Annotated in this window: 113 protein-coding genes and 1 tRNA gene (1 of these 114 cut by a window edge); 88 read left to right on the top strand and 26 right to left on the bottom strand. The window is 69.0% G+C overall.

The window, feature by feature from the left end; all coding sequences use genetic code 11:
• A partial coding sequence (locus E2493_RS11950) for a transposase (protein ID WP_225421428.1) occupies positions 1-613 on the top strand: 613 nt, incomplete at its 5' end.
• A 59-nt stretch (positions 614-672) separates the two neighbouring features.
• On the top strand, positions 673-1,077 hold the full coding sequence (locus tag E2493_RS11955; RefSeq protein ID WP_135087058.1) for a hypothetical protein: 405 nt from the start codon (positions 673-675) through the stop codon (positions 1,075-1,077).
• Positions 1,078-1,084: 7 nt separating this feature from the next.
• On the opposite strand, the gene E2493_RS11960 is transcribed toward E2493_RS11955, so the two are convergent.
• Positions 1,085-1,489, bottom strand: coding sequence for an MAPEG family protein (locus E2493_RS11960; protein ID WP_135087060.1), 405 nt, complete (start codon positions 1,487-1,489; stop codon positions 1,085-1,087).
• 97 nt (positions 1,490-1,586) lie between these two features.
• Between E2493_RS11960 and E2493_RS11965 the strand changes: the two genes are divergently transcribed.
• Positions 1,587-2,738, top strand: a complete 1,152-nt coding sequence (locus tag E2493_RS11965; protein ID WP_135087062.1) for an aromatic ring-hydroxylating oxygenase subunit alpha — start codon at positions 1,587-1,589, stop codon at positions 2,736-2,738.
• A gap of 39 nt (positions 2,739-2,777) precedes the next feature.
• Here the strand turns inward: E2493_RS11965 and E2493_RS11970 are convergent, their stop codons facing one another.
• Positions 2,778-3,023 carry a KTSC domain-containing protein gene (locus tag E2493_RS11970; RefSeq protein ID WP_225421429.1) on the bottom strand — a complete coding sequence of 82 codons (246 nt, stop codon included), beginning with the start codon at positions 3,021-3,023 and terminating at the stop codon, positions 2,778-2,780.
• Between the two features lie 135 nt (positions 3,024-3,158).
• Between E2493_RS11970 and E2493_RS11975 the strand changes: the two genes are divergently transcribed.
• From E2493_RS11975 to guaA, 11 genes are all read left to right on the top strand, one after another.
• A complete protein-coding gene (locus E2493_RS11975; protein WP_135087064.1) occupies positions 3,159-3,755 on the top strand; it encodes a YdeI/OmpD-associated family protein in 597 nt (198 codons plus the stop codon).
• A 94-nt stretch (positions 3,756-3,849) separates the two neighbouring features.
• Positions 3,850-6,192: a putative bifunctional diguanylate cyclase/phosphodiesterase gene (locus E2493_RS11980; RefSeq protein WP_135087066.1), complete on the top strand. Its 2,343-nt coding sequence runs from the start codon at positions 3,850-3,852 to the stop codon at positions 6,190-6,192.
• Between the two features lie 23 nt (positions 6,193-6,215).
• Positions 6,216-6,713 (top strand): hypothetical protein, encoded by a 498-nt coding sequence (locus E2493_RS11985; RefSeq protein WP_135087068.1) that lies wholly within the window; start codon positions 6,216-6,218, stop codon positions 6,711-6,713.
• A gap of 71 nt (positions 6,714-6,784) precedes the next feature.
• Positions 6,785-7,228 (top strand): ExbD/TolR family protein, encoded by a 444-nt coding sequence (locus E2493_RS11990; RefSeq protein WP_135087070.1) that lies wholly within the window; start codon positions 6,785-6,787, stop codon positions 7,226-7,228.
• Between the two features lie 66 nt (positions 7,229-7,294).
• The gene (locus tag E2493_RS11995) at positions 7,295-7,678 is read left to right on the top strand and encodes a hypothetical protein (protein ID WP_135087072.1); all 384 of its coding nucleotides are present in this window, start codon (positions 7,295-7,297) and stop codon (positions 7,676-7,678) included.
• 239 nt (positions 7,679-7,917) lie between these two features.
• Positions 7,918-8,274, top strand: coding sequence for a hypothetical protein (locus E2493_RS12000; RefSeq protein WP_135087074.1), 357 nt, complete (start codon positions 7,918-7,920; stop codon positions 8,272-8,274).
• Positions 8,275-8,314: 40 nt separating this feature from the next.
• Positions 8,315-8,464: a hypothetical protein gene (locus E2493_RS21815; RefSeq protein WP_225421430.1), complete on the top strand. Its 150-nt coding sequence runs from the start codon at positions 8,315-8,317 to the stop codon at positions 8,462-8,464.
• A 171-nt stretch (positions 8,465-8,635) separates the two neighbouring features.
• The gene (locus E2493_RS12005; protein ID WP_225421431.1) at positions 8,636-10,759 is read left to right on the top strand and encodes a prolyl oligopeptidase family serine peptidase; all 2,124 of its coding nucleotides are present in this window, start codon (positions 8,636-8,638) and stop codon (positions 10,757-10,759) included.
• 73 nt (positions 10,760-10,832) lie between these two features.
• Positions 10,833-11,225 (top strand): hypothetical protein, encoded by a 393-nt coding sequence (locus E2493_RS12010; RefSeq protein ID WP_135087078.1) that lies wholly within the window; start codon positions 10,833-10,835, stop codon positions 11,223-11,225.
• A gap of 141 nt (positions 11,226-11,366) precedes the next feature.
• Entirely contained in the window at positions 11,367-11,861 is a 495-nt protein-coding gene (locus E2493_RS12015; protein ID WP_135087080.1) for a hypothetical protein, read from the top strand.
• 100 nt (positions 11,862-11,961) lie between these two features.
• Positions 11,962-13,521 carry a glutamine-hydrolyzing GMP synthase gene (guaA, locus tag E2493_RS12020; protein WP_135087081.1) on the top strand — a complete coding sequence of 520 codons (1,560 nt, stop codon included), beginning with the start codon at positions 11,962-11,964 and terminating at the stop codon, positions 13,519-13,521.
• A 771-nt stretch (positions 13,522-14,292) separates the two neighbouring features.
• Here the strand turns inward: guaA and E2493_RS12025 are convergent.
• Both E2493_RS12025 and E2493_RS12030 read right to left on the bottom strand, forming a co-directional pair.
• Complete coding sequence (locus tag E2493_RS12025) at positions 14,293-15,270, bottom strand: right-handed parallel beta-helix repeat-containing protein (protein WP_135087083.1); 978 nt, start codon at positions 15,268-15,270, stop codon at positions 14,293-14,295.
• Positions 15,271-15,618: 348 nt separating this feature from the next.
• Complete coding sequence (locus tag E2493_RS12030; RefSeq protein ID WP_167737502.1) at positions 15,619-16,563, bottom strand: right-handed parallel beta-helix repeat-containing protein; 945 nt, start codon at positions 16,561-16,563, stop codon at positions 15,619-15,621.
• 179 nt (positions 16,564-16,742) lie between these two features.
• Between E2493_RS12030 and panB the strand changes: the two genes are divergently transcribed.
• The 5 genes from panB (at position 16,743) to E2493_RS12055 (ending at position 22,007) form a co-directional block, all read left to right on the top strand.
• Positions 16,743-17,603: a 3-methyl-2-oxobutanoate hydroxymethyltransferase gene (gene panB / locus E2493_RS12035; RefSeq protein WP_135087087.1), complete on the top strand. Its 861-nt coding sequence runs from the start codon at positions 16,743-16,745 to the stop codon at positions 17,601-17,603.
• A 127-nt stretch (positions 17,604-17,730) separates the two neighbouring features.
• The gene (locus tag E2493_RS12040) at positions 17,731-18,438 is read left to right on the top strand and encodes a tetratricopeptide repeat protein (RefSeq protein WP_135087089.1); all 708 of its coding nucleotides are present in this window, start codon (positions 17,731-17,733) and stop codon (positions 18,436-18,438) included.
• Entirely contained in the window at positions 18,435-19,757 is a 1,323-nt protein-coding gene (locus tag E2493_RS12045) for an outer membrane protein assembly factor BamB family protein (protein WP_135087091.1), read from the top strand. The genes E2493_RS12040 and E2493_RS12045 overlap by 4 nt, the downstream gene beginning before the upstream one ends.
• An 85-nt stretch (positions 19,758-19,842) precedes the next feature.
• The gene (der, locus tag E2493_RS12050) at positions 19,843-21,210 is read left to right on the top strand and encodes a ribosome biogenesis GTPase Der (RefSeq protein WP_135087093.1); all 1,368 of its coding nucleotides are present in this window, start codon (positions 19,843-19,845) and stop codon (positions 21,208-21,210) included.
• Between the two features lie 65 nt (positions 21,211-21,275).
• Positions 21,276-22,007 (top strand): hypothetical protein, encoded by a 732-nt coding sequence (locus tag E2493_RS12055; RefSeq protein ID WP_135087095.1) that lies wholly within the window; start codon positions 21,276-21,278, stop codon positions 22,005-22,007.
• Here the strand turns inward: E2493_RS12055 and E2493_RS12060 are convergent.
• From E2493_RS12060 to purL, 5 genes are all read right to left on the bottom strand, one after another.
• The gene (locus E2493_RS12060) at positions 22,004-23,263 is read right to left on the bottom strand and encodes a DUF418 domain-containing protein (RefSeq protein WP_135087097.1); all 1,260 of its coding nucleotides are present in this window, start codon (positions 23,261-23,263) and stop codon (positions 22,004-22,006) included. The two genes, E2493_RS12055 and E2493_RS12060, sit on opposite strands and share 4 nt — an antisense overlap.
• A 61-nt stretch (positions 23,264-23,324) precedes the next feature.
• The gene (gene bfr / locus E2493_RS12065; RefSeq protein WP_135087099.1) at positions 23,325-23,804 is read right to left on the bottom strand and encodes a bacterioferritin; all 480 of its coding nucleotides are present in this window, start codon (positions 23,802-23,804) and stop codon (positions 23,325-23,327) included.
• 105 nt (positions 23,805-23,909) lie between these two features.
• Positions 23,910-24,080, bottom strand: a complete 171-nt coding sequence (locus E2493_RS21820; protein ID WP_135087101.1) for a (2Fe-2S)-binding protein — start codon at positions 24,078-24,080, stop codon at positions 23,910-23,912.
• Positions 24,081-24,131: 51 nt separating this feature from the next.
• Positions 24,132-24,542 carry a DUF3052 family protein gene (locus tag E2493_RS12075; RefSeq protein ID WP_135087103.1) on the bottom strand — a complete coding sequence of 137 codons (411 nt, stop codon included), beginning with the start codon at positions 24,540-24,542 and terminating at the stop codon, positions 24,132-24,134.
• Between the two features lie 59 nt (positions 24,543-24,601).
• On the bottom strand, positions 24,602-26,812 hold the full coding sequence (purL, locus tag E2493_RS12080) for a phosphoribosylformylglycinamidine synthase subunit PurL (protein ID WP_135087105.1): 2,211 nt from the start codon (positions 26,810-26,812) through the stop codon (positions 24,602-24,604).
• 93 nt (positions 26,813-26,905) lie between these two features.
• On the opposite strand from purL, the gene E2493_RS12085 reads away from it, so the two are divergent.
• Positions 26,906-27,394, top strand: a complete 489-nt coding sequence (locus tag E2493_RS12085; RefSeq protein WP_135087107.1) for a VOC family protein — start codon at positions 26,906-26,908, stop codon at positions 27,392-27,394.
• Between the two features lie 60 nt (positions 27,395-27,454).
• Here the strand turns inward: E2493_RS12085 and E2493_RS12090 are convergent, their stop codons facing one another.
• On the bottom strand, positions 27,455-27,832 hold the full coding sequence (locus E2493_RS12090; protein WP_135087109.1) for a hypothetical protein: 378 nt from the start codon (positions 27,830-27,832) through the stop codon (positions 27,455-27,457).
• A 167-nt stretch (positions 27,833-27,999) separates the two neighbouring features.
• On the opposite strand from E2493_RS12090, the gene E2493_RS12095 reads away from it, so the two are divergent.
• The 25 genes from E2493_RS12095 to E2493_RS12215 all read left to right on the top strand — a co-directional run bounded on the left by E2493_RS12095 (position 28,000) and on the right by E2493_RS12215 (position 56,269).
• Complete coding sequence (locus E2493_RS12095; RefSeq protein ID WP_191992994.1) at positions 28,000-28,260, top strand: hypothetical protein; 261 nt, start codon at positions 28,000-28,002, stop codon at positions 28,258-28,260.
• Positions 28,238-29,521 (top strand): motility-associated ABC transporter substrate-binding family protein, encoded by a 1,284-nt coding sequence (locus tag E2493_RS12100; RefSeq protein WP_135087111.1) that lies wholly within the window; start codon positions 28,238-28,240, stop codon positions 29,519-29,521. The genes E2493_RS12095 and E2493_RS12100 overlap by 23 nt, the downstream gene beginning before the upstream one ends.
• A gap of 268 nt (positions 29,522-29,789) precedes the next feature.
• Positions 29,790-30,275, top strand: coding sequence for a division/cell wall cluster transcriptional repressor MraZ (locus tag E2493_RS12105; RefSeq protein ID WP_135087113.1), 486 nt, complete (start codon positions 29,790-29,792; stop codon positions 30,273-30,275).
• Positions 30,272-31,264 (top strand): 16S rRNA (cytosine(1402)-N(4))-methyltransferase RsmH, encoded by a 993-nt coding sequence (rsmH, locus tag E2493_RS12110; protein ID WP_135087115.1) that lies wholly within the window; start codon positions 30,272-30,274, stop codon positions 31,262-31,264. The genes E2493_RS12105 and rsmH overlap by 4 nt, the downstream gene beginning before the upstream one ends.
• A complete protein-coding gene (locus E2493_RS12115) occupies positions 31,261-32,058 on the top strand; it encodes a hypothetical protein (protein ID WP_135087117.1) in 798 nt (265 codons plus the stop codon). Before rsmH ends, E2493_RS12115 begins: the two co-directional genes overlap by 4 nt.
• Positions 32,058-33,743, top strand: a complete 1,686-nt coding sequence (locus E2493_RS12120; protein ID WP_135087119.1) for a peptidoglycan D,D-transpeptidase FtsI family protein — start codon at positions 32,058-32,060, stop codon at positions 33,741-33,743. Before E2493_RS12115 ends, E2493_RS12120 begins: the two co-directional genes overlap by 1 nt.
• The gene (locus E2493_RS12125; protein WP_135087120.1) at positions 33,743-35,158 is read left to right on the top strand and encodes a UDP-N-acetylmuramoyl-L-alanyl-D-glutamate--2,6-diaminopimelate ligase; all 1,416 of its coding nucleotides are present in this window, start codon (positions 33,743-33,745) and stop codon (positions 35,156-35,158) included. The genes E2493_RS12120 and E2493_RS12125 overlap by 1 nt, the downstream gene beginning before the upstream one ends.
• Positions 35,155-36,537 carry a UDP-N-acetylmuramoyl-tripeptide--D-alanyl-D-alanine ligase gene (locus E2493_RS12130; protein WP_135087122.1) on the top strand — a complete coding sequence of 461 codons (1,383 nt, stop codon included), beginning with the start codon at positions 35,155-35,157 and terminating at the stop codon, positions 36,535-36,537. The genes E2493_RS12125 and E2493_RS12130 overlap by 4 nt, the downstream gene beginning before the upstream one ends.
• Positions 36,537-37,607: a phospho-N-acetylmuramoyl-pentapeptide-transferase gene (gene mraY, locus E2493_RS12135; protein WP_135087124.1), complete on the top strand. Its 1,071-nt coding sequence runs from the start codon at positions 36,537-36,539 to the stop codon at positions 37,605-37,607. The genes E2493_RS12130 and mraY overlap by 1 nt, the downstream gene beginning before the upstream one ends.
• A complete protein-coding gene (murD, locus tag E2493_RS12140) occupies positions 37,604-38,902 on the top strand; it encodes a UDP-N-acetylmuramoyl-L-alanine--D-glutamate ligase (protein WP_135087126.1) in 1,299 nt (432 codons plus the stop codon). The genes mraY and murD overlap by 4 nt, the downstream gene beginning before the upstream one ends.
• Positions 38,899-40,098, top strand: coding sequence for an FtsW/RodA/SpoVE family cell cycle protein (locus tag E2493_RS12145; protein ID WP_135087128.1), 1,200 nt, complete (start codon positions 38,899-38,901; stop codon positions 40,096-40,098). The genes murD and E2493_RS12145 overlap by 4 nt, the downstream gene beginning before the upstream one ends.
• A complete protein-coding gene (gene murG / locus E2493_RS12150) occupies positions 40,095-41,258 on the top strand; it encodes an undecaprenyldiphospho-muramoylpentapeptide beta-N-acetylglucosaminyltransferase (RefSeq protein ID WP_135087130.1) in 1,164 nt (387 codons plus the stop codon). Before E2493_RS12145 ends, murG begins: the two co-directional genes overlap by 4 nt.
• The gene (murC, locus tag E2493_RS12155; protein WP_135087132.1) at positions 41,255-42,667 is read left to right on the top strand and encodes a UDP-N-acetylmuramate--L-alanine ligase; all 1,413 of its coding nucleotides are present in this window, start codon (positions 41,255-41,257) and stop codon (positions 42,665-42,667) included. The genes murG and murC overlap by 4 nt, the downstream gene beginning before the upstream one ends.
• The gene (gene murB / locus E2493_RS12160; protein WP_135087134.1) at positions 42,664-43,566 is read left to right on the top strand and encodes a UDP-N-acetylmuramate dehydrogenase; all 903 of its coding nucleotides are present in this window, start codon (positions 42,664-42,666) and stop codon (positions 43,564-43,566) included. The genes murC and murB overlap by 4 nt, the downstream gene beginning before the upstream one ends.
• On the top strand, positions 43,563-44,513 hold the full coding sequence (locus E2493_RS12165) for a D-alanine--D-alanine ligase (protein WP_225421432.1): 951 nt from the start codon (positions 43,563-43,565) through the stop codon (positions 44,511-44,513). The genes murB and E2493_RS12165 overlap by 4 nt, the downstream gene beginning before the upstream one ends.
• On the top strand, positions 44,510-45,457 hold the full coding sequence (locus tag E2493_RS12170; protein ID WP_135087138.1) for a cell division protein FtsQ/DivIB: 948 nt from the start codon (positions 44,510-44,512) through the stop codon (positions 45,455-45,457). Before E2493_RS12165 ends, E2493_RS12170 begins: the two co-directional genes overlap by 4 nt.
• Complete coding sequence (gene ftsA / locus E2493_RS12175; RefSeq protein ID WP_135087140.1) at positions 45,457-46,725, top strand: cell division protein FtsA; 1,269 nt, start codon at positions 45,457-45,459, stop codon at positions 46,723-46,725. Before E2493_RS12170 ends, ftsA begins: the two co-directional genes overlap by 1 nt.
• 130 nt (positions 46,726-46,855) lie before the next feature.
• On the top strand, positions 46,856-48,358 hold the full coding sequence (ftsZ, locus tag E2493_RS12180; protein WP_135087142.1) for a cell division protein FtsZ: 1,503 nt from the start codon (positions 46,856-46,858) through the stop codon (positions 48,356-48,358).
• A 172-nt stretch (positions 48,359-48,530) separates the two neighbouring features.
• A complete protein-coding gene (locus E2493_RS12185) occupies positions 48,531-50,459 on the top strand; it encodes an SPOR domain-containing protein (RefSeq protein WP_135087144.1) in 1,929 nt (642 codons plus the stop codon).
• Entirely contained in the window at positions 50,456-51,619 is a 1,164-nt protein-coding gene (locus E2493_RS12190; protein WP_135087146.1) for a deoxyguanosinetriphosphate triphosphohydrolase, read from the top strand. Before E2493_RS12185 ends, E2493_RS12190 begins: the two co-directional genes overlap by 4 nt.
• Before the next feature lies 1 nt (position 51,620).
• Complete coding sequence (locus E2493_RS12195; RefSeq protein ID WP_135087148.1) at positions 51,621-52,265, top strand: NAD-dependent epimerase/dehydratase family protein; 645 nt, start codon at positions 51,621-51,623, stop codon at positions 52,263-52,265.
• A 69-nt stretch (positions 52,266-52,334) separates the two neighbouring features.
• Complete coding sequence (gene argS, locus E2493_RS12200) at positions 52,335-54,065, top strand: arginine--tRNA ligase (RefSeq protein WP_135087150.1); 1,731 nt, start codon at positions 52,335-52,337, stop codon at positions 54,063-54,065.
• Positions 54,065-54,787, top strand: a complete 723-nt coding sequence (locus E2493_RS12205; RefSeq protein ID WP_135087152.1) for an SPOR domain-containing protein — start codon at positions 54,065-54,067, stop codon at positions 54,785-54,787. Before argS ends, E2493_RS12205 begins: the two co-directional genes overlap by 1 nt.
• 13 nt (positions 54,788-54,800) lie before the next feature.
• Positions 54,801-55,808, top strand: a complete 1,008-nt coding sequence (gene nagZ, locus E2493_RS12210; RefSeq protein ID WP_135087154.1) for a beta-N-acetylhexosaminidase — start codon at positions 54,801-54,803, stop codon at positions 55,806-55,808.
• A 41-nt stretch (positions 55,809-55,849) separates the two neighbouring features.
• Positions 55,850-56,269, top strand: a complete 420-nt coding sequence (locus E2493_RS12215; RefSeq protein WP_135087156.1) for a hypothetical protein — start codon at positions 55,850-55,852, stop codon at positions 56,267-56,269.
• A gap of 195 nt (positions 56,270-56,464) precedes the next feature.
• Here the strand turns inward: E2493_RS12215 and E2493_RS12220 are convergent, their stop codons facing one another.
• The gene (locus E2493_RS12220) at positions 56,465-57,808 is read right to left on the bottom strand and encodes an OmpP1/FadL family transporter (RefSeq protein ID WP_135087158.1); all 1,344 of its coding nucleotides are present in this window, start codon (positions 57,806-57,808) and stop codon (positions 56,465-56,467) included.
• A 247-nt stretch (positions 57,809-58,055) separates the two neighbouring features.
• Here E2493_RS12220 and E2493_RS12225 point away from each other — a divergent pair, with 247 nt between their 5' ends.
• Complete coding sequence (locus E2493_RS12225) at positions 58,056-58,994, top strand: crotonase/enoyl-CoA hydratase family protein (protein ID WP_135087160.1); 939 nt, start codon at positions 58,056-58,058, stop codon at positions 58,992-58,994.
• Positions 58,995-59,036: 42 nt separating this feature from the next.
• Here the strand turns inward: E2493_RS12225 and E2493_RS12230 are convergent, their stop codons facing one another.
• Positions 59,037-61,013, bottom strand: a complete 1,977-nt coding sequence (locus tag E2493_RS12230; protein WP_167737503.1) for a putative bifunctional diguanylate cyclase/phosphodiesterase — start codon at positions 61,011-61,013, stop codon at positions 59,037-59,039.
• Between the two features lie 112 nt (positions 61,014-61,125).
• Between E2493_RS12230 and E2493_RS12235 the strand changes: the two genes are divergently transcribed.
• On the top strand, positions 61,126-61,332 hold the full coding sequence (locus E2493_RS12235) for a hypothetical protein (RefSeq protein WP_225421433.1): 207 nt from the start codon (positions 61,126-61,128) through the stop codon (positions 61,330-61,332).
• A 21-nt stretch (positions 61,333-61,353) separates the two neighbouring features.
• Here the strand turns inward: E2493_RS12235 and E2493_RS12240 are convergent, their stop codons facing one another.
• Both E2493_RS12240 and E2493_RS12245 read right to left on the bottom strand, forming a co-directional pair.
• Entirely contained in the window at positions 61,354-62,298 is a 945-nt protein-coding gene (locus tag E2493_RS12240) for a fatty acid desaturase (RefSeq protein WP_135087166.1), read from the bottom strand.
• A complete protein-coding gene (locus tag E2493_RS12245) occupies positions 62,295-62,582 on the bottom strand; it encodes a hypothetical protein (protein ID WP_225421435.1) in 288 nt (95 codons plus the stop codon). The genes E2493_RS12240 and E2493_RS12245 overlap by 4 nt, the downstream gene beginning before the upstream one ends.
• 84 nt (positions 62,583-62,666) lie before the next feature.
• Between E2493_RS12245 and E2493_RS12250 the strand changes: the two genes are divergently transcribed.
• From E2493_RS12250 to E2493_RS12260, 3 genes are all read left to right on the top strand, one after another.
• Positions 62,667-63,371 carry an HAD family hydrolase gene (locus tag E2493_RS12250; RefSeq protein ID WP_135087170.1) on the top strand — a complete coding sequence of 235 codons (705 nt, stop codon included), beginning with the start codon at positions 62,667-62,669 and terminating at the stop codon, positions 63,369-63,371.
• Positions 63,358-63,996, top strand: a complete 639-nt coding sequence (locus E2493_RS12255) for a phosphatase PAP2 family protein (protein ID WP_167737505.1) — start codon at positions 63,358-63,360, stop codon at positions 63,994-63,996. Before E2493_RS12250 ends, E2493_RS12255 begins: the two co-directional genes overlap by 14 nt.
• Before the next feature lie 77 nt (positions 63,997-64,073).
• Positions 64,074-65,981 (top strand): M1 family metallopeptidase, encoded by a 1,908-nt coding sequence (locus tag E2493_RS12260; RefSeq protein WP_225421436.1) that lies wholly within the window; start codon positions 64,074-64,076, stop codon positions 65,979-65,981.
• A gap of 160 nt (positions 65,982-66,141) precedes the next feature.
• Here E2493_RS12260 and E2493_RS12265 read toward each other — a convergent pair whose 3' ends face one another.
• The gene (locus E2493_RS12265; protein WP_135087174.1) at positions 66,142-66,459 is read right to left on the bottom strand and encodes a GIY-YIG nuclease family protein; all 318 of its coding nucleotides are present in this window, start codon (positions 66,457-66,459) and stop codon (positions 66,142-66,144) included.
• A 122-nt stretch (positions 66,460-66,581) separates the two neighbouring features.
• On the opposite strand from E2493_RS12265, the gene E2493_RS12270 reads away from it, so the two are divergent.
• The 14 genes from E2493_RS12270 (at position 66,582) to E2493_RS12335 (ending at position 80,117) form a co-directional block, all read left to right on the top strand.
• Complete coding sequence (locus E2493_RS12270) at positions 66,582-66,821, top strand: helix-turn-helix transcriptional regulator (RefSeq protein WP_135087176.1); 240 nt, start codon at positions 66,582-66,584, stop codon at positions 66,819-66,821.
• Positions 66,818-67,318: a hypothetical protein gene (locus E2493_RS12275; RefSeq protein WP_135087178.1), complete on the top strand. Its 501-nt coding sequence runs from the start codon at positions 66,818-66,820 to the stop codon at positions 67,316-67,318. The genes E2493_RS12270 and E2493_RS12275 overlap by 4 nt, the downstream gene beginning before the upstream one ends.
• Entirely contained in the window at positions 67,318-67,830 is a 513-nt protein-coding gene (locus E2493_RS12280; RefSeq protein WP_135087180.1) for a hypothetical protein, read from the top strand. The genes E2493_RS12275 and E2493_RS12280 overlap by 1 nt, the downstream gene beginning before the upstream one ends.
• A gap of 437 nt (positions 67,831-68,267) precedes the next feature.
• A complete protein-coding gene (locus E2493_RS12285) occupies positions 68,268-70,145 on the top strand; it encodes a ribonucleoside-diphosphate reductase subunit alpha (RefSeq protein WP_135087182.1) in 1,878 nt (625 codons plus the stop codon).
• A gap of 428 nt (positions 70,146-70,573) precedes the next feature.
• Positions 70,574-73,771, top strand: coding sequence for a TonB-dependent receptor (locus E2493_RS12290; RefSeq protein WP_225421440.1), 3,198 nt, complete (start codon positions 70,574-70,576; stop codon positions 73,769-73,771).
• Positions 73,772-73,896: 125 nt separating this feature from the next.
• Positions 73,897-74,961 carry a LacI family DNA-binding transcriptional regulator gene (locus E2493_RS12295; RefSeq protein WP_135087184.1) on the top strand — a complete coding sequence of 355 codons (1,065 nt, stop codon included), beginning with the start codon at positions 73,897-73,899 and terminating at the stop codon, positions 74,959-74,961.
• 135 nt (positions 74,962-75,096) lie between these two features.
• A complete protein-coding gene (locus E2493_RS12300; protein WP_135087186.1) occupies positions 75,097-75,564 on the top strand; it encodes a DUF2231 domain-containing protein in 468 nt (155 codons plus the stop codon).
• Between the two features lie 426 nt (positions 75,565-75,990).
• Positions 75,991-76,236: a hypothetical protein gene (locus tag E2493_RS12305; protein ID WP_135087188.1), complete on the top strand. Its 246-nt coding sequence runs from the start codon at positions 75,991-75,993 to the stop codon at positions 76,234-76,236.
• Positions 76,233-76,454 carry a hypothetical protein gene (locus E2493_RS12310; protein ID WP_135087190.1) on the top strand — a complete coding sequence of 74 codons (222 nt, stop codon included), beginning with the start codon at positions 76,233-76,235 and terminating at the stop codon, positions 76,452-76,454. The genes E2493_RS12305 and E2493_RS12310 overlap by 4 nt, the downstream gene beginning before the upstream one ends.
• A 22-nt stretch (positions 76,455-76,476) precedes the next feature.
• A complete protein-coding gene (locus E2493_RS12315; RefSeq protein WP_135087192.1) occupies positions 76,477-77,556 on the top strand; it encodes a ribonucleotide-diphosphate reductase subunit beta in 1,080 nt (359 codons plus the stop codon).
• A gap of 187 nt (positions 77,557-77,743) precedes the next feature.
• The gene (locus E2493_RS12320; protein WP_135087194.1) at positions 77,744-78,115 is read left to right on the top strand and encodes a VOC family protein; all 372 of its coding nucleotides are present in this window, start codon (positions 77,744-77,746) and stop codon (positions 78,113-78,115) included.
• A 368-nt stretch (positions 78,116-78,483) separates the two neighbouring features.
• Complete coding sequence (locus E2493_RS12325; protein ID WP_135087196.1) at positions 78,484-79,125, top strand: hypothetical protein; 642 nt, start codon at positions 78,484-78,486, stop codon at positions 79,123-79,125.
• 123 nt (positions 79,126-79,248) lie between these two features.
• Entirely contained in the window at positions 79,249-79,671 is a 423-nt protein-coding gene (locus tag E2493_RS12330) for a hypothetical protein (RefSeq protein ID WP_135087198.1), read from the top strand.
• Entirely contained in the window at positions 79,671-80,117 is a 447-nt protein-coding gene (locus E2493_RS12335; RefSeq protein ID WP_135087200.1) for a hypothetical protein, read from the top strand. The genes E2493_RS12330 and E2493_RS12335 overlap by 1 nt, the downstream gene beginning before the upstream one ends.
• A gap of 61 nt (positions 80,118-80,178) precedes the next feature.
• Here the strand turns inward: E2493_RS12335 and E2493_RS12340 are convergent, their stop codons facing one another.
• Positions 80,179-80,415, bottom strand: a complete 237-nt coding sequence (locus tag E2493_RS12340; protein ID WP_135087202.1) for an MbtH family protein — start codon at positions 80,413-80,415, stop codon at positions 80,179-80,181.
• Between the two features lie 103 nt (positions 80,416-80,518).
• Between E2493_RS12340 and E2493_RS12345 the strand changes: the two genes are divergently transcribed.
• Positions 80,519-80,986, top strand: a complete 468-nt coding sequence (locus tag E2493_RS12345) for a GNAT family N-acetyltransferase (RefSeq protein ID WP_135087204.1) — start codon at positions 80,519-80,521, stop codon at positions 80,984-80,986.
• A 12-nt stretch (positions 80,987-80,998) separates the two neighbouring features.
• Here E2493_RS12345 and E2493_RS12350 read toward each other — a convergent pair whose 3' ends face one another.
• The 3 genes from E2493_RS12350 to E2493_RS12360 form a co-directional block, all read right to left on the bottom strand.
• On the bottom strand, positions 80,999-81,628 hold the full coding sequence (locus tag E2493_RS12350) for a hypothetical protein (RefSeq protein ID WP_135087206.1): 630 nt from the start codon (positions 81,626-81,628) through the stop codon (positions 80,999-81,001).
• Between the two features lie 51 nt (positions 81,629-81,679).
• Positions 81,680-82,162, bottom strand: coding sequence for a thermonuclease family protein (locus E2493_RS12355; RefSeq protein ID WP_135087208.1), 483 nt, complete (start codon positions 82,160-82,162; stop codon positions 81,680-81,682).
• Positions 82,163-82,284: 122 nt separating this feature from the next.
• Positions 82,285-83,481, bottom strand: coding sequence for a TonB family protein (locus E2493_RS12360; RefSeq protein ID WP_135087210.1), 1,197 nt, complete (start codon positions 83,479-83,481; stop codon positions 82,285-82,287).
• Positions 83,482-83,567: 86 nt separating this feature from the next.
• Between E2493_RS12360 and E2493_RS12365 the strand changes: the two genes are divergently transcribed.
• The 3 genes from E2493_RS12365 to E2493_RS12375 all read left to right on the top strand — a co-directional run bounded on the left by E2493_RS12365 (position 83,568) and on the right by E2493_RS12375 (position 84,773).
• Entirely contained in the window at positions 83,568-83,783 is a 216-nt protein-coding gene (locus E2493_RS12365; RefSeq protein ID WP_135087212.1) for a KTSC domain-containing protein, read from the top strand.
• Positions 83,784-83,873: 90 nt separating this feature from the next.
• On the top strand, positions 83,874-84,275 hold the full coding sequence (locus tag E2493_RS12370; protein WP_135087214.1) for a nuclear transport factor 2 family protein: 402 nt from the start codon (positions 83,874-83,876) through the stop codon (positions 84,273-84,275).
• 162 nt (positions 84,276-84,437) lie between these two features.
• Complete coding sequence (locus tag E2493_RS12375; protein WP_135087216.1) at positions 84,438-84,773, top strand: hypothetical protein; 336 nt, start codon at positions 84,438-84,440, stop codon at positions 84,771-84,773.
• Between the two features lie 27 nt (positions 84,774-84,800).
• On the opposite strand, the gene E2493_RS12380 is transcribed toward E2493_RS12375, so the two are convergent.
• Positions 84,801-85,136, bottom strand: a complete 336-nt coding sequence (locus tag E2493_RS12380; RefSeq protein WP_135087218.1) for a PilZ domain-containing protein — start codon at positions 85,134-85,136, stop codon at positions 84,801-84,803.
• A gap of 186 nt (positions 85,137-85,322) precedes the next feature.
• Between E2493_RS12380 and E2493_RS12385 the strand changes: the two genes are divergently transcribed.
• The 7 genes from E2493_RS12385 (at position 85,323) to E2493_RS12415 (ending at position 91,811) form a co-directional block, all read left to right on the top strand.
• Entirely contained in the window at positions 85,323-85,784 is a 462-nt protein-coding gene (locus E2493_RS12385; protein ID WP_135087220.1) for a hypothetical protein, read from the top strand.
• A 439-nt stretch (positions 85,785-86,223) separates the two neighbouring features.
• Positions 86,224-86,853 (top strand): pyridoxamine 5'-phosphate oxidase family protein, encoded by a 630-nt coding sequence (locus E2493_RS12390; protein ID WP_135087222.1) that lies wholly within the window; start codon positions 86,224-86,226, stop codon positions 86,851-86,853.
• A gap of 10 nt (positions 86,854-86,863) precedes the next feature.
• Positions 86,864-88,270, top strand: coding sequence for an SDR family oxidoreductase (locus E2493_RS12395; RefSeq protein ID WP_135087224.1), 1,407 nt, complete (start codon positions 86,864-86,866; stop codon positions 88,268-88,270).
• A 314-nt stretch (positions 88,271-88,584) separates the two neighbouring features.
• On the top strand, positions 88,585-89,685 hold the full coding sequence (locus E2493_RS12400; protein ID WP_135087226.1) for a DUF475 domain-containing protein: 1,101 nt from the start codon (positions 88,585-88,587) through the stop codon (positions 89,683-89,685).
• Between the two features lie 10 nt (positions 89,686-89,695).
• Positions 89,696-90,394 (top strand): phosphate regulon transcriptional regulator PhoB, encoded by a 699-nt coding sequence (gene phoB, locus E2493_RS12405; RefSeq protein ID WP_135087228.1) that lies wholly within the window; start codon positions 89,696-89,698, stop codon positions 90,392-90,394.
• Between the two features lie 38 nt (positions 90,395-90,432).
• Positions 90,433-91,275: a class I SAM-dependent methyltransferase gene (locus E2493_RS12410; RefSeq protein ID WP_135087230.1), complete on the top strand. Its 843-nt coding sequence runs from the start codon at positions 90,433-90,435 to the stop codon at positions 91,273-91,275.
• Positions 91,248-91,811, top strand: a complete 564-nt coding sequence (locus tag E2493_RS12415) for a flagellar basal body-associated FliL family protein (RefSeq protein WP_135087232.1) — start codon at positions 91,248-91,250, stop codon at positions 91,809-91,811. Before E2493_RS12410 ends, E2493_RS12415 begins: the two co-directional genes overlap by 28 nt.
• 6 nt (positions 91,812-91,817) lie before the next feature.
• On the opposite strand, the gene E2493_RS21240 is transcribed toward E2493_RS12415, so the two are convergent.
• From E2493_RS21240 to E2493_RS12425, 3 genes are read right to left on the bottom strand one after another with little or no spacing between them, the layout of a single operon-like run.
• A complete protein-coding gene (locus E2493_RS21240; RefSeq protein ID WP_167737508.1) occupies positions 91,818-93,281 on the bottom strand; it encodes an oligosaccharide flippase family protein in 1,464 nt (487 codons plus the stop codon).
• Positions 93,278-94,264, bottom strand: a complete 987-nt coding sequence (locus E2493_RS21245) for a polysaccharide deacetylase family protein (RefSeq protein WP_167737509.1) — start codon at positions 94,262-94,264, stop codon at positions 93,278-93,280. Before E2493_RS21245 ends, E2493_RS21240 begins: the two co-directional genes overlap by 4 nt.
• Positions 94,261-95,970: an arsenate reductase/protein-tyrosine-phosphatase family protein gene (locus E2493_RS12425; RefSeq protein ID WP_167737510.1), complete on the bottom strand. Its 1,710-nt coding sequence runs from the start codon at positions 95,968-95,970 to the stop codon at positions 94,261-94,263. The genes E2493_RS21245 and E2493_RS12425 overlap by 4 nt, the downstream gene beginning before the upstream one ends.
• A 126-nt stretch (positions 95,971-96,096) precedes the next feature.
• On the opposite strand from E2493_RS12425, the gene E2493_RS12430 reads away from it, so the two are divergent.
• Positions 96,097-97,080 carry a glycosyltransferase family 2 protein gene (locus tag E2493_RS12430; RefSeq protein ID WP_135087238.1) on the top strand — a complete coding sequence of 328 codons (984 nt, stop codon included), beginning with the start codon at positions 96,097-96,099 and terminating at the stop codon, positions 97,078-97,080.
• 28 nt (positions 97,081-97,108) lie between these two features.
• Here the strand turns inward: E2493_RS12430 and E2493_RS12435 are convergent, their stop codons facing one another.
• A complete protein-coding gene (locus tag E2493_RS12435) occupies positions 97,109-97,873 on the bottom strand; it encodes a hypothetical protein (protein WP_167737511.1) in 765 nt (254 codons plus the stop codon).
• Positions 97,874-97,956: 83 nt separating this feature from the next.
• On the opposite strand from E2493_RS12435, the gene E2493_RS12440 reads away from it, so the two are divergent.
• The 7 genes from E2493_RS12440 to E2493_RS12470 all read left to right on the top strand — a co-directional run bounded on the left by E2493_RS12440 (position 97,957) and on the right by E2493_RS12470 (position 105,351).
• Entirely contained in the window at positions 97,957-98,559 is a 603-nt protein-coding gene (locus E2493_RS12440) for a hypothetical protein (RefSeq protein ID WP_135087242.1), read from the top strand.
• A gap of 82 nt (positions 98,560-98,641) precedes the next feature.
• A complete protein-coding gene (locus E2493_RS12445) occupies positions 98,642-99,730 on the top strand; it encodes an efflux RND transporter periplasmic adaptor subunit (RefSeq protein WP_135087244.1) in 1,089 nt (362 codons plus the stop codon).
• A gap of 4 nt (positions 99,731-99,734) precedes the next feature.
• Positions 99,735-102,848 (top strand): efflux RND transporter permease subunit, encoded by a 3,114-nt coding sequence (locus E2493_RS12450; protein WP_135087246.1) that lies wholly within the window; start codon positions 99,735-99,737, stop codon positions 102,846-102,848.
• A 10-nt stretch (positions 102,849-102,858) separates the two neighbouring features.
• Complete coding sequence (locus tag E2493_RS12455; RefSeq protein ID WP_135087248.1) at positions 102,859-103,413, top strand: TspO/MBR family protein; 555 nt, start codon at positions 102,859-102,861, stop codon at positions 103,411-103,413.
• A 33-nt stretch (positions 103,414-103,446) separates the two neighbouring features.
• On the top strand, positions 103,447-103,737 hold the full coding sequence (locus E2493_RS12460; protein ID WP_135087250.1) for an accessory factor UbiK family protein: 291 nt from the start codon (positions 103,447-103,449) through the stop codon (positions 103,735-103,737).
• Positions 103,738-103,830: 93 nt separating this feature from the next.
• Positions 103,831-104,340 carry a type III secretion system chaperone family protein gene (locus E2493_RS12465; RefSeq protein ID WP_135087323.1) on the top strand — a complete coding sequence of 170 codons (510 nt, stop codon included), beginning with the start codon at positions 103,831-103,833 and terminating at the stop codon, positions 104,338-104,340.
• A 195-nt stretch (positions 104,341-104,535) separates the two neighbouring features.
• Positions 104,536-105,351 carry a pyrroline-5-carboxylate reductase family protein gene (locus E2493_RS12470; protein WP_135087252.1) on the top strand — a complete coding sequence of 272 codons (816 nt, stop codon included), beginning with the start codon at positions 104,536-104,538 and terminating at the stop codon, positions 105,349-105,351.
• 3 nt (positions 105,352-105,354) lie between these two features.
• On the opposite strand, the gene E2493_RS12475 is transcribed toward E2493_RS12470, so the two are convergent.
• A complete protein-coding gene (locus E2493_RS12475) occupies positions 105,355-106,308 on the bottom strand; it encodes a helix-turn-helix transcriptional regulator (protein WP_135087254.1) in 954 nt (317 codons plus the stop codon).
• Positions 106,309-106,475: 167 nt separating this feature from the next.
• Here E2493_RS12475 and E2493_RS12480 point away from each other — a divergent pair, with 167 nt between their 5' ends.
• The 5 genes from E2493_RS12480 to E2493_RS12495 all read left to right on the top strand — a co-directional run bounded on the left by E2493_RS12480 (position 106,476) and on the right by E2493_RS12495 (position 109,248).
• Positions 106,476-107,093 (top strand): hypothetical protein, encoded by a 618-nt coding sequence (locus E2493_RS12480; RefSeq protein WP_135087256.1) that lies wholly within the window; start codon positions 106,476-106,478, stop codon positions 107,091-107,093.
• On the top strand, positions 107,090-107,221 hold the full coding sequence (locus E2493_RS22080) for a hypothetical protein (protein WP_263854085.1): 132 nt from the start codon (positions 107,090-107,092) through the stop codon (positions 107,219-107,221). Before E2493_RS12480 ends, E2493_RS22080 begins: the two co-directional genes overlap by 4 nt.
• A gap of 108 nt (positions 107,222-107,329) precedes the next feature.
• A complete protein-coding gene (locus E2493_RS12485) occupies positions 107,330-107,899 on the top strand; it encodes a hypothetical protein (protein WP_135087258.1) in 570 nt (189 codons plus the stop codon).
• 316 nt (positions 107,900-108,215) lie between these two features.
• Positions 108,216-109,106 carry a branched-chain amino acid aminotransferase gene (locus E2493_RS12490; protein ID WP_135087260.1) on the top strand — a complete coding sequence of 297 codons (891 nt, stop codon included), beginning with the start codon at positions 108,216-108,218 and terminating at the stop codon, positions 109,104-109,106.
• A 67-nt stretch (positions 109,107-109,173) separates the two neighbouring features.
• Positions 109,174-109,248, top strand: a tRNA-Gln gene (locus E2493_RS12495).
• Between the two features lie 64 nt (positions 109,249-109,312).
• On the opposite strand, the gene E2493_RS12500 is transcribed toward E2493_RS12495, so the two are convergent.
• Positions 109,313-110,149: the 3' portion of an FMN-binding glutamate synthase family protein gene (locus tag E2493_RS12500; protein ID WP_135087262.1), read on the bottom strand. Its footprint extends 762 nt past the window's final position; the window shows 837 of its 1,599 coding nt (coding positions 763-1,599); its start codon lies off the right edge, out of view — the gene reads right to left on this strand; the stop codon is at positions 109,313-109,315.

Below are 110,149 nucleotides of genomic sequence, written 5' to 3' on the forward strand. Positions count from 1 at the left end.
CAGGCCTGCCGCGCATGTACCCAAAGGCGCCATTCTCGACGAGCTGACGGAACTGGTCGCCGCCCGCAGAGGACTGATGCGCGACCGTACCGCCTCTCTCAATCGCGCCAAAAGCCAACAGATCGCGCTCCTCAAACACCAGGCCGCGCAGCGGCTCAACCAAATCGAGCGTCAGGTCGCAGCCATCGACCGGCAATGCAGGCAGCTGATCGCACGCGAGACCGGCCTCGCCCATCGGCTCGCAATCCTGAGCAGTATTCCCGGTATCGGCGAAACGACCGCCATAGCCATCCTCGCGGACATGCCAGAGCTCGGACAGCTCGAGCCGAAACAGGCCGCCAGCCTCGCCGGCCTCGCGCCCGTCACCCGCCAGTCCGGCGCCTGGCGCGGCAGAAGCTCAATCCGCGGAGGGCGCGCCCACCTCCGCCAGGCGCTCTACATGCCAGCCCTCGTCGCCTTGCGCTTCAACCCACCCCTGAAAGCCAAATACCAGGCGCTTACCAAGGCAGGAAAGCCCGCCAAAATTGCGATCACGGCCATCATGCGAAAGCTGATCATCCTCGCCAATGCTCTGTTGCGCGATGAACGAAAATGGACCCCGACTATCGCTTGACCAAAACGGATACTCTAGCGGCGCGCGCGCGGACTGGCTAAGACTGCGCCGTGCCTTCCGTGTCCCGCTCCCTCCTTCTCGTCTCGCTCTGCGCTGCCGCGGCGGGGTGCTTCCTGCCGGTGCGGGAGACGGTCTATTCGCGCTGCGAGGCCCTCGCCGCGACCGGCTGGACCGCCCGTCTCGAGCCTCGGGCGGGTGGAGGTGGCGCGGTTGCCGTGGCCGGCAGCATCACCCTGCCGAGCGCAGGCTATGAGGTGACCCTGGAACGCGGGCCGGTCGAGCGGATCGAACCGCGGGCGCTGCAGGTGTTGGTACGGACTCGCGCGCCCGACGCGCCGGCCGCGCAGGCGGTGACGCAATATGGCGTTTCCGGCGTGTTCCCCTATGACGGGGAGATCGGCGCCGTCGCGCTCCGCTGCGGGGACGGCATTCTCGCCGTGACGCAGATCGCGCCCAAGGGCTGAGCGAGCTTTAGCCGAGCGACGCGGTCAGAGCCGGGCGGAGCACCATCGCGATGCCGACGATGCTGATCATGAAGACGATCGTGCGGATCACCGGAATGCCCGCCGCGTAAAGCGGCAGATAGACGATCCGCGCGGCCAGCCAGAGCAGCGCGCCGGCGGCGGTCCAGCGGCTCCCCAGCCCGGCGATCGCGACGATCAGGATCGCCGCCGCCATGATCGGAAAGGTCTCGAAGAAGTTCGCTTGCGCCCGCGCCAGCCGCCCGACGATCGGGTCGGGCGGCGGCAGGTCCTGGTCGCGCGCGCCGACGTTCCACTTGGTGCCATATTGGCGGGTCTTGAAGCGCACCGCGATGAAGATGTGCGCGATACCCAGGATGCAGCCCCAGGCCAGGACGGAGAGCTCGACGGTCATGGCGCGACTGTCTGCGAACGGGTGGCCGGACGCAAGAGCGCAGGGACAGCAGGGGGCTGCTGGTGACAGGAGCGGCGTGGTTTGGCACAAGGGCAGGATGTCGAGCGCCCCGCACCTCGTGGAAGCCGCCGAGCTGAGCCTGCCCGGCTGGGTCTATCGCGATCCCGAGTTCTTCGCGGTCGAGATGGAGAGGGTGATCCGCCCGGCGTGGCAGATCGTCTGCCACGACAGCGACATCGCCGAGCCGGGAAGCTGGACGACGATCGACTATCTCGGCGAGAGCGTGATCGTGATCCGCGGCGACGACGGCGCGGCGCGCGCGTTCGCGAACGTCTGCCGTCACCGTGCCTCGCGGCTGGTCAGCGGGACCTCGGGCTGCGCGCGGCGCCTGACCTGCCCTTATCATGCCTGGACCTACGGGCTCGACGGGCGGCTGATCGGCGTCCCGCACAAGCAGGATTATCCCGGCCTCGATCCTGCAGCCCTCGGCCTCGTCCCGATCGAGCTCGACCGGTGGCGCGGCTTCCTGTTCGTCCGGCTGGCGAACGGCGGCCCGTCGGTGGCGGACATGATGGCGCCCTACGATCACGAGGTGGAGCCGCACCGGTTCGAGGATCTGCGCGCCCTCGGACGAGTCACGCTGCGGCCGCGCGAGGTGAACTGGAAGAATGTCTCGGACAATTATTCGGACGGCCTGCACATTCCCGTCGCCCATCCCGGCCTCACCCGGCTGTTCGGCCGCGGCTATCGGATCGACGCCGCGGCCCATGTCGATCGGATGTCCGGCGATCTGCTCGACCGCCCGTCCTCCAATCTCTCCGAGCGCGCCTACCAGGCGATGCTCCCGGTCGCGGAGCACCTGCCCGAAGCGCTTCGCCGCCGCTGGCTCTATTTCAAGCTCTGGCCGAACGTCGCCTTCGACATCTATCCGGATCAGGTCGATTTCATGCAGTTCCTGCCGGTGTCGCCGACCGAGACGCTGATCCGCGAGATCAGCTATGCCCTGCCGGACGGGCGCCGCGAGATGCGCGCCGCCCGCTACCTGAACTGGCGCATCAATCGGCGGGTCAACCAGGAGGACACCGCCCTGATCCTCCGCGTCCAGCAGGGAATGGCCTCGCGCAGCTGGACGCCCGGACCGCTCGGCGAGAGCGAGGTCTGCCTGAGGAGCTTCGCCCGCAAGCTGCGCCGCCTGATTCCCGAAGCCAATCTGCACCAGCCGCCGGGCCCGGGCTGGAGCCGGGGCTGATTCGCGGGGCGCATCCTCCCCGTCGGTTCAGGATCCGGATCAGTCGCTGAAGCGCGGGCGGAACTTGCGGCGTTCGGGATCGGGGCGGCAGGGAAAGCGACGCTTGATGCAATCGTTGAAATAGCGGCCGGCCGAGGGCGCGCGCCGGATCCCCTCGAAAATCGCGCTCGGTACGTCCGAATAGATGTAGCGGCCGGTCTCGCGGAACCAGATGCTCAGCGTGCGGTCCGTTTCGTCATAGGCGACGCGGGCGATCACGCTCGACGATAATCTGGCGGCACGCACGACCGGTCTCCACGCGGAATCGTGCCCGAGCGCTCCGCCGACTCCGCCGTTCCCGGCATCGCGCCGGACCGAATCGATTCAGCGCTGGAACGAGTCGGGCTTGCCTGCCGCAGCGCCAGGAGCGATGCTGACCCGATGAGCCGAGATCCCCGCGTCGATGCCTATATCGCCAAGCAGCAGGACTTCGCGCGTCCCATCCTCGAGCGGATTCGCGCCGATTTCCACGCTGCCCTGCCGGACGTCGAGGAGGCGATACGCTGGGGCATGCCGGCCTTTCTTCACAAGGGGCGCCTGCTTGCCAACATGGCAGGGTTCAAGGCGCACGCCACCCTCGGCCTGCGACGGGGCTCCGAAGTGGTGGAGACGCAGGCGAGCGAAAAGGCGATGGGCCAGTTCGGACGGCTGACGAGCGTCGCCGATCTGCCGGACGAACGGACGCTTCGCGATGCGATCGGCAAGGCGGCTGCGCTCGCCGAGCAAGGGCCGGCGCCGAAGCCGAAGAAGGCGCCCAGGCCCGATCTGCCCGTTCCTCCCGATTTCGCCGCAGCCCTTTCGGGCGTCGCGTCGGCGGAAGCCAATTTTGCCGGGTTCAGTCCCAGCTGCCGCCGGGAATATCTCGAATGGGTGACCGAGGCGAAGCGGCCGGAAACACGCTCGAAGCGGATCGCGCAGGCCGTGGAGTGGATCGCCGAGGGCAAGAGCCGCAACTGGAAGTATGAGAAAGGCCGCTAAGCCACCACCGGCCGTGGCATTTTCCCTTCCGTCCTTAATACAACTTAAAACCTCTCCGGGTACCCCGTGGGGCTTCGCAGCACGCAGGTTCCCGATGTATCACGCGCCCGTAAACCTGGACCTTGACCAGCCGGAACCGGAGCCGGCGGAGCTTGCCGACGACGGCGTCGCCGTCGACGCAAGCAGCCAGAGGCTCCGGGACGCGCATCTTCACAACAGCCAGGCGCAGACCCGGGCCCATTTCGCGCCGTTCTTCTCCGCCACCGCCATGGCCGGGGCGATGCTCGTCGCCTGGGCGATGTTCGGCGGAGTCTCGCTTCCGGTGATCGGCGGCTGGCTTGCCCTGGTCGGCGTCGCCTACGTTGCTTACTGGCGGCGCGCCGTACGCGACGGCTCTTCGGCCAACAGCCGCTCCGCGGAAGGGCAGCCGCTGATCCGCTCCATCGGCGACGCGGTGGTCCTCGCCGCCGTCTGGGTCTCGCTGCCCACCTATGCCTTTGCGACTCTTCCGCACGAGGCGCAGGTGGTGATCGGCGGCGTCATGGCCGCGATGATCATCGCGGCGATCGGCCTCGCCGCCGCGCCCGCCGCCGCCTTTGCCTGGATCGCCTCGATGACGGCCGCCCTGTGCTGCGCCTATTATCTCGGCAGCTCGCAGCTCGCCCCCACCGTCGGCCTGACCATCGTCGGCGTCGCCGCGGTGGGCATCGTCGGGGTCGCGCGCCTGACGCGCTGGAGCTTCGAGCAGCTGCAGACGATCGCCAACGTCCGCACCCAGGCCGAATCGGTCCGCCTGCTGCTCAAGGAATATGAGCATCGCGGCGTCGGCTGGCTCTGGCAGGTCGATGCGGAGAACCGCGTCGTCTACATCTCGTCGCGGATGACCTCGCTGCTCGGCCGCTCGGCCAACCAGCTGATCGGCCATTCGCTTCCGGCGACCCTCGGCGGCAACAGCGCCCTCGGCCGCACCCTGCTCGATCGCCAGCCGTTCGCCAGCCTGGAAATGGAGCTGAAGACCCGCCGCGGCACGCGCTGGATCAGCCTCGCCGGTGATCCGATCATCGACATGGGCGGCCAGTTCCAGGGCTTCCGCGGCGTCGGCTCGGACATCACCGAAGTCCGCAAGACGCAGGAACGGCTGACCAACCTCGCCAACATGGACGTGCTGTCCGGCCTGCCGAACCGCGGCCGCGTGCGTCAGCTGCTCGGTGAGGCGCTCTCCGCCGCCACCACGGGCAACGTGCCCTGCGCGATCATGTTTCTCGATCTCGACGGCTTCAAGCCGGTCAACGACACGTTCGGCCACCCCAAGGGCGACGCCGTGCTGAAGAGCGTGTCGCAGCGCCTCGTCAAGGAAGTCGGCGAGGTCGGCCATGTCGGCCGGATGGGCGGCGACGAGTTCGCCATTGTCATCCGCGACGCGCAGAGCCGCAGGAAGGTCGAGGATCTGGCCCGCCGGATCATCCACGCGGTGGCGGAGCCCTATCATATCGACAAGGCGGAGATCCGCATCGGCGTGTCGATCGGCTGCGCCTTCGGCCCGATCGACGGCCAGAGCGTCGACGATCTGATCCAGAAGGCCGATCTCGCGCTCTATCAGGCCAAGGCCCAGGGCCGCGGCACCTGCTGCTATTTCTCCGCGGACATGCAGAACGAGGCCGAGGACCGGCTCCGTCTCGAGCAGGATCTGCGCCAGGCGCTGACCCTGAAGCAGTTCCGCCTCGACTATCAGCCGCTGGTCAGCGCCGCCGATCAGAGCCTGGTCGGGTTCGAGGCGCTGATCCGCTGGCATCACCCGACCCGCGGCATGGTGTCGCCGGCCGAATTCATCCCGCTGGCCGAGGAAACCGGCCTGATCATGCAGCTCGGCGACTGGGTGATCGAGGAGGCGTGCCGGGCGGCCGCGGTGTGGCCGGACTTCATCAGCGTCGCGCTCAATCTGTCCGCGCGCCAGTTGATCCTCCCGGCGCTGCCGAACACGGTCAGCGAGGCGCTCGCGCGCTACAAGCTCAAGGCCAACCGGCTCGAGCTCGAAGTGACCGAGTCCGTCTTCCTCGGCGACTCGGAAGGATCGCTGGACGTGCTGAAGCGGCTCCGGGCGCTCGGCGTCGGCATCGCGCTCGACGATTTCGGCACCGGTTATTCCTCGCTCGGCTATCTGAACAAGGCGGTGTTCCACAAGCTCAAGATCGACGGCAGCTTCGTGCGCGAAGCCGCCAACAATCGCGAGACGGTGGCGATCATCCAGTCGATCGTCAGCCTCGCCAAGAGCTTCCGCATGACGGTCACCGCGGAAGGCGTCGAGACCGCCGACGATTTCACCCGGATGCGCGATCTCGGAGTCCACCAGATCCAGGGCTATCTGTTCGGCCGCCCGATGAGCTTCGAGCGCGCCACCGACCTGGTCCACGGCGTCCAGACGAAGATGACCGCCTGATCCGACTGGGCTAGGGTTCGGCGATGCGCCGGACCCTGCCTCTTCTAGCCGTTCTCGCCGCCGCCGGCTGCGGCCGCGACGATCCGCCGCCGCCCGCCGAGCAGGCGAAGTCGAACGCGATGGTGCCGGCTTCGCCGCCGGCCGCGGCGCAGCCCGTGCCGCCATCCCGCCGGGACGAGCAGGAGACCGACGACGCGGCCGCCGTCCTGCGGCGTTACTACGATCATATCGAGGCGGGCCGCTATCGCGAGGCGTGGGCGATGCGCAGCACGAGCGAGGAGGGACTGGAGCGCTTTCGGCGCAATTTCGCCGCTTATGATCGCTATCAGGTGACGCTCGGCCATCCGACCGAGCCCGTCCAGGCGGACGGCTGGACCTATGTCGAGATCCCGATCCAGATCCTCGGGACGCTCAAGGGCGGCAAGGGCTTCGGCAGCGTCGGCAGCATCACCATGCGAAAGGCCGGCGGCGCCCGCGGCGCGACCGATGCGCAGCGGGAGTGGCACATCTACACGGGGTAAGGGAGCCTTTACGCTCAAGTGATGTTATGTCATCACCTGATGCAGTGACACGCCGTGAGGAGGATGACCCCATGATCCGTCGCTACACTCGCCGCCGCACCCCGTTGCTCGCCGGCCCGGCCGAGACGCCGATCAGCGACCTCAACACGACGCCGCTGATCGACGTGATGCTGGTGCTGCTGATCATGTTCATCGTCACCATCCCGCTCGCCACCCACGGCATCAAGATGGATCTCCCGACGGGACCGGGGGGCGTGGAGCCGGAGACCCATCGCCTGGACCTCGACCGTACCGGCCGCCTCGCCTTTGACGGCGTGCCGGTCGCGCCCGCGGCCCTGGCGCCGCGCCTGCGCGCGATGCTCGCGGACAATCGCGACAATGTGCTTCACTTCCGCACCGACGGCGATGCGCGCTATGAGGATTTCGACCGCACCCTGGCGATCGTCAAGGGCGCCGGCGTCGAGCGGATCGGCTTCCTCGGCAACGAGGCATTCGTCGCGGCGCTGGAGCGTTAAAGCCGGGAAACACCGCGCGGCGCCGGGCATTGAAGCGGTAGCCCCGCGACAAGGAGAGGATGTGGAATGAAGCTAGGAATCCCGCTCGTCGCGCTTGGCCTTCTCTGCACCGGCTGCGGCGGCGGCGACGCCGAACAGAGCAGCCAGAACGTCACCAGGATCAAGGCCGCCAATCCGGTTTCGGACCAGCTCAAGGGCATGACCGAAATCTATCGCTACCTCGGCCTGCGCCGGGCGATCACCGACTCCGGGCAGCGCTGCAAAAAGGTCGATCGCGGCGCCTATCAAGAAGATTACAAGACGATGGCGCTGTGGACGGCGCATTGCACCGATACCGGCGACTGGGCGATCTTCATCGCGCCGAATGCCGACGTTCAGGTGCGCCGGTGCGGCCATATGGAGCAGCTCGGACTGCCCGCCTGCCGGGTCTCGCCGGCTCCGCAATCCTGAAGAAGGTACCCCGCCGCGGAAGGGGGATCCGCGGCGGGGGCCTTGGGACCGGGAACAAGGGGGGAACCCGGCCTGTGTGGCCGCCAGGGAGGATGCGGCCAGTCCTAATGTGGGACTAAGTTCCCGGAATTGAAGGGTCTTTTCGAAGATTTTGACGGTTTCGCCGGTGCTCCTGCACCGTCCGGAACCGTGCCGGTGCGGGCCCGTTCCCCGGTTGCCGCGAGAACGAGGAAACAGCGATGAGCAGCGAGAAGAGCGACGATCGTGCCGTGCCGGCGGCCGGATCGACCGAAAGGCCGGGCGCGATGCAGGGCGCCGCCGGCACCGAGACGATCAGGCCGGTCCCCTCCGGCAACGCTCTTGGAGGCGACGGCGGCAGCGGCGACTATGGCGCCGCGCGCGGCAGCGGCGGCAGCGATCTTGCGGAGACGGGCCGCGGCGGCGGCAGCGTCCGCCCGACGGAGCCGCCGTCGCAGGTCGATGACGCGCGTCGGCGGAGCAGCGGCCGAGGCGCGGCCACAGGAGCGGCGGACGGCGGGGTCGAAGGCGGTCCCGGCGGCCGCACGGCGGGATCCGGAAATCCCGGAGGCGCCTAGAACCGGGTGAACCGCAGGGGCTGTGGTTCGTTCAGCCCCCATGGTCAACGTCGCACCACCTCGCTTCGTTCGCAGCGCCGGCCCCGGCGTCCCGCTCGGCCAGGCGCTGCAGCAAGGCTTCGCGCTCGCTCGCGGGGGTCTGCCCCGCGTCCTTCAGCAGCTCATCGAGCGCTTGAACCGCATCACCTGAGGTCACCCTGCTCCGCGGGGGCGCGTCGACGGCAGGCCGAAAGCCGCTCCGGTCGGTGTCGCTTGGAATGTCGGAGGGCGCGGTGTAACCCCGCCGTCCCATGATCCCGAGGCCTCACCCTTCATGCGCGTTCTCGTTGCTTGCTTGCTTCTTTCCGTTTCCGCCTGCGCGATGAGCGACACGTCTTCCCCCGCAGCTTCGCAGGCGCCGCGCGCCACGCTCGCCTATCCGGTGAGCGAGCGGCAGGAGATCGTCGAGGACCATTTCGGAACTGCCGTCGCGGACCCCTATCGCTGGCTCGAGGAGGACGTGCGGGTGAGCCCCAAGGTGCGTCAGTGGGTCTCGGAGCAGAACGCCCTCACCGAATCCTACCTCGCCGCCCTCCCGGGCCGGGCCGCCTTCGCGCGGCGGATGACCGAGCTGTTTTCCTACGAGCGCTTCGGCGTGCCCGAGAAGAAGGGCGGCCGCTATTTCTACAGTCGCAATACCGGCCTTCAGAACCAGAACGTGCTCTACGTACGCGAAGGGCTGGACGGCGCGCCGAAGATGCTGATCGATCCCAATACCTGGTCGGCCGACGGCGCGACGGCTCTCGCCGAGTGGGCGCCGTCCGAGGACGGCAAGCGCCTGCTCTATTCGGTGCAGGAGGGCGGCACCGACTGGCGGATCGTCAAGGTGCTGGACGTCGACAGCGGCACGATCCTCCCGGACGAGGTCCATTGGGTGAAATTTTCCAACATCGCCTGGGCTAAGGACGGTTCGGGCTTCTTCTATTCGCGCGTCCCGGAGCCGAAGGCCGAGCAGCAGTTTCAGTCGCTCAACGAGAATCATGCCGTCTACTTCCACGCGCTCGGGACGGCGCAGACGCAGGACAGGCTGGTCTTCGCCCAGCCCGATCGTCCGAAGCTCTCGAATGTCGTACAGGTCTCCGACGACGGGCAGTGGCTGATCGTCACGTCCTCGGAAGGGACGGACGACCGCTACGAGATCACCCTGATCGGTCTCGGCGCCTCTCACGCGGCGCCCCTCCGCTTCGTCACCGGCCTCGAGAACAACTGGAGCTACGTCGGCAATCTCGGCGACACCTTCTACTGGATCACCAACAAGGACGCGCCGCGGCTGAGGATCGTCGCCACCGACATCCGCCGGCCGGTCTCCGAAGCGCGCGAGATCGTCGGTGAGGACAGGTCGACGCTGGAAGGGGCTTCGCTCGTCGGCGGCCGCCTGATCGCTTCCTATCTGACCGATGCCAGGACCGAGGTCCGCACCTTCACGCCGGACGGAAAGAGGCTCGGCGAGGTGGCGCTGCCCGGCATCGGCACAGCGGCCGGCTTCAGCGGCGAGGTGGACGATGCGGAGACGTTCTTCGCCTTCTCGACCTACAATGTCCCGACGACGATCTATCGCTACGATGCCGAAAGCGGCCGGATCGCTGCCTGGGCGGAGCCGAAGGTCGCGTTCGATCCGAATGATTTCGCGGTGGAGCAAAGATTCTACCGGTCGAAGGACGGGACGCGCATTCCGCTCTTCCTGGTCCGCCGCAAGGATCTCGACCCGGCCAAGCGCCACCCGACGTTGCTCTACGGCTATGGCGGCTTCAACGTCTCGCTGACGCCAAGCTTCTCCTCCACCAACCTCGCCTGGGTGGAGCAGGGGGGCGTCTACGCCGTCGCCATTCTTCGCGGCGGCGGCGAATACGGCAAGGCGTGGCACGATGCCGGCCGGCTCGCCAACAAGCAGAACGTCTTCGACGATTTCATCGCGGCGGCGGAGTATCTGGTCGAGGAGAAGGTCACCTCGCCGCAGCAGCTCGCCATCTACGGGCGGTCGAACGGCGGCCTGCTGGTCGGCGCCGTCGTCAATCAGCGGCCGGATCTCTTCGCCGCGGCGCTGCCCGCGGTCGGCGTGATGGACATGCTCCGCTTCGATCGCTGGACGGCCGGCCGCTATTGGGTCGACGATTACGGCCATCCCGACCGGGCAGCGGACTTCCGTATCCTCCGCGCCTATTCGCCCTACCACAACATCCGCTCCGGCACTCGCTATCCCGCGATCCTCGCGACGACGGCGGACACCGACGATCGCGTCGTCCCCGGTCACAGCTTCAAATATGCCGCGGCGTTGCAGGCGGCCGAGACCGGCGACGCCCCGAAGCTGATCCGGATCGAGACCCGCGCCGGACATGGCTCAGGCAAGCCGACCGAGAAGGTGATCGAGGAATATGCCGACATGTGGGCCTTCATCGCGGCGCATACCGGCCTCGAGGTCGAGGCAGCTCCTGCGGCTCGTCGCTGAGCAGCAACAGTTCATCCCGCGGTCAGGACCGGCTGCGTAACGAAGCTCCAGGGACTGACCAGGGAGATTGACGATGAAGACGATTGCGTGCGCGGCTGCCGCCGCGCTGCTCGCCGCCGGCGCGGCGCCGGCCGATGCCCGCGGCCGCTGGCACCACCGCCATCATGACGATGTCGATGCCGGCGACGTCGTGGCCGGCGTCGCGATCGTCGGCGGCATCGCCGCGCTGGCCTCGGAGATCAAGCAGGGCAACCGCGCCAAGCAGGACGCCGCCGTCGACAATTGTGCCGACGAGGCAGAGTATCGCGGCCGCGGTCCCGTTTCCGAGATCACCCACGTCAGCAAGCGCAAGGGCTATTACACGGTGGAAGGCCTGCTGGACGGCGAGGAGAGCGGCACCACCGCCTTCACCTGCACGGTTCGGAACGGCCGCATCTACAGTCTGCGTCTCGGCGGCGAGGCCTGAGCCGGGGCCCGCCGCGGCGCGGGTCCCGGGGAAGCTGAACGGCGCCCAACCGGGCGGTTCAGCACGCCGTCATCCGGACCTTGCTAGAAGGATCCTGCAAGCCCGTGTCTCAGGGGCGGATGTTTCAGGAGGGTTCTTGCCATGAAGGCAGTCACCAAGCTCATCACCGGCGCCGCCACTGCTGCGCTGCTCACCGTCTCTGCCAGCCCGGCCGAGGCCCAGTACCGCTACCGTCACCGTGACCGCGGGATCGATGCGGGCGACATCATCACCGGCGTCGCCATTCTCGGCGGGATCGCGGCCGTGGCCTCGGCCCTCGACCGCGACGGCGGCCGCTACGGCTCCAATTATCGCAGCCGCTATCGCGATGGCTATTCGGCGGCGGTGAACGCCTGCGGCTACGAGGCCGAGCGTATCGGCCGCGGCCGCGTCCGCATCACCGACGTCGATCGGACCGGCAACGACCGCTACCGCGTTCGCGGCGTCGTCGAGGGCCGGGACGATTATCGCTACGACCGCTACGATCGTTCCTATCGCTACGACGATCGCTACAGCCGCTACGATCGCGACTTCGGCCGCGAGGATTTCACCTGCTACGCCCGGGGCAACGGACGGGTCACCGACTTCAACCTCTAGGGCTGGAGCGGGGCCGGTCCTGCCGGTCGGTTGCTGGACAGATATGCGCGCGCGTCCTATCGCGCGCGCATATTTTTTGCCCTGACGCGCCGGAGACTCCATGACCGTTCAGCCTTCCGACTCGATCCTCATCGTCGACTTCGGGAGCCAGGTTACCCAGCTCATCGCCAGACGCGTTCGCGAGGCCGGCGTGTACAGCGAGGTCGCGCCGTTCAGCCGGGCCGTCGAGGCCTATGAGCGGCTGCAGCCCAAGGGCATCATCCTCTCCGGCGGGCCCGCCTCGGTCACCACCGAGCAGAGCCCGCGCGCGCCCCAATTCCTGTTCGAGGCCGGGGTGCCGATGCTCGGCATCTGCTATGGCCAGCAGCTGATGGCCGAGCAGCTGGGCGGCCGCGTCGTCACCGGCGATCACAGCGAGTTCGGCCGCGCCTTCGTCGAGATCCAGGACGGCTGCGCGTTGTTCGATGGCCTCTGGGCGCCGGGCGAGAAGCATCAGGTTTGGATGAGCCATGGCGACAAGGTCGATGCGCTTCCTCCCGGGTTCCGCATCGTCGCTCAGTCGGACGGCGCACCGTTCGCCGCGAGCGCAGACGACGAGCGCCGCTTCTACGGCGTCCAGTTCCACCCAGAGGTCGTCCACACGCCCGACGGCGCCAAGCTAATCGGTAACTTCGTGCGCAAGGTCTGCGGCCTGGCCGGCGACTGGACGATGGCCGAGTTTCGCGCGACCAAGATCGCGGAAATTCGCGAGCAGGTCGGGCGTGGAAAGGTGATCTGCGGCCTTTCCGGCGGCGTCGACAGTGCCGTCGCCGCCGTCCTGATCCACGAGGCGATCGGCCACCAGCTGACCTGCGTCTTCGTCGACCACGGCCTGATGCGCCATGGGGAGGCGGAGCAGGTCGTCTCGCTGTTCCGCAATCATTACAACATCCCGCTCGTCCATGTGGACGCCGAGGCGATGTTCCTGGACGGACTTTCCGGCGTGACCGATCCCGAGGCCAAGAGGAAGTTCATCGGCAAGACCTTCATCGATGTTTTCGAGGCCGAGGCGAAGAAGATCGGCGGCGCCGATTTCCTGGCGCAGGGCACCCTTTATCCGGATGTGATCGAGAGCGTCAGCTTCACCGGCGGGCCGTCGGTCACGATCAAGAGCCACCACAATGTCGGCGGCCTGCCCGAGCGCATGAACATGAAGCTGGTCGAGCCGCTCCGCGAGCTGTTCAAGGACGAGGTGCGCGAGCTCGGCCGCGAGCTCGGCCTTCCCGACGCCTTCGTCGGCCGGCATCCGTTTCCCGGGCCGGGGCTTGCGATCCGCATTCCTGGCGAGGTCAGCAAGGAGCGCTGCGACATCCTGCGCAAGGCAGATGCCATCTACCTGGAAGAGATCCGTAACGCCGGGCTCTACGACGCGATCTGGCAGGCCTTCGCCGTGCTGCTTCCGGTGAAGACGGTCGGCGTGATGGGCGATGGCCGCACTTACGACAGCGTCTGCGCGCTGCGCGCGGTCACCTCGACGGACGGCATGACCGCCGACATCTACCCGTTCGACGCCGCTTTTCTCAGCCGGGTCGCGACCCGCATCATCAATGAGGTGCGCGGCATCAACCGCGTCGTCTACGATTATACCTCGAAGCCGCCGGGCACCATCGAATGGGAGTGAGTGCGCCGAAGACCAGGCAGTCAGATGCCGGGTGCCGCCGCGGCCCCGCGCCCGAAACGAACCTCCCGGCGGCTCCGTACCCGCCAGATGTCGGCACGTGACGATGCGCAAGATGTTGCATCATATGCTGCTTGCGAGCCGGAGCCGAAAAGTCGATCCCGAAAGTTCTTGATTGCAACTTACTTTGCAGCAAGGTGCCGCGACTATTCGGGTTTACATCTTTTGCTGATGCACTGTAATGTCCGCCTCAAGCGACAACGCATTAGGGAGCGAGAGATGCGTGGCTTGAACAGGATTCCGACCAACCAGGAACATGCGATTCGGACGGCGTGGCAAAAGCCGCGGCTTCGGAAATTCAGTGCGGGCGACGCTGAATCTTCCGGTTCCGGAACGACGGACGGCGGCGTCCTTTCCTGAAGCTCCTCGCCGAGTTCCAAGCTAAGATACCGATGGTGTTCTTGGTCGCTGCCTAGTTGCACGCGGCTGCGGCTTTCCTTGCCGACAGCTGCGAGCGTCTGGTTGCGAGCGAGCCGGATCTCGGGTGCGCGCCTGTCGTGAGGCATTTCGCACGGGGCTCTGCATGCGGTTGGCGCGCTTTTGCGCGAATACGATCCGCAGCCGGGTCGTAGGACCCTGCCGCACACGGTCAAACCAAGATCGCCTCAGGCTGAATCAGCCTGAGGCGTGGATCTTGGTCTCAACCATCTGAATGGCGTGCGAGACAGGCTATCGGTGGAAGCGCGAAGCGCTTCCACCTCAGCCGATCGCGCTCTAGTTGAACGCGCCGTTGGTCGTGTTGCCGTCGAGGATGTTGCCCCCGAGATTGTTGATGAACGCGCCGGCGAGCGGATTTACGCCGGTGCCGTTGCCGGTGATCGCCGTGGTCGCGACGCGCACGCGCGAGTTGCCGATGTTGGCGATGATCCCGAAATTGGTGTTGTTGAAGATGGTGCTGTCGACCACCATCACCACCGCCTGAGGAACCGCCGCGGCCGTGGAGACCAAGGCGATGCCCTGGCCTGAACTCGAAAATTCGCTGCGCACGACGGAGACGGTCACGCCGGCAGCGCCGGTGGTCGCCGTGGTATCGACTCGCAGGCTGCTGCCCGCGTTGTTGGCGAAGCGAACGTTGTCGAGCGAGACTCGCGCCGTGCCGCTCCCCGTCGGCTTGACCTCCATGCCCCCGCCGGTGCCGCCGGACGGGCCGCTGGTGACCACCGAGCTGTTGATGACCGCGACAGTGGCGCTGTTCGCGGAGGGCGCGATCGAGATTCCGAAGCCGCCTTTCTGATTCTGGATGAAGACGTCCTCGACGACCAGGGACTTGCCCGAGATGAAGCGGATGCCGTTCAGGCCCGGAGTCGTGCCCGCGCCGTTGATCGAGAGGCCGCGCAGGCGAACCTCCGACTGGCCCGGCGTCGCCGACAGGGAATCGTTGATGACGAAGCCGTTGATGCCGCCCGAGTTCAGCGTGCTGCCCATCGTGCCCGTGCAATCGACGGTGATCGACTTGGTGATCGTCAGAGTGCCGTAGCCGCCCGGATCGAGGCAGTTGATCTCGCCGCCGGCGGCGGTCTTGGAGATTGCGCCGGCGAAGGTCTTGCACGGCGCGGTTCGGCTGCAAGGATTCACATCGTCCCCGACACCGGAGACCCAGGTGCGCGTCGCCTGCGCATGCGCGGGCGCGGCGAAGGCAAAGGCGGCAACGGCCGCGGTGGCAACGCTGGCGAGCTTCATTCCGGTTTTCATGGCTATACCCCTGTGACTGACGTCCCCAGCTGCCGAACATACTCGAATTCGGGCGGCACCGACAGTCGGGAGGCGGAGGAGATCAAATCGAGGCCAAGGAAAAAGATGCTTTTTCCTCGGTGATCGCCCGCCCGCGCGTCGTCCTTCCAGGTGTATGAAAGTCCGCGATATTTTATCAATGCGGACCGGCGGATTTGCCGCCAGGGCTGCAAGGAGGCTCCTGCAGGCGGCGGTGAAAGGACTTGGCTCCTACATCAATTTCGAAGAAAAAAAGCGAGTGGCGAAGCGAAACCAAACTATGAGTCGCCCGATCCGCCTCCAACTCCGACCCGATCCGGCCGAAAGGCTTTACATCTTCGGCACCGTCGGGATGCTGAAGGTCCCGGAATCGCCGTTGCCGCTCAGCCGGTTGTCCCCATAGCTGCCGATCCGAGCGCTCCCGACAGCCATCACTCCGAAGCCATTTCCCGTGATCGTCGAGTCGCCGACGAAGATGCTGGTTCCGCCGCCGTTGCCGATGATCCCGAAGCTCGCATTGTTGGCGATGACGCTGCGATTGACCGACACGATGGCGGGCGTGGCCGAAGCGCTCCCGGCCAGCACGGCCAGCCCCTGGCTGCCGCCGGCGAGATGGCTCTCCTCTATCGAGACGCGAACCCAAAGCCCGGTCGTGGCGCTGCTGTCGATGCGGATGCCGTTCGAGGCATTGTTGTCGATCCTGGCACCGCGGACCGTCAGATTGACCGAAGCGTTGCCGGTCGGTCGTACCTGGATGCCGCTGCCGGTGGTGCCGAGGCCGTTGTCATGGATGTAGGAATCGGAAACGAAGATCTCGGCGGTCCCCGTCGAGGGCGTGATCTGGATGCCGTTGCCACCCGGGCCGGCGAAGGCGAAGTTGAAGACTTCGACCTTGTGCAGGTGCAGCGCGGCGCCGCGAACGAAGTGGATGCCGTTGATCCCCGAAGCATCGGGCGTGCCGCCGTCGATCGCGATGTCCCTGAGCGTCACGACGATGCCGTCGCCGTCGATGATGATGCCCGTCACGTGCGAGGCGTTGATCGACCCGAACACCCCAGAGCAATCGATCGTCACCGACTTGGTGATCCGCGTCGCGCCGTAGCCGGCCGAATCCACGCAATTGATCTCGCCTCCGGGCAGGGTCTTCGACAGGGCGCCGGGAAAGGTCTTGCAGGGCGAGGTTCTGGAGCAGGGATTGACGTCGTCGCCGGTGCTGGACACCCAGGTGCGCGAGGCCATCTGGGCCTGGCTCGGCGCCGACCAGAGCATCGCCATCGCTGCGCAGGAAGCCAGGAGCGCACGTCTTCCGCAGGTCACTGGCATCCCCCTCGATGGCAGAGTCGCGTCGCCGCAAGGATAAGCGAACGGCGGCGCCGAGGCCAGTCGCGGCGTGTCTCCGCAGCGGCGGTGACCCGCCATGTGGCAAAATCGGCGGCAAGCCGATAAGGGGAGGCATGTCCGTCACCCACTCGCTCGACACCTCGACCAGCCGCGCCAATCCGCTGCCGACGCCGATGAAGCGACTCACCGTTCCGAAGCTCCAGGCGATGAAGGGTGGCGATCCGATCGTGATGCTTACCGCTTACACGGCCCGGATGGCGCAGCTGCTCGATCCGCATTGCGACATCCTCCTCGTCGGAGACAGTCTCGGCCAGGTCATCTACGGTCTTCCCTCCACCGTCCCGGTGACGATGGAGATGATGTGCGCGCATGGGGCGGCGGTGGTCCGCGGCTCCTACCATTCCGTCGTCGCCGTCGATCTGCCGTTCGGCAGCTACGAGGCGAGCCCCGAGCGCGCGTTCGACTGCGCCGCCCGCATCTTGAAGGAGACCGGCGCCGCGGCGGTGAAGATGGAGGGGGGAGAGGCGATGGCCGAGACCGTCGCCTTTCTCGTCAGTCGCGGCATCCCGGTGATCGGGCATGTCGGGCTGACGCCCCAGGCGGTGAACGCGCTCGGCGGCTATGGCGCGCGCGGCCGCAGCGAGGCCGAAGCGGCGAAGATCGTCGCCGACGCAAGAGCGATCGACGCCGCCGGCGCCTTCCTGCTGGTGATAGAGGGCGTGATGGAGTCGGTCGCTGCCGAGGTCACCCGCCTGGTCTCCTGCCCGACGATCGGCATCGGCGCCTCGTCCGCCTGCGACGGCCAGGTGCTGGTCACCGAGGACATGCTCGGCCTGTTCGAGCGGACGCCGCGCTTCGTCAAACGCTACGAGGATCTGGCGGCCCGGATCGAGGCCGCCGCCGCCGCTTATGCCGGCGAGGTCCGGGCGAGGGGCTTCCCCACCGAGGAACAGGTCTACCGTCCCAAAGTCTGAGGGGGCTTGCCGTTTCCTTGCCCGGCCCGGTAGAGGTGCGCCGGGGCAAAATACCGGCACGACCTTCCGTTCATCCTGAGTTTCGCTTCGCCGGACGATGAAGGGCCGGCCATTTCGGAGAATATTCTTGGCGATCAAGCCCGCAGACAATGAGTCCTTCTACCGCGAGGTCGACGAAGAGCTGCGCCGCGACCAGATGCGCACCCTTTGGGAGCGCTACGGCAAGCTGGCGATCCTCGCCGTCGTGCTCATCCTCGCCGCCATCGCCGGCGTGATCTGGTGGAAGAACCAGCAGCAGGTGAAAGCCGGCAAGCAGGGGCAGGAGCTGCTCGCCGCGTTCGACGACGTCGCCCAAGGCAAGAAGAGCGCGGCCGGGCCGCGCTTCGACGCGCTCGCCAAGTCCGACAGCCCCGGCTATCGCGCCGCGGGGCTGCTCACCAAGGCCGATCTGGCGATCGAGGCGAACAATCTCGATGCCGCCGCCGCCTTGTTCCAGCAGGTCTCAAGGGACGAGAGTCTCGACCAGAATTATCGCGATCTCGCGCTGATCCGCCTCACCCACGTGCAGTTCGACAAGCTTGCCCCCCAGGCAGTGGTCGATCGGCTGAAGGGCTTCGCCGTCGCCGGCCATCCCTGGTTCGGCAGCGCAGGGGAAATGGTCGCGATCTCCTACCTCAAGCTCAACAAGCCGAACGAGGCGGGGAAGATCTTCGCCGCACTCGCCAAGGACAAGAAGGTCCCGGATTCCCTGCGCTCCCGCGCCACGCAGATGGCCGGCTCGCTTGGCATCGACGCCGTCGAGGATTCGGCCGCAACACAGGAAGCTAAGCAATGAAGCGCGTCATTCTCGTACTCGCCGCGGCGAGCCTCGTCGGCGGCTGCGGCGTCTTCGGGGGCAAGGGGGACAAGAAGACCACGCCGACCGTCGGCGAACGGATCCCGGTCCTCTCGGCCGAAGCCGCGATCCAGGTCGATCCGGCGCTCGCCGGCGTTGCCGTCGTGCTGCCGCCGGCGCAGGTCAACACCGAATGGTCGCAGCCGGGCGGCAACGCGGCGAAATCGATGGGCCATCTGGCGCTGGCCGGTTCGCCCTCGCAGATCTGGCGCTCGAGCATCGGCTCGGGCAGCAGCACCAAGGGCCAGCTCGCCGCCGCACCGGTCGTCGCCGATGGCAAGGTCTTCACCATCGACACCCAGGCCGTCGTCCGCGCGATCAACGCCGATACCGGCGCGACCCTGTGGCAGAGCCAGGTGCGCGGCGAGAACGCGCCTGAGAACGCGCTGTTCGGCGGCGGCGTCAGCTACGAGGCGGGGCGCCTCTACGCGACCAACGGTGCGGGCTATGCGGCCGCGCTCGATGCGTCGAACGGCAGCATCCTCTGGATCAAGCGCCCCGGCGGGCCGCTGCGCGGCGCTCCGACGATCGCCAACGAGAATGTCTATGTCGTCAGCCAGGACAACCAGCTCTACGCGCTGAACCCCGCCGACGGGGCCACGCGCTGGACCGGCGCCGGGGCGGCCGAGATCGCCGGCGTCTTCGGCAACGCGGCTCCGGCCGCGGCGCAGGGGACCGTCGTCGCCGGCTTCTCCTCGGGCGAACTCAACGCCTATCGCTACGAGAACGGCCGCATCCTGTGGCAGGATGCGCTGGCGCGGACCAGCATCTCCACCGCCGTCACCACCCTCTCGGACATCGACGCCGAGCCGGTGATCGATCAGGGCCGCGTCTATGCGGTCGGCCAGGGCGGACGCATGGTCGCGCTTGAGCTGGTCACCGGTCAGCGTATCTGGGAGATCAACGTCGCCGGCATCTCCACCCCGTGGGTGGTGGGCGAGTGGGTGTTCGTTGTCACCGACGAGGGGCAGTTGCTCTGCGTCGCCCGCGCCACCGGCCGGGTCCGCTGGATGAGCCAGCTGCGCCGCTATCGCGATGTCAACGACAAGAAGGGCGTGGTCACCTGGTCCGGCCCGGTGCTCGCCGGCGATCGGCTGATCCTCGCCAATTCGCTTGGCGACATCGTCAACGTCTCGCCGTTCGACGGGACCGTTCAGTCGACCGTCTCGACCAACATGCCGGTGTCGCTCAGCCCGGTCGTCGCCAACAACACCCTCTACATCCTGCACAGCAACGGTCAGCTCAGCGCCTGGCGCTGAGCGCCGGCCCTCTTCCCCCGCGCCCAGAGGTCGGGCGGGAGAGGGCGGTTGACCGTGCACCTCAGAAGCGGCAGGGCAGCGCGCTATGGCCAAGCAGCCCACCGTCGCGATCATCGGCCGTCCCAACGTCGGCAAATCCACCCTGTTCAACCGCCTGGTCGGCAAGCGCCTGGCGCTCGTCGACGACAGGCCGGGCGTCACCCGCGACCGGCGGGAGGGCGAGGCGAGTCTGCTCGGGCTCGAGTTCCGGATCATCGACACCGCCGGTTACGAGGACGAGGATCCGCAGACGCTGCCGGGCCGCATGCGCGCCCAGACCTCGGCGGCGCTGCGCGAAGCCGATGCGGCCCTGTTCCTGATCGACGCGCGCGCCGGCGTCACGCCGCTCGATGAGGAAATCGCGCGCTGGCTGCGCTCCGAGACGACGCCGGTCATCCTCGCCGCCAACAAGGCCGAAGGGAAGGCCGGCGAGTCCGGGCTGCTCGAGGCCTATTCGCTGGGCCTTGGCGAACCGGTGCCGATCAGCGCCGAGCATGGTGAGGGTGTCGTCGATCTGTTCGAGCATCTGCGCCCTCACGTCGAGCGCGAGGAGGAGGACGAGCCGGAGCCTGAGGACGAGAACGATCGTCCGCTGAAGCTGGCGATCGTCGGCCGACCCAATGCCGGCAAGTCGACGCTGATCAACCGCATCCTGGAAGAGGAGCGGCTGATTACCGGACCGGAAGCCGGGATCACGCGCGATTCGATCTCGATCGACTGGGAGTGGCAGTCGCCCGACGGGCGCGCCCGGCCGGTCCGGCTGATCGACACCGCCGGCATGCGCAAGAAGGCGAAGGTCCAGGACAAGCTCGAGAAGCTCTCGGTCGCGGATGGCCGCCGCGCGGTCGAGTTTGCCGAGGTCGTCGTCCTGCTTCTCGACGCCACTCTCGGCCTCGAGGCGCAGGACCTGCGCATCGCCGATTACGTGCTGCAGGAAGGCCGCGCCCTGCTGATCGCGATCAACAAATGGGACGTTGCCGAGAACCACAGCCAGCTCTTCCAGGGCATTCGCGCGGCGCTTCAGGAGGGGCTCTCGCAGGCGCCCGGCGTCCCGCTGCTCGCCGTCTCGGCGATGACCGGCAAGGGGCTCGATCAGTTGCTCGCCGCCGCCTTCGAAATCCGCGAGGTATGGTCGCGGCGCGTCTCGACCGGCCAGCTCAACCGCTGGTTCGAGGATGCGATCGAGCGCAACCCGCCGCCGGCGCCCGGCGGCAAGCGGATCAAGCTGCGCTACATCACCCAGGTCAACACCCGGCCGCCCGCCTTCGTGATCTTCGGCAATCGCCTCGAGATGCTGCCGGACAGCTATCTGCGCTACCTGACCAACGGAATGCGCAAGGAGCTCGATTTCGGCGCGGTGCCGGTACGGATATCGACCCGCACGTCGCGCAACCCCTACGGCAAGGACAGCTGAGCGGCGCCCCTTGCCAACCTTGCCCGTCGAGCCGCACAGTCGCTCGGCAACGCGGGGAGAGCATGATGCCGCCCAGGCCGGTCCCGATCGCATTCGCCGCGCTTTTTCTCTCGCCGCCGGCCGCCTACGCACAGACGCCGCCGGCGGTCGCCGGAATCGAGCGGCGGGTGCAGGAAGTCCGGGCGGAGCTGCTGAAGCCGGGACCGGTGGTTCCGGGCTGGAACGTCGGGGGTGCCGACCCCGCCCTGGCGCTTGAGAGAGCAGGCGCGGACCAGCATTATCTCCTCATCGAGGACGGGGAGGAGCGGATCGTCCAGATCCGCAGCGATCGCAGGATCGCGCATTTCGCCCCGGGGACCTGGCGGCCGATCGACAGCTACGGCTCGGCCATCGCCTACGCCGAGCGGCCGTCGATCGGCTTCGCGCCGATCGGCACCCGTTTCGTGATCGGCACGCGCGTGCATGGCTGGCGGGAGAATGGCCTTACCTGCAGCAAGGGGATGAGCCACGCGATCCTCTACGAGATTCCGGGCGCGCCGGCGGACGGTCTGTCCCGGGACGCGGCGATCGGCATGTTCCGCATCTCGATGCTCGCCCTGGAGGACCAGACGATCTGCGAACGTGCCGAGGGCAGCGCCGCGACCGGCTGGAGGATCAGATCGCTGCTTCCCGACGGACGTGACCTGCCCGCGCTGAACCAGGGCGAGCCCCGTCTCACCGTCGTTCCGGCCGCCCCGATCGCCGAGCTGGTGCGCGGCAAGAGACTCGAACCGACGGACGGGACAGCCGAGCGCTAGGCGGCTGTCGTGCGGCGCGGCCGGCGGAGCGGCTGGAGCGCGCCGCGGGCGAGCGATCGCCACACCCATTCGAACGGGCCGTAGGCGAAGCGGTCCAGCCACGGCTTCGACCAGAGCAGCATGACGGCCCAGGCGGAAAGGACGATCAGCCACAATTGGGCACGGCCGAGGTGCCCGTAGAGGCCGAGCCCGTAGCCGTAGAACAGGCCGGTCATGACGATGCTGGTGCCGAGATAGTTGCTGAACGCCGCCCGGCCCGCGGCAGCGAGGCGCTCTCCGAGCGCGCCGCCGCCGCCGCGCGTCAGCAGGATGATCAGCGCGGCCCATCCGACGACCATCGGCGGCCGGACGATCTGCGACGCCGCCTCGACCAGGCCGAAGACGAGGGCGGGCGGAAAGTGCGTCTCGAGCAGCCAGGCCGCGAAGCCGGCCTGCACTGCGATCGTCAGGCCGAGGCTCCATGCCGCGACGCGGCGATACGCCCGGTCGGGCCACGTCCCGGCGAGGAAGCCGCTGCGCAGCGCCGCCATGCCGAGCAGCATGTAGCCGATCGCCTCCCAGCCGAAGAGCAGGATGCCATCGATCGGATCCGAACCCTGGACGTGCCAGCGATAGCCGACGATGTCGCCATAGCTGCCGCGATACAAAGCGAGCGTCTCGGCCAGGATGTTCGGATCGGGGCGGCCATAGCTGTTCTCGAGGATCCAGGCCTGCTTCACCATCTCGGTCGGGGCGCCTGGCGCGGTCGCGGCGGCCGCCGCCGCGAAATAGCCGGCGCTGCTCATCGCCTGGAGCAGGAGATCGACGAGCAGGAAGGCGAGCCCGAAGCGGATCAGCTGGCGGACTTCCATCTGGTGGAAGAACCATGCCGCGGCGCCGGCGACCGCATATTCGAACAGGATGTCGCCGCGCCAGATCAGGTAAAAATGGGCGAGGCCGATCACGCCCAGCCACAGCATGCGGCGATAGTGGATGGCCGCCGAAGGCTCGCCGCGCGCGTCGGCACGCTCGATCACGAGCAGCATGCTGCCCCCGAACAGGAAGGAGAAGAGGCCGCGCATCTTTCCGTCGAACAGGACGAAGGAGGCCGCCCAGGCCGCGTAATCGGCCGCGGAAGGGCTGCCATAGGCCGCCGGGTTGTCATAGGCCTGCGGCGGCAGCGCGAACTCGACGATGTTCATCGTCAGGATTCCGAGCACGGCGACCCCGCGAAGCACGTCGAGGGTGCGGATGCGCGCGAAGGCATCGCTGCTCATCTGGCGCGTCCCTGTGGGCGCCGGCGGACCGCGGGGAGCGGGATCCTTGCCGGAGCCCGGCTCAATCCTCGGCGGGCTTGGACTGGAGCTGGATGTAGTTGGCGAGGCCCATCTGCCGGATCATGTCGAACTGGCGCTCGAGGTGATCGACATGCTCTTCCTCGTTGCCGAGGATCTCGGCGAACAGGTCACGGCTGACATAGTCGCGAACCGCCTCGCAATGCTGGATGGCGCCGCGCAGCTGCTCGACGGCCTCGACCTCGAGGTCGAGATCGGAGCGCAGCACCTCCTCGACCGTCTCGCCGATGCGCAGTCGCCCGAGCAGCTGGAAGTTGGGCAGGCCCTCGAGGAACAGGATGCGCTCGGCAAGCCGATCGGCATGCTTCATCTCGTCGATCGACTCGTGCCGCTCGTAGGCGGCGAGGCGGGCGATGCCCCAATTGTCGAGCAGCCGATAGTGCAGCCAATATTGGTTGGTCGCCGTCAGCTCGTTCTTGAGCGCTTCGTTGAGAAGCTCGATGACGCGTGCGTCGCCCTTCATGTGCCGGCTCCCCTGGGCTGTCTCTCGAGCAGCCTTTCGGCCGAAGGGCGAACACCGTCAAGACCCGCGCGCCGGACCGCACGGATGAAGGGTCCTGTTGCCGCCTCAGGCGGCCGACTGCTCTGCGGCGATCACTTCGCGGGCGAAGGAGAAGCACTGGCCGCAGCGCGGTTTGCGGCCGAACGCCCGATAGGCGCTGGTGGGGCAGGACGCGCCATCGCGGGCGGCCTTGCGGACGTCGCACTCGCGAATCGCATTGCAGACACAGACGATCATGGAGATCGGAAATAGCGATAATGCGACTAAGTCGCAATAGCGGACATCTGCCTATTGCCGAAGCGCCTTGCGAATGACGAGCTTCAGGCCGGACCAGGTCTCGTCCACGGCGCAGACCTTCACGTCGACCAGCCCCGTGGGGAGCGCGACCGCCCGGACCAGATCCTCGCTGACCTCGCTCGGCACGCGCGACGCCTTCTTCGGCCACGACACCCAGAGCATGCCGTCCGGCGCGAGCAGCGGGCGCAGGCGCTCGACGGCCTCCTCCAGGGCAACGCGCGTGGTGACGAAGACATGCGCGGCGTCGATCGGCGCCTCGGCCGCTCCTCGACATTCCAGCGCAACGCCCGAGGCGGCGATCGCGCGCTGGACCTCGACGGGCATGTTCTCCCACCAGATCCGCTGACCGTCCTTCAGCGTCAGCTTCTTCGCCAGCGGCGTACCCGAATAGCCCGTCGCCATCACGCGCCTCCCGCCCGGGAGGATAGCACAGGTCGTGATGCTGTCGCCGCGAGGCTGGATCAGGCGACGGTGAGCTCGCCGCCCATCAGGCTGGGGAAGAAACCCTCATGGGCGTCGCGGAGCCGGGCGAGCGGGAGGTGCAGCCTGCCGTCCTCGTCAGCGAGCGCATCGCCTCCGATCGTGCCGACGAAGCTCAGCGGTACGCCGGCCGCGGCCGCGGCGTGCTGGAGGGCCTCGCTGTCGCGGGTGGTGACGAGATAGCGTCCCTGGTCCTCGCCGAAGAGGAAGGCGGCGGACCGTGGCAGGTCCGCGTCCAGCATCGCGCCCAGCCCGCCGGCCAGCGCCATCTCCGCCAGCGCCACGATGAGGCCGCCATCGGAGACGTCGTGCACCGCGCTGACGGCGCCCTCGCCGATCAGGCCGCGAACGAAGGCGCCGTTGCGTTTCTCCACGGCGAGATCGACCGGCGGGGGCGGGCCGGCCTCGCGGCCGGCGATCTCGCGCAGCCAGAGGGACTGGCCGAGATGGCCCTTGGTCTCGCCGATCAGGTAGATCGCCTCGCCTTCGCCCTTGAAGGCGATCGTTGCCGATTTCGACCAGTCCTGCAGCAGGCCGATGCCGCCGATCGCCGGCGTCGGGAGAATCGCGGAGCCGCTGCCGTCCTCGTTCTTGGTCTCGTTGTAGAGCGAGACGTTGCCGGAGACGATCGGGAAGTCGAGGGCGCTGCACGCCTCCGCCATGCCCTCGATGCAGCCGACGAACTGGCCCATGATCTCGGGACGCTGGGGGTTGCCGAAGTTCATGCAGTCGGTCGTGGCGAGCGGCGTCGCGCCGACGGCGCTGAGGTTGCGATAGCATTCGGCAATCGCCTGGCGGCCGCCCTCCACCGGATCGGCGAAGCAGTAGCGCGGGGTCACGTCGGTGGCGATCGCAAGACCCTTCGCGGTGCCGTGGACCCGGACGACGGCCGCGTCGCCGCCGGGCCGCTGGACCGTGTCGGCGCCGACCATGTGATCATATTGCTCCCAGATCCAGCGGCGGCTGGCGAGGTCCGGCGACGCCATCAGCGCGAGCAGGTCCGCGGCCGGGTCCGCGCTCTCCGCCACCGCGCCGAGCGGCGCCGGCTGGGGCGTCGGCACCCAGGGCCGATCGTAGCAGGGAGCGTCGTCGGCGAGCGGGGCGAGCGGTATGTCGGCGGCGATCTCGCCGTTCCAGCGCAGCACCAGATGGCCGGTGTCGGTGACCTTGCCGATCACCGCGAAATCGAGCTCCCACTTGCGGAAGATCGCTTCGGCCTCGGCCTCGCGTCCGGGCTTCAGCACCATCAGCATCCGCTCCTGACTCTCGGAGAGCATCATCTCGTAGGGCGTCATGCCTTCCTCGCGGCAGGGCACCGCGTTCATGTCGAGCTCGAGCCCGACGCCGCCCTTCGACGCCATCTCCACGGACGAGGAGGTGAGGCCGGCCGCCCCCATGTCCTGGATGGCGACGATCGCGTCAGACCCCATCAGCTCGAGGCACGCCTCGATCAGCAATTTCTCGGTGAACGGATCGCCGACCTGGACGGTGGGGCGCTTCTCCTCGCTGTCCTCGGAGAAATCGGCGGACGCCATGGTCGCGCCGTGAATGCCGTCGCGGCCGGTCTTGGAGCCGACGTACACCACCGGATTGCCGATGCCGGCGGCGGCCGAATAGAAGATCTTGTCGGTCTCGGCGATGCCGACGGTCATCGCATTGACCAGGATGTTGCCGTCATAGGCGCGGTGGAAATTGACCTCGCCGCCCACCGTGGGGACGCCGACGCAATTGCCGTAGCCGCCGATGCCCGAGACGACGCCGGAGATCAGGTGCCGCATCTTGGGATGGTCCGGCCGGCCGAAGCGCAGCGCGTTGAGGTTGGCGACCGGCCGCGCGCCCATAGTGAACACGTCGCGCAGGATGCCGCCGACCCCGGTCGCCGCGCCCTGATAGGGCTCGATGTACGACGGGTGGTTGTGACTCTCCATCTTGAAGATCGCCGCCTGGCCGTCGCCGATATCAACCACGCCGGCATTCTCGCCGGGACCCTGGATCACCCACGGCGCCTGGGTGGGCAGCTTCTTCAGGTGGATTCGGGACGATTTGTACGAGCAATGCTCGGACCACATCACCGAGAAGATGCCCAGCTCGGTGATGTTCGGCTCACGTCCCATCGCGTGCAGCACGCGGGCATATTCTTCCTGGGACAGGCCGTGCTCGGCGACGATCTCGGGGGTAATGGAATCGGTCATGGCGGCCTCCTATTCGATCGATGCCGGTTTGTCGAAACCCGCCGCACGTGATAGGATGATCACCCTTTGTTCCCAGGCGCGAAGGAGGTGGCGATGAGCGTGGATCCGATCCCCGAAGACTATCGTTCGATCACTCCCTATCTGGTCGTGCGCGGCGCCGCGGCCGCGCTGGATTTCTACCGGCGTGCGTTCGGCGCCGAGGAGATTCTCCGCCTGCCGATGGGCGATCGCATCGGCCATGCCGAGCTCCGCATCGGCAATTCGATCGTGATGCTGGCGGACGAATTCCCCGAGATGGACATATTGGGTCCGCAGTCGCGCGGCGGTGCGACGTCGAGCCTGCTTCTCTACACCGAGGATGTCGATGCGATGTTCGCGCGGGCGGTGGACGCCGGCGCGACGGCCGAGCGGCCTCCCGAGGACCAGTTCTACGGAGACCGGATGGGGACGCTGCGGGACCCGTTCGGCCAGCGCTGGTCGGTCGCCACCCACAAGGAGGATGTGCCGGAGGACGAGATGCGCCGCCGGATGGAGGCGATGTCGGCCGGAGCGGCGGCGCCGGCCGCGGCCGAAGCGGTCTGATCGGGCTCTCCCCACGCATTGGGCGTGGGGAGGCGCATCATGACCTGGAAGGGCTGCGGCTCAGGCCTTGCAGCTCTGGGTGCCCTTGCCCGGGGCGGTAAGGCTGACCTGGGCGGCGTTCTCGGAGAGCGACCAGCCTTCCGCAACGTAGGGCGGCTTGCCCGCTTCGGCGGTCAGCACCGTCGGCGTCCCGTTCTTCTCGGTGCGGATGCGGGCCGTGTCGTTGGTGTAGAAATCCACGTAGACTAGGCTGTTGTCCTTGCAGCGGAAGGTCCGGCTCGCCTGGATCATCGGCGGGGCCTCGGTGAGGGGCGGGGCGTTCTTCAGCGCTTCCGCCTGCGGGTCGTCGGCGTTGGCGGTGATCGTCTCGGGCTCGCTGTTGCACCCGGTGAGGGTGAGGGCTGCCAGCGAGGCGGCAGCAATAAGGGCTTTGCTCATAAGTTTTTTTTCGCCACTGGCGCTCCCTGCGTCAAGCGTTTTTGCAACTGCTTCGCAACAGCCTTTCGCGGCGCTAGCCGGTCGTGGACCGCCATGATGCCAAGACGGGTTGCGGTTGGCGAGCAATTCCGTACGCTTTAGGGTGTGAGGGTGAAAACGGAGCCGAAATGCAGCGCGTCCGGATCGGACTGACGGGCCTCGCCTTCGTGTTCGTGCTCGTCCTGCTGGGTGCGGTGTTCACGCGCCCGACCGCAGAGGAGCCGATAACGGCGAACAGCCTTGCCCATGGCGCGCAGCCGGGAAGCGCGGCCGGCAACGAGGCCGAGCCGACCGAGCCGCTCGCCGAGCTCGGCGTCGCGCCAGGCAATCCCGACGACAACAGCAGCGCGCGTGCGGGGCAGCCGGTTGCACCCTCGGGCAAGCGCTGAACCTGCCCGTCTCGCCGGCCTCGCGGCCGCCGTCGTCCTGCTCGCCGCCGCCGAGCTGCTGATCGGTGCTTCCGTCAGCCTCGCCGCCGGCTATCCGCGTGCCGAGGCGCAGATCTTCCTCGCTGCGAGACCCTGGCTGCTCCTGCTCCTCGCCTTGATCGTCAGGCGGTGCCACTTGGTCGGCCGCGTCGCGCTCTTCGGCCTCTTTCTGGTCGCGGCCTGTGCCGCCGAGGGCCTCTACCTGCTGAGGCTCGGCAACGCCGCGCCCTGGCCGGAGCTGCTCCGCGGCGCGGCCGCCGCGGCGATGGCGATCGCGCTGCTCGACGCGGCGTTCTCCTACGTCCATCGGGCGTTGGGGCGGCCGGGACTTGCCGCCGTCGTCCTGGCGAGCGCCGTGCTGCTCGCCGCGCCCGCGGTCCGGAATGGCTGGCGGACGGCCGCTACGGCCGTCGAGACGCCGCGGCCGGCGTCGCGAAAGCCCGACCTTCTGCTGATGACCGCGCTGCCGATCGGGTGGGGGGAGGGGGGAGCCTTCGATCCGGCGTCGCGGCCCGCGGCCGCCTATCGCCTGCTGCAGGAGGAGTTCTCCGTTCGACCGATCGACACGCTGGAGCCGGCGAGTCTCGACGGCAGGCTGCTGCTGCTCGCCCAGCCGCGCTGGCTCGCCCCGGCCGAGCTGGTCGCGCTCGACGAATGGGTTCGCGCCGGCGGCCGCGCGTTGATCCTCACCGACCCCCTTCTCGAATGGCCTTCGGAGCTTCCGCTCGGCGATGTCCGGCGCGCGCCCCCGGTCGGACTGCTCGGGCCGTTGCTCGATCATTGGGGTCTCGGCATTGCGGGCCGCCAAGCGGACGCCGGCGGTCTCGAGGATGGCCGCCGGCTGGTTCTTCGTCAGGCAGGGCACCTCGTCACGAGCGGTCCCGCCTGCCGCATCGTCCGCGACTATCGAGCCGAATGCAGGATCGGCAGGGGCGTGGCGACCGTCATCGCCGATGCGGATCTGCTTCGCGACGATCTCTGGATGGGCGGCGGCGCGGACGGGGGCGCCCGCGAGCATAGGCGGGCGGACAATCCGTTGATCCTCGCCGACTGGCTGGACGATCTTGCCGGCATCTCGCGCAACCGGGCTCGGGGACGGGTGATCTGGGCGGAGCCCGGCTCGCGGCCGCTCGACGCCGCTCGGATCGTCGCCGGAGGTCTGCTCCTGCTCGCCGCCGCATTCGCCGTCGCCGCCTTGCTTCTGCGCCGCCGCGCAGGGTAACCACAGACTTATCCACAGCCTCATCAACCAGGGGAAGAATACCTAGCGCACCCGGAACAAACCGCGAAAAACCGCGCCTTTCCCTTGGCGTGGCATGAAATCCCCAAAAAAGGCATCAAATCCCCTTCCATCCCAAGGGCGGGAATGTTATCCACGGGCTTCTAGTTCGGGGCACTTCTCTGTCGGCCGCTGTGGCGCGCCGAAGCGCACGTCGCGCTTCGGCGAACGGGGAAGGTCCGTGTTTTTTGTGGAGCGGGGCGCAAAAGGCGTGGAGATCGACGACTTCTTTCAGGGAAGCGCGCTCAACGCGGTGGATGCCAAGGGGCGTCTTTCCGTTCCCGCCTTCGTCCGCTCGGTGATCGAGCGCGGCTCCGAAGCGCGTGCGATCGTCATCGGCGCCCACGAGATCTCGCCCTGCCTCACCGCCTACGGCCGCAACTATGCGCGCAACCTCTATCGCGAGATGGAGCGTCGCCGGCTCGCCGAAGAGGAGCGCGGCGGCACGATCCAGGATCATTATGCGCGCGCCCGTCGCACCTTCGGCATGACCGAGGACGTGCCCTACGACACCAGCGGCCGCATCATCCTGCCCCCGATGATGCGCCGCAAGGGCGGCATCGAGGATCTCGCCCTGTTCGTCGGCGTCGGCGGCACCGTCGAGATCTGGAACCCGCGAGTCGCTCTGGAGCAGGGCGATGCGGATCTTCGCGACATCGCCGCCTGGCGCCTGGAAGAGAAGGGGATCGCCCTGTGAGCCCGGAGACTGCCGCCCCGCACGTCCCGGTTCTCCTCGACGAGGTGATCGCCGGTCTCGCCATCGCACCCGGCGAGACCCATGTCGACGGCACCTTCGGGGCCGGCGGCTATACCCGTGCCATCCTCGAGAAAGGGGCTGCCCGTGTGTTCGCCTTCGATCGCGATCCCGACGCGATCCGTGAAGGCGAAAAGGTGGCGGCCGCTTGCGGGGGGCGCCTGACGCTGGTGCCGGAGCGTTTTTCCCGGATGCGTCAGGCGCTTGCCGCCCGCGACGTGGAGCAGGTCGATGGCGTGACGCTCGACATCGGCGTCTCCTCGATGCAGCTCGATCGCGCCGAGCGCGGCTTTTCCTTCCAGGCCGACGGGCCGCTCGACATGCGCATGTCGCAGGAAGGGGAGAGCGCCGCCGACTTCCTCAACCGTGCGTCCGAGGAGGAGATCGCCGACGTCCTCTATCATTTCGGCGAGGAGCCGAAGTCGCGGCGCATCGCTCGCGCCATCGTCGCCGCCCGCCCGCTCGCCCGCACCGGGGAGCTTGCCGCCGTCGTCCGCAAGGCGCTCGGCTGGCACGCGGGAATGAAGAAAGATCCCGCGACTCGCACGTTCCAGGCGATTCGCATCTATCTTAACGAAGAGTTGAGAGAGCTCGAGGACGGGCTCGAGGCGGCCGAGCAGGTCCTGCGGCCGGGAGGGCGTCTGGCCGTCGTCACCTTCCACAGCCTCGAGGATCGCCTGGTGAAGCGCTTCCTCAAGGAGCGGAGCGGCGCCACCCCCGCAGGGTCGCGGCATCTGCCGCAGCAGGCCGCGTCAGGGCCGGCGCCGAGCTTCGAGGCCGTCGCCAAGCCGGCCCGCGCCGGCGAGGCGGAGACCGCCGCCAATCCGCGGGCGCGCTCGGCGACTCTCCGGGTCGCGCGCCGGACCGCCGCTCCGGCGTGGAGCAGCAAGAAGAATTCGCCGGCTACCGGCAATGAAGGTGTGTTCGAATGATCGTACAGGGTTTCAAGTCGGTGATCTGGGTGGCGACCGTCGGTGGCGCCGCCCTGTCCTGCTACATGGTCTCCCTGCAGGTCGCGACCGAGCGGGCCGAGCTGGTCAAGGTCGAGCGGCAGATCATCGCCGCCAAGCGTGAGATCCGCTCGCTTCAGACGGAGCTCGGCACGCGCGGCCGTCTGTCGCAGCTCGAGCAGTGGAACGCCGAAGTGCTGGCGCTCGCCGCGCCGTCGTCGGCCCAGTATCTCAGCGACGGCGTGAAGCTCGCCCGCTTCGAGCGGCGCGATCCGACTCTGGGCGAGCGCGCCGCCGACGTCCGCATGGCCGCGATGCACACCGGCGAGCCGGCGCCGACAGCGCCGCTGAAGCCCGCAATCGTGCGCGCCGTGGCCGCGGCGCCGGTCACGGCGGCCCCGACCGTTCAGCGCGCCAGCTTCACCCCCACGGTGGGCCTTCGGCAGATGGTGGCCGCCGCCAAGCCGGTCGAGCGCAAGCCTGCCGCGCCGCAGCCCGCGTCCGTCAAGGCCGTCGCCACGAGTGCCAAGCCGGTCGCGACCGCCAAGGGCGAGGCGGCCGGTCCTGCCAAGCTTGCTGCGGCCCGCGACGCCGTGAAGCCGGCTGCCGATACCAAGGCGGCTGCGCGTCCGGACGCCAAGCCGGCCGCGCGCAGCGAGCCGAAGATCGTCGCCAAGGCCCCGGCCGCGAAGCCGCGCACCTCGCGTCTGGACGGCAAGCTCGTTGCCGAGATCAACTCCGCCGCCCGCAAGGGCCAGGGGAGCGGCGGCAACTGATGGCCACGCTTGCAGCAGACGCCGCCAGGTTCGGAGGCGCTCCCAACCGGCCGCAGGCCCTGGCGCTGACCTATCAGCGCCTGATGCTCGTCATGCTCGTCTTCGCCGGCGTGACGCTGATGATCGTCGGCCGCCTGCTCTTCCTGCAGGTGTTCACCGACCGCTCCGGCGCCGCCGAGCTGTCCAACCCGCTGATCCCGCCGCGGGCCGACATCGTCGACCGTAACGGCGTTCCGCTTGCCCGGACGATCGATGCCTGGTCGATCGGCGTCCACCCCGACCGGATGATCAGCAATCCGTCGGAGCTCGCCGCCAAGCTCGCCGAGCTGATGCCGGAGAAGAGCGCCGACCAGTACAAGGCGATGCTGACCTCGGGCCGGACTTTCCTTTATCTCAGCCGTCGTGCCGTGCCCGAGCTCGTCTCGGCGGTGAACGCGCTGGGGGAGCCGGCGATCGTCTTCGACCGCGAGCCCGAGCGCCTCTATCCCCAGACGGCGCTGGCCGGCCACGTCCTCGGCTGGACCGACTTCGACGGCCACGGCGTCACCGGCATGGAAAAGGTGCTGGAGAGCCGGCTGTCCGATCCGGCCCTGCGCGGGCAGCCCGTCGGGCTGGCGATCGACAGCCGGGTGCAGGCCGCGATGGAGGCGGAGCTCGGCGCCGCGGTGGCCAAGCACAGCGCCGAAGGCGGCACCGGCATCGTCCTCGACGTGCGCACCGGCGAGCTGGTCGCCATGGCCTCGATGCCGACGTTCAACCCGAACGCGGCCGGCAAGTCCGATCCCAACGCCTTGTTCAACCGCGCGACGATGGGCGTGTACGAGCTCGGCTCGACCTTCAAGCCGATCACCGTCGCCGCCGCGCTCGACGCCGGCGTGATCAAGTCCGTCTCCCAGCGCTACCCGTCGAACGCGCCGGTGCAGATCGGCCGCTTCCGGATCAAGGACGATCATCCGATCCCGGGCAGCGCCAACATCGTCGAGACGCTGGTCCATTCGTCGAACATCGTCACGGCGCAGATCGCCGACCAGATGGGGGCAGAGCGCATGCAGGCGGCGTTCCGCGCGCTCGGCTTCCACGAGCCGGCCTATGTCGAGCTGGAGAAGGCGCGCCCGCTCTTCCCGCGCGAGTGGAGCCGGGCCACCGTCCTCACCAGCGGCTTCGGCCACGGCATCGCCGTCTCGCCGCTTCACCTCGCCAGCGCCTATGCGGCGCTGGTCAACGGCGGCATCTGGCGTCCGGCGACGTTGCTGAAGGTGTCGAAACCAAGTGCAGGCCGCAGGGTCTACTCGGAAGAGACCAGCCTCAAGATGCGCAAGCTGCTGCGCATGGTCGTCGTCGCCGGCACCGGTCGCAAGGGAGACGCGGCAGGCTTCCGCGTCGGCGGCAAGACCGGGACGGCCGAAAAGGTCTCGGCCGCCGGCGGCTATTCGCGAAAAGTGAACGTCTCGACGTTTGCGGCGGCCTTCCCGATGGACAATCCGCGTTATGTCGTCATCGCGATGCTGGATGCCCCGAAAGCCACTGCAGACACGTTCGGCTTCACCACCGCCGCCTGGACGGCTGCGCCGGTCGTGTCGAAGGTGATCGCGCGCACCGGACCGCTTCTCGGCATCGTCCCGGACGAGAGCCGTGAGATCGATCTTTCCGACATGATGGCCCTGGTCGCCAAGCAGGAGCATTGATGCGTCTTGGAATGCTGATCGGAAGCGGTGACGAGGCCCGCGTCACCGGCTTCGCGATCGACCATCGCAAGGTCGCTCCCGGCACCGTGTTCGGCGCATTCCGCGGTACCGTCTTCAACGGCGAGGATTTCGTCAGCGGCGCGATCGAGGCGGGTGCCGTCGCCGTCGTCGCCCGGCCGGACGTCCGCGTCGAAGGTGCCGCCCACGTTGCCAGCGAGGAGCCGCGGCGCGAGTTCGCCCGGCTCGCCGCGCGCTTCTTCGCGCCCTTCCCCGAGACGGTGGTCGCGGTCACCGGCACCAACGGCAAGACTTCGAACGTCGAGCTGACCCGGCAGCTCTGGCGGATGGCGGGGCATCACGCCGCCTCGATCGGCACATTGGGCGTTACCACCTCCGAGGATCAGGTGACGACCGGCCTCACCACGCCCGATATCGTCACCTTCCTGTCGAACATGGCGGGGCTCGCCCGCGAGGGCGTCAGCCATGCCGCGTTCGAGGCGTCGAGCCATGGCCTGGCGCAATACCGTACCGAGGGGCTGCCGGTCCGGGCCGCCGCCTTCACCAACCTCAGCCGCGACCACCTCGATTACCATCAGACGATGGAGGCCTATTTCGAGGCCAAGATGCGCCTGTTCACCGAGGTGGTGGAGCCGGACGGCGCCGCGGTGGTGTGGATGGACGATCCCAAGTCCGAAGAGGTCATCCGGCGCTGCCGCGAGCGCGGGCTGCGGCTGCTCACCGTCGGGCGCAACGGCGAGACTCTCCGCCTGATCTCTCGCACGCCCTCCCAGCTCGGCCAGACGCTGGTGATCGAGGCGGAAGGCGCGCGGCACGAGCTGAAGCTGCCGTTGATCGGCGCCTACCAGGCCGCCAATGCGCTTACCGCCGCCGGCCTGGTTCTCGCCACCGGCGGCGAACTCGAGCAGATCCTCGCCAGCCTGGCACGCGTGCATCCGGTTCGCGGCCGGCTCGAGCGCGCGGTGATCACCCGCGCCGGAGCCCCGGTCTACGTCGACTACGCTCATACCCCGGACGCGATCGAGGCCGCGATCGAGGCGCTGCGTCCGCATGCCGCCGGCAGGCTGATCATCGTCTTCGGCGCCGGCGGCGACCGCGACGTCGGCAAGCGCCCGGAAATGGGCGCGGCCGCAACCCGGCTCGCCGATCTCGTCATCGTCACCGACGACAATCCGCGCAGCGAGGATCCGGCCGCGATCCGCCGCGACGTTCTCGCCGGCGCCCCGGGCGCGCGGGAGGTCGGCGGACGTCGCGAAGCGATCGCCGCCGCGATCGCGGAGGCGGGACCCGACGACATCATCCTGCTCGCCGGCAAGGGGCATGAGCAGGGGCAGATCGTCGGCGACGAGGTGCTTCCGTTCGACGACGTTCAGGTCGCAAGGGAGTGCGCCGCATGACCGCCGCTCTGTGGACCTCGTCCGAGATCGCCGAAGCCGTCGGTGGCCGCGCCGCCGGCGACTTTGCTGTCTCCGGCGTGACGTTCGATTCGCGCGAGGTCGGGCCGGGAGACCTGTTCCTCGCCCTGAAGGGCGAGGCGACCGACGGCCACCGCTTCCTCGACAAGGCCTTCGATGCCGGCGCCGCGGGCGCGATCGTCTCGCAGCCGATCGACCGGCCGCACGTCCTCGTCGGCGATACGATGCAGGCCCTGATCGATCTCGGGCGGGCATCGCGTGCGCGCAGCACCGCTCGGATCTGCGGCGTGACCGGCTCGGTCGGCAAGACCGGCACCAAGGAGGCGCTCTACGCCGCCCTCGACCGCGCCGCGCCGGGCGAGGCGCACCGGTCGGTGAAGAGCTACAACAACCACACCGGCGTGCCGCTGTCGCTCGCCCGGATGCCGCGCGACACGCGCTTCGGCGTGTTCGAGATGGGCATGAACCATGCCGGAGAGCTTGCCGACCTCACGCAGCTGGTGCGCCCGCATGTCGCCATCGTCACCGCGATCGCGCCGGCCCACCGCGAGTTCTTCGCGTCGGAGGAGGAGATCGCCGACGCCAAGGGCGAGATCTTTCGCGGCCTGCAGGAGGGCGGCAACGCGCTCGTGCCGTTCGACAGCCCGCATCGCGATCGGCTGATCGCCGCGGCGAGGCCGCACGCAGCCACGATCCTGACCTTCGGCCGCGGCGAGGGCGCCGATATCCGCGCCCGCGACGTGGTCGCCGCGCCGTCCGGCGGCTCCCTCGTCACCGCGATTTTCCCGGAGGCGGAGCTCACCTTCACGATCTCGCAGCATGGTGAGCATTGGGTCTCGAACGCCCTTGCCGTGCTCGGCGCCGTCGAGGCGCTCGGCGGCGATCTCGCGGCCGCAGGTCTCGCGCTCGCCGACATGCCTGGCCTGAAGGGCCGGGGCGAGCGCCACCGCATCGCCGCGGGCGAGGGCGAAGCGCTGCTGATCGACGAGAGCTACAATGCCAATCCGGCCTCGATGGCCGCGACGCTGAAGACGTTCGGAGCGCAGCCGGTCGCCGGGCGGCGCATCGCCGTGCTCGGGGCAATGCGCGAGCTCGGCGTCTCTTCGGAGGATTTCCACGCCGAGCTGGCCGGCCCGATCGAGGCGGCCCGGGTCGATTACGCAATCCTGGTCGGCGAAGAGATGGCGCCGCTGGCGAAAGCCCTTGGCCAAAAGGTTAAAATGGCGCATGTGCCGGATACCGCTTCGGCGATAGGCCTCGTCCGTGACGAGATCGGATCGGGCGACGCGATACTCGTCAAGGGATCCAATTCGATCGGACTTGCCCGCCTCGTAGAGGTGCTGGCGAGCGGGAAACGCTGATGTTCTACTGGATTGCCGAACAGCTGGGCTTCCCGGGGCTTCTCAACCTCGTCCGCTACATCACCTTCCGCGCCGGCGCCGCGACCGCCACCGCCCTCGTCCTCGGGCTGATCCTCGGGCCGAAGTTCATCGGCTGGCTGCGCGTGCGGCAGGGCAAGGGGCAGCCGATCCGCGCCGATGGCCCGCAGGCGCATCTCGCCAAGCGCGGCACGCCGACCATGGGCGGGCTGATGATCCTCACCTCGCTCACCGTGGCGATGCTGCTGTGGATGAACTTCTCGAACCGCTACCTCTGGGCGTGTCTGTTCATCACCGTCGGCTTCGGGCTGATCGGCTTCCTCGACGATTACGACAAGGTCACCAAGCGCAGCCACAAGGGCGTTTCGGCCCGCGTCCGCCTGCTCGCCGAGTTCGTCGTCGCCGGCATCGGCACGACGATCATCTGCTGGGGCGCCGGCACCGAGCTCTACATTCCCTTCTACAGCGGCCCGGTCATCTATCTCGGGCCGTTCTACATCCTGTTCGCCTCGTTCGTCGTGGTCGCGTTCGGAAATGCGGTGAACCTCACCGACGGCCTCGACGGGCTCGCGACCATGCCGGTGATCATCGCCAGCCTCGCCTTCCTCGTCATCTCCTACCTGGTCGGCAACGCGATCTTCGCCAGCTATCTGGGCGTGCCGCACGTGTTCGGCGCCGGCGAGCTGACCATCCTGTGCTCGGCGATGGTCGGTGCGGGCCTCGCCTTCCTCTGGTTCAATGCGCCGCCGGCGGCCGTGTTCATGGGCGATACCGGCAGTCTCGCGCTCGGCGGCGCGCTCGGTGCGATCGCGGTCGCGACCCGGCACGAGATCGTCCTCGGCATCATCGGCGGCCTGTTCGTGGTCGAGGCGATGAGCGTGATCATCCAGGTCTTCTTCTACAAGCGCACCGGCAAGCGCGTGTTCAAGATGGCGCCGATCCACCACCATTTCGAGCAGATGGGCTGGTCCGAGCCGACCGTCGTCATCCGCTTCTGGATCATCAGCTTCGTCCTCGCGCTCGCCGGCCTCTCCACCCTGAAGCTGAGATGATCGTCAGCGCCGCCTTCGCCGGGAAGTCGTTTGCGGTGCTCGGCCTGGCGCGCTCGGGCCGCGCGACCGTCGACGCCCTGCTCGCCAGCGGCGCGCAGGTGATGGCGTGGGACGAAAAGCCGGAAGCGCGCGCGGCGCTCCCGGCGCACCCGAACCTCAGGATCGCCGATCCGCTGGTCACCGCGCTCTACGGCTATTCCGGCATCGTCGTCTCGCCCGGCGTTCCGATCAACCGCCATCCGATCGCCGAGCGCAGCCGCCGCGCCTCGGTGCCGTTGATCGGCGACATCGAATTGTTCGCCCGCGCCCGCGCCGACCTGCCGCCGCACAAGGTCGTCGGAATCACCGGCACCAACGGCAAGTCGACGACGACGGCGCTGATCCACCACGTCGTGCGCAGCGCCGGCCTCCCCGCCGCACTGGGCGGGAATATCGGCCTGCCGATCCTCGGCCAGGATCCGCTCCAGCCGAACGACGCCGGCCCGGGCGTCTATGTGCTCGAGCTCTCCTCCTACCAGATCGATCTCACCCTCGGCCTCGATTGCGACGTCGCGGTGCTGCTCAACGTCTCACCGGATCATCTCGATCGCTACGACGGGATGGACGATTATGCCGCGTCCAAGGCGCGGCTGTTCGCCATGCAGTCGCCCGAGCGCCCGGCGATCATCGCCGCCGAGGACGATTATACGCGGGCCATCGCAGGGCAGATCGAGGGTCGCCGGATCCTCGTTTCCTCGCAGGACGTGAAGAACCAGTCGCGCTGGCCATCGCTCCAGGGGCCGCACAACGCCCAGAATGTCGCCGCCGCCGTCGCGGCCGCGCGCGAGCTCGGCATTGCCGACGCCGACATCGCCGGTGCGCTGGAGACCTATCCCGGCCTGCCGCACCGCATGGAGCGCGTCGCCGAGCGTGCGGGCGTGCTGTTCGTCAACGACAGCAAGGCGACCAACCCGACCTCGACCGCGCCGGCGCTCGCCGCTTACCCTGCGGTGCACTGGATCCTGGGCGGGCTGCGCAAATCCGACGATCTCGACGCCTGCGCGCCCTATCTCGATCATGTGCGCGCCGCCTATACGATCGGCGAGGCCGGTCCGCTGTTCGCCAACCTGTTGTCCGCAAAAGGAAAGGTTGTTGAAAACAGCGGGACGCTAGAGACCGCGGTGGCGAACGCGGCGGAGCGGGCGGAGCCGGGCGAAGTCGTCCTGCTCTCGCCGGCCTGCGCGTCGTTCGATCAGTTCAGGGATTATGAGGCGCGGGGCGACGCCTTCCGCGCGCTCGTGGAGGCTTTGGCATGAGCGTGATGGGGCACCTCAAGGACAGGACGGCAAACCGCCTCGGCCGGTCGGACCGCAGCGCGGTCGGGCGCTGGTTCTGGGAGATCGACCGCGTCCTCCTTTTCTTCGTCGCCGTACTGATCGCGATCGGCCTGGTCGCCGTCGCAGCGGCCTCACCGGCCGCGGGCCAGCGCTATTCCGGCGGCAGCGTCAGCTTCGCACCGCTTCATTATTTCTACCGCCAGCTGATGTGGATCATGGTCGCGCTGCCGGTGATGGTCGGCGTGTCGATGCTGCCGCGCGCCAAGGCGCGGCGGCTGTGCCTGATCGGCGCCGGCTTTTTCACCATGCTCCTGTTCCTCGTACCGATCATCGGCGCCGAGGTGAACGGCGCCCGCCGCTGGATCGGCATGGGCTTCGCCCAGTTCCAGCCGTCCGAGTTCCTGAAGCCGCTCTACATCGTCTCGATCGCCTGGCTGCTGTCGCTCAAGAACCAGGACGCAAGCCTGCCGGTCCTGCCGCTCTCCGGCATCGTCACCGCGCTGATTGCAATGCTGCTCATGCAGCAGCCGAATTTCGGTGAGACGATCATCTTCGTCTCCGCCTGGGTGCTGCTGCTGACGCTTTCGGGCGCGCCGCTGCGCTTCCTCGTCTTCCTCGGCCTCGCCGGCCTCGTCGGCATCGTGCTCGCCTATTTCTTTTACGACGTGGCGACGGTCCGCATCGACGCCTTCCTGTTCTCGGGGGCGGAGCACGACACCTATCAGACCGACAGCGCGCTGCGCACGCTCACCGCCGGCGGCCTGTTCGGCGCCGGCCCCGGGGCCGGGATGCGCAAGTTCCAGCTCCCCGAGCCGCACACCGACTATATCTTCTCCGTCATCGGCGAGGAATTCGGGATCATCGCCTGCCTGGCGATCGCGATCATCTATCTCGTCATCGTCGCCCGCGTGATGATCCGCCTGCTGCACGAGGAGGACCAGTTCGTCGTCCTGGCGGCCGCCGGCCTCGTCACCCAGTTCGGCCTGCAGGCGCTGATCAACATGGCGGTCAACGTCCAGCTCGCCCCGTCCAAGGGCATGACGCTCCCGTTCATCAGCTACGGCGGCTCGTCGATGGTCGCCCTCTCGATCGGCATGGGCCTGCTGCTCGCCTTCACCCGCAGAAATCCCTATCTGCACCGCTCCCCTTATGTCGTGAAATGGAGCGGTCGATGACCCAGTCGCGCCATTATGTCCTCGCCGCCGGCGGTACCGGCGGACACATGATCCCGGCGCATGCTTTGGCCGAGGAGCTGATGCGGCGCGGCCATCGCGTCGCCCTGGTCACCGACGATCGCGGCGCGCGCATCCCCGGCCTGTTCGACGGCGTCCAGGTCCATGTCCTTCCCGCCGGCCGGCTGAGCGGCGGCCCGATCGGCTGGCTCAAGGCGCTGCGCAAGATCTTCCTCGGCCGCGCCATGGCGCTCCGCCTCTACGAGACCTTCCGTCCGTCGGCCGTGATCGGCTTCGGCGGCTATCCGGCGCTGCCGGCGCTGATGGCGGCGCAGCGCGACCGGATTCCCACGCTGGTGCACGAGCAGAATGCGGTGCTCGGCCGGGTCAATCGTCTCGTTGCCGGCAAGGTCGATGCGATCGCGACCGCCTATGATCAGATCGATCGGCTCGCCAAGGCGCATCGCGAGAAGACCCATCTCGTCGGCAACCCGGTCCGCGACGAGGTCCTGGCGCTGCGCGAGCAGCCTTATCCGGCCCTGGGCGAGGACGGCATCTTCCGCGTGCTGGTCACCGGCGGCAGCCAGGGCGCAACCGTGCTCAGCCGCGTCGTGCCCGACGGGCTCGGCATGCTGCCGGAGCACTTCCGCCGCCGGCTGCAGGTCACCCAGCAGTGCCGCGCCGAGGATATCGAGGAGGTTCGCGGCCGCTATGCGAGCCTCGGCATTCCGGCCGATCTCGCCACCTACATCACCGACATGTCGGACAAGCTGGCCTGGTCGCATCTCGTCATCGCCCGCGCCGGCGCCTCGACGATCGCGGAGCTCACCGCCGCGGGCCGGCCCGCGATCCTGGTCCCGCTGCCGAGCGCGACCGACGATCACCAGACCGCCAACGCCCGCGAGATGGCGAAGGCCGGCGGTGCGCGGATGATCGCGCAGCGCAACTTCACCGCGGTGGAGCTCGCCAAGCAGATGCAGAAGCTGGGCCTCGAGCCGGAGGCGCTCGCCAATGCCGCCGCCCGCGCCCGCGCCGTCGGACGGCCGAACGCCGCGCGCGACCTCGCCGATCTGGTCGAGCGGACCGGCCGGGATCTCGGCTCCGATCCGCTGCCGGCGCGCAACAACGTGCTCAGCCCCGCCGCCAGCGGAGCCTTCGCATGAAGGGTGTCGGCACCGACATCGGGACGATCCACTTTGTCGGCATCGGCGGCATCGGCATGTCCGGCATCGCCGAGGTGATGCACATCCTCGGCTACAAGGTGCAGGGCTCCGACGTCGCCGGCGGCTATGTCGTCGACGGCCTGCGCAAGGCCGGCATCGAGGTGAAGATCGGTCATCACGCCGACAATCTCGGCGACGCCGCCGTGGTCGTGGTCTCGACCGCAATCCGCAAGGACAATCCGGAGCTGGTCTGCGCCTACGAGCGCCGCATCCCGGTCGTCCGCCGCGCCGAAATGCTGGCCGAGCTGATGCGCCTCAAGTCCACGGTCGCCGTGGCCGGGACGCACGGCAAGACGACGACGACCTCGATGGTCGCGACCCTGCTCGACGCCGGCGGCATCGATCCGACCGTGATCAACGGCGGCATCATCAACGCCTACGGTTCGAATGCGCGGCTCGGCAAATCGGACTGGATGGTGGTCGAGGCGGACGAGAGCGACGGCAGCTTCCTGCGCCTCGACGGGACGATCGCCGTCGTTACCAATATCGATCCCGAGCATCTCGATCACTACGGCAGCTTCGAGAAGGTGAAGGACGCCTTCGTCGAGTTCGTCGAGAACGTTCCCTTTTACGGCGCCGCCATGCTCTGCGTCGATCACCCGGAAGTGCAGACGATCATGCCGCGGCTTCGCGATCGCCGGGTCGTCCCTTACGGCTTCGCCGCGGTCGCGGACATCCGCGGGGAGAACGTCCGTCCGATCCCTGGCGGCAATCTGTTCGACGTCTCGATCCGCGATCGTGCCGGCCAGGTGCGCGTCATTCGCGACATCGAGCTGCCGATGCCGGGCCGTCACAACGTGCTGAACGCCCTCGCCGCGATCGGCGTCGCCGCCGAGCTCGGCATCCCGGACGAGACGATCGCGCGCGGTCTGTCCAAGTTCAATGGCGTGAAGCGCCGCTTCACCAAGGTGGGCGAAGTCCAGGGCGCGACCATCATCGACGATTACGGCCACCATCCGGTCGAAATCCGCGCGGTGCTCGCCGCCGCCCGCGAAGGTGCGCAGGGCAGGGTGATCGCCGTCGTCCAGCCGCATCGCTACACCCGCCTCCAGAATCTGATGGAAGAGTTCCAGGGCGCGTTCAACGATGCCGACATCGTCTACGTCGCCCCGGTCTACGCCGCCGGCGAGGAGCCGATCGAGGGCGTCGACGCGGATGCTCTCGTCGACGGCCTGAAGTCGCGTGGCCATCGCTCGGTCAAGGCCGTCGCCGATCTCGACGATCTGTCCCTCCAGCTGCGCGACATCGCGGCGCGGGGCGACATGGTGATCTGCCTCGGCGCCGGCGACATCACCAAATGGGCGGCGGCACTCGCCGACGGCATCCAGCAGGCGAGGCTGAACAAATGAGCGCGGCCGCGCTCGAGATGCCGCGGGTCCGCGGCCGGCTGACCGAGCAGGCGCCGCTGGCGCCGCTCGTCTGGTTCAAGGCCGGCGGCGTCGCGCAATGGCTGTTCGAGCCGAAGGACGTCGACGATCTGTCCGATTTCCTGGAAAACCTCCCGGCGGACGTGCCGGTGATGGGTCTCGGCCTGGGCTCGAACCTCATCGTACGCGACGGCGGGGTGCCGGGCGTGGTCGTCCGCCTCGGCAAGCCCTTCGCCAGGGTCGAGCGGCTCGATTCCACCACCCTGCTTTGCGGCGGCGGCGCCAGCGGCATCCTCGTGTCCTCGACCGCCCGTGACGCGGGCATCGGCGGCCTGGAATTCCTGCGCTCGAGTCCCGGCACGGTCGGCGGCTTCGTCCGCATGAACGGCGGCGCCTATGGCCGCGAGGTCAAGGACATATTGGTGGAGTGCGAAATCGTCCTGCGGTCGGGCGAGCGCAGGACTCTCGCGCTGCACGACCTCGGCTACACCTATCGGCACAGCGAGCTTCCCGAGGGCAGCGTCGTCGTGGGCGCGATCTTCCGCGGCCATGCCGATGCGCCCGAGGCGATCGCCCGCGAGATGGATCGCATCGCCGAGGAGCGGGAGGCGAGCCAGCCGCTCCGCTCGCGCACCGGCGGCTCCACGTTCAAGAACCCGCCGGGCACCAAGGCGTGGAAGCTGATCGACGAGGCGGGCTGCCGCGGCCTCACCGTGGGAGACGCTCAAGTTTCTGAAAAGCATTGTAATTTCCTCCTCAATCTGGGCAAGGCGAGCGCCGCCGAGATCGAGGCCCTGGGTGAGGAGGTGCGCCGCCGCGTGCTTGCGCACTCGGGTGTGACCTTGGAATGGGAAATCCAGCGCGTGGGGGTAGAAAAGTGACGCAGAAGCTGCATGTCGCCGTCCTGATGGGCGGCTGGTCCGCGGAGCGTCCGGTGTCCCTGATGAGCGGTGCCGGCGTGGCCGATGCGCTCGAGAGCCTCGGCCATCGTGTCACGCGCATCGACATGGGCCGCGACGTCGCCGAGCGTCTTTCCGAGGCGAAGCCGGACGTGGTCTTCAACGCGCTCCACGGCACGCCCGGCGAAGACGGCACCATTCAGGGCCTGATGGACCTCATGGGCCTGACCTACACCCACAGCGGCCTGGTCACCTCGGTGATCGCGATCGACAAGGAGCTGACCAAGCGGCAGCTCGTCCCGCACGGCATCCGCATGCCGGGCGGCGAGATCGTCGAGAGCGAGAGCCTGTTCGAGCGCGATCCGATGCCGCGGCCCTATGTGGTGAAGCCGGTCAACGAGGGCTCCTCGGTCGGCGTGGCGATCGTCACCGACGGCGGCAACTACGGCCAGCCGATCTCTCGCGGAACGCCCGGGCCCTGGACCGAGTTCGACCGGCTGCTTGCCGAGCCGTTCATCCGCGGCCGCGAGCTAACCGTCGCCGTGCTGGGGGAGGAAGCGCTCGCCGTCACCGAGCTTCGTCCGAAATCGGGCTTTTATGATTTCGACGCGAAATACACTGACGGGCTCACCGAGCATGTCTGCCCGGCGGACATCCCCGATGCGGTTCGCGACGCCGCCCTGGAGATGGCGCTCGAAGCGCATCGCCTGCTTGGCTGCAAGGGCTGCTCGCGCTCCGATTTCCGCTGGGACGACGAGCAGGGCGTCGAAGGCCTCTATCTGCTCGAGGTGAATACCCAGCCCGGCATGACTCCGCTGAGCCTGGTTCCTGAGCAGGGCAAGTATCGCGGCATGTCCTATCCCGAGCTCGTCCAGCGGATCGTCGACGAGGCGCTGCGCGAGACCAAGGCCAAAGGAGCGGCCGGATGAGCGCGAAGATCGCGCGCGGCGCCGCCGCGCCACGCCCCCGCCCGAAGAACAAGGCGCCGGCCCGCGGCGGCCGCGGCCGCAAGGGCGCGGCGGAAGCCTCGCAGCTGCCCGAGGCCGTGCGTCGGGTGAGCTGGTTCGTCCTGATCGGGATGCTGGCGGCGCTCGCCATCGCCCTTCTCGCCGCCTTCCGCGTCCCTCAGATGATCGGGACCGGTCTCGGCGAGGCGATCGGCGAGGCCGGGTTTTCGATGAAGCGGGTCGAGATCAAGGGCGCCCGCAAGGTCCCGCAGCTCCAGATCTATAACATCGCCTTCGACCAGCCGACCGCGGCGATGCCGCTGATCGATCTCGAGGCGACCCGCCAGCGCCTGCTGCGCTTCGGCTGGGTGCGCGAGGCCCGCGTCTCGCGCCGCTTCCCCGATACGCTCGTGGTCGACATCGTCGAGCGCAAGCCGGCCGCCGTCTGGCAGCACAACCAGCGCCTGGCGCTGATCGACATGGACGGCGTGGTGCTCGAGCCGGTGCGGATGGACGCGATGCCGGACCTTCCGATCGTCATCGGCCCTGCCGCGAACGTGCACGCGTCCGAGCTCGGCCGTCTCGTCGACGCCGCCCCGAAGCTGCAGGCGATGATGGCGGGCGCGTCGTGGATCGGCGGCCGCCGCTGGGACATCCGCTTCCAGTCGGGCGAGATCCTGGCGCTGCCCGAGGGCGAGGCGGCGGCCCGCAAGGCCCTCGCCACCTTCGCCCGGATGGACCAGGCGACCCAGCTTCTCGGCCGCGGCTTCGTTCGCTTCGACATGCGAATCCCGGGCAAGTTCATCGTCCGCGTCTCGAACGAGCCGGGCAGCAGCGTGCCTTCGATCGCGCCGAACACCCCGCCCAAGGATGCGCCCGCCGAGACCCCGGGCACGCCCGGCATCGATCCGGCGCAGACGATCTGATGAAGCGTCCGACCGCCACGCCCGGCCGCAGGCTCGTCACCGCCCTCGACGTCGGCTCGTCCAAGGTCTCCGCGCTGATCGCCGAGCCCGGCGAGGCCGGCGAGCTGCGCATCCTCGGCACCGGCCAGCGACAGAGCCAGGGGGTCCGCCGCGGCTTCATCGCCGACATGGAGCGCACGGAAGTGGCGATCCGCGAAGCGGTCGAACAGGCCGAGCGGATTGCGGCCACCAACATCGAGGACGTGTTCGTCGGCTTCTCGGCCGGCGGACTGGTCAGCTCCGTCGCCAGCGTCGAGCTGCAGATCGGCGGCCGCCGCGTCCAGCCGCAGGACATCGACCAATTGCTCGCCGTCGGCCGGGAGTCGATCGATGCCGAAGGGCGGATGATCCTTCACGCGCTGCCCGCCCTCTACACGCTCGACGGCCTGCAGGGCGTGAAGAAGCCGCTCGGCCTCCACTCCGATCGCCTCGGCGTCGACATCCACGTCATCGCCGCCGAGCCTTCGCCGGTGCGCAATCTCGATCTGTGCGTGCGCTCGGCGCATCTCGGCGTCCAGGCGATTGTCGCCTCGCCGGTTGCCGCAGGCAAGGCGTGCCTCAGCGAGGAGGAGCGCGAGCTCGGCGTTGCCCTGGTCGAGCTCGGCGCCGGCGTCACCAACGTCTCGGTCTTCGCCGGCGGAATGCTGGTCGGGCTCAAGTCGCTGGCGGTCGGCGGGATGGACATCACCGACGACATCGCAGCCGCGTTCGGCACCCGCCGGGTCGAAGCCGAGCGGATGAAGTGCTTCTACGGATCGGCGACAACCAGCCCGCGCGACAACCACGACATGATCGAGCTGAAGCCGATCGCCGGATCGGAGGAAGGCACCGAAGCCTCCCGCATCACCCGCGCCCAGCTCAATTCGGTCATTCGCGCACGGCTCGAGCACCTTACCAACGAGGTCGCCGGCGCGCTGAAGGAGCTCGGCTTCGGCGGGCCTTTCGGGCGCCAGGTCGTGCTGACCGGCGGCGGCTCGGAGCTGAAGGGCATCGCCGATTACGCCCAGGGCGTGCTCGGCCGCGCCGTGCGGATCGGCCGGCCGAACCTGCGTGGCCTTCCCGAAGCCCATTCCGGACCCGCTTTCACGACGCTCGTCGGCCTCGCCCAGTTCGCCGCGTCGGACGAGCTCGATCTTCGCGCCGCGGTGGCGCCGGAGCAGAATGTCCAGAAATCGAACAGCGGCAGTCTCGTTCAGCGGCTGATCACGGCGTTCAGGAGTGGCTTTTGAGACTCACTGCCGGATATCCGCGACAAAAAGCGAATCGCGTTAACGTTTTCGCTCGCACGGAGGAATCTCTTCGTGCAAAAGGAGTTAACAGTGTTTGCCCAAGCGGCGCGTGCAAAGGGGGACTGACCCAATGAGCATCGACTTCATTCGTCCCGAAGTGGATGAACTGCGGCCCCGTATCTCTGTGATCGGGGTCGGTGGCGCCGGCGGTAACGCTGTCGCGAACATGATCGCCAACGACGTGCAGGGCGTCGATTTCATCGTCGCGAATACGGACGCGCAGGCGCTCAATGCTTCGCCGGCCGATCATCGCATCCAGCTCGGCCTTCGTATCACGCAAGGTCTCGGCGCGGGTTCGCGTCCCGAGATCGGCAAGGCGGCCGCGGAAGAGGCGATCCAGGAGATCGAGGAGGCGCTCGAGGGCGCCCACATGTGCTTCATCGCTGCCGGCATGGGCGGCGGCACCGGCACCGGCGCGGCGCCGGTGATCGCCAAGGCGGCGCGCGACAAGGGCGTGCTGACCGTCGGTGTCGTCACCAAGCCGTTCAGCTTCGAGGGCAATCGCCGCGGCCGCTCGGCCGACGCCGGCATCAACGAGCTCCAGCAGCACGTCGATACGCTGATCGTCATCCCGAACCAGAACCTGTTCCGCATCGCCAATCCGAACACGACCTTCAAGGAAGCGTTCGCGATGGCCGACGAGGTGCTCCAGCAGGGCGTCCGCGGCATCACCGACCTGATGGTCATGCCGGGCCTGATCAACCTCGACTTCGCCGACGTCCGCTCGGTGATGGGCGAAATGGGCAAGGCGATGATGGGCACGGGCGAGGCTTCGGGCGACAATCGCGCGATCGAGGCGGCCGAGAAGGCGATCGCCAACCCGCTGCTCGACGGCGTGTCGATGCGCGGCGCCCGCGGCGTGATCATCTCGATTACCGGCGGCGAGGACATGCGCCTGATGGAGGTCGACGAGGCCGCCAGCCACATCAAGGAACTGGTCGATCCGGACGCCAACATCATCTGGGGTTCGGCGTTCAACAGCGAGCTCGACGGCAAGATCCGCGTCTCGGTCGTCGCGACCGGCATCGAAGCGGAGGCCGTCACCCAGGCGCCGCCGCAGCCCGCCAAGGTCTTCGCTTTCCCCGGCGCCGGCCGCTCGTCCGAAGCCAAGGCCGGCGCGCCCGCGGCCGAGCTTCCGGTGACGCCGGCAGCGGAAGCCGCCGCTGCCGAGAGCGAGGCGCAGGCCGCGTCGGTTCCGGAGCTCGATCTCGCCGAAACGGCCGACGAGCTCAGCCTCGACACGCCAGCGCCCGAAGGCGACGACGAGCTGCTGCTCGACAGCGGTGCGGCGATTGCGCCGGACGAGGGCGAGAGCTTCATCGACGAGAATGTCGCGAGCGGACCCGAGAGCCGGGCTCCCGGCGGTACCCGCAGCTGGATCACCGGCGAGGAGGCTCCTGCGGCCGCGCCGCGCCCGGCGCGCGGCAACGCCGGCGGCGGCACCCTGTTCGAGCGGATGTCCAACATCGCCCGTGGCGCCGACAAGGCGCAGGTCGAGGAAGAGCCGGCGCCGCGGCTCCGTCGCGACCCGCTCGACATCCCCCGCTTCCTGGGGCGTCAGAACAACCAATAAGTCGCTTCCCGTCTAAGCGACGGAGAATCGGTGCTTTTTCGGGCGTCGCGGAGCCTTCCGCGGCGCCCGAACTGCAATGAAATCAATAGGTTCCCCCGCTTCATCGTTTCCGCGGACCGGCTGGGCGCACGCTCATTGCCCACTCAGCCGCGCTTCGTTCTAAGATGACGTCATGACGAAATCGCAGACGAGGGGCACCCGGTTCGGCCTTGCCATGCTGGGAGCGGGACTGATGCTGTCGGCCGTACCCGCCGGCGCACAGCTCGCGTCCGCCTTTCAGGAAAGCCCGAGCCAGGCGCTGTCGCGCCACCTCAAGAGCCTTGCCGCCAATCCGCAGAGCCTGGATCCGCTGATGGGCGCCGGCCGCGCCGCGCTCGCGCTCGGCGATGCCCAGGCCGCGCTCACCTTCTTCGGCCGCGCCGAGGAGATCGCGCCGCGCGACGGCCGCATCAAGATGTGGATGGGCTCGGCTCTGGTCCAGCTGCAGCAGCCGCAAGGCGCGCTCAAGTTCTTCGACCAGGCGGTGAGCCTCGGCGCTCCGGAGGCCGATGTGGCCGGCGAACGCGGCCTTGCCTGGGACATCAGCGGCGATCCCCGCCGCGCCCAGCGCGACTATCGCCTCGCCCTGCAGAAGGGCGCCAACCCCGAGGTCACCCGCCGTCTCGCTCTTTCATTGGCGCTGAGCGGCGAGCGTGAGCCGGCGCTGCGCCTGCTCGACGATCAGCTGCGCGTGCGCGATCGCGATGCGGAGCGGACACGCGCCCTGATCCTCGCCGCCACCGGCGATTCCGCCGGTGCGGTGCGCGCGGTCCAGGCCTCGATGCCGGGTGGACGCGGCAGCGCGATGGCCCCGTTCCTGGAGCGCCTGTCGGGTCTCAACGTCGCCGAGCGGGCGCGGGCGGTCCATCTCGGCGTCTTCCCGCAGTCGGGCCAGAGCGCCGGGCCGCTGCCGAACACCTACGCCGCGGCTGATCCGGTCGCTGCGGGGGCGACCGATCCGCGTCAGGCCGGCCTTGGCCGCAACCCCGATCCGAAGGCGCGCGACACCCAGCTCGCCAGCCGTGAGCCGGCGCCGGCGGGTCCCAGCGCGCGCGTCTCCTGGTCGGCCGGCAGCCGTGCGCTGAGCAGCGCCCGCCGCCAGCCCGAGGCGTCCAAGCCGGCAAGCAGCGGCGCACGATCGTCGAAGTCGGTGATCGCCGCGTCCTCGCAGTCCGCGCCTGCCGAGACGCCGCGTGAAACGAAGCTCGCGCCGGTCCCCGCTCGTGCCGAAACGGTGAAGGCCCCGGCGCCGGCCGCGACGCTGCCCGTTCAGATCGCCGCCAGCGTGCCGGCGCAGGGCACGCCCGCGGTGAACCCTGGTGCGGCGGCCGTCTCCCAGCCCACCGAAACCGCGGCTGCGATCCTGCAGCCCTCAGTTCCGTCTCGATCGCAGACCGGCTCGGCCGAGCCGCGGCCGATCGAGACCGCCGCGCTCGCACCGTCCGAGGCGCCGGCTTTCTCGCTCCCCACGGCGACCGAGCCTGCGTCCGAGTCCGCCGCGCCGGCAGACGAGGCCGCCGGCAGCCGGCTGGCCGACGTGGCCGCCACCGTCGCCGCTCTTCCGGACGTGATCGCCGAGCCTAAGCCGGCGCCCGCCAAGCCCGCCGCCGCCAAGCCGGCCGCTGCCAAGCCGGCACCCAAGGTCGCCGCGCCGCCGGCGAAGGAGGCGAAGACCGTGAAGACGGCTGCCGCCGAGAAGGACGACAAGGCCGCCAAGCCGGGTGCCGGCAAGGCCGCGACGCCGGCCAAGGCGCAGGCGACCGCGAAGAAGCCGGCACCGCCTGCCGAGCCGGCGCGGGTGTGGGTCCAGGTCGCCGGCGGCGCGCAGAAGGCGGCCCTGCCCCGCGAGTTCGACCGCCTCAAGGCGAAGGCGCCGAAATTGCTCGCCGCCCGCAGCGCATGGACGACGCCGCTCAAAGCCACTAACCGCCTCCTCGTCGGCCCCTTCAAGACCGAAAAGGAAGCGCAGGAATTCGTGAACGAGCTCGCCAAATCGAAACTCGACGGCTTCGCCTGGACGAGCGAGGCCGGTCAGAAGATCGAGAAGCTTCCCGCCAAGTGACGTCGCTTGCCGCTTGCGCCTGCGACCCTGCGGCGACGCGGGGCCGGCTCCACGGAGATTCGCAGGGCGGCACGCGCGGGCCGCGCGACGCCTTCCAGCGCGACCGCGACCGGATCATCCACTCGATCCCGTTCCGCCGCCTGCGCCACAAGACGCAGGTCTTCATCGCGCCGGACGGGGACCATTTCCGCGTCCGCCTGACCCACAGCCTGGAAGTGGCGCAGATCGGCCGTGTGATGGCGCGGGCGCTGGGGCTGAACGAAGACCTTACCGAAGCGCTCTGCCTCGCCCACGACATCGGCCATCCGCCGTTCGGCCATTCGGGCGAGGACGCGCTGGAAGAGGCGCTGGCCGAGGCCGGCGGCTTCGATCACAACGCCAACACCATTCGCCTGCTGACCAGGCTCGAGACGCCCTATCCGCGCCACCCGGGGCTGAACCTGAGCTGGGAGACGCTGGAGGGGCTCGCCAAGCACAATGGTCCGGTGGCGCAGCCGAGCTGGGCCCTGGCCGAGGCGGACGCCGAATTCCCGCTCGATCTCGCCACCTGGCCGAGCCTCGAGGCGCAGATCGCCGCAATCGCCGACGACATCGCCTACGACAATCACGACATCGACGACGGCCTGCGCTCCGGCCTGTTCTCGCTCGACGAGCTGCTGCAGGTGCCGTTCGTCGCCCGCGCCTGGGAGCGGGTGCGCGCGCGATACCCCGATCTCCCCGAGGAGCGGCTCCACCCCGAGCTGGTGCGGGACCAGATCGGCCTGATGGTCAACGACGTGCTCGAGGAGACGCAGCGGCGGGTGGCCGAGGCGGGCGTGCGCAATGTCGACGAGGTACGCGCCGCCGGCCGTGCCCTCGCGGGCTTCTCGGCGGCGCTCGAGGCTGAGGAGCGGCAGCTGAAGCGCTTCCTCTATGCCCATATGTACAATGCGCCGCCGGTCGCCGCCGTCCGTGTCGAGGCGCAGCGCGTCGTCGCCGGCCTCGCCGCGGCCTTCCGCGCCGATCCGTTGCTGCTTCCCCAGCAATGGCGCCCGGCCGAGAGCGGCAATGTCCCGACCCTGCGCGCCATCGGCGACTATATCGCAGGCATGACCGATCGTTTTGCGATCCGCGAGTATCGGCGCGTGGTCGGCGAGATCGATCTGCCCGAAGGCTTCTGACATGCGGATCGCGCTGGTCGGCGGAACCGGGCTGATCGGCGCATTGCTCGCGGAGCGGCTCGTCGCCGAGGGCCACGAGCTCCATCGCATCCAGCGCCGCGCCGCCGGCCGGGCAGGGGAGGAGCATGTCGCGCCGGCCGAGCGCTGGGGCGCGCTCACCGAGCAGCTGGCGCCGGAAGCGGCGATCTCGACCCTCGGCACCACGATCCGAAAGGCCGGCAGCCAGGCGGAGTTCCGCCGCGTCGACTTCGGCCTCGTCACCGAATTCGCGCGCGCCGCGCAACGCGCCGGGACCCGGCGGATGGTCTCCGTCTCCTCGGTCGGCGCCGACCCGGGATCGCGCAACTTCTACCTGCGCACCAAAGGCGAGATGGAGCGGCTGCTGGCGGGGCTCGGCTTCGCGCGCCTGGACCTTTTCCGCCCCGGCCTGCTGCGCGGCGAACGCGCAGGCGACCGCCGCGTCGGAGAGCGCATCGGCCTCGCGCTCAGCCCCGCCGCCAACCTGCTGCTGCGCGGACCGCTCAATCGCTTCGCGGCGATCGATGCGATGATCGTGGCCGATGCGATCGTCGCCGCCCTGGCGCTGCCGCCGGACGGCACCCACATCCACCACAATCGCGCAATCCGTGCGCTCGCCGGCCGGTGAGCGCCCGCCTTCAAATCCGCCGGCTCTTGGTCTAAGGCGCCGCTTCCTCACATCGGAAAACCGACAGACGTGACCCTCTACGCCCGCTTCGCCGCGCATATCGACGCGATCCTCGACGCTCTCGAAGCCGAAGGGCAGCTCCCTGCCGGCCTCGAGCGCAAGGCCGTCGCGGTGGAGCCGCCGCGCGATCCGGCCCATGGCGATCTCGCCACCAACGCGGCGATGGTGCTTGCCAAGCGCGCCGTCACGAACCCGCGCGCGCTCGCCGCGCTGATCGCGCCGAAGCTCGAGGCGCTGGACGAGGTGGCGAGCGCCGAGATCGCCGGGCCCGGCTTCATCAACATCCGGCTCGTCCCCACGCTCTGGCACGACGAGCTTCGCGCCATCCTGACGGACGGCGACGATTACGGCCGCTCGCGCCTCGGCCAGGGCACCCGGATCAACGTCGAATATGTCTCGGCGAATCCGACCGGCCCGATGCACATGGGCCATTGCCGCGGCGCCGTCGTCGGCGACGCGCTGGCCAGCCTGCTCGAATATGCGGGCTTCGACGTCGTCCGAGAATATTATGTCAACGACGCCGGCGCCCAGGTCGAGACGCTCGCCCGCTCGGTCCACCTGCGCTACCGCGAGGCGCTCGGCGAGGACATCGGCGCGATCCCGGAAGGCTATTATCCGGGCGACTATCTGAAGCCGGTCGGCGCGGCGCTCGCCGAGGAATATGGTGACCGCTACGTCGGCGCCGACGAGAGCGCGTGGCTGCCGCTGTTCCGCAAGGCCGCCGTCGCTCGGATGATGGACCAGATCCGTTCGGACCTCGCCCAGCTCGGCATCCGCCACGACATCTTCTCGCTCGAATCCGAGGTGATCGGCAGCGGCGCGGCCGATCGCGCTCTGGAGACGCTGCGGGCCAGGGGCCTCGTCTACGAGGGCATGCTCGAGGTCCCGAAGGGCAAGACGCCCGAGGATTGGGAGCCGGTCGAGCTCACCCTGTTCCGCTCCTCGCAATTCGGCGACGATCAGGATCGCCCGATGAAGAAGTCGGACGGCAGCTGGACCTATTTCGGCGTCGACGCGGCCTATCACCTCGCCAAGGCGGAGCGCTCCGACAGCCTCGTCAACATCTGGGGCGCGGATCACAGCGGTACCGTCAAGCGGATCCAGGCGGCGGTGCGCGCGCTCACCGACGGCAAGGTCGAGCTCGACGTCAAGCTGATCCAGATGGTCCGCCTGCTTCGCGCCGGCGAGCCGGTGAAGATGGGCAAGAGGCTCGGCACCTTCGTGACCCTGGCCGACGTGGTCGACGAGGTCGGCAAGGACGTCGTCCGCTTCACCATGCTGACCCGCAAGGCCGATGCGCAGATGGACTTCGATTTCGCCAAGGTGGTCGAGGCGTCGAAGGACAATCCGGTCTTCTATGTCCAATATGCGCACGCCCGGATCCGCTCGCTGCACCGCCGTGCCGCCGAGGCGGGGATCGATCTGTCGGCGACGCCGGATCTCGCCCTGCTCGACGACGAGGAGCTGGCTTTGGTCCGCCTCGCGGCGCAATTCCCGCGGATCGTCGAGGGCGCGGCCCTTGCCCACGAGCCGCACCGCATCGCCTTCTACCTCGCCGATCTCGCGGCAGCCCTCCACGCGCAGTGGAACAAGGGTAACGACGATCCCTCGCGGCGTTTCCTCCTGGCACAGAATCAGGAGCTTACCCGCGCACGTCTGGAACTCGCCTCGGCAATCGGGCAGATTGTCCGCAACGGGCTTGCCATCATGGGCGTGACGGCGGCCGAGGAGATGCAGTGATGACCGACGCGCGCGCCGATGATGCCACTCCGTTCGAGGAGGACCGCCTGCCCTGGCTGGAGGCGGTCGAGGACGACGACGGAGGCGACGGGCCTTCGGCGCTGAAGATGATCGTCGGCGTGCTGATCGCGCTCGCGGGGATCGGCGCGATCGTCGGCGGCATCTTCTGGATGAACAATCGCAGCGACCAGCTCGCCGGCGGCGACGCCGAGCTGATCAAGGCGCCCGAGGGCGATTACAAGGTTCGCCCCGACGATCCCGGCGGGATGGCCGTCGAAGGCGAGGGCGACACCGCCTTCGCCGCCAGCGAGGGCGCCGATCCGAAGGGCGCGATCAACACCAATGCGGTCGCCGAGGCGCCGGTCGGCCCCGGCTCGCAGCCGCAGCCGAGCGCGCCGGCGCAGCCGAAGAGCGGCCCATTGATCGCCGCTCCGGCCCCGACCAACGCGCCCGCCGCGACCGCGACCGCGACCGCGACCCCGCCGGCCGCCGGCCCGGGCGGAACCGTGCAGCTCGGCGCCTTCTCCAGCCAGGCGAGCGCCAATTCGGCGTGGAAGGCGCTGTCCGGACGGTTCGCCTATCTGGCGCCGCTGTCGCACAGCGTCGTTCCGGTCACCGCCGGCGGCAAGACGCTCTACCGCCTGCGGGCGAGCGGTCCCGGCGCGGGCGACATCTGCGGCCGGCTCCGCGTCGCCGGCGAATCCTGTGTAAGCGTGGACTAGGACAGACCCGAACGTGCAACCGGCGATCTATGGCTTCGAAGGCGAACGGCTGACCGAGGACGAGCGGAGCTTCTTCCGCGACGTGGATCCCGCCAGCTACATCCTGTTCAGGCGCAACATCGCCGATCGCGAGCAGCTGCGCGCGCTGACCGACGATCTGCGCACCATCCACGGCCGCGACGAGCTGCCGATCCTGATCGATCAGGAAGGCGGCCGCGTCGCCCGGATGCGTCCGCCAATATGGCCGGCCTTCCCGCCCGGCCAGGCCTTCGCCGATCTCTACGCCAAGGCGCCGATGAGCGCGATCGAGGCGGCGCGCGCCAATGCCCAGGCGATTGCGGTGATGCTGCGCGAGGTCGGCGTGAACGTCGATGCCCTGCCCCTGCTCGACGTCCGGCGCGAGGGCGCGCACGACATCATCGGCGATCGCGCGCTCGGCTCGGAGCCGATGCAGGTCGCCGCCCTCGGCCGCGCGGTGATCGAGGGCCTGCGCGCCGGCGGCGTCGTCGGCATCGTCAAGCACATGCCCGGCCACGGCCGCTCGATGAGCGACAGCCATGTCGAGCTTCCGGTCGTGCCGGCCTCCGAGACCGAGCTGGAGGACGACCTCGCGCCGTTCCGCACCCTCGCCGATGCGCCCATGGGGATGACCGCCCATGTCGTCTACACGGCATGGGACCGCGAGCGCCCGGGCAGCCTCTCGCCGGTCGTGATCGGCGAGATCATCCGCGGGCGGATCGGCTTCGACGGGCTGCTGATGTCCGACGATCTGTGCATGCACGCTCTGACCGGCGGCTTCGACGAGCGGGCTCGGGGCGTGCTCGCCGCCGGCTGCGATCTCGCGCTCCATTGCTCGGGCGACATGGCCGAGATGGTCCAGATGGCGTCGGCGCTCGGGGAGATCGACGAACGCTCGCGCGCGCGGCTGGAGCGCGCGATGGCGACGATCCGCGGCGACGCGGACACGGCCTCCTATGACGAGCTGGCCGAAAAGCGGGATTCGCTTCTGGCCTACGCCTGAGCGCTGGCTTACCCTCGCGCCGTGACGGCGAGGAGAGCGTGATGCGGAGCAGGAACGGGCGGGCCACGGCGCTCGCGCTCGCGTTTTCCTCGATCCTGCTGCCGCCGCAGGTCGCCGCCCAAGCGCCCCCGGTCGATTGCGCCGCGGTCGCCGCCGAGCGCGCGCAGATCGCCGCGCAGCTCCAGGTCCTTCGGCAGGAGATCGCCGATATCGCTCTGGGCAAGGCGCCCCGCCGCAAGGTCCGAGTGTCGGGCGGCGATGCCGCGCGCGGCGCGGCCGGCGCCGCGGCAGGACTCCTTCTGCCTTTCCCGCTGGGGCTGCTCGCCGGCGCCGGGGCGGCTGCGACCAAGGACAGGAAGCCGAAGGCCGATCCGCCCGGCCCCGACGTGCCGGCGATGATCGAACGGCAGCAGGCGCTCGAGGCGCGCCTCGCCGAGCTGTCCGCCGCCGGCTGCGGCTGATTCCGCTCGTCGGCATCGCGCAACGGATCGTCGCGGCGCCGGGAAACGCGCGGGCAGGGCAGCGTTCAATGCCGCGGACTGAGAGCAAGGTCCCCCTGCCTTGGTCGATCCGGCTGCCACCGGTCCGACCAAGGGTGACTGGAGGCGTCCCGGCGCGGGTTTTTTCCTCCCCCCGCCGGGACGCCGTTTTCCTTTCTAGAAGCCGATCCGGCCGCCCAGCGAGAGCACGACCACATGGGCGTCGCCCGTCCTCCCCGCGGTAAGGACGTCGGTCTGCGCCGGCGTGCCGGCGTAGAAGGTCTCGTCCCTGGCGATCGGCGCGGCCTCCGGATCGGTGAAGCCGATCGCCGCGTCGAGCACGGCGCTCCGGCCGAGCCGGTAGCTCAGCCCGGCATTGTAGTTGATCCGATTGCCGTCCGGCACACGCGCATCGCGGCTGGCGTCGCGGGTCGGCGTCTGGTCGAACTGGATGCCGGCGCGCACGGTCAGCGCGTCGGAGACCTTGCCGTCGATCCCGAAGGCGTGGCTCCAGGTGTTGCGATAGCCTTCGGCGATGAAGCTGCTCAGCGGCGCGGCGAGGTCGATCCGGTCGAACTCGCTCCAGCCGAAGCGCACCATTTGGGCGTTGAGCGTGACTCGGTCGGTCACCGCCGCCCGGCCGCCGACGATCAGCTGCCACGGCGTGCTGAACGTCGCGGTGGTCTCCGCCGCGAAGTTGCGCGCCGCGAGCGGGCCGGCGAGGCCGCTGATCGAGACATTGCCCTTCAGGCTGTGCTCGATCGCGCTCTTGTAGGAGAGGCCGAGGGTCACCCGCTTCGCCGGCCGCAGCTGCGCGCCGGCGCTCCAGCCGAGATCCACGCCGTCGCCGGTGAGGCGGAGCCGGCCATCGGGCGAGCCCGGCGCGAGGTTCGGCAAGGCGTTGGACAGCCACGCATCGGCATATTCGACGTTGAGCGCGGCGCCGAGGCTGAGCCAGTCGGTCGCGGCGTAGGCGATCGAGGGCTGCACATCGACGCTGAACAGGCGGGTGCGGATCGCCGAATAGCGCTGCCAGCCGCTCGGATCGTAATCGGTCGTGAAGCTGTAGGGCGAGGCGACGGTGAGGCCGATCGAAAGCCGGTCGGCCAGGCGCACGGCCACCGATCCGCTCGGCAGTACGCCCTTGACGATCGGGTCGTGCATCACCGCCGCTCCACCCACCGGTGCCGGCGCGACGACCGGGCGGTCGATCAGCGTGCCCTGGTCGACGACCTGGCCGTTGGGCAGGATCGCGGTCGCGCCGAAGGCGGCATCGATCTTCAGGTTCTCGCGGCCTTCCTCGGCCCAGCCGGTCGCGGCCGGGTTCCACCACAGCGACGCCGGACCCTGGTCCGCCACCTCGCCGCTATTGGCTCGCCCCCATCCCCTAACCGATTGTTCCTGAAGGTAGAAACCGGCGGCTTCGGCCGGCTGCCAGGCCGTTAAGAGACACGCGCCGGCAGTCCCGAAAAGCGACAGCGCCTGGATGCGGCGCGTCGCCGACCGACTTGAATTACGCATTGATACCCCATCGATGAAAGCGCCGGCGCCCCCCGCCGGCCGCAGGACGATTACGGGCGAGGCCCTTGTTTCTCAAGCTGTTTTGGCGCGTCGGAAGGTGTTTCGGCGACCCCGGAGCAAAAGCCCGTCCGACCGGGACCTTCGCGCCACACTGGACCAAGTAAAGTTGCGAATGGGGATTGGCCCGATTGTCGCCGCAGGTTTGATATGGTTACAAGCATGTAAACCAAATGTCTGGGGGCAAACGATGAATCAGTTTTTCAGTCTGGAGGCGGCAGGCGAAGCCGAGTCGCTCCCGGGCGCCTTCGATTCGTCGGGCGGCGCCGTACTTCCCACCCGCCCCGCCGGCGCGCCGGCGGGGCGCCTGCTCGACCTCGGCCAGCTCGAGGTCCGCTGGGACGCGGCGGCGAGCGCCTTGTGGACCTGGATGACACCGGTCGATCGGCCGAACTTCAATCCGGCGATGCTGCGCGACTTCCAGCGTTGGCAGGCCGGCATCCGCGAGAGCTTCGCGGGCCCCGAAGCGGCGCTCAAATACCTCGTCCTCGGCTCGCGCTTCCCGGGCATCTACAATCTCGGCGGCGATCTCGACCTGTTCGCCGGCTTCATCGCCCGCGGCGACCGCGAAGGCCTGGTGCGCTACGGCCGCGACTGCGTCTCGATCCTCCACAACAACATGCGCGCGCTCGATCTTCCTCTGGTCACCATCGCTCTGGTGCAGGGCGACGCCCTCGGCGGCGGCTTCGAGGCGGTGCTCTCGTTCAACGTCATCGTCGCCGAGCGCGGCGCCCGCTTCGGCCTGCCGGAGATCGCCTTCGGCCTGTTTCCGGGCATGGGCGCGCATTGCCTGCTGACCCGCAAGCTGGGCGCCGCCAAGGCCGAGCAGATGATGCTCTCCAACCGCCTCTATTCGGCCGAGGAGATGTACGAGCTCGGCCTGGTCCACATCCTCGCCGAGCCGGGCGAGGGCGAGGAAGCGGTGCGCGCCTATATCGCCAAGAACGGCCGCAAGCAGACCGGGCACCACGGCATCTACCAGGCCTCCGGGCTGATCGCTCCGATCACGCTCGAGGAGCTCGAGGCGGTGGTGGACGTCTGGGCCGACGCCGCGCTCAGCCTGACGCCGAGCGATCTCAAGCTGATGAAGCGCCTCGTCGAGGCCCAGTCCCGCCTCGCCGCGGTCTGACGTCGCGGGCCGGCGCGGCAGCGCTGGTCCGCCGGTCCCGCCTCAGGCGCGGCGCTGGAGGACCTCGACCTCGGCCGACCAGATTTCGCCTTTCGCCTGGGCCTCCAGCCTCCGCCGGATCACGTCCTCGCGCGACGGCCGGCCGAGGTAGAAGCCCTGCGCCGCGGTGCAGCGGGCGCCGGTGACGTAGCCGAGCTGGGTCTCGGTCTCGATGCCTTCCGCGACGATCTCCATGTCGAGCTCGGCGGCGAGACCGACGAGCGCGTGGATGATCGCCCGCGCTTCCTTCGATCGGGTGACGTCGGCGATGAAGCTGGTGTCGATCTTGATCTTGTCGAAGCGATATTTCTTCAAATAGGCCAGCGACGAATAGCCGGTCCCGAAATCGTCGATCGACAGCTTGAGCCCGATCTTCTGGAATTCGCGGATCAGCGTATTGGCCTGGGCATTGTCCTCCAGCAGCACCGATTCGGTGATCTCGAGCTCCAGCCGGTCGGCCGAGAGGCCGCTGGTGTAGAGCGACGACAGGATCATGTGCGAGAGGTGCAGGTCCTTGAGCAGGGCGGGCGACATGTTGACCGCCACCGTCACGCCGCCCGGCCATTGCGCCGCGGCGTTGCAGGCCTGGGCGAGAACCCAGTGGCTGAGCGGGGCAATCAGGCCGGTGCTCTCGGCGACGGGGATGAACTTGGCCGGGCTGATCGGGCCGAGCTCCGGATGGTTCCAGCGCAGCAGCGCTTCGCAGCAGCTGACCTTCCCGGTGCGCAGGTCGACGATCGGCTGGTAATGGACCTCCAGCTCCTCCTTCTCGATCGCGACGCGCAGCGCCGCTTCCAGGTTGCGGAGCTCGTGGAACTGGTGCTCCATCGTCTCCTCGAACAGGCAGAAGTCGTTCCGCCCGTTCGCCTTGGCGTGGTAGAGCGCCATGTCGGCGTGCTGCAGCAGCGTGTCGCCGTCGCTGCCGTGATCGGGCGCGACCGCGGCGCCGACCGATCCGGTGACCTGCAGCGAGACTCCGTCGATGTTCATCGGCAGCGAGAGGCCGCGCATCACCTCCCGCGCGAGATCCTGGACGAAGCGCTTCGAGCGGCCGCGGGCGAGCAGGACGAACTCGTCGCCGCCGAAGCGCGCCACCGAGCCGCGACCGTCGACGATCGACGAGAGCTGCCGCGCCATCGTGCACAGCACCCGGTCGCCGGTCGGGTGGCCGAGCGAATCGTTGATCTCCTTGAACTTGTCGAGATCGACCCAGAGCACGGCGAGCGTCTCGCCCTTGGCGATCGCATCGGCGAGCTCGGTCGCCAGCCGCTCCTGGAAGGCGCCGCGATTCTCGAGGCCGGTCATCGTGTCGAAGCGGGCGAGCCGCTCGAACCGCGCGGTCAGCCTTTTCTGCTCGTGAGTCGCCGACATCGCCTTCAGCACGGCCGAATAGGTCTGCAGCGTGATGTCGATCATGCCGACGATGAAGGTGCAGAAGACGAAGCCCAGCACCCAGCGCAGCGGGTCGTCGCTGATCAGCAGGCCGATCGCGATCGGTGCGGTCGCCAGCGAGAGCTGGACGATGGCGATGATCGGCCGGGCCGCATTGCGCCCGCAGATGCCGGCGGCGTAGCCGGTGGCGAGCGACGCCGCCATCAGATGGTAGAGCGCATTGTCGCTGCGCAACATGGTCGCGAGGGTGAGCAGGCCGAGCAGCAGCGCATAGGCCCAGGCGCCGAACTCGTAGACCACTTCGGAGCGGGTCCGCTCGTCGGTCGCCTCGCGCACCCGCGCGCGGAAGAAGACGGCATGGGCGACACGTCCGATGCCGGTCAGCGAAATGGCGAGGGCGAACATCTGCAGCCACGGATCGCCCGAGCTGATCGCGATTGCCGCCGATACGATCGCGCCGGCGAGCGCGCCCGCGGCCAGCGAGGTCGGTGAAATGAACAAGGTGTCGACCAGCGAGCGCCGGACCTCGTCCGCCACCGTCCTGTCGATCTTTCCGATTTCGCGCAACTTGCCGATGATGCTGGCCAAAGCCCCCTCCATCCCCGGGGCCCTTGTGGCGGCAACTCCTTTATCTCTGATTAAGGACCCGCGGCGGGAACGAGAAAGCATTTATGAAGGTTTGCCAGCCATGTTGGACGACATGGCTTCCCGACCGCACGCATTCATGTTCCAGAACGGCGCCCCCGGCCGCGTCGAGCTCGTCCTCACCACGGCCGACGGCCATCCCTGGGCGGTGACCATGTCGGCGGGAACGGAGCGCTTCATCGGTCGCTATCCGCGCCTCAACCGGCTGCTCGTCGTCGACGGGCCGCTGCTCGATTATCGCGCCGCTTATCCCGGTCTCTGACCGGCCGGCGCGAGCGCCCGCTCAGAGCGGGCTGACGTCGATTCCGCGCGCCGCCAGAACGTCACGCATCTCGAAATAGGCCGCCTTGGTCCTGTGGTTCGGGATCGAGGGGTACAGATGGTGGACGAGGTGGGTCTCCATTCCCATCGACATGATGTGGCCGAGCCGGCTCTTGAACACCTTGGTGTTCTCGTACCGGCCCTGCTTGGTGCGCGGGTGGTGCGGCGCCCAGCTCAGATAGAAACGGATGTAGGACAAGGCGATATGCCGCGGCAGCCACCAGATCGCCGCGATCACCAGCGCGTAGCCGCTCCACGCCATCGCGAAGAAGAAGGCCATCGCGCCGAGCTGGAGGAGGGCGGTGTCGCGCTGCGCGCGCCGCGAGGCGGGCGAATCGAGCTCGGCCAGGATGCGCTTGTAATGGTGGATCGAGCCGCCGTTGCGCGGCTGGCGGTTGAGCCAGGTCTTGACGATCGCCTGCCAGGCGCTCGGCGCCTCGTCGGGATAGTCCGGATCGCGCAGCGGATCGTTGCAATGGTAATGATGCTGCAGGTGCATGATCCGCGCCATGCTGAACGGGAAGATCAGCGGAATCGTGCTCACCTGCCCGACCAGCTCGTTCAGCCAGCGCAGCGGCTCGCCCTTGCGCGCGATGTTGCTGTGCATCGCCTCGTGCGACGTGACGTAGCCGCCGGTGGCGAGCGTCGCCGAGACGAGGAAGCCGAGCCACAGCGGGATGATTCCGGCCATCGCCAGCGGAAACAGCGCCACCCAGAGCGCGAAGCCGCCGAGGGCGGCGACCGAATAGCCCCACATCGGCACGCCCATGTGCCGCGCGGCGATCTCCCGCTCGCGCAGCAGCAGCTGCCGCCGCTCGTCGCGCGCAGGACCGGCGGCAGGGGTGCGGACCTCCGGCGCGGCGTCCGCGGCGCGGCCGGCGACGGTCTCGAGAGGCTGGGCGCTCACAGCCAGCTGCCCTTGATGGTGGCGTAGCCGCCCCACAGGGATCCGAAGATCAAGCCGGCCGCGAGCGGGGAGAGGGCGAGCGGAGGCGCGATCCCCGCGAGCACGATCAGCTCGGCCGTGACCGGCGCGATGAAGCCGATACCAAACAACAACGGCATCACGAAGAAGATGCCTTTCAGCGCCTGCTGCATGGTTCCGGAATTTCCCCTTTGCCCCTCAATTCTCAAGCCGAATAGCATGGCGGCCGCAGCCAGGACAATCATGGTGGACGCCGCGTTAATCATCGGCGCCGAGGCGAAAGATCCGCAGCAGAGAGGGCGCCGCGCACGCGCACGGAAACAGTCGCTCCGATCGTCCGTTGTCGGGACATGTTCGATGCAGATCCTTCCCGCCGCCCCGCACCGCGCGCCGCCTTGTTCGACGTCGACGGTACGCTCGTCGACACCAACGATCTCCATGCCGTCGCCTGGGCCGAGGCGCTCCGCCATTTCGGCCACGACTTTCCGGTCGAGACGATCCGCGAGCAGATCGGCAAGGGCGGCGACAATCTGATCCCGACCCTGCTCGGCGACATCCCCGAGGCAGAGCGCGAGGCGCTGGAGGGTTTCCGCGGCACTCTGTTCAAGCGCGACTATCTTCCGCGCGCCGCGCCTTTCCCCGGCGTCCGGCCGCTGTTCGAGCGGCTCGCGGCGGACGGCGTGCGCATCCTCCTCGCCTCCTCGTCGAACCAGGACGAGGTGGCGTTCCACCTCGCCCTGATCGGCTGCGAGGATCTCGTCTTCGCGACGACCAGCCGCGACGATGCGGCGCATTCCAAGCCGTGCCCGGACATCTTCGAGGCGGCGCTCGACAGGGCCGGCGTCGCCGCCGAAGAAGCGATCGTCATCGGCGATTCCCCGTGGGACGTCCTTGCCGCACGGCGCGCCGGCCTGGCCGTGATCGGCTTCCGCTCGGGCGGCTTTTCCGACGACGCGCTGCTCGATGGCGGCGCGATCGCCTTGTTCGACGGCCCGCGCGATCTCCTCGCCCGCTACGCGGCATCGCCGTTCGCGAGGTTCCATGCCGAAGCTTGAGGACGCCGCCGAGCCGTTGCTCGCGGCCGACGTCGAGGTCGTCGAGGCGGTCCAGCCGATCCGCGACAATCCTGTGTTCGAGCGGCTGGCCGATCTCGGCGACGAGCCGCAGCTGCGCATCCTCTGCGCGGCGACCATGGCGCTCGGCGCATTCCAGCAGGATCGCCGTCTCGTGCTCGCCGGCGCCCGCATGCTCGCGGCGCACACGCTGGCGACCTTTGCCAAGGACTTCGTCAAGCATCGGATCGACCGCACCCGGCCGCGCTCGCTCGGCCGGGCCGAGACCGATCATCGCCTGGCCCCCGGCCGCAGCCGCGCCAAGGAGGAGAGCAGCTTTCCTTCCGGCCACGCCGCCGGAGCGGCCGCAGTCGCGCGTGCCTTCGCCCGCGCTTTTCCCGAAGCCGCGGCACCGGCCTATGCCGCCGGCGGTGTCCTCGCCGCCGCGCAGATTCCGCGCTGCGCGCATTATCCGACCGACGTCGGCGCCGGTCTGGCGATCGGCATCGCCGCCGAGGCAGCGCTGGACGCCGGTCTCGCCCTCGCCGCGAAGGCGCTGCGTCCGTCCTCCCCGGAGGTGCCGCCGCTTGCGTTCCCGATCGTGCTGCCGCTCCCGCCCGGCACCTGATCGCACCCTCTGGCAAGAGCGGGCGGCCTGCATTAGGTCCGCAAGCAGCTTCCCAGCGCTTTCCAGGAGTCCGCCGCGTGCGCCAGTCCGTCTTCCGCCTGCCGATCCTCGCCCTTCCGCTTCTCGCCCTCGCCGCCTGCGCCCCGACCGCGGAGCAGGCCCAGCCGGAAACCGCCGGCCTGGTCGCCCCGGTCCTGACGGGCGCCGATGCGGTCGACAGCTCGACCCATGCCCGCCCCGCCGAGGCGCGCGTCACCCATGTGGCGCTCGATCTCGCCGCCGATTTCGCGGCGAAACGCCTGTCCGGCACCGCCACGCTTGATGTCGAGGCCGCCCGCGGCGCCAGGGAGATCGTGCTCGATTCCAAGGGTCTCGAGATCGCCTCGGTGACCGACGGGCAGGGCAGGGCGCTGCCCTTCGCGCTCGGGGCGTCCGATCCCGCGCTCGGCGCGCCGCTCACCATCCAGCTGCAGGGCGCGCGGCAGATCCGCATCGCTTACGCCAGCGCGCCGCAGGCCGAGGCCCTGCAGTGGCTCTCGCCCGAGCAGACCGCGGGCAAGCAGCACCCGTTCCTGTTCAGCCAGGGCCAGGCGATCCTCAACCGCACCTGGATCCCGACCCAGGACAGTCCGGGCATCCGCCAGACCTGGGAGGCGAGGATCGTCGTTCCCGAGCCGCTGACTGCGGTGATGAGCGGCGAGCGGCTGAGCCCGGAGGGCGAGCCCGCCGCCGGCGGCCGCGCCTTCCGCTTCCGCATGGACAAGCCGGTCGCGCCCTATCTGATCGCCATCGCGATCGGCGATCTCGCCTTCCAGCCGCTCGGGCCGCGCACCGGCGTCTGGGCCGAGCCGGCGACGATGCCCGCCGCCGCGGCGGAGCTGGTCGATACCGAGAAGATGGTCGCCGCCGCCGAGGCGCTCTACGGTCCCTATCGCTGGGGCCGCTACGACATGATCGTCCTGCCGCCCGCCTTCCCCTACGGCGGCATGGAGAATCCGACGCTCACCTTCCTGACGCCGAGCTTCATCGCCGGCGACCGCAGCCTCGTCGGCCTTGTCGCGCACGAGCTCGCGCACAGCTGGTCCGGCAATCTCGTCACCAACGCCGTCTGGCCGGACAGCTGGCTGAACGAGGGCTTCACCTCCTATTTCGAGAACCGCATCATGGAGGCGCTCTACGGCAAGGCGCGCGCCGCCCAGGAGGAGGCCTTGTCCTTTTCGGAGATCGAGGGGGCGCTGACCGAGCTCGGCGCCACCGCGCCGGGCACCCGCCTCCACAATCCGGACGAGGACAATGAGGGCGGCGCCAGCGGCATCGTCTACGACAAGGGCGCGGCCTTCCTGCGCACGATCGAGCGGACCGTCGGGCGCGAGCGCTTCGATGCCTATCTGCGCTCCTATTTCGATCGTCACGCCTTCCAGCCGATGACGTCGGCCCGCTTCCTCGCCGATCTGCGCGCCAATCTGGTGCGCGGCGATCAGGATTTCGAGCGGCGCCTGATGCTCGATCAATGGGTCTATCAGCCGGGCCTGCCGTCGAACGTCGCGCGGCCCGATCCGGCCGCCTTCGCCGCGGTCGACCGCGCGGTCACGGCCTTCAACGCCGGCGGCCCGGCCGCGGCGGTGCCTTATGGCGGCTGGACGACGGCGGAGCGCCTGCGCTTCCTCAACGCTCTGCCGCGCACGCTGCCGCAGCCGCGGCTCGCCGAGCTCGACCGCGCCTTCCAGCTCTCGCAGAGCGGCAATGCCGAAACCCTGTTCGCCTGGCTCCAGCTCGCCCTCGCCAACCGCTACCAGCCCGCCGTCGCGCCCGCCGAGCGCTTCCTGATGTCGCTCGGCCGCCGCAAGTTCGTCGCCCCGCTGTTCGAGACCCTGGTCGCCCAGGGCGACTGGGGCCGCCCGATCGCCGAGCGCATCTACGCCAGGGCACGGCCGACCTACCACGCGGTCACCACCGGCACGGTCGACAAGATCATGGGGAAATAGCGCCTGCGAGGATTGTGTAACCCTCACGTGACAAGCTACGTGAGGGTTACATTATGCATATACGGGGTGATTCTGCTGCACCTCTTCCTGGGCACGTCATCCCGGCGGACGCCGGGATCTCCGGTCGGAAAGGCGCCGCGCTCAAGGGAGGCGCGGCTCCTCAGGCGTTGATCGTCTCCCACAGATCCGCCCAATCGGAATTGACGGCTTCGATCAGCTCGATCTTCCAGGCGCGCCGCCACTCCTTCAGCGCTTTCTCGCGCGCGATCGCTTCGTCGATCGTGGGATAGTGCTCCGCGTAAACGAGTCGGTTGAGGTTGTAGCGCCGGCAGTGTGCTGATCCCGTACCCGCGCGATGCTGCGCCACCCGCGCCACAAGGTCGGCGGTGACGCCCACGTAAAGCGCCCCGCCGGGCTTGTTGGTCATGATGTAGGCCCAGCCGCCTTTCACCCCGTGAGGATGCGCCGGTGCGGCCATCTGCGCCAGCGCCCTACCGACCGGGGATTCCGGCTTTCGCCGGAATGACGGTGTTGGAAGGAGCAATGCTGCTTAGCAAACGATCTATTGCGTAAACACAACAAACCATGTAGCAAACCCACATGTTCAACCGAATCGCCCTACTGCGTGCCGACGGCAACGTGTCCCGCAAGGCGCTGGCGGAGGCGGTCGGGGTGAACCCGCAGACGATCGGCTATCTGGAGCGGGGCGACTATAAGCCGAGCCTCGAGCTGGCGATGAAGATCGCCGCTTTCTTCGGCGTGCCGGTCGAACTGGTCTTCTCCTTCACCCCGTTCGAATCGGTCACCGACGCGCTGAAGCGCGTCCAGGAGGCATCATGACGAGAATGATCGCACGGCATCGCGCGGCCGCCGGAATCCTCGCGCTCCTCGCCCTGGTCCTGTTCTACACGCTGCCGGAGGAGACCGGCGATGCCTGGGGCGATGTGGCCATGGCGACCCTCGACGTCCTCATGCTGCTGGTCGTGATCGCCGGCGGCTGGGCGCTGTTCACCTCGCCGTATTTCAACATCCTGCACCGCGAGAGCCCGCTCCGCCGGGCGGCAACCGGCATCACCGATCTCGACGAGCGCGAGCTGGCGCTGCGCGATCGCGCCAGCGGGCTCACCTACAATCTGTTCGTGGTCCTGAACATGATCGCCATAGGCGCCCTTGCGCTCGCCATCGAACAGGCCTGGGTCGTGCTCGACGGCGACATGCTGATGAAGGCCTTCATTCCCTATTCCTACGTCAGCCTGTTTCTGCCGGTGCTGACTCTCGAGTGGTTCGAGCCGTCCTCGCTCTGGGCGACGCCGATCGACGATGAGGAGGAAGCGTGATGCCGTTGCTCGAGAGCCTGGACCGCTTCGTCCATCGGACGCGCCTCGACATCCTGACCCCGCACGCCGAGCGGCGCCGGCGAAGCTTCCGCTGGCTGCCTGCCGCCTCGCTGGCGGCTCTGCTCATCGGCTACGCCCTCGTCGCCGCCTCGACGCGCGGCGCCGTATCGCCGCAAGCCGGGTTCACGGGCGCGCTCGCGTTCGTCGCCGGCTGCACCGCCGCGACCGTGCTCCGCCTGTTCGGACCGCGTCTCGATCCCGATCCGGCCGCTGCGCTGGACGAGCGCGAGATCGCGCTGAAGGCCCGCGCCGGGAGCCTCTCGGGTGCGATCCTTCTCTGGGGCGCAATGCTGTTCTGCTTCTACGCGGGCTATGCCGCTGCGGTGGGCGCGTGGATACCGGCCAACGTCACCGAATGGGTGCTGCTCGGCCTCGGCCTCCAGGCCGCGGCGCTCGCTTTGCCGGTGCTGGTCGCGAGCTGGCTGCAGCCGCGGCTCGACGCGGAGGAATAGGGGAGGGCGTGCCTAGTTCGTCACCCGGCGAAAGCCGGGATGACGGTCTTGCGCCCGGAGCTCGCGCCCCATCGCGGCGACCCGCCTTGCGACCAACCGTTCGGCGCATTCTCACGACTCCCGGACTTCTCCCGAAGCGCTGTTTTGCAAGCGAAAAGCGGCTCCGTTCGCCGCATCTTCAGCGCCGAAATCTGTGCATAACTCATTAAGGCTCTTGGCGGCGGATTCGAGTTGCGGCACAAACGGTTGTGGCGCTGCCATGGGGGTGACGCTAGCACTTGTAGGCGTTCGCTGCGGTCCCCATATCGGTCCGCAGTCGGAAACGGGCTGCCCTGTGGAAATCGGGGACAAGCCGAATAAGCGCCGCGTCCCCCTTCGCAATCGCGCTTATACTGGGCTAGAGCCTGCGGAACGGAATAAGAACAAGGGGTGTGAGCATGGACCTGAGCGGCAGCAGCGAAATCGCGTCGGACGACGTCACGGTCGCGAGTCCGGCGGCGGAGAGCAAGCCGGCCAGGCCGGCGATCTATCCGCTCCAGGTGGACCGCAGCCGCGACGAGCTGCTCACCGATTTCGGCAAGGACACGCTCAAGGATCGCTATCTCCTTCCCGGCGAATCCTATCAGGACCTGTTCGTCCGCGTCTCCTCGGCTTATGCCGATGACGAGCTGCACGCCCAGCGCATGTACGATTACATGTCGCGTCTGTGGTTCATGCCGGCGACTCCGGTCCTCTCCAACGGCGGCACCGGCCGCGGCCTGCCGATCAGCTGCTATCTGAACAGCGTCGACGACAGCCTCGACGGCATCGTCGGCACCTGGAACGAGAACGTCTGGCTGGCCAGCCGCGGCGGCGGCATCGGCACTTATTGGGGCAGCGTCCGCGGCATCGGCGAGCCGGTCGGCCTCAACGGCAAGACCTCGGGCATCATCCCGTTCGTCCGGGTGATGGATTCGCTCACCCTCGCGATCAGCCAGGGCTCGCTGCGTCGCGGCTCGGCCGCCTGCTATCTCGACATCTCGCACCCGGAGATCGAGGAGTTCCTCGAGATCCGCAAGCCGTCGGGTGACTTCAACCGCAAGGCGCTGAACCTCCACCACGGCGTGCTCGTCACGGATGCGTTCATGGAAGCGGTCCGCGACGGCGCCGAATGGACGCTGCGCAGCCCGAAGGACGGCTCGGAGCGCGGCAAGGTCGACGCCCGCGCCTTGTTCCAGAAGCTGGTCGAGACCCGTCTCCAGACCGGCGAGCCCTACATCATCTTCATCGACAAGGTGAATGCGACGATGCCGCGCCACCAGCGCGACCTCGGGCTCAAGGTCTCGACCTCGAACCTCTGCTCCGAGATCACGCTGCCGACCGGCATCGATCACCTCGGCAACGCCCGCACCGCGGTCTGCTGCCTCTCCTCGCTCAACCTCGAGACCTGGGACCAGTGGAACGGCGATCGCCGCTTCATCGAAGACGTCATGCGCTTCCTCGACAACGTGCTGACCGATTACATCGATCGCGCGCCGGAGGAGATGGCGCGGGCCAAGTACAGCGCGATGCGCGAGCGCTCGGTCGGTCTCGGCGTGATGGGCTTCCACTCGTTCCTGCAGGCGCGCAGCATCCCGTTCGAGGGTGCCATGGCCAAGTCCTGGAACATGCGCATCTTCAAGCACATCAGCGCCCAGGTGAACGAGGCGTCGATGATGCTCGCGCACGAGCGCGGGCCGTGCCCGGACGCCGCCGACATGGGCGTGATGGAGCGCTTCAGCTCGAAGATGGCGATCGCGCCAACCGCGTCGATCTCGATCATCGCCGGCGGCACCTCCGCCTGCATCGAGCCGATCCCGGCCAATATCTACACCCACAAGACGCTGTCGGGCTCGTTCTCGATCCGCAATCCGTATCTCGAGGCCCTGCTCAAGGAGAAGGCGAAGAACTCCGAAGGCGTGTGGTCGTCGATCCTCGAGCGCGGCGGCTCGGTCCAGCACCTCGATTTCCTCACCCAGGAAGAGAAGGACGTGTTCAAGACCAGCTTCGAGATCGACCAGCGCTGGCTGATCGAGCTCGCCGCCGATCGCACGCCCTATATCGACCAGGCGACCTCGCTGAACCTGTTCATCCCGGCCGACGTCGACAAATGGGACCTGCTGATGCTCCATTATCGCGCGTGGGAGCTCGGCATCAAATCGCTTTACTATCTGCGCTCCAAGTCGGTGCAGCGCGCCGGCTTCGCCGGCGGCGTCGAGGCGGACAACACGCCCGACCTCAAGCAGATCGAGCTCGCCGCCACGACCGATTACGACGAATGCCTGGCCTGCCAATGACCCCCCGGGTCATTGGCCGGAACAGGCCAGGCACTCTGGCCTGCCAATGACCTCCGGGTGATTGGCCGGAACGGGCCAGGCTGCAGCGGCATGAATCCCTCCTGAGGGCCCGCGCAGATCGATGAAGGGGTCGGCGCCGACATCGGCGCCCGGCCCCTTTCGCGTTCCTGGAGGCCTTCCGGCCGATGCCCCTCAGGGCGGCCACGACCCCGGCGGGGAGGTGCGTCCTCCCCCGCCGGCGATGCTAAGGACGGGCCGCGGCCGGCGCGTTATCGGTAACATTGAGTGGCGGACAGAAACCGGTTTCCGTCTTCTACCCGCAACTGAAATCACCACGTTGACGAACGAATAACTGAGGCATAGCCTCCGAAGTTACCGGTAACATTACGCGACGAGAGAACCGCGGAGCCGGCCAACAGGAGGGGAAGATGATGATTCGTTCGTTCCGGCCCACTGTCCGCCGCACGCTCGCGATCTCGGCCATGCTGATGGCCGGCACCGCCTGGCCCGCGCTCGCCCAGGCCGGCGCCGATGGGCAGGGCCAGAGCGGCACCGTGCAGAACGAGGGCGCCGGTGCCCTGACGGAGGACTCCGCGACGGTGACGCAGACCAGTCCCGAGGACGGTGCGAGCACGCCCGGCGCGCCGGCCGGCGAGGACATCGTCGTCACCGGCTTCCGCCGCAGCCTGCAGAGCTCGACCAACGCCCGGCGCGAGTCGGTCGGGTTCAGCGATTCGATCTTCGCCGAGGACATCGGCAAATTCCCCGACACCAACATCGCCGAGAGCTTCAACCGGGTTCCCGGCGTGACGATCAGCCGCGAGGTCACCGGCGAGGGCCTGAACGTCGCGATCCGCGGCCTCGGCACCAACTTCACGCGCGTCCTGCTGAACGGAGCGCCGGTCGCCGTCGCCTCGACCGGCCGCACCGATTCGCAGAGCACCAACCGCGAGGTCGATCTCGATCTGCTGCCGACCGAGCTCTTCACGCAGCTCACCGTCAACAAGAGCCCGCTCGCCAGCATGGTCGAAGGGGGCGCGGCCGGCACCGTCAACATGCGCAGCGCACGGCCGTTCGACACCAAGGGATCACGCCTTACCTATTCCATTCAGGCGACGAAGAATTCCGAGGCAGACGACTGGGGCGGCCGGGGCTCGGTGATCGCCAGCACGACCTTCGGCGATTTCGGGATTCTCGTCGGCGCCGCCGTCGTTCGCAACAAGGTGCGCACCAACGGTTTCGAGACGATCGGCTACACCAATCCCAACCTCTCGGCCGCGCAATGCGGCGCCACGACCGGGTGCAACGCGACCGGAGGCGGCAACTGGACGATCCCGGCGACCGTTCCTTCCAATGCCGGCAACGGTCTCACCCCCGGTGCGACGATCGACCGGGCCTTCCTGCTCGCCAGCAATCCGGGCCTGACCATCCAGCAGATCGACAATGCGATCCTGCCGCGGCTCGGCCGCCCTTCGGAGGTCTACGGCTCGCGCAACCGCTACAACGGCATCGTCGCGCTCGAATGGCGCCCGAGCGACGCGCTGCATTTCTACGTCGATTCGATGTACGGCAGGAAGGAGAACGATCTCCAGCGCGTCGACATGAACTGGATCGGCCGCAACGGCGCGGCCATCCCGCTCAACATGACGGTGGATCGGGACGACTGCTCGCAGGGCTGCGTCGTCACCGGCGGCACATTCGCCAACGCCCAATTCTTTCTCGAATACCGCCCGTTCATCGAGGACACCTCGTTCTGGGGCGTCAATCCTGGCCTCGAATGGCAGATGGCGGACGAGATCAAGCTGGATCTCCAGGCCAATTACAACCGCAGCCGCTTCCACCGCGAATCCCCGTCGGTGCTGTTCCAGACCGTCCCGAACTCCGGGGTGACCGTCGATTACGCCAACGACGGCAGCGTGCCCGTCATCACCACCAACGTCGATCTCGACGATCCCGCGAACTTCGGATGGAACGGCGGACGGGTGAACATCCAGGACGAGCGCCGCCGCACCGAGAGCAAGGGCATTCGCGGCAGCCTCACCTTCGGCGACGAGGCGTTCAACATCCGCGTCGGCGGCGCCTATGACGACATCGAGCGCAGGATCCAGGCCTTCGACAACAGCCAGGCGTGGCAGAATGCGGTCTGCGGCAACAATCCCAACGTCTTCCTGCCGGGACCGAACAGCCAGCCGCCCTGCCAGGGCCTGAACGCGCCCGGCGCCGCGCCGGCCGGCTACCCGACCTACCCGGGTCTCGGCACCGGCTTCTCCGCCGGCATGAGCGGCCCGGTCGTCTACGGCGGTTCGCTCGTCCCCAACGCCGCCGTCCCGACCTACCTGCGGCCGGGGCCGAGCGGCTTCGTCACGCTCGATTGGGAGAAGTTCAAGCAGGCGACGAGCTACGACGCCTTCCACGACGCGGCGCCCGAGACCGGTCAGGCGAACACCGGGGCGAACGGCGGCTATGTCCGGGAGGAAACCACCGGCCTGTTCATCGAGGCCAATGGCGACACGGAGCTGGGCGGCAACCGCCTGCGCTACAATGTCGGCATGCGCTACGTGCGCACCAGCCAGACGATCGGCGGGCGGGTGTCGCTGCCCGATCCCCGCAACGTCGATCCGGCCAACATCCCGCCCGGCCAGACCCAGATCGCCGACGGCGCCCGCTATCCCAACATCGTCAATTTCGCGACGACCAACAACAAGTACAACAACTGGCTGCCGTCGCTCACCCTTGCCTACAACGTCGCCGACAATGCGATCGCCCGCGTCGCTCTGTCGCGGACGATGACGCGGCCGGACCCGAACGCGATGCTGCCCGGGGTCAACTTCAGCAACCCGTCGGCCGACATCGGCTCGGTCGGCAACCCGGCCCTCGACCCCTATGTCTCCGAGAACATCGATCTCGGCTTCGACTATTTCACCGGCGGCGAGGGGATGATCGGCGTCGCCGCCTTCCGCAAGAAGATCACCGGCTTCACCACCACCGGCACGACGACGGTGCCTTTCTCCTTCCTCGCCACCTACGGCATCACCTACGACGCGCTCACCCCCACCCAGCAGGCCGCGATCAACGCGCGCGGCGGGCCGGCCGCGGCGACGGTGGTGCTGAACCAGCAGGTCAACGCGACCGGCACGCTGACCGTGAACGGCCTCGAGTTCAGCGTCGTCCAGCCGCTCGATTTCCTGCTCGGCCGCTATCTCGGCATCGACGGCTTCGGCGTCAGCGGCAATCTGACGATCATCGACCAGAAAGGCAGCGGCGCGGCACCGGCCACCGCGCTCGGCGTCGCCGAATATACCTACAACGTCACTGCGTACTACGAAGGCCATGGCGTCAGCGCGCGGCTGTCGACCACGTTCAACAAGGGTTCGCAGACCAGCGGCACCAACCAGAACGGCATTCCCCAGGCCGCGCTGTTCAGCGACGATTATCAGCAGTGGGACTTCTCCTCGAGCTTCAATCTCGAGGAGATCCTCGGCACGCGGCACCTGCCGGAGCTGACCTTCGACGTGATCAACCTCTTCAAGGCCGATCAGCGGTCCTACTTCCAGTTCCCCAACGCCGCCTTCACTTTCTACAATCCGGGACGCACGGTGATGATCGGCCTGCGGGGCCGGTTCTGAGGTCCTCCCCTGGGCGGCCGGCTCCGGCCGGCCGCCTCCTTGTTCACGGCGCGGGTCGGTTGTGCGATCTTGGCCTGCGGCTCTATGGCCGCACGCGATCCGGCATTTCTTACTGACGAGACCAGGTGGCCCAGGAAATTGCACGCCGCCCGAAAGGCGCGGCGACCATCCATGACGTAGCCAGGCGCGCCGGCGTCTCGTCGATGACCGTGTCGCGGGTCATCAACGGCGAGACGCGGGTCCGCGCCGCAACCCGGACGCGGGTCGATGCGGCGATCCGCGAGCTCAACTTCGCGCCCAATCCGGCCGCGCGGACGCTCGCCGGCGGCAGCGCGCTGCGGCTCGGCCTGGTGCTCAGCATCCCGAACGCCGCCTATCTCAGCGAATTCTTGGTCGGCGCGCTCGAGCGCTGCAGCCAGATCAACGCCCAGCTGATCGTCAAGAGGTACATGCCGGGCGAGGACCTCGCGGCCGCCGCCGACATGCTGATCGACGCGCGCCTCGACGGCGCGATCCTGCCGCCGCCGGTCTGCGACGCCGAGCCTCTGGTCGCGCGGCTGCGCGCCGCCGGCATCGCCCTGATCGCCACCGGCTCGATGCGCCCTTCGAACACGCTCGCCTCGATCGGCATCGACGATTTCGCCGCCGCCCGATCGATGACGCGCCACCTCGTCAGGCTCGGCCACCGCCGCATCGGCTTCATCACCGGCCGGCCGGAACACGCCTCGAGCAGCCTCCGCCTCCAGGGCTATCGTGCCGCGATGGAAGAAGCGGGCCTTGCGGTTGCGCCCGAACTGGTCGCCGCCGGCACCTTCACCTATCATTCGGGGCTCGACGCCGCCGAGAGGCTGCTCGGGCACATGCCGATGCCGAGCGCGATCTTCGCCAGCAACGACGACATGGCCGCCGCCGCGGTCGCGGTCGCGCACCGCCGCGGGCTCGACGTCCCCGCCGATCTCTCGGTCGTCGGCTTCGACGATACGCCGCTCGCCACCACCATCTGGCCGGAGCTCACCACCGTCCGCCAGCCGGTCTCGACCATGTCTGAGGAAGCGGTGACGATGCTGACCGAGCTGATCCGCGAGCAAAGGGACGGCGGCGGCCAGGAGCCGCCCCACCGCCTGCTCGATTTCGAATTGATCCGCCGTCAGTCGGACGCCGTTCCCAAGAGCCGCCCCCCGGCGCTCTGATCGCCGCCTCGAGGGCTGCCGCGCGCGCGCCGCCGCGCGTCGGGTCCCGTGCAGCGGAACTTCTCCCTCCCTCCGGCATCCAATCGGCAGCCGCCGGCACGCGGCAGCCTGGCGGGTCGAGAGGAGGAAGACGGCATGAACGGCGACAATCCACGCAGCACCGCCCGCATCATGGGCCATCCGATCCATCCGATGCTGGTGCCCTTTCCGATCACCTTGTTCATCGCGGCGCTGGCCACCGACGCCGCCTTCGTGATCGACGGCAGCGCACTTTGGGCGCGCGCCTCGCTCTGGCTGGTCGGCGCCGGCATCGTCACCGCCCTCCTCGCGGCTTTGTTCGGCCTGGCCGACTTCCTCGGCGACGCGCGGGTGCGGGCCCTCTCGGACGCCCGCATGCACATGATCGGCAATCTGCTCGCCGTGGCCATCGAGGCGGTGAACCTGGTGCTGCGCCTCGGCGACGAAAGGGCCGCCGGCGGCGCCGGCATCATCCTCTCGGCGGTCGCGGTGGCGATCCTCGGCTTCACCGGCTGGAAGGGCGGCGAGCTGGTCTTCCGGCACGGCGTCGGGGTGGCGTCGCGCGGAGCCGGCGGTCAGCGCTGATTTGCGATCCTCTCCGCCGGCGGGGAGGGGACCAGCCGACGGCTGGCGGAGGAGGCGTTGCAGGCCGCTGCCGCAATCGATCTCCTGCCGCCTGCAGATGCTTTCCAAACGCCGCCGAAAGCGCTAGAACGAAACGGGAACCTTGCTCTTGCAGCCGCCCGTTGCGCACCCGATATATTGCGTGCGCGTTCGCGGGCTCCCGCAACCGCTGGTATTTATCCCCAGGATTCTTGCCCGCCTGTGGGCGTTTGGAGTGGTGGTGAGACTCGCGATCGCATACAGTCTTCGAAGCGCGAGGGGAGCGTGGGCAGGCAGCCGCCGGGGCGGCCGCCGGACCTTCTTCCGGCGCGGCTGTGGCGTTGTTGAGCAGGGGGCGACGATGAGACTGGCTGGATCCCGCGCACGCTTCGCGCCCGGAGGGTGCTGATGCTGGCGGAATTCACCTGGGGCCATCTGCTCACGATCGTCGCGGCGTTCGTCCTGCTCTACGCTTTCGGCCAGGCAATCACCTGGCGGCGCCATGCCGGCCACGGCCGCGGCACGCCCGGCTATGCCCGCGCCCGCGACGGCCGGCGCTACGCCGCCTGGTCGCTGCTCGTCGCCTTGCTCCTGTTCGCGCTCGGCTGGCTGACCCCGCTCGCCGGCACGGCGATTGCCGGGGGCGCGGCATGAGCGGCCTCACCCTCGGCCATCTCCAGATCGGCTTCGGAATCGTCGTCGCGCTGATCGGGATCGTCTCGGGTCTCGCCGGGCTGCGCGCGATCCGCGCCGGCACCGGCCGGGATCGTCCGCAGCAGCTCACCATCACCGTGGGCGCATCGGTGTTCGTCGGCATCGGGCTCTGCCTGCTCGGCCTGTTCAGCGACGCCGCCCAGATTCGTCTCACCTGATTTTCGTACCGGAGTAAGCCCGATGCCCCTTCTCGAAGCCCGCAAGCAGTACAAGCCGTTCGAATATCCCTGGGCGTTCGAGTTCTGGAAGCGCCAGCAGCAGCTGCACTGGCTTCCCGAAGAGGTGCCGCTCGGCGAGGATTGCCGCGACTGGGCGCAGAAGCTGACCGAGCACGAGCGCAACCTGCTCACCCAGATCTTCCGCTTCTTCACCCAGGCGGACGTCGAGGTGCAGGATTGCTACCACGAGAAATACGGCCGGGTGTTCAAGCCGACCGAGGTCAAGATGATGCTCGCCGCTTTCTCCAACATGGAGACGGTGCACATCGCGGCTTACTCGCACCTCCTCGACACGATCGGCATGCCGGAGAGCGAATACGGCATGTTCCTTCAGTACAAGGAGATGAAGGACAAGCACGATTATCTGGCGACCTTCGGAGTCGACAGCGACGAGGACATCGCCCGCACTCTCGCGATGTTCGGCGGCTTCACGGAAGGGCTGCAGCTGTTCGCCAGCTTCGCGATGCTGATGAACTTCCCGCGCTTCAACAAGATGAAGGGCATGGGCCAGATCGTCTCCTGGTCGGTGCGCGACGAGAGCCTGCACTGCGAGGGCATCACCCGGCTGTTCCACGCCTTCGTCAAGGAGCGCGACTGCCTGACCCCGGCGGTGAAGAAGGACATTCGCGACGTCTGCCACACCACGGTCGATCTCGAGGACGCGTTCATCGATCTCGCCTTCGAGCAGGGCCCGGTCCCCGGCATGACGCCGAAGGAGATCAAGCGCTACATCCGCTACATCGCCGACTGGCGTCTCGGCCAGCTCGGCCTGCGCCCGATCTTCATGATCGACGAGCACCCGCTCCCCTGGCTCGCGCCTTTGCTCAACGGCGTCGAGCACGCCAACTTCTTCGAGACCCGCGCGACGGAATATTCGAAGGCGGCGACCCGCGGGAACTGGAACGAGGTCTGGGACAATTTCGACCGCCGCAAGTCCGCCAAGGCCGCCAACGACGCGGTCAACGCCGCGGCGGAAGAGGCCGCGGCCGGGCCGGAAATGGAGGGCGACATGTTCTCCCGGGCTGGGGTGGCCGCGGAGTAATTCTCCCTCTCTCTGAACGCGCGGGGGCCGCGCCGGCGCACGCTGGCGCGGCCCCTGTCCGTTCTGAAGACGGCTGCCTTCGGTTTCGGTCGATCGCCTCGCGGGGCACCGCAGAGACACTCGCAGCCGATGCCGTCCGATCATGCTATACCGCTCTCCTGCAATCCTGCGCAGGAGATCGAGCGCGATGGCCACCAAGCTCACGCCGATGATCCACGTGCCCGATGTGCGCGCCGCTGCGGATTGGTACGTCGCGCTCGGCTTCGCTCTGATCGGATACAATCCGACCTGCAGTGACACCGAGGTTTGGGACTGGGCGGCGCTGCGGCTCGGTCCGACCGGGCTGATGTTCAACCTCGGCGGGCAGTCGAGCGAGGCGCCGCGGCGCGAGGTCGATCTCTACATCGACACCGATGCGCTCGACGTGCTGTGGAGCCGCCTCAGGGATCGCGCTGAGATCGTCGAGCCGCCGCACGCCACCGAATACGGCCGGCGCGAATTCATTATCCGCGATCTCAACCGCTTCTGGATCACCTTCGGGCAGCCTGTCGCACGCTGACCGCGCCATTGCGGCGAAGCGGCTCCGGGCCCTCCGGACTGCACCCTTTCTGCGCCGGGCCCGGAAGAGCTGCTCCGGTGTGGCCGGCGACTTGGGAACACGGAGGACACTCATCCGTCTCCCGGCGGAACCGGCCTGGCGTCCACCCGGAGAGGCGTGTCGTGACCGCCTGACGAGCGGGGTCATCCTCGACCGGGCGGCGTGACCGGGAACCGGGCGCTCTTCAGGTCTGGGATCGTGCCCCTCCGCCAACGAAGAAATTGCAGATTTGGGAGATGCGGCGCGAGCGCGTAGAATGGCGGCCGGGTCCTGACGCCGCGAGCGGCTCCGTCCGCCTTTGCTCGCGCCGCACGCGAAGGAGACGAACGATGACCAGGATCATCCCAGCCGCCGCCGCAGCGATGGCTGCCGCCCTGCTGCTCGCGCCGGCCTTGGCCGAGGCGCAGGGCGCCGGCTTCGCCGGGGTGAGTGCGGCCGGGCCGGGCGCCCGCGGCGGCGGCGCCTCCGGTGGAGGCTGGGGAATGGGCGTCCACAGCCGCGGCGCCGTCGGCATTGCCGGGGCGCGCTCCGGCGCAGGCCGCCAAGCCGGCTTCATCCGCGCGCACCGCAATGGCGGCCGGGGCGGCGATGGCCACGGCTCGGGCGACGGCGGTGGCACCGATGGCGGGTGGAACGAAGGGCATGGCGGCAGCGGCGCGCGCTGGCACAGCGGCCGCTGGAGCGGCGGCTCGGACGGCTGGTACGTCGGCGTCGGCGACGGCAATCCCGGCCGCGACTGGTCCGATCGTGGCCACCGCCGGCGCCACGACCGCGACGAGGGCGACGTCCATGTCTGGGGCGGGGGCGGCAGCTGGGTCTATGCCGATGCAGGCTATGCCGATCGGGAGGACGGCTGGAGCGACGACGGCGCGTCCGGGGCGGACGAGCAGCCGCGCCCGCCGGGCTATCGCGAGGGCTGGCGCAATCCGTGCCGCAGCTTCGTATGGGACGGCACGTCCTGGCGCTGCTGAGGAAGGCGCCGGCACCCACCTGAACGCGCGGGCCCACCCTCCGTCCTCGCTGCGCGCTGCTGCGCTTGCGCACGCCCGGGCGTTCGGCCACACCGCGCGCATCATTCCGAATGGAGCCCCGTCATGCTGCGCGCCATGTCTGCCTGCCTCGCGGCGCCGTTCCCGATCGCCCTCGTCCAGGCTCTGGTCGTCGCCAACTGGCCGAAGGACGGAATGGGCGTGTTCGAGCATCCGAGCTCGATGTTCCTCGCCATGTACGTCCTCGTCTACGTCTTCGCATTGGTGATCGGCGTGCCGCTGTTCCTCGTCGCCCGGCGGCCGCGCCCCGTGACGGTTCGTTTCTACGCTCTGCTCGGGGCGGCGGCCTTGCTCACCCCGATCACTTTGTCGCTCGTCTGGACGGCGCTGCAGGTGCCGCTCTCGCCCTTCGTGATCGGCTACAATCTTCTGCTGTTCGGGTTCGGCGGCCTCGCGGCGGGGGCGCTGTTCTGGCGCATCCTCCGGCCGGATCGCCACGTCGTCCGGGCGCCTGCCGCCGCCGCCTGATGCGCGCGTTCGCGCGGGTCGCCCTGGGGTTCGTCGTGGCGCCGGCTCCCCTGGCGGTGGGACAGGCACTCGTATTCGCCTTATGGCCGCGAGGGACGGGTTTCTCCTCCCATCCCGAAGGAATGTTCCTCGGCACGATGGTCTACGCTTACGCCTGCCAGGCGTTGCTCGGCGTGCCCCTTTGGCTGGCGATCCGGCGGCGGCGGCCGGCGGACCTGCGTCTCTACGCCCTCTGCGGTCTGGCAATCATGCTGCTGCCGATGGTGATCTCCGCGATCGGCTTCCGGCTCACCGGCTACGCTCCGATCTCGCTCGCGCGTGCCGCCTATACCTTTGTCTCCTTCGGCCTCGGCGGCCTTGCGGCCGGCGCGCTGTTCTGGGGCGTGGCGCGGCCCGATCTGCGAGCGCGGGCGCGTGCCGCAGAAGTCGCCCGGCACTTCGATTGATCGACCGTCTCCACCCCGGCTTGGCTCCCGCCGCGCGTCGAAGGGCGGACGCCTCCGCCGCTCAGCCTTCGCCGCCCTCGTCGAACTCCCGGTCCATCGCCTCGCGCAGGCTGCGCGGCCGCATGTCGGTCCACACCTCCTGGATGTGGTCGAGGCATTGCCGCTTGCTGCCGCGCGTCCCCTCCGCGCGCCAGCCGAGCGGCAGCTCGCGGTCGGCCGGCCAGATGCTGTACTGCTCCTCGTCATTGACCACGACCAGATAGGTCGCGCCATCTTCCCCGCCGATGTCGTCGTCCATGGCAACGCTCCTCCGCTCGTCCGAGAATAGCATGGCCCGGGACGCGCACCCAGCCGAGCGCGCGATGCTTTCCCCCCGGACGATCAGGCTTTAGAGCGCGGCGATGCCGAGTCTCCGCGCCATCACCCCCGACGATTTCGAGACGATCCGGCGCCACCGGCTCGCCATGTTCCGCGAGGGCGGGCGCCCGGCCGTGGCGATCGCGGCGATGGCCGAGCCGTTCGGCTTATGGCTGCGCCCGCGGCTCGACGACGGCCGCTATTTCGGCTGGATCGCGCAAGGGGATGGGGGCGAGGTCGCCGCCGGCATCGGCATGATGGAGATCGACTGGCCGCCGCACTGGCTGCACCCGACCACCGGCCGGCGCGGCTATGTGCTCAACCTCTATGTCGAGCCGCAATACCGCCGCCGCGGCCTCGCCCGCCGCATGGTCGCCGCGGCGATGGACGAGGGGCGGGCGCGCGGGCTGGAGTACATGATCCTCCATCCGAGCGAGCAGGGCCGGCCGCTCTACGAGAGCCTCGGCTGGAGCCCCACCGGCGAGCTCGGAATTGCCGTCCCGAAGGCTTGAACGCGCCGCCGGTCAGCGCGGTCTCGGTTTCACTCCGCTGCTATGGATGTGCCATTTGCGCTGCTCGGCGGTGGCGCCCGGCACGTCGTTGACCCGGCGCAAAGTGACCGGCCCGTTCATATGGACCTCGGCGCCGCTCTTCAGCCGGCCGTAGACCACCACCGGCACCTCGACATAAGACGATCCGGCCGCGCCCTGCATCGGCCCGGGGGCGCCGACCTGGGCGTGATATTCGCCATATTTCGCGAAGCTCGCCGCGAAGGCTTCCGCGTCCATGCCGCTGGCCTTGCCGCCGTCCGACCAGAGCCGCCACGCCTCGCGATGCTTCCCGGCCTCGAGCAGAGCGTAATAGGTCTGCACGACGTTGGCGGCACCCTGGGCGCTCTCCTCGCTGAATGGCGCTTCGGAGACCGGCGTGCGGTCGTCGGGCAGCCCGCCGGGCGTGCCGGGGGCAGACGGCTCGACCGGCGGCAGCGGCGCCGGGGCGGCGGCGCCGTCCTCCGGCGCCGGAGAGGAGGCGGGCGCGTTGCCGACAGTGTTGGAGACGGGATCGGCCGCATTGGCGGCGTCGTTGCCCGGCGGCGCTTCGGAGCAGCCGGCGAGCGCGAGCAGGGCGGCCGCGGTGAGGAGTTCGTTACGCATCAGGCCTGAACGAGCCGTGCAGGCGCCGCGTTCCTGCGGCGCGACCGCCGCTTACACGCACCAGGGCTCGCGGCGGCCGCTCCAGGTCCGCGCCAGCCCTTCCGAGACCAGCACATCGCCGAGGCTGCGACCGTCCCGGGTCACCACGCGCAGCTTGCGGCCGTAGCGGTCCTCGTCGCGCCCGACGCGGTGCAGCTCGAACGGGCCGGCGGCGAGCAGGTCGTCGAGGCGCCGCGTCGCCCGGCGGGCGAGCGCCTTCTCCTCCGGGCAGCGGCCGCGCAGCTCGGGCGTGTCGATGTCGGCGATGCGGATCCTTTCTTCGCCGTAGACGAAGGTGTCGCCGTCGATCACCCGCACCGCCGCCTGCGCGGTCTCGGGCCGCGTGCCCAGGCCAGGGATGTCGATCCACTCGTGCTCGAGCCACGGCGTGCCGTAGGCGGTGAGGCCGAGCAGTACACCGGCGAGGACCATCAGCCGCACGGCGCCGCGGCGGCGGCGGCGCGAGGCGCGCCCGCCGAAGGGAAAGTTGCTCATCGGATCAGGCGGCGGCGCGCAGGTCGGCGGGCACAGGCAGGATCACGGGCATTTCACACTCTACGCAACGGACAGGCGGGACTCCCTCCCGCGAGGGCGCCGCGACGGGCGCGGACCGGAGCCTAGCAGTCTTTTCCGGCGAGGACAGGGGGAAGACCGGGGCGCAGCCCCGGACAGCGCCAGACTTGCCGGTGCACCACTTCGGCCGCGACCTTTTCACCGGCGGCGTTCAGGGCCGGGGTGAAGCGTGCGCCGGCTCTGATCACGGCGCAGGTGCGGCGATCGAGCATCTCGGATCCGCTCGGCTGCAGGATCGTGCAGTGGACCACGCGCCCATGCGAGCCGACCCGAAGCTTGACCTCGGTCGCCGCCGGTCGCGCGCCTCGCTTGGGTGCGATCTCCGGATAATCGTCCGTCGTGATCAGCTGCGAGAGATTGCCGGCGCGCGGCGGGACCGCGGGGGAGGGATCGACCGGCTCCGCCGGCGCGGTCAGCGGCAGCAGCGGTCCGCTGCAGGCGAGGGTCGAGCGTCCGAGGTCCATCACCGGCAAGGTCGCGTTGCGAACCGCCGCAGACGGTTCGTTCGGCTCCATGGTGGACCAATAGGGCGCGTGGTGGCCCGGAACGAGCTGAAGCCGGATCCGGCAGGTGGTGCGCGGCCGGCCCGCGGGCGCCAGCGCGAAGCGGCAGTCGCGCCGCGGCCGGCGGAAAGCCTGTGTCTCGGTGCAGCGCAGCGCCTCGATCGCGATCCTCGGCGGGATGCCGCGCATGATCTCGGGGGCGAATTGCTCGCAGCGCAGCTCGGCGTCCCCGCCGCAGGCGTCATAGAGCGCGAGACGGATCGGAGCTTCGTTCGGCAGGAACTGCCGGAGCGGTGACGTGCGGTCCGCACCGATCCAGCTGTCCGGCGCATCCGCAAACCACGTCCGGTCGAGCCGCAGCCGGTCCATGCGCGCCCAGCGGATCACCGTCAGCACCTCCAGGAACAGTTCGTAGCGTACGCCGCGGTCGGGCCGGAAGTCCACGCCCTCCTGCGGCGTCACCGCGACCATCTCGAGCCTGCGCCGAAGCGCGACCAGATCCACTTTCTCGCCGTCCCAGCGGATGGCTCCGTCTGCCTCCAGCGCGAGGCGGTGGAACCTGCGCACCTGCGCCAGCTCGGCCGGAGTCTCCCACAGCATGACCTTGTGCGTCGGCGGCGGATAGGTGAGCAGGAAGATCGGCATCACCGCCAGCCCGATCGATGCGAGCAGCAGCTGCGCCGCACGGCCGGGCGCGGCGAGATCGCTGCTCCAGAGGCTCGTTGCGTCGTGAGTCATCGCAAAGGATATACTATATCATTCTGCGGCTCTGCACCAGCCGGAGCACTGCGGCACTCCCGACGGCCCTGCTGCGTTATCGCCTCATGCCGTCGACGATCATCCGCCGCTTCGATTATCGGGAGGAGACGCGGGAGCTCGTCGTGCTGTTCACCACCGGGCGTCGCTACGTCTATCGCGAGGTGCCGCCCGAGGCCGCCGCCGCCTTCCGCAATGCCTTCGCCAAGGGCCGCCACTTCAATGCCCGCATCCGCGGCCGATACCCATATGAGGAATGCGAGAGCGACGAGGAGGCCGCCTGAGCGGGGTGCGCTCCGCGCTGAAATGACGTCATGACGCCGTCGTCGTTCGCTGGTATGTTTCGTACCTGCAACGGCTTCGGAGGGAAATGGATGTCGCAGGAGAATGTCGATCTGGTCCGCGGGATCTACGATGCCTTCGGATCCGGCGACGTCGCCGGCGCGCTGTCCCGGATGGGCGACGACATCGTCTGGAACGAAGCCGAGAATTATCCTTATGCCGACGGCAATCCCTATCGCGGGCCTCAGGCGGTGCTCGGCGTGTTCGGGCGGATCGCCGGCGATTGGGACGGCTTCACCGTGATGCCCAACCAGTTCCTCGACGCCGGCGACACCGTCGTCGTGCTCGGCCGCTACCGCGGCACGTTCAAGGCGACCGGACGGGCCCAGAACAGCCAGATGATCCACGTCTGGCGCGTCGAGAACGGCAAGGCGGCCTCGTTCCAGCAATATGTCGACACGCTGCAGGTCGCGCGGGTGACCGGCCAGGTCTGAGCGCCCGCTCCCCACCGCCCGTGAAACGGCTCCGGTCGCCGTTCGTTATTCTCCCGCCCGCGACATGCGGGCGGAAGAGCACCTTGCGCGGGCTCGAGCGTCCCTGGGGTGCACGTGCGTGGGTTCGAGCGGCGCCCGAGCCGCTCCGATGGGAGAGCGAAGATGCGCAAGCTGTTGCTTGGAGCAGCCGCGGCGCTCGTGGCCGCGATGGTCATCCCGATCAGCGCCGCGGCTGAGGCCCGGCCGGGAGGCGCAGCCGCGGTAATCGTCCATGTCGGCGGAGACGGCGGCTGGCGCGGCGATCGGATGCGCTGGCGCGGCGACGATCGTTGGCGTTGGCGCGACGGCCGTAGCTGGAGCCGGCGCGACTGGAACGATCGCCGCTGGCACGGCCCACGCCGCGGGTGGCGGGACCATCCCGGATTCGGCTGGGGCAGCACCTGGCGCCGTCCGTGCCGCGGCCTGGTGTGGGACGGCTGGGGCTGGCGCTGCTGGTAGGCGGGCGGCGAACGCCCGCCGCAGGGCTCATTCGGCGGGGATCACCGGCGCGGGAAGCAGGGCATCGGCATCGACGCCCTCCGCGAAGCGGGCGCCGAAGCGGCCGCCGAACGCCCAGCGGATCTGGATCGGCACAGTGCCGAGGCGCGGCAGGCTGATCGAGCCTTCGGCCCCGATCGGCAGCGGCATGGCGCAGCGGCCGCCGACGCCCTGGCCGGAGAAATCGGAGACCTGCACGTTCACGCGCTGGCCGTTCACCTCGATGGCGCTGACCACCGAGAGGTCGACGCGCGCGCTCCGCGCCACCTCGGTAGGAGGCGTCTCGAAGCTCTTGGTCGATTTTCTGAACGAGCCGTAGCGCATTGCCACTTCCTTTGCGGGAACAGAACGGTCGTAGGCAACAGAGGATGCTGGTTAACCCGGCGCTAACCACGAATGTTGGCCGAGGCTTACCTTTTCCTAACCGCGTTGCCGGTTCCGGCCCGTCTGATCGGGCCGGATGCGGCCGGTGCTGGACTCCCCGGGGCGTCTCGCGCCAAGGACGGACCGGTGAGGGACGACCGCTTCAAGATCGCCGTGGACGAGGATTATGTCGCTGCCCTCGGCCTCGCGGTCTATGCATTCGCGACGCTCGAATGGCGGGCGATCCAATGCTGCGAGCGGATCGCGCCGGGCAGCGTCGACGCGCTCGAGGACCGCACCGCCGGCCGTGTCGCCGACACTTTGCGCCGCCTCGTCTCGGAGGCGCTCGAGCCCTCGCCCGAGCAGCAGGCGCTGGAGCAGGCGGCGCGCGACTTCCAGGCCTTCACCCGCACCCGCAACAACCTGGTCCACGCCAAGCCCGGCAAGGCGGCCGACGGCGCCCAGCGCCTGTTCCGCGACGGCGATCAATGGACCATCGCCGAGATGGAGACGGTCGCCGACGCCTTCACCGCCTGCGCGCTGCGCCTCGAGGCCTTTCTCGAAGGCGTGCTTGCCGGGTCCCCCCGGCAGGATCGCGGCAGATCTTGACCAGAATTGATGTTCATGATATGTTCCTGCTCGCGATTCCATGATCGCGGCGGTTCTTTGAGGACGTGAAGCACACGACCGGCGGCGCTCCCAGGCGTCCGGTGTACGGCATCCTGGTCGCTCGTCCGCCGTGCCGCCTGTAATTTGTCCTGTTGTCTACAGGCCGGCGCCTGTTTCGCGACGGGCGAAGCGGCCCGAGGCGGCAGCGGGATGGGCCAGGCATCGGCTCGCTGCAGTGCAGCGTAGGCACCGTAAACAACGGTGGATTTACGGTGGTGCGCCGCAGCATCCGTGTCTCGCTTCGGCCGCCCCTGTCGCGCCTCTCTTGCCCTGGGCTGCATCTGCCGCGTCCGACAGCGTACCGGCGAAAGAAGGTAGGAACGCCCGCCGTCGGCGCCGGTTGTTGCGGCGAGACGCGCCTTCAGCCGGAGAGAGAAAGATGAGCGAGCACGCCGAACAGGATGTCTGGGCCGTGATGGCCGATCAGCGGATCGCCATGCTGACGGTCGAGGAGGAGGGGCGGCTGGTCAGCCGGCCGATGGCGAGCCTCGCCCGGCCGGAGGAAAACCATGTCTATTTCGTCACCCGCCTCGACGCCAAGGTGGGCGAGATCGGCGGCTCGGCCCCGGTCAATCTCGCTTATGCCGACACTCACAAGAACACCTATCTGTCGGTTTCCGGCACCGCCCGCACCTCGCAGGACCGCGCCAAGCTGCGCGAGCTCTGGTCGATGTGGGTCGAGGCCTGGCTGCCGCAGGGGCCGGACGGCGACGACGTGGCGCTGATCACGGTCGAGCCCGAGGAAGCCAAGCTCTGGGACGCGACGAGCAGCAACCTCCTCTACGCCGGCAAGGTGCTGAAGGCGGTGGCGACCCAGCGCCCGCCCGGCGGCGGCCGCATCGAGGAGGTGGCGATGGGCGGCGGCGGAGACGCGCGCAGCCGAAGCGCGATCGGCGGCCGCGCCGTCTCGGACAAGGCGCCGGACGCGGAGACGGCGCGCGCCTATCAGGACGCCATGGAGGGCAGCGAAGGCGCCGAGCTCCCCAGCCTCGGCGGGCCGAGCGCCTGAGGGCGCGGCGATGGCACCGCGCCTGAAGCCGCTGCGCGAGCAGACGATCGTCATCACCGGCGGATCGAGCGGCAACGGACTCGCCACCGCCGAGGCGGCGGTGCGCCGCGGCGCCGCGGTGGTGCTGGCGGCGCGCAACGCCGAGGCGCTGGAGCAGATCCGGGCGCGGCTCGCCGCGGAAGGCGGGCGGGTGGCGGTGTGCGCGACCGACGTCGCCGGCGAGGAGGACGTCGCCCGTGTCGCCCGCACCGCGACCGAGGCGTTCGGCGGCTTCGACAGCTGGGTCAATTGCGCCGCGGCGGCGACCTACGGGCGGGTCGAGCAGATCCCGCTCGACGATCATCGCCGCGTCTTCGAGGTCAATTATTTCGGTCTGCTCAAGGGCTCTCTGGTCGCGCTCGATCACCTGCGCGAGCGCGGCGGCGCGATCGTCAACGTCGGCTCGGTGCTTTCCGATCGGGCGATGATCCTGCAGGGCCCCTATTCGGCCTCCAAGCACGCCGTTCAGGCGGTCACCGATGCCCTGCGCATGGAGATCGAGCGCGAGGGGCTGCCGGTCTCGGTGACCCTGGTGAAGCCGGGCTCGGTCGCGACGCCTTATCCGGAACACGCCCGCAACTACATGGACGCGCCGCCGCGCCTGCCGCCCTTCCTCTACGATCCCGCTTTGGTCGCGGACGCGATCCTTCACGCCTGCGAGGTGCCGCGGCGGCAGCTCTGGGTCGGCGGCAGCGGCTGGCTGATCTCGCTTGCCGGCCGCGCGGCGCCGCGCCTCACCGATCTCGCCATGGAGCGGGTGGGCGTCGATGCCCAGCAGAAGCCCGGCGATCCGGGCGAGCCCGAGCGGCGCGACAATCTCTACGCGCCGCGGTCGGACGGGGCCGTCCACGGCGCGCAGGACGTCTACGTCCGTCGCACCAGCCTGCTGCTCGAGGCGCAGAAGAGCCCGCTGCGCCTGCCGTTCGCCGCCGCCGCCGCCGGCCTCGAGATCGCCGCCGGGATCGCCGAGCGTCTCGCCGGCCGCGGCGACCGGGAGCCACACCGCCCGGCCGGCGGCATCGCCGATCTCTTCATCCCGGCACTCCGCCGGCTCGAGGAGGAAGGCGACCCGGGCCCGGTCGTCGCCCTGTTCGCCGAAGGGGCCGAGATCTCCAACCCGATCGTCAGGCACGAGGCGGGCGGACCCGAGGCGGCGGAGCGCTTCTGGCGAAGCTATCGCGGCAGCTTCGCCGAAATCCGCTCCGAGTTCCGCGGGATCGTCGAGCAGGACGGCGTCACCATGCTCGAATGGGTGAGCGAGGGCAGGAGCGCCAAGGGCAATCCGTTCCGCTACGGCGGGGTCAGCGTGATCGAGCACGAGGGCGGCGCGATCCGCGCGTTCCGCAGCTATTTCGACACCGTCCAGGTCGAGCCCTGAGGCGCCGGCGGAGCGGCCCGCTTAAGGCGCTCCCGTATCGCCAGACTCCGGGAGCGCCGCGTGCGGACACGCCGTCGCCGCATGGCCCGGCGGGGCCGCCGGCGCCATTGGCCGAAAGACGGTAGCGCTGCGCTCGAGGCAGCCCCGATCTCGATGTGGAGGCGACAAGCGCCATCCTCGACCGGCTGGTGCTCGCGCCGGTCCGCCGCGGCCGAGCGCGCGGACGCACTCGAAGTCGTTTGAAGGCGGCGGAGTTCGCGACTATGAGCGCGCCGAGCCGCGCGCCGGCTCCCGGCGCCACAGGAAGGAACGCGATGCTGAGCTATTTCAAGGGAGCGTTCTTCTTCACCCTGGTCTGCCTCGCGCTGGCCGTCTGGCTCGGCTGGGAGACGACCGGCAATGTCGTCGGCACCGCCGGCGTGTTGTGGATCGTCCTCGTGCTCAGCGTGCTCGAAGTCTCGCTGTCGTTCGACAATGCCGTGGTCAATGCCTCGGTGCTGAAGGAGATGTCGCCGATCTGGCGCAGGCGCTTCCTGACCTGGGGCATCGCCATCGCGGTGTTCGGCATGCGGGTGATCTTCCCGTTGCTGATCGTCGCCATCGCCGCCCATCTCGGCCCGATCGAGGCGGTCAAGCTCGCCGCCGGCAACCCGGCCGAATACGAGCGGATCATCACCTCGGCCCATGTCGGCATCGCCGGCTTCGGCGGCGCCTTCCTCGCGATGGTCGGCCTCAAGTTCTTCTTCGACCGCGACAAGGAGATCCACTGGATCGGCCTGATCGAGCGCCGCCTCGCCAGTCTTGCCTCGGTCCATGCGATCGAGATCGGCGTCGTCCTGCTCTGCCTCTACGGCGTGTCGCTGATGATCGACGATGCCGAGGCGCTGACCTTCATCGTCGCCGGCATCTTCGGCATTCTCGCCCATCTCGCGGTCGAGGCGGTGAACTCGCTGCTCGAGCCGGACGAGCATGCCGCGGTCGGCGGCGCCGTCCGCTCCGGCCTCGCCGGCTTCCTCTATCTGAACCTGCTCGACAGCGCCTTTTCGTTCGACGGCGTGATCGGCGCCTTCGCGTTGTCGAACAACATCTTCGTCATCGCCCTCGGCCTTGGCATCGGCGCGATGTTCGTCCGGTCGATGACGATCATGCTCGTCGACAAGGGAACGCTCGCCCAATATCGCTACCTCGAGCACGGCGCCTTCTGGGCGATCCTCGCCCTCGCCGCCGTGATGCTGCTCTCCGCGCGCTACCACAGTCCCGAAGTGATCACCGGCCTCGTCGGCGCGATCTTCATCGGCCTCTCGCTCTACGGCTCGTCGCGCTGGAACCGCCGGCATAGGGCCTCGGACGAGGAATGCGGCACGCTCGAAGATTGCCGCCCGGTGCGCCCCGACGGCAAGGCGCTGGACCGCTGAAGACGCGGCGATGAGCAACGGCCGTCTCCTGCTTGTCGAGGACGATCGGGCGCTCGCCGAATTGCTCCTCTTCCACTTCGGCAAGGAAGGCTTCGCCGTCGAGCACACCACCGACGGCGAAGAGGCGTTGCTGCTCGCCGAGGAGCGACCGCCGGACATCGTCATCCTCGACTGGATGATCGAGGGCGTCTCCGGCATCGAGGTCTGCCGGCGGCTCCGGCGCCGCGAGGCCACGGCGAACGTGCCGATCATCATGCTGACCGCGCGCGGCGAGGAGGCGGACCGGATCCGCGGCCTGGAGACGGGCGCGGACGATTACGTCACCAAGCCGTTCAGCCCGCGCGAGCTGGTCGCGCGCGTCGCCGCGGTGCTGCGGCGGGTCCGGCCGGCGCTGGCCGGCGGGCAGCTCCGCTTCGCCGACCTCGAGATGGATCTCGCCGCCCACAAGGTACGGCGGGCCGGCCGCGCCGTCGCGCTCGGGCCGACCGAGTTCCGCCTGCTCCGCCATTTCATGGAACATCCCGGCCGGGTCTTCTCGCGCGAGCGGCTGCTCGACGCGGTCTGGCCGCATGACGCGGAGATCGAGGCGCGCACCGTAGACGTCCACATCCGCCGCCTGCGCAAGGCCTTGAACGAGAGCGGCGGGAAGGACGTGATCCGCACCGTGCGCTCGGCCGGCTATTCGCTGGACGAGGCGGAGGAGGACTGACGCACGGCGGCGTCGCCGCCAATGGGGAGGAGACGATCATGGGCGTTACACAATCGGCGAACGGGCAGGCGATCGTCTGGAACGGAGACGCCGGGCGCGCCTGGGTCGAGGCGCAGGACCTGCTCGATACCCTGTTCGCGCCGATCGAGACGCTGCTGGCTGACGAGGTCGCGGCCATCGCGCCCCGGGACGTTCTCGACGTCGGCTGCGGCACCGGCGCGACGACGATCTCCTTCGCGCGACGCCTCGGCGCCGGCGGGCACGTCGTCGGCGTCGACATATCGGAGGCGATGATCGAGGCGGCGCGCGAACGGGCCTCGGCGGCGCGGATCGACGCCGCCTTCCTCTGCGCCGATGCCGCCACCCACGGCTTCGAGACAGCCGCCTTCGATACGGTCGCCTCCCGCTTCGGCGTGATGTTCTTCGACGATCCGGTGCGCGCCCTCGCCAATCTACGGCGGGCGGTTCGAGCCGGCGGAGCGCTCCGCTTCCTGGTCTGGCGCGGGATGGCCGACAATCCGTTCATGGTCGCCGCCGAGCGCGCCGCGGCGCCTCTGCTTCCCGATCTGCCGCCGCGCCACGACGATGCTCCCGGGCAGTTCGGCTTCGCCGATCCCGTGCGCGTCCGCCGCCTGCACGAGCAGGCCGGCTGGAGCGCGGTCGAGGTCCGCCCGGTCGATTTCCCCTGCTCGATGGCCGAGGCTGATCTCGAGACCTATTTCACCCGCCTGGGGCCGGTCGCGCGGGTGCTCGGTACGCTCGACGAGACGCTTCGGGCGCGCGTCGTCGAGGCGGTCCGCGCTGCTTTCGAACCCTATGTGCACGGCGACGAAGTCCGCTTCACCGCCGCCTGTTGGCTGGTCTCGGCGACGGCGGCGTGATGCGCCGGGCGGTGTCCGCGCCCTTCGGCTGGCTTGCCCTGGCATGGCTCTCGTCCGGTTGCGATGCGGACGGCGGGGAGAGCGACAGCCGGGCGAAGGCGCTGGTCGCGGATTTCGTCGCCTTCTGCCTGCTGCCGCACGGCCAGGAGCGCTTCAACCGGTCCGCCTGGACGCGCGATCCGGGCAATGATCCGTCGCTCGAGAAATACGGCTGGGGCCTGTGGCGGCAGGCCGGGAATCCGGAGGCCGTGCTTCACGCCTGGTCGCTGTCGTCGAGCATAGGCTCGGAGACGCAATCGTGCAGTCTTCGCGCGCCCGGGCTGACGGAGGAGCGGTCGATCGCGGCGCTTGCTGATAATCCGTCGATCCAGGCGGTCGATCGCGCATCCACCGCGGAGGGCCGGATCGCATTGCGGCTCGCCGTCGCAGGGGTAAGGGAGCCGGTGACGATCACCTTCCAGCCGCTTCAGGGTAGGCTCGTCGTCGAGCGGTTCGTCGAGGCCAATGTGCCGCGCGACGGCACGCGCCTCGAGTGACCCGATTCAGGCGAAGCGGCGCCTGAGGCTGCCGGCGAGCAGCGCCGCCTCGCGCTCGGCGCCGGCGGGACGGCCGAGGGCGAACCAGAGCAGGAACAGGGTGCCGGCATAGACGAGGGCGCCGAGCGGCACCTCGATCAGCAGGTCGAGGAAGGGCGAGCCGGTCGCGATCGTCGCCAGATCGGCGAGGACGAACGCCATCGCCGCCGCCGCCAGGAAGGGACGGATCAGGTTCGAGGCGAGGCCGACCGCACTCGCTTCCGCCCGCGCGGCGAGCATCGCGATCCCGGCGGAGAGCATCAGGGCGTTCGCCGCCACGGCCGCGATGGCCACCGCGTCCGGCCGCCGGGTGAACCAGGCGGCGCCGCCGATCAGCAGCGCCGAGAGCAGGGCGCCGGCGATATTGAGCTTGGCCGCGCGCGGCGCCTGGCCCGACGCCTGCAGCACCGATCCGACCATCAGGAACAGGGCCTGCAGGCCGGTATAGATGGCGATGATCCGCATCAGCGGCGCCGCCGGAAGCCATTTCTCGCCGAGCAGCACGGCGATCGTGTCCGGCGCGGTGGCGACCAGGCCGGCGGCGAGCGGTGCGACGATCGTCGCATAAGCGCCGATCACCGTGGCGACGTCGCTCTTGCTGCCGCTGTCGGCATCGCCCCGCGCCACGGTGACGAAGGTGACGCGGTTGAGCGCGGTCGCGATTTCCTGGGTGAAGATGCTCGAAAGGTCCTTGGAGACCGAATAGAGGCCGATCGTCGCGGTCGGCGCGAAGCGGCCGAGGACCAGGCGCTCGATCTGCGACTGCACCCATTCGGAGAAGGTGCTGACGAACATCCACATCGACACGCCGAGGATCTCGGCGCGGCGGGCGAGGCCGAAGCGCGGCCGGTAGGGATGGGCGACATAGGTGCCGATCATCCAGAACACCGAATTGGCGACCATGCCGATGACCAGCGCCCAATAATTGCGCAGCACGACGGCGGCGACCAGCGACACGACCAGCGCGGCGACCCGCACCGCCAGCCGCATCGTCATGTCGCGGCCGAAGGTCATGTCCCGCTCGAAATCGACGATGCCGATGTTCGAGACGGCGAGCGCCACCATGCGCAGCGACATCGCCATCAGGATGCCGCTGATCGCCGGATTGCCGTAGAAGGCGGCGGCGAGCGGGGCGATCGCCACCATCGCCAGCGCGAGAGCCATGAACAGAATCAGCTGGATCGTCCAGGCGGTGTCGTAATGCTCGCGCTCCGGTTCCGCCACGCGCAGCAGCGCCTGGCGAAGCCCGATCCAGCCGAACAGTTCGACGAAGGCGGCGGCGCTCAGCGCCACCGCGACCACGCCGAAATCGCTCGGCTGCAGCAGTCGGGCGAGCACCACGACCGAGATCAGGCCGATCGCCCGCACCGACCATTGCATGGTCACGGCGAGGAGCGCCGAGCGGTAGATGGTCTTGCGGTCGATGCTCATGCCGCCCGCGCGTCCGTGCTCTCGCCGAGCAGCTCCGCCCGGTAGCGGCTGAGGGTAGTGAAGCGGCCGCCGAGCACGTCGCGGAAGAACAGCAGCACCGTCTCGATCCGCTTCAGGAAGTCGGCGAGGTCGGCCTCGCTGCGTACATAAGGCGTATGGCCCGGGGCGAGGCTCGGCGAGTGATAGGTGAGGGTGAAGAAGCGGCGGCCGCTGCCCACCATCGCCTTCAGCAGCCGGCATTGCTCGGCGGCATCGACGCCTTCGGGCGAAAGCCGGGAGCGCGAGACGAGGCCGCTGCGGGCGAGCATGCCCGGGATGCGCAGCCGCTCGGCGCGCGGGCTGTTGAGCAGCCCCTGCAGCATCGGCCCCGCGGCGGCGACCGCGCCGAAGAAGCCGCTGGTCAGCGGCACCTCGAGCAGCCCGCCTTCGCGGTCGAGCCAGAACGGCTGGTCGGGCGTATTCTGGTAATCGGGGCCGCCGTCCCGGGCGAAGCTGACGTGGGGCACGTAGCTGCAGTCGATCGTGTAGCCGAGCTCGATCAGCACCTCGCGCGTGTTCGGTCCGAAGCCGTAGCGGCCGGCCTTGAACACGGTCGGCCTCCTGCCGAAGCGGCGGGCGATCTCGTCGGTAAGCGCGATGATCTTCGCCCGTTCGAGCCCCGGCGGCAGGTTGCAATGATAGGAGTTTCTCCTGGTCACCTCCTCCTCGTGGGGCGGCGAAACCCAGGGGTGGAGGTGGGTGCCGATCTCGGCCCGGCCGCTGCGCTGCAGCCCGGCGAGGAAGTCGACGGCGCGCTCGTCGGTCGCCACCGGATGGTCGATTACGTAGGTCGGCACCATGCCGAGCGGATCGTAGATCTCGTGCGCCAGCGCCTGGGCGGGGATGCTCGAGGTCGATCGGTTCTCGCGGGCGAACGGCTTCGTCCAGTCGAACTCCTCCTCGGTGTCGACGACGATCGCCAGCAGGGGCGGGGAGGCGCTCATCGCGCTGCTTCCCGCACCAGACCCGCGACCAGCGTGTCGACCGCCCGATCGATCTTGCCATAGGCGTCGGCGAAACCGTCCGGACCGTGACCGTAGGGATCGCCGATCTCGCGCTGCCCAGTGAGATGGGCGAGGCGCAGCAGGTTGATGTCGCCGTTCAGGCCGAGGCGGCGAAGCTCGTCGACATTCTTGTCGTCGAACACGATCACGGCCCCGGCCGCGAGCGCGTCCTCGACGTCGAGGAAGCGGGAGCGGTGGCCGCTGAGGTCCGTCCCCCAGCGCCGCGCGACGGCGAGCGCGTCCTCGGGCGAGCTGCGGCCCTCGAGCCCGATCGTTCCCGCCGAGATGACGGAAAGGTCGAGTCCCGCCGCTCCGGCCTTCTCGCGGAGTCGGTGCTCGGCGAACGGGCTGCGGCAGATGTTGCCGTGGCACAGCATGATCACGCCGCGCCGGCCCTCGGCCAGGTTGCGGGCGAGGCGGCGGAGCGCGGCGCGCGAGCCGCGCCTGCGGCGGTCGAGGAGCGGCAGGCGCTTGACGAGCGCGGTCGAGACGCCGCGGAGCAGCTGCGCGCGCTGCCGCTGCCAGGGCGCCGGATCGTCGGCGGCGAAGCTGTCGAAGCGCCGGCCGAACGGCAGCGCGAGCGCCAGGGTGGCGAGGCCGGCCGCGGCCCGCAGCGCCTTGATCGGAAGAGCGCCGGCGGCCGAGGCGCGGCGAAGGATGCGATAATATTCGCCGCCGAGGTCCTTCAGCACCAGGCCCGGGCGGTAGCCGCCCGCGCTCGCCGGGAGCGCTCGGCCGGTGTGCAGCGCGGCCGCGGCAGCAGGAAAATCGACGCCGGATGCGACGGCGAGCGGCAGCGAACCCCAGAAGCGGCAATTGACCTCGAGGAGGATGAAATCGGCGCCGGCGCGGCGGAACTCGAACATGGCGACGCCGTGCAGTCGGGTCGCCCTCGCCATGGCGCCGACCGCCTGGAGCAGTCGCGGATCGACCGCCTCGCCGATCCGGCTCGAGCTCCCGCCGGTCTCGGAGGCTTCGTGCAGCCGGCGGTGCTGAAAGGCGAGGCGGATCTCGCCCCGATCGGCGAGCACCGAGAGGCCGACGCCTTCGCCGCGGAAGAAGCCTTCGACCAGCCAGTGGCCGCGCTCGCGAATTCCGGCCAGCGCCTGGGCGAGCGCCTCGGCGCTGCGGACGATCCGGACCGAGGCTTTGGCCCCCGCCTGACCGAGCGTGTAGGAGGCCCTTGGCTTCAGCGCGAGCGGCAGCCCGAACATCGCGGCGAGATCCGCCGCTTTGTCGTCGCGGGCCAGCAATCTGCCGGGCGCCACCGGGATGTCGAGCGCGGCGGCGAGCCGGCGCGTCTCGTCCTTGTCGAAGAACACCGCCATCGCCTCGTCATTGGGCAAGGCCAGCGGGACATCGCCGAGTTCGCCGGCGTGCCCCTGGAGCGGGATCAGGCCACGGTCGTCGCACGGAAGGATCAGGTCGTAATGCTCGGTTTCGATCAGCGCACGCAACCTCTCCACCCAGCGCTCGGCCGAGAGCGAATGCGGGGGGAGGCGGTGGATACGCCGCAGGTAGTGCGAGCGCAGCGCCGCCGAGGAGAAGTCGAACGGCGCCGCATCGACCTCCCAGCCGGCGCGGCCGAGCGAGCGGACCACGGCCAGGAACGAACGCGTATCGTCGCCGATGACGAGGGCGCGCATCGTCACCACCCTCCCACGGACGGGTTCCGCATCGGCGGCGAGGTCGAACGTCTGGAGCGCATGCCGCACCGGGATAGGGCCCGCGTGGTATACATCCTCTAAAGATTTGGCGGTTAGGAAGGGCGCGTGCCGTTCTTTTCGATCCTCATCGCCACCCGCGACCGGCCGGCGCTGTTCGGCGAGGCGCTGGCTTCGGTGCTCGCCCAGGATTTCGACGATGTCGAGCTGGTCGTGGTCGATGACGGCAGCGCCGAGACGCACCGGCCCGCTTATGAGGCGGTCCTCGGGCCGGCACGGGCGCGGCTCGGCGACCGCCTGCGCGAGATCCGGCTCGTGCACCGGCCGAACGGTCACGGCTCGAGCTACGCGCTGAACGTCGCCGCAGCCGCCGCGTCCGGCGATTATCTCGCCTGTCTCGACGATGACGATTGCTGGACCGATAAAGGCCATCTCGCCCGCGCCGCCCGCTCGCTGCGTCGCGCACCCGGTGCGGACCTCTACACCGCCAACCAGGCGGCCTTCCTGCGGGGCGAGCCGCTCCCGGACGGGCTCTGGCTCGCCGCACTGGCGCCTCTTCTCGCCGGCCGCGCTGGCGACGAGGACGGCACCTGGCATGTGCGGATCGACGATCTGATCGCGGCCCAGGGCTTCTGCCACCTCAACTGCCTGATCGTGCGACGCGGCCTGTGGGAGGCGGTGGGCGGCCTCGACGAGGCGATCCGCTGGGAGAATGATCGCGATTTCTACATCCGCCTGATCGACGCGGCGACCGGCCCGATCCTCCACAATCCGGCCGTCGTCTCGCGCCACAACGTCCCCGATCCGGCGAGGACGGACAATATCACCACCAGCATTCCGCAGATGATGAAGCGGCTTCACCAGCTGCGCGTCGCCGACAAGACCGCGCTCTTCTCGCGTCACCCGGCGCTTCGCGAGGAGGGCCGGCGCGAACGCGGCTTCGCGCTCCAGAAGCTCGCGCGCGATCTCGCCCGGGCCGGCGATCGCAAGGCGGCGGCGCATTATGCCCGCTCCGCCCTCGCCGACACCCGCTCCGCCGGCGTCGCCGCGCGCGCGGCGCTCTACACGCTGAAGGCGCTGCTCGCGCGCTGAGCCGACACCGCGAGGGGCGTTCCCGCGCCTATCGCGGGTCGTCGCAGAGCGCGTGGTAGGCGACCTCGATCACCGTGCCGGTCTCGATCCCCATCGGCCCTTCCGGCGTGGGATAGTCCTTCTGCTCGGTGAGGGCGCCGGCCGGATCGTATTTGCGGCCGGCATGGGCGGTGATGTTGCGGCTCGCGCAGTCGATGCGCAGCAGATAACCGATGTCGCCGACGCCGGCCCGGTCCGAATTGAGCAGCCGGAACCAGGCCTGGCGCCAGCCGGGACCGCGGCTGACGCTCGAGGCGTCGACGGCGATGCCCTGGCCAGACTGCGCCGCGCCGAGATTGACCCACAAGGGCTCGCTCGCGGCCGTTGCCGTGGCTGCGGCCGCTGTCGTTTCCGTCGGCGCCGCGGCGGAGGGCTGGGGCGCCGCCTCGGTCGCTGCGACGTGTCCGCCCGCGGCGGCCGGATCGAGGCCGCAGGCCTGCAGCGCGCGCTGCGCCTCCGGCTGGACCTTGGCGTCCTCGACCAGGCCGGCGATGTGCAGGAAGTCGCGCGGCCCGAACTGCTCCGGATTGCGGCCACCGGGCTCCAGCCGGGAGGCGAGATCGGAGAGCTGGCGCAGCTGCCAGACGGTGAGCGCCGCGGTCAGCTTCGCCTCGACGCACTGGCCCTGTTCGCCGGACATTCCGTAGCGGGGAAGCTGCGCCGCGATCAGATCGGACTTGGGCCGCCAGTAATCGGCGGCATAGCCCGCGCAGCCGGCGAGCAGAAGGCAGGGCAGCAACGGCAATAAGCGCAAGAAAGGTCTCCCGCAGCGACCGCGGGGTCCCCGCCCCGCCATGGCACCTTTTCACATCGCCCGGCGAGCGTCAAAGTCGCCCCATGCGCAACACGATCGCGACTCTCCTGCTCCTGCTCGCCGCCTGCGGCGACCGAACACCCGATTCCGCGGGGGAGGGCGCCGCCGCGGCCCAGCCTCCGGGCGCGGACTTGCCCGGCGCCGCGGGCGACGATGCGGCGCGGATCCAGGCGCTGGTCGACCGGGGGATGGCGAAGGAGCCGGGCGCCCGCGCCGCGCGCTACCGCAATCTCCGGGCGGGGGTCGGCGGCGCCGCCTGCGGCGAGGTGGCGCTCGGCGGGGCGCCGTTCCGGCCGTTCGTCGTGACCCCCGAGGCGATCGCGGTGATCGCTGCGGAGCCGGCGATCGCGTTCGAGGACCCGTCCGATTTCGCGGCCGACGCGTGGATCCGCTGGTGCGCGACGCCGGAGGAGCTGGCGGCGCTCGGCCCTCAGCTGAAGCGACGCGCCGCAGCCCAGGTCGGCGCCGAGACGAATCTGACGGCCACCGCAGCGGACGAACTGCCGCCGCTCGTGCCCGAAGGTCCACCCGCGCCGCCTGCGGAGGAGGCAGCGCCGAAGCCTGCGGCCAAGGCGCCGCCGCCCCAGATCGACAGCTTTTTCAACTCGGTCCAGCGCAGCGAGTAAGCGGGCGCACGGATCGCCCGGGAATAGATTTTAATCCGCAACGGGGTTGATCGGCCCGCGCCGCGCGGCTAGCGAAACGCTCGTGCCCCAGAAGCGAAATGTCCTGCTGGCGGCGCTGTGTCTTTCGATCGCGGCCTGCGGGGGCGGCAGCGACGACAAAGCCGGCCGCAATCGTCAGCCTCCGCTGGTCAAAGCGGAGCCCGCAGCCTCGATGCGTTTCGTCGAAACGGTTGAAGCGGTGGGCACGGCTGTCGCCAACGAGCAGGTCACCCTTTCCGCGCCCGTCACCGAGCGGCTCGTCCGCCTCGGTTTCGACGACGGCCAATTCGTCCGCGCGGGGCAGGTGATCGCCATTCTCGCCCAGGGCCAGGAGAGTGCGCAGCTCGCCGAAGCGCAGGCGCGGGCCCGCGAGGCGCAGCAGCAGCTTTCGCGGATCGAGACTTTGCGCCAGCGCGGCTTCGCCACCCAGGCCAATCTCGATGCCCAGGTGGCCGCCGCGTCCGCTGCGCGGGCCCACGCCACCGAAGCGCGCGCCTCCATCGGGGATCGCGTGATCCGCGCGCCTTTCTCCGGCTGGGTGTCGCTGCGCAACATCTCCGCCGGCGCGGTGGTCAGCTCGGGCACCGAGATCGCAACGATCAGCGATATCTCGACGATCAAGCTGGACTTCCCGGTGCCGGAGACGGTCCTCTCCGCGATCCGTCCGGGCCTCACCATCGACGCCCGTTCTGCGGCCTGGCCGGACCAGCCGTTCCGCGGGCAGATCGCCACCGTCGATCCTGTGATCGATCCCGACACCCGCGCCGTCACGGTCCGGGCCCGTCTTCCCAATCGCGACGCCAGGCTGAAGCCCGGCATGCTGCTCACCGTCGCGATCGAGACGGCGCCGCGCATGTCGCTGGCGGTGCCCGAGCTGGCCGTGATCGGTGAGGGCGACCGTCGCTTCGTCTACGCCGTCGATGCCGGCGGCACCGCCCGCCGCACGGAGGTGCGCACCGGCCTGAGGAGCGGCGGACGGATCGAGATCCTGGAGGGCCTGAAGGCCGGCCAGAAAGTGGTGACCGACGGCGTCGTCAAGCTGTCGGACGGGATGAAGGTCCGCCTCGCCGGACCCGGCGGCGGGACCGCTGCGGCCTCTGCCGCAGCGGCCACGAAGAAGGCGGGCGCCTGACCGCGTGCTGATCTCCGACGTCTCGGTCCGCCGGCCGGTCTTCGCGGCCGTGCTCGCGATCCTGATCGCCGTGATCGGCCTGGTCGGCTTCTTCTCGCTCTCGGTCCGCGAATATCCCGACGTCGATCCGCCGATCGTCTCGGTCCAGACCGCGTATACCGGCGCCGCGGCGAGCGTCGTCGAGAGCCGGATCACGCAGGTGCTGGAGGAGCGTCTCTCCGGCATCGAGGGCCTGCAGACGATCACCTCGCGATCGCGCGACGGCCAGTCCGACATCACCATCGAGTTCGCGCCGGGCCGCTCGGTCGACGATGCCGCCAACGACGTGCGCGACCGGATCGGCGGCGCCGCCCGCGACCTGCCGGAGGAGGCGCTCGCGCCCGAGGTTCGCAAGGTCGATGCCGACGCCTCGCCGATCCTGTTCCTGGTCTTCTCCAAGCCCGGCTGGAGCCAGCTCCAGCTCTCCGATTATATCGACCGCACCCTGGTCGACCGCTTCTCGTCGCTCGATGGCGTCGCGCGCGTGTTCATCGGCGGGGAGGCCCGGCCGGCGATGCGGATCTGGCTGAAGCCGGAGCGGCTGGCCGCCTTCGCGCTCACCCCGGCCGACGTCGAGCGGGCGCTGCGCACCCAGAATGTCGAGCTGCCCGCGGGACGCATCGAAAGCGGTGCGCAGAACGTGACGCTTCGGGTGAACCGTCCGTTCGCAACGCCGCAGGAGTTCAGCCAGCTGATCGTCGGCCGCGGCGGCAACGGCTATCTTGTCCGGCTCGGGGACGTGGCGCGGGTGGAGCAGGGTCCCGAAAACCCCTATTCCGCCTTCCGCAACAACGGCGTCCCTTCGGTGGGGCTCGGCATCGTCCGGCAGTCGGGCGCCAACACCCTCGCCGTCGCCGAGGCGGCGAAACGGGCCGCCGAGGAGATCAAGCCGAGCCTTCCCGAAGGGATGACCGTCACCGTCGCCTCCGACGAAAGCCTGTTCATCAGCCGCGCCATCGAGGGCGTCTACCACACGCTGTTCGAGGCCGGCGTCCTCGTCGTCATCGTGATCTTCCTGTTTCTCGGCAGCTGGCGCGCCACCTTGATCCCGGCGGTCACGGTGCCGCTCTGCCTGCTCGCCTCGTTCGCCGTCCTCTGGGCCGTCGGCTTCTCGATCAACCTGCTGACCCTGCTCGCGCTCGTCCTCGCCATCGGCATCGTCGTCGACGATGCGATCGTCGTCCTCGAGAACGTCTACCACCGCATCGAGAACGGGGAGCCGCCGCTCGCCGCCGCCTTCGAGGGAACGCGTCAGGTCGGCTTCGCGATCGTCTCCACCACCCTGGTGATCTGCGCCGTGTTCGTGCCGGTTATGTTCATCGCCGGCCAGACCGGCCTGCTGTTCCGCGAGCTCGCCGTCGCGATGATCGGCGCGGTGGCCTTCTCCGGCTTCCTCGCGCTCAGCCTGACGCCGATGCTCTGCTCGAAGCTGCTGCGTCACGAGACCCGCGGCCGCTTCGCCGGCTGGATCGACGAGAAGTTCAAGCGGATGGAGGGCGCCTATGGCCGCGGGCTCGAGCGCGTGCTGGCGCGGCCGAAGACGTCCTTCGCATTGCTGCTCGTCCTGCTCGCCGGCACCGGCGTGCTGTTCACGACCATCCAGTCCGAGCTGGTTCCGACCGAGGACATCGGCATCCTCAACGCCAACGTCTCGGCGCCGGAGGGCACCGGCTTCGCCGAGATGGACCGCTACATGCTCGAGGCGCAGGCCAAGCTGATGCCGCTCACCGGCGAGGGCGCGGTGCGGGCGATCATCCAGCGCACCCCGGGCGGCTTCGGCGCGAGCGACGATTTCAACTCGGGCACGTTCATCCTCTTCCTGAAGCCCTGGGAAGAGCGCGAGAAGACCACCCAGGACGTCGTCGCCGAGGTTAACAAGCGCCTCGCCGAGCTGCCCGCGATCCGCGGCAACGCTACCGTCCGCTCGTCGATCGGACGCGGCCGGGGCCAGCCGCTCAACTTCGTCATCGCCGGCTCGACCTACGAGGATCTCGCCCGCGCCCGCGACCGCATCCTCGCCGCGGCGGAGGGCAACCCGGGGATCGTCAATCTAGACAGCGACTACAAGGAAACCAAGCCGCAGCTGCGCATCGACGTCGACACCAGCCGCGCCGGCGATCTCGGCGTCTCGGTTTCCGACGTCAGCGAGGCGCTGCAGACCCTGCTCGGCTCGCGCCGGGTCTCGACCTATCTCGACCGTGGCGAGGAATATCGCGTCGTCGTGCAGGCCGAGGCGGGCGCCCGCGCCACCGAGGCGAACCTCGCGACCATCCACGTCCGCAGCCGCTCGGGCGCGCTCGTCCCGCTCTCCAACCTGGTGAGGATCGATGAGACCGCCGGCGCCCGCGACCTCGGCCGCTACAACAAGCTGCGCGCGATCACGCTCTCAGGCGCGCTCGCCCCCGGCTATTCCATGGACGAGGCGCTCGCCTTCCTCGAACAGCAGGCGGCGGCCTCGCCGGAGGTGGCGGCGGTCGGTTATCGCGGCGAAAGCCAGGCCTTCAAGGAAGCGGGCGGATCGATCTGGATCGTCTTCGGCCTCACCATCCTCGTCGTCTACCTGCTGCTCGCCGCGCAGTTCGAGAGCTTCGTCCATCCCGGCGTGATCATTATGACGGTGCCGCTTGCCGTCGCCGGCGGCGTGATCGGCCTCGCCGTGATGAGCCAGACGCTGAACCTCTACAGCCAGATCGGCATCGTCATGCTGGTCGGCCTCGCCGCCAAGAACGGCATCCTGATCGTCGAATTCGCCAACCAGTTGCGCGACCAGGGCCGCGCGATCGGCGAGGCGATCCGCGAGGCCTCGATCCGCCGCCTGCGCCCGATCCTGATGACCTCGATCGCCATGGTCGCCGGTGCGATCCCGCTGATGATCGCCGGCGGCGCCGGCGCCGGCGCCCGCCAGGCGATCGGCGTCGTCATCGTCTGGGGCGTCTCGATCTCCACCGTGATCACGATTTTCCTCATCCCCCTGCTCTATTCGAAACTGGCGCGCTATACGGGCTCGCCGCTTGCCGTCACACGCAAGCTCGAAGCGGAGCTGAAGGGCCGCGAAATGGAGCCCGCGCCCGCAGAATAGGGGGAATGAAATGTCGGGTATCGCGTCGCGTTCGCAATTGAGGATGTCCTTTCTCCGCTACGCCCTGATTACAATTCCCGCGATCTTGCTGCTCGGCACCCTCTCCGGCCGCGCCTCGAACAGCGGTTATTCGAACGCCTGGTTCGCCGCGCTCGAAAAGCCCGCCGCGATGCCGCCCTCCATCGCCTTTCCGATCGCCTGGACGACGCTCTACGTCCTGCTCGGCCTTGCGCTGGCGCTGATCCTCCATGCCCGCGGGGCCCGCGGGCGGCCGTCGGCAATCGCCTTCTTCCTCGTCCAGCTGGCGCTCAACTTCGCCTGGTCGCCGATCTTCTTCGGCGCGCACCAGGTCGGCGCGGCGCTTGTCGTGATCGTCGCCATGTTCGTGCTCGCCGCGATCACGGCGCTGCTCTTCGCCCGCATCCGGCCGCTCGCCGGCCTGCTGATGGTGCCCTATCTCGCCTGGCTGATCTTCGCCGCCTTCCTCAACTGGCAGATCGGCGTGCTCAATCCCGATGCTGCGGCTATTGTACCGGGGCAGGCCAGCACCGATATCGCACTGTAACGATCGACCTTTTGGTCCCGCAAGGAGCGCCCGATGCAGTCCCAGAACCGCCTGTTCGACGATTTCGTGAAGATGATGAACGGCGCCGCCGGGACCGTGGCGGGCATGACCCGGGAGGCGGAAGGCGCCTTCCGTGAGCGCGTCCGCGAATGGGTCGGCGGGCTCGATCTGGTCAGCCGCGAGGAGTTCGAGGCGGTGAAGGCGATCGCCGTCGCCGCGCGCGAGGAGAACCAGGCGCTGAAGGCGCGGCTCGACGCCCTCGAGGGCGCGTCCGCCGGCGGCGCCGCCGCGACGGGAGCATCCACGGGTGGTCCTGATCAGTAATCCACAACATATTGTGGTCCCGGACCCAGTTCCTCTTGCACCGCAGCAATGCCGCGGGCAGGCTTCGAGAACGTCGGGAGCAGGACCAGGGGCATGATGGACGTGGACGAGTTTGAGCTGGAGCGCGAGACGAGCGCGCCCATCGACATGCTCGAACATTATTTCACCGCCCACGGCTGGAGCTGCGAGCGCGGCGACGACGAGATCGTCGCCAATTTCCAGGGCAGCTGGGCACAGTACGAACTGCGCGCGATCTGGCGCGAGGAGGACAATGTCCTCCAGTTCCTCGCTCTGCCCGACATCCGGGTCGCAAGCGACAAGCGGGCGACGATCTACGAGACGATAGGCCTGATCAACGAGCAGCTCTGGCTCGGCCATTTCGAGCTCTGGGCGAGCTCGGGGCTCGTCCTCTTCCGCCACGCCGCTTTGCTCGAGGGCGAGGAGGGCGCGGTGCTCACCCTCCAGCAGGCCGAGACCCTGGTCGAGGCCGCGATCGAGGAATGCGAGCGCTTCTACCCGGTCTTCCAGTTCGTCCTCTGGGCCGGCAAGACCCCTCAGGAAGCCATCGCCGCCGCCCTGATCGAGACCCAGGGCGAGGCCTAGGCGGTCCGAAGTGGTACTTCGGACCGGGTTTGGAACAACGCTAACCTCCTCCGTCCCGAACCCGTCATTCCGGCGCAGGCCGGGATCTCAGGGAGAGTACACACAGGCGCCCATGGAGCGCGCCACTGGCGCCTCCGCGAACTCTCCACGAGATCCCGGCCTTCGCCGGGATGACGAGGTAGCCAGGAGCCCACCATGACCGATCTCTTCGAAGGTCCGATCTGGCTGATCGGCTGCGGCAACATGGCCGGCGCGATGCTCGAGGGCTGGCTGCGCGCCGGCGCCGATCCGCGCCAGTTCACCGTCGTGCGGCCGAGCGGCCGCCCGGTCGCCGGCGGCGTTCGCGTGCTCACCGCCTTTCCGGAGGATGAGGTGCCCGCGCTCGTCCTGCTCGGCGTCAAGCCGCAGAAGCTGGACGAGGTCGCGCCGGCGCTGGCGTCCGTGCTCGATCCCGCGACGATCTTCGTCTCGATCCTGGCCGGGGTAGAGCTCGCCGCCCTGCGGGGCCGCTTCCCGGCGGTGCGCAACGTTGCGAAGGCGATGCCGAACCTGCCGGTCGCCCTCGGCAAGGGGGTGGTGGAATTGTGCACCGATGCCGATGGCGCAGCCGCCCGCGGCGTCGTCGAGCGGCTGATGGCGGCGCTCGGCGAGACGATCTGGTTCGACGACGAGAGCCTGTTCAACGTCGCCAGCGCGCTCACCGCCGCGGCGCCCGCCTTTCTGTTCCGCTTCCTCGACGCGCTTGCCGCCGCCGCCGCTGAGCTCGGCCTGCCGCCCGACCAGGCCGCGCGTCTCGCCGCGCGCATGGCCGAAGGCGCCGCCGCGCTCGCCGCCACGTCGGATGCGACGCCGCAGGAGCTCGCCCGCCGCGTCGCCAGCCCCGGCGGCACCACCGAGGCAGGGCTCAACGTCCTCGACGCCGAGGACGGCCTGCGCCCGCTCATCCTCCGCACCCTCGCGGCCTCGCGCCGCCGCGGCGAGGAAATGGCCGCCGCCGCACGCGGCGGCTGAGCGTCAGGGGCGCAGTTCGGACGGGGTGGCGCCGTAGACCCGCCGGAAGGCCCGGTGAAAGGTGCTGACGTCGTTGAAGCCGCAGGCAAAGGCGATCGCGGCGACAGACTGATCGCGGGCGGCCGGATTGGCGAGCGCGATGCGGCTCGCCTGCAGCCGCCGGAGCATCAGCGCCTCGGCAAAGCTCGTGCCGCTCGGGGCGAACGCCGCATGCAGCGTGCGCGGCGAGATATGGAGGCACGCGGCGACCGTTGCGGCATCGAGCGTCGGATCCGAGAAGCTTCGCTCGATCGCTGCAAGCGCCTGCTGCCGGCGGGCCTCGGCCACCGCGCCGCGCTGCCGCTCGTCCGGCGCGGCGCTACCCAGAGCGATGGTCAACAGGTGGCCGAGATTGGCCGTGACTGCCCCGTTGTGCGCGACCTCCGGGTGCGCGGACTGCGCATTCAGCACTCTCAGGTAACTGCCGAGCAGCGCGGGCACGCCTTGGTCGCCGCGCAGGTGAACCGGGCGGGCGAGCCTGGCGGCGGCACCGGGCATCATCGGCTCGATCGTCGCCTTGGGCAGCATCCAGAAGCGGTGGTCGTAGCTCGCGGTCGCCGGGGTGACGAAGGGCGTGTCGGCATCGCCGACGATCAGGTCGCCCGATGCGGCGACGAAGCCTTCATGCCCCTCCGGCGCGAACAGCACCGGAGCCGGGCCGACCTGCTCGAAGATGAAGAAGCAATCGGCCGCACCGGCTGCGATGTCGGCACGTGTCCGGCCGATGTGGTGGGGCGTGCCGCGGCAATGGACGGCGATCGCCTCCGCCACCTCGCGCGCCTCGAATCGGGCCCAGAAGCGCGCAGGATCGGCGGCCAGTTCCGGTGTCATCCGATAGAGGGCGCCGAGCATGCCTTCGCGATAGAAGGTGAATCGTTCGTGCGGTGGCAGGGCGTTCGTGTCGAACGCCCGAGTCATTCAGCGGACCCCCACCCGGATGGTCCGCGCCCCCGGCTTGCACGAAATGCCACACTGGACTGCCCTGTGCGCCACGACCCGGCCTCCCGCCGAAGGTAGAAAGCCTTTGTACAGCGTGGCCTGCACCGCGTCCATGCGGCGGCCTCACAGGTGCGGGAGGGATGCCGATGCGAGCCTTCTACCTTGCCTTCGCTCTCGCCGCGGCTGCAGGCGCGGTGGCAGCGTCCCCCGCCGCGGCCTCGCAGACCACCCGGCGACCTGGTCCCTGCAACGTCAATTCCACCGACACCGTCGTCGACAGCGAGGTCGTCGATCTTGGCCGCGCCTATCAGCCGAGCCGTCGGACCGGGGCGAAGCTCCAGGTCGGCGGAAACATCACCGACGTCGTCTGGGTGATGAACCACAGCAATTGCCCGGTGACCATCTCGAAGCAGGGTTACGGGGTCGGCGGGGCCACCGGAGAGTTCATCGAGGTGCCGCCGCGCGGCTCCTACGAGGGGCATTTCTGGGTACCCTGGCGGGATACGCCGGTCGGCCAATCGATGTGGATCAGCATCGCCGGGCGGCCCTATTTCTACGTCTGGCAGATGGCGGGGCGGCTGGCCTTCCAGTCCGACGCCGCCTACCAGCGCGCCGCGGCGGTTTGGGATGGCTACCGGGCAAATTACGGCCGTTCTCCGTCGGTGCCGGGCCTCTCGATCGAAGGCGGTCGGCGGATCCTTCATGTCGACGTCACCGACGACGGCAAGCCCTTCTTCAAGTTCGAAGGGATGCCGGAGGAATGAACGCTGCGACGAAGTCTGCGGCGCGTGCGGCGCTGATCGCCGCGGCCGGCGGCCCGCGCGCCCTGCAGGTCGCGATGGACGACGAGGGCAGACCGTTCTTCCGGTTCGAGGGCATTCCCGAGAACTGAAGTGGCGGCGCGGAGACGCAGGCGCCCGGAGATACGCCGATGCGGACGGCGAACGAGTTGGGGACGAGCAATGCCGCGCTCACCCGCGGCGCAGGAAGGAAGATCAACATGCCAAGACTGAGCCTGATCGGAGCAGCCGCGCTGCTCGCCATCCCGTTCGCCCTGGCCGCGCAGCCGCCGCAGCCGGGTACGCCGGCGGCCAAGGTCGCGGGAAAGAAGGGGGCCGTGCAGACCGTCTCCGGCGACGGCAAGCCACCCAAGCTCGAATCCTCGGTCGCCGTGACCGGCGGTGCGGCCGGCCAGGCAGGCGGCGTCGCCGTCCAGCAGAGCAGCCGCATGGGCGTGGGCGGCGCCGCCAGCGAGGCGGGCGAATGCTGCAAGCCCAAGGAGCTGGAGCTGCGTGCGGCCAGCGCGGCAGCCGGGCCTGGAGGCGGGCCGGTCGCGAGCCTCGGCAACGCCGCGGCCGACGACTGGCCGAAGAAGGAACCCAAGGATCCGAAGTCGCTCGCCGGCATGGCCGACGGTAGCGTCCGCGTCGCGACGGGCCTCGCCGCCGGCGACGAGTGCTGCAAGGAGAAGCCGAAGGATCCGAAGTCGCTGATCGGCAGCATTGCCGACGGCAGCTCGCTGCAGGCGGAGCCGAACGTCGCTCCGGCCAATGTGCCGCAGCCGCACTGAGCGCAGAAGGGGCGGGAGCCTCGGAGGTCTCCCGCCCCCCTTTCGGGAACCTCGCGGTGGGGGGCGTCGGAACAAAGCCGCCGCGTTCGTCATTCGCCTCCCAAACAGGAGGCAGAAATGGCGCACCCCGAGCAGCCGAAAGGCCGCATTCCCTGGATCATCGGCCTGGTCCTGCTGGCCATCGTGATCGTGATCGCGATCTGGTCGTTCACGGGGGCCGGCCCCGTGCCTTGAGCCGCCGCGCTGCGGCGGTGCCGTTGACGCTCCCCCGCGCGCGCCCTATCGCGCTCGCATTCCCTTGAGAGCGACGAGTGCGATGACCGAGCAGCGACCCTATGACGACCGCGACGGCTGGATCTGGCTGGACGGCGAGCTCATCCCGTGGCGCGAGGCGAACGTCCATGTGCTCACCCATGCGCTCCATTACGCCTCATCGGTCTTCGAGGGGCAGCGCGCTTATGGCGGCGAAGTGTTCAAGCTCAGCGAGCACAGTGCCCGCCTGAAGCGCAGCGCCGAGCTGCTCGGCTTCGAGATCCCGTACAGCGTCGAGGAGATCGACTCGGCGTGCCGCCTCGTCCTCGAGAAGAACGGGCTGGAGGACGCCTATATGCGCCCGCTCGCCTGGCGCGGCTCCGAGCAGATGGGCGTCTCGGCCCAGAATGCGAAGATCCACCTCGCCATCTCGGCCTGGTACTGGGGCGCCTATTTCGGCGAGGACGCGATCCGCAAGGGCCTCCGCCTCGACATCTCCAAGTGGCGCCGCCCGGCTCCCTACACCGCGCCGACCGAGTCGAAGGCGGCGGGCCTCTACATGATCTGCACGCTCGCCCGGCACGAGGCGCAGGCCAAGGGCTTCGACGACGCCCTGATGTTCGACTGGCGCGGCCAGGTCGCCGAGGCGACGGGGGCCAACGCCTTCTTCATCCGTGACGGCAAGATCTACACGCCGACGCCGGACTGCTTCCTCAACGGCATCACCCGCCAGACCGTGATCGAGCTCGCCCGCAAGCGGGGCATCGAGGTGATCGAGAAGGCGATCTGGCCGGAAGAGCTGGAGAGCTTCGAGGAATTCTTCCTCACCGGCAGCGCCGCCGAGGTCACCCCGGTGTCCGAGGCGGGGCCGTGGCGCTTCACCGTCGGCGAGATGTCGATGCAGCTGCGCCGCGACTATCTCGACCTGGTCAACCGCCGCATCTCGAACCACTGAGCAGGCGCGGAGGCTCCCGAAAGGGCTTCCGCATCCCGCCGCGGCGGCTATAAGGCCGCCGTCCTGCTGGGGCGTCGCCAAGTGGTAAGGCACCGGTTTTTGGTACCGGCATTCGCAGGTTCGAATCCTGCCGCCCCAGCCAGCTCTTCGATCGATCCGCAGCCGAGCCCGCCGCCGCCGCGCGTCGATGCTCTTGCCCGCGGCGCTCAGGCCGCCATGTCGAAGCTGTCGGCGCGGGCCAGCCGCCAGGCCTGGCTGTAGAAATCCCGCTGATGGCCGTCGCCGAGGAGCTCGCCTTCCTCGAGGAAGATGTGCAGCTGGGAGAACAAGCGGATCTCGGTGAGGCTGACGCGGCGGACGAGATGGTGGGGCCCGATCCGGCTCGGGTGCTCTAGCCCCGCCGCGGCGATCATCTCGGCCAGCGCGGCCAGCGTGTTGCGGTGGAAATTGAACACGCGCTCCGCTTTGTCGGGCACGACCAGCGCGCGCTGCCGCATCGCGTCCTGGGTGGCGACGCCGACCGGACAGCGATTGGTGTGGCACGACAGCGACTGGATGCAACCGAGGGCGAACATGAAGCCGCGCCCGGCGTTGGTCCAGTCGGCGCCGAGCGCGAGCGCGGCTGCGATGTCGAAGGCGCTGACGATCTTGCCCGCAGCCCCCACCCGGATGCGGCCGCGCAGGCCGGCGCCGACCAGCGTGTTGTGAACGAACAGCAGGCTCTCGCGCATCGGCATGCCGACATGGTCGGCGAACTCCAGCGGCGAGGCGCCGGTGCCGCCTTCGGCGCCGTCCACGACGATGTAATCGGGATGAATGCCGGTCTCCCGCATCGCCTTGACCATGCCCATGAACTCCCACGGCTGGCCGATACAGAGCTTGAAGCCGACCGGCTTGCCGCGCGACAGCGTCCTCAGCCTGGCGACGAACGCCATCAGCTCGAGCGGCGTGGAGAAGGCGCGGTGGCGCGCGGGCGAGACGCAATCCTCGCCCATCGGAATGCCGCGGGTCAGCGCGATCTCGGGCGTGATCTTGCTCGCCGG

Source organism: Sphingomonas parva (ex Maeng et al. 2020) (assembly GCF_004564275.1).
Classification (GTDB): domain Bacteria; phylum Pseudomonadota; class Alphaproteobacteria; order Sphingomonadales; family Sphingomonadaceae; genus Allosphingosinicella; species Allosphingosinicella parva.

Excerpts from the sequence above, each read along its gene's own strand:
- E2493_RS11960 (WP_135087060.1), bottom strand. The coding sequence starts at position 1,489 with ATGACCGTCGAGCTCTCCGTCCTGGCCTGGGGCTGCATCCTGGGTATC.
- panB (WP_135087087.1), top strand. The coding sequence starts at position 16,743 with ATGTCCGTCACCCACTCGCTCGACACCTCGACCAGCCGCGCCAATCCG.
- E2493_RS12390 (WP_135087222.1), top strand. The coding sequence starts at position 86,224 with ATGAGCGAGCACGCCGAACAGGATGTCTGGGCCGTGATGGCCGATCAG.
- E2493_RS12215 (WP_135087156.1), top strand. The coding sequence starts at position 55,850 with ATGCGGAGCAGGAACGGGCGGGCCACGGCGCTCGCGCTCGCGTTTTCC.
- E2493_RS12270 (WP_135087176.1), top strand. The coding sequence starts at position 66,582 with ATGTTCAACCGAATCGCCCTACTGCGTGCCGACGGCAACGTGTCCCGC.
- E2493_RS12465 (WP_135087323.1), top strand. The coding sequence starts at position 103,831 with ATGATGGACGTGGACGAGTTTGAGCTGGAGCGCGAGACGAGCGCGCCC.
- E2493_RS12245 (WP_225421435.1), bottom strand. The coding sequence starts at position 62,582 with ATGATTAACGCGGCGTCCACCATGATTGTCCTGGCTGCGGCCGCCATG.
- E2493_RS21815 (WP_225421430.1), top strand. The coding sequence starts at position 8,315 with ATGGTCAACGTCGCACCACCTCGCTTCGTTCGCAGCGCCGGCCCCGGC.
- E2493_RS12015 (WP_135087080.1), top strand. The coding sequence starts at position 11,367 with ATGAAGGCAGTCACCAAGCTCATCACCGGCGCCGCCACTGCTGCGCTG.
- E2493_RS12355 (WP_135087208.1), bottom strand. The coding sequence starts at position 82,162 with ATGAGCAACTTTCCCTTCGGCGGGCGCGCCTCGCGCCGCCGCCGCCGC.
- E2493_RS12025 (WP_135087083.1), bottom strand. The coding sequence starts at position 15,270 with ATGAAAACCGGAATGAAGCTCGCCAGCGTTGCCACCGCGGCCGTTGCC.
- E2493_RS12125 (WP_135087120.1), top strand. The coding sequence starts at position 33,743 with ATGCGTCTTGGAATGCTGATCGGAAGCGGTGACGAGGCCCGCGTCACC.
- E2493_RS12090 (WP_135087109.1), bottom strand. The coding sequence starts at position 27,832 with ATGAGCAAAGCCCTTATTGCTGCCGCCTCGCTGGCAGCCCTCACCCTC.
- guaA (WP_135087081.1), top strand. The coding sequence starts at position 11,962 with ATGACCGTTCAGCCTTCCGACTCGATCCTCATCGTCGACTTCGGGAGC.
- E2493_RS12075 (WP_135087103.1), bottom strand. The coding sequence starts at position 24,542 with ATGGCGACGGGCTATTCGGGTACGCCGCTGGCGAAGAAGCTGACGCTG.
- E2493_RS12375 (WP_135087216.1), top strand. The coding sequence starts at position 84,438 with ATGCGCAAGCTGTTGCTTGGAGCAGCCGCGGCGCTCGTGGCCGCGATG.
- E2493_RS12085 (WP_135087107.1), top strand. The coding sequence starts at position 26,906 with ATGAGCGTGGATCCGATCCCCGAAGACTATCGTTCGATCACTCCCTAT.
- E2493_RS12055 (WP_135087095.1), top strand. The coding sequence starts at position 21,276 with ATGCCGCCCAGGCCGGTCCCGATCGCATTCGCCGCGCTTTTTCTCTCG.
- E2493_RS12280 (WP_135087180.1), top strand. The coding sequence starts at position 67,318 with ATGCCGTTGCTCGAGAGCCTGGACCGCTTCGTCCATCGGACGCGCCTC.
- E2493_RS12195 (WP_135087148.1), top strand. The coding sequence starts at position 51,621 with ATGCGGATCGCGCTGGTCGGCGGAACCGGGCTGATCGGCGCATTGCTC.
- murB (WP_135087134.1), top strand. The coding sequence starts at position 42,664 with ATGAGCGCGGCCGCGCTCGAGATGCCGCGGGTCCGCGGCCGGCTGACC.
- E2493_RS12010 (WP_135087078.1), top strand. The coding sequence starts at position 10,833 with ATGAAGACGATTGCGTGCGCGGCTGCCGCCGCGCTGCTCGCCGCCGGC.
- E2493_RS11965 (WP_135087062.1), top strand. The coding sequence starts at position 1,587 with ATGTCGAGCGCCCCGCACCTCGTGGAAGCCGCCGAGCTGAGCCTGCCC.
- E2493_RS12005 (WP_225421431.1), top strand. The coding sequence starts at position 8,636 with ATGAGCGACACGTCTTCCCCCGCAGCTTCGCAGGCGCCGCGCGCCACG.
- E2493_RS12170 (WP_135087138.1), top strand. The coding sequence starts at position 44,510 with ATGAGCGCGAAGATCGCGCGCGGCGCCGCCGCGCCACGCCCCCGCCCG.
- der (WP_135087093.1), top strand. The coding sequence starts at position 19,843 with ATGGCCAAGCAGCCCACCGTCGCGATCATCGGCCGTCCCAACGTCGGC.
- E2493_RS11980 (WP_135087066.1), top strand. The coding sequence starts at position 3,850 with ATGTATCACGCGCCCGTAAACCTGGACCTTGACCAGCCGGAACCGGAG.
- E2493_RS11990 (WP_135087070.1), top strand. The coding sequence starts at position 6,785 with ATGATCCGTCGCTACACTCGCCGCCGCACCCCGTTGCTCGCCGGCCCG.
- E2493_RS12000 (WP_135087074.1), top strand. The coding sequence starts at position 7,918 with ATGAGCAGCGAGAAGAGCGACGATCGTGCCGTGCCGGCGGCCGGATCG.
- E2493_RS12490 (WP_135087260.1), top strand. The coding sequence starts at position 108,216 with ATGACCGAGCAGCGACCCTATGACGACCGCGACGGCTGGATCTGGCTG.
- E2493_RS12380 (WP_135087218.1), bottom strand. The coding sequence starts at position 85,136 with ATGCGCTACGGCTCGTTCAGAAAATCGACCAAGAGCTTCGAGACGCCT.
- E2493_RS21240 (WP_167737508.1), bottom strand. The coding sequence starts at position 93,281 with ATGAGCATCGACCGCAAGACCATCTACCGCTCGGCGCTCCTCGCCGTG.
- E2493_RS12460 (WP_135087250.1), top strand. The coding sequence starts at position 103,447 with ATGCAGTCCCAGAACCGCCTGTTCGACGATTTCGTGAAGATGATGAAC.
- E2493_RS12130 (WP_135087122.1), top strand. The coding sequence starts at position 35,155 with ATGACCGCCGCTCTGTGGACCTCGTCCGAGATCGCCGAAGCCGTCGGT.
- E2493_RS12400 (WP_135087226.1), top strand. The coding sequence starts at position 88,585 with ATGCTGAGCTATTTCAAGGGAGCGTTCTTCTTCACCCTGGTCTGCCTC.
- E2493_RS12340 (WP_135087202.1), bottom strand. The coding sequence starts at position 80,415 with ATGGACGACGACATCGGCGGGGAAGATGGCGCGACCTATCTGGTCGTG.
- E2493_RS12345 (WP_135087204.1), top strand. The coding sequence starts at position 80,519 with ATGCCGAGTCTCCGCGCCATCACCCCCGACGATTTCGAGACGATCCGG.
- E2493_RS12220 (WP_135087158.1), bottom strand. The coding sequence starts at position 57,808 with ATGCGTAATTCAAGTCGGTCGGCGACGCGCCGCATCCAGGCGCTGTCG.
- E2493_RS12300 (WP_135087186.1), top strand. The coding sequence starts at position 75,097 with ATGAACGGCGACAATCCACGCAGCACCGCCCGCATCATGGGCCATCCG.
- E2493_RS11985 (WP_135087068.1), top strand. The coding sequence starts at position 6,216 with ATGCGCCGGACCCTGCCTCTTCTAGCCGTTCTCGCCGCCGCCGGCTGC.
- phoB (WP_135087228.1), top strand. The coding sequence starts at position 89,696 with ATGAGCAACGGCCGTCTCCTGCTTGTCGAGGACGATCGGGCGCTCGCC.
- bfr (WP_135087099.1), bottom strand. The coding sequence starts at position 23,804 with ATGAAGGGCGACGCACGCGTCATCGAGCTTCTCAACGAAGCGCTCAAG.
- E2493_RS12205 (WP_135087152.1), top strand. The coding sequence starts at position 54,065 with ATGACCGACGCGCGCGCCGATGATGCCACTCCGTTCGAGGAGGACCGC.
- E2493_RS12320 (WP_135087194.1), top strand. The coding sequence starts at position 77,744 with ATGGCCACCAAGCTCACGCCGATGATCCACGTGCCCGATGTGCGCGCC.
- E2493_RS12330 (WP_135087198.1), top strand. The coding sequence starts at position 79,249 with ATGCTGCGCGCCATGTCTGCCTGCCTCGCGGCGCCGTTCCCGATCGCC.
- E2493_RS12305 (WP_135087188.1), top strand. The coding sequence starts at position 75,991 with ATGCTGGCGGAATTCACCTGGGGCCATCTGCTCACGATCGTCGCGGCG.
- E2493_RS12265 (WP_135087174.1), bottom strand. The coding sequence starts at position 66,459 with ATGGCCGCACCGGCGCATCCTCACGGGGTGAAAGGCGGCTGGGCCTAC.
- E2493_RS12475 (WP_135087254.1), bottom strand. The coding sequence starts at position 106,308 with ATGACTCGGGCGTTCGACACGAACGCCCTGCCACCGCACGAACGATTC.
- E2493_RS12185 (WP_135087144.1), top strand. The coding sequence starts at position 48,531 with ATGACGAAATCGCAGACGAGGGGCACCCGGTTCGGCCTTGCCATGCTG.
- E2493_RS12145 (WP_135087128.1), top strand. The coding sequence starts at position 38,899 with ATGAGCGTGATGGGGCACCTCAAGGACAGGACGGCAAACCGCCTCGGC.
- E2493_RS12060 (WP_135087097.1), bottom strand. The coding sequence starts at position 23,263 with ATGAGCAGCGATGCCTTCGCGCGCATCCGCACCCTCGACGTGCTTCGC.
- E2493_RS12395 (WP_135087224.1), top strand. The coding sequence starts at position 86,864 with ATGGCACCGCGCCTGAAGCCGCTGCGCGAGCAGACGATCGTCATCACC.
- E2493_RS12485 (WP_135087258.1), top strand. The coding sequence starts at position 107,330 with ATGCCAAGACTGAGCCTGATCGGAGCAGCCGCGCTGCTCGCCATCCCG.
- mraY (WP_135087124.1), top strand. The coding sequence starts at position 36,537 with ATGTTCTACTGGATTGCCGAACAGCTGGGCTTCCCGGGGCTTCTCAAC.
- E2493_RS12440 (WP_135087242.1), top strand. The coding sequence starts at position 97,957 with ATGCGCAACACGATCGCGACTCTCCTGCTCCTGCTCGCCGCCTGCGGC.
- E2493_RS12115 (WP_135087117.1), top strand. The coding sequence starts at position 31,261 with ATGATCGTACAGGGTTTCAAGTCGGTGATCTGGGTGGCGACCGTCGGT.
- E2493_RS12315 (WP_135087192.1), top strand. The coding sequence starts at position 76,477 with ATGCCCCTTCTCGAAGCCCGCAAGCAGTACAAGCCGTTCGAATATCCC.
- E2493_RS12250 (WP_135087170.1), top strand. The coding sequence starts at position 62,667 with ATGTTCGATGCAGATCCTTCCCGCCGCCCCGCACCGCGCGCCGCCTTG.
- E2493_RS12030 (WP_167737502.1), bottom strand. The coding sequence starts at position 16,563 with ATGGCGATGCTCTGGTCGGCGCCGAGCCAGGCCCAGATGGCCTCGCGC.
- murG (WP_135087130.1), top strand. The coding sequence starts at position 40,095 with ATGACCCAGTCGCGCCATTATGTCCTCGCCGCCGGCGGTACCGGCGGA.
- E2493_RS12255 (WP_167737505.1), top strand. The coding sequence starts at position 63,358 with ATGCCGAAGCTTGAGGACGCCGCCGAGCCGTTGCTCGCGGCCGACGTC.
- E2493_RS12370 (WP_135087214.1), top strand. The coding sequence starts at position 83,874 with ATGTCGCAGGAGAATGTCGATCTGGTCCGCGGGATCTACGATGCCTTC.
- E2493_RS12350 (WP_135087206.1), bottom strand. The coding sequence starts at position 81,628 with ATGCGTAACGAACTCCTCACCGCGGCCGCCCTGCTCGCGCTCGCCGGC.
- E2493_RS12410 (WP_135087230.1), top strand. The coding sequence starts at position 90,433 with ATGGGCGTTACACAATCGGCGAACGGGCAGGCGATCGTCTGGAACGGA.
- E2493_RS21245 (WP_167737509.1), bottom strand. The coding sequence starts at position 94,264 with ATGAGCGCCTCCCCGCCCCTGCTGGCGATCGTCGTCGACACCGAGGAG.
- E2493_RS11995 (WP_135087072.1), top strand. The coding sequence starts at position 7,295 with ATGAAGCTAGGAATCCCGCTCGTCGCGCTTGGCCTTCTCTGCACCGGC.
- E2493_RS12235 (WP_225421433.1), top strand. The coding sequence starts at position 61,126 with ATGGCTTCCCGACCGCACGCATTCATGTTCCAGAACGGCGCCCCCGGC.
- E2493_RS12120 (WP_135087119.1), top strand. The coding sequence starts at position 32,058 with ATGGCCACGCTTGCAGCAGACGCCGCCAGGTTCGGAGGCGCTCCCAAC.
- E2493_RS12365 (WP_135087212.1), top strand. The coding sequence starts at position 83,568 with ATGCCGTCGACGATCATCCGCCGCTTCGATTATCGGGAGGAGACGCGG.
- E2493_RS12290 (WP_225421440.1), top strand. The coding sequence starts at position 70,574 with ATGATGATTCGTTCGTTCCGGCCCACTGTCCGCCGCACGCTCGCGATC.
- ftsA (WP_135087140.1), top strand. The coding sequence starts at position 45,457 with ATGAAGCGTCCGACCGCCACGCCCGGCCGCAGGCTCGTCACCGCCCTC.
- murD (WP_135087126.1), top strand. The coding sequence starts at position 37,604 with ATGATCGTCAGCGCCGCCTTCGCCGGGAAGTCGTTTGCGGTGCTCGGC.
- E2493_RS12470 (WP_135087252.1), top strand. The coding sequence starts at position 104,536 with ATGACCGATCTCTTCGAAGGTCCGATCTGGCTGATCGGCTGCGGCAAC.
- E2493_RS12285 (WP_135087182.1), top strand. The coding sequence starts at position 68,268 with ATGGACCTGAGCGGCAGCAGCGAAATCGCGTCGGACGACGTCACGGTC.
- E2493_RS12045 (WP_135087091.1), top strand. The coding sequence starts at position 18,435 with ATGAAGCGCGTCATTCTCGTACTCGCCGCGGCGAGCCTCGTCGGCGGC.
- E2493_RS12325 (WP_135087196.1), top strand. The coding sequence starts at position 78,484 with ATGACCAGGATCATCCCAGCCGCCGCCGCAGCGATGGCTGCCGCCCTG.
- E2493_RS22080 (WP_263854085.1), top strand. The coding sequence starts at position 107,090 with ATGAACGCTGCGACGAAGTCTGCGGCGCGTGCGGCGCTGATCGCCGCG.
- E2493_RS11975 (WP_135087064.1), top strand. The coding sequence starts at position 3,159 with ATGAGCCGAGATCCCCGCGTCGATGCCTATATCGCCAAGCAGCAGGAC.
- E2493_RS12455 (WP_135087248.1), top strand. The coding sequence starts at position 102,859 with ATGTCGGGTATCGCGTCGCGTTCGCAATTGAGGATGTCCTTTCTCCGC.
- E2493_RS12310 (WP_135087190.1), top strand. The coding sequence starts at position 76,233 with ATGAGCGGCCTCACCCTCGGCCATCTCCAGATCGGCTTCGGAATCGTC.
- E2493_RS12480 (WP_135087256.1), top strand. The coding sequence starts at position 106,476 with ATGCGAGCCTTCTACCTTGCCTTCGCTCTCGCCGCGGCTGCAGGCGCG.
- murC (WP_135087132.1), top strand. The coding sequence starts at position 41,255 with ATGAAGGGTGTCGGCACCGACATCGGGACGATCCACTTTGTCGGCATC.
- E2493_RS12360 (WP_135087210.1), bottom strand. The coding sequence starts at position 83,481 with ATGACTCACGACGCAACGAGCCTCTGGAGCAGCGATCTCGCCGCGCCC.
- purL (WP_135087105.1), bottom strand. The coding sequence starts at position 26,812 with ATGACCGATTCCATTACCCCCGAGATCGTCGCCGAGCACGGCCTGTCC.
- E2493_RS21820 (WP_135087101.1), bottom strand. The coding sequence starts at position 24,080 with ATGATCGTCTGTGTCTGCAATGCGATTCGCGAGTGCGACGTCCGCAAG.
- E2493_RS12095 (WP_191992994.1), top strand. The coding sequence starts at position 28,000 with ATGCAGCGCGTCCGGATCGGACTGACGGGCCTCGCCTTCGTGTTCGTG.
- E2493_RS12225 (WP_135087160.1), top strand. The coding sequence starts at position 58,056 with ATGAATCAGTTTTTCAGTCTGGAGGCGGCAGGCGAAGCCGAGTCGCTC.
- E2493_RS12425 (WP_167737510.1), bottom strand. The coding sequence starts at position 95,970 with ATGCGCGCCCTCGTCATCGGCGACGATACGCGTTCGTTCCTGGCCGTG.
- E2493_RS12275 (WP_135087178.1), top strand. The coding sequence starts at position 66,818 with ATGACGAGAATGATCGCACGGCATCGCGCGGCCGCCGGAATCCTCGCG.
- ftsZ (WP_135087142.1), top strand. The coding sequence starts at position 46,856 with ATGAGCATCGACTTCATTCGTCCCGAAGTGGATGAACTGCGGCCCCGT.
- E2493_RS12335 (WP_135087200.1), top strand. The coding sequence starts at position 79,671 with ATGCGCGCGTTCGCGCGGGTCGCCCTGGGGTTCGTCGTGGCGCCGGCT.